Genomic DNA, 113,497 nt, shown 5'->3' with positions numbered 1-113,497 from the left:
AGAACGCCGCCGGGGCTCCGGGCTTCTTCGAACTGCTGCAGGCGCTGCGGCGCCTGCAACTGGCCGGCGAGCTCAACGTGGAGTCCCGCAACGAGAAGGGCAAGAGCAGTGTGTATTTTGCAATCGGGGCGACCGAAGGGACCAAGCCGCCCGAGGTTGCGGCCGATCTCGCCCGCGTGCGTACGCTTTTGCATCTCGGGGCGAATACGCGGACCTATGAAGTAGTGTATGGCCCTTCCGCGCAGCGCGGCGATCGCATTCCCATCGTGACCCGTTCGGTGCTCGGCATTCTTACCGACCTGGGCGCGCAGGTGCAGGTGCCCGACGCCGACGTCAGCAGCGGTTCGACCAAGCCGACCGTAGGCTTGATCGGCGGCGAAACGCGTCCCACCATCATCGTCCATGCTGGCCCGAAGGCGGGTAAAAATGCCTATGTCGAGGTGGACTACGACGGCACGCAGTATTGGGTCGAACGCGACGACTTCGATTCGAAATACGCGTTCACGGTGCTGCAGAATCTGATGGCTCTCGCCGAATCCGATACGAGTGCGAAGGCGCCGGTCGTCACGATACCGGCCAATTGAAGCGTCGTGCGTGGTGATGCGGGATCACTCGTCGCCGCGCTCGATGCTGAATACGAGTTCCGTGCGCCGCTCGCCGTTATAGCCCGGCACGCTCACGTAACCCCGCATCTGCACGTGAAAACCGCGCCGCGTGCCGATGGCGGGCAGCGCGCCGACCACGCGGCTATCGAACCCGCCTAAACCCACGGACGGCACCGGCACATGATTCTCCGGCGTGGCGTTGGACTTGACGACGTTGTCCTGCAGCGGGGAGGCATCGCGCCCCGCCTCGCGGGTCTTGCCGTCGGCGTCGACGCTCGTGCCGCTCGCTACGGTGCCGGCCATTTCGACGGTCATGATGCGGCGGCTCGCGCGGGCCAGCGGGTCCGGGCCGGCGCTCGGGCCCATCACCATCGCGGGCTTGCGGGTGGCCATTTCGGCTCGCTGGGCTTGTGCTGAATTGCGGGGTGGACGGGGCACGTTGGTCTCCTGGTCGAGTCTCCTGTTCGCTTACCCTCTCTGTGCGCATCGCGCGTGCCGGCCACGCAGAAGTCCGTTCAGGCGGCCGGTCGCACCATGCGCGTGGGGTCGAAGTCGGCCCAGTGGCCGTCCTGCCAGAGCCCCGAGGCTTCTTCGATATCCTGACCGTTTGCGTTACGCAGAACCTCAATCGCGCGCGGCTGGAGTCCCGGATTCACATGCACGGCGAGCAGCACGCCGGACTCGCGTTCATGTGGCCCCGCCGACAGCCCCGGTGCTTCGTGCCGGCCACCTCCGCGCGTGAGCAGCATGGCGCCGATGAGCGAGCCCACGTAGGCTCCCACGGCGGTCGCCACGATGAGCACCAGCAGCGAGTGAAAGAGCAGCAGCGTGAGCAAGCCGGCCACGAGCATCCCGACCACGGCGCCGATCGCACCGCCTCCCGTGGCCCCGAGGCCGGCAGGCCGGGCGTGCCGGTCGGCGTACTCGTCGCCGCCTATCGGGAAGCGCGCGTGCTGACCGCCGGGATTCACGTAGAACTCGGCGACGTCTTCATCGACGAAGCCGCTCGTCAGAAGCCGGACTCTGGCGGAATCGGCTGCGGCGAACGTGGTGAACCGTGCTGCGATGATCTGGGACATGGTTTTCTCCCTCGGGCAATCGCCCGTTTACGAGGGGAGCGCAAGCGCTGTTCCATGGTCGCGCAGCCATCCGGTCGGGAACGGATGATGCGGGTCGGCAGAGCAGGGCAGGCCTGGTTCAACCATCGGCCACAAAGAAAAACGGCAGCAACGCGTGGTTCGCGTGCTGCCGTTCGGGACCGTCGTTCGGGACCGTGTTACCCGCGTTATTCGCTGGGCTTCGGCGCCGGGGTGGGGCCGGCGGCCGGTTCGTCGTCCTCGTCGTCGTCGCCCGCGTGGTGGATCTTGCGCGAGACTTCGTCGAGCTTGTCGCCCAGCGCGCGGCGCACCGTGACGTAGAACACGGGAATCAGCAGGAGGCCGAAGAACGTGGCGAACACCATGCCGCCGATCACGCCCGTGCCGATCTCGTGCCGCGACGAGGCGCCGGCGCCGGTCGAGAGCACCAGCGGCAGCACACCCAGGATGAACGCCATCGAGGTCATCAGGATCGGGCGCAGCCGCAGTTTCGCCGCCTGCACCGTAGCCTCGAACAGCGTCAGGCCGTTCGCCTGGCCGTCCACCGCGAATTCCACAATCAGAATCGCGTTCTTCGCCGCCAGCCCGATCACCGTGACCATGCCGATCTTGAAGTAGATGTCGTTAGGCACACCGCTCAGGCGGCAGAACGTCACCATGCCGAGGAGGCCCAGCGGCACCACCAGCAGCACCGCCACCGGGATCGACCAGCTCTCGTAGAGCGCGGCGAGACAGAGGAACACCACCACCACCGAGAGAATCATCAGCAGGGTTGCCGCATTCCCCGCGAGGATTTCCTGGTAGGACTGACCCGTCCAGTCCGCGGCGAAGCCCGGAGGCAGCGACTTGTTGATGATGTTCGTGATCACCTGCATTGCCTGGCCGGTGGAGTAGCCCGGCGCCGAGTTGCCGACGATCTCGATGGCCGAATAGCCGTTATAGCGCGGCAGCGCCTGCGGGCCGACATTCCAGTTCGCCTTCACCACACTCGAGAGCGGCACCATGTTGTACGGGCTGATCGCGGTGTTGCTGACCGAAGGATTGGTCGGTGTCTCGTAGCCGCTGGAGTTGACCGTCGAGGTCGTGGTCGTCGTCGTGCTGCTCGAGGTGGTCGTGCCCGAGGTGCTGCTGCTGACGTTGGACGGCGTGTAGATGTGCTGGAGCGCGTCGAGTCCCATGCGGTAGGGCGCGTCGGCTTGCAGATACACGCGCTTCACACGGCCGCCGTAGGTGAACTGGTCGATATAGTACGGCGCGAGCTGCATCTGCAGCGAGTTATAGACGTCGGTGAGCGAGAGCCCCATCGACGCCGCCTGCACGCGATCGACCGTCACCTGCAATTGCGGCGCCGCAGGCAGCGAGTTCGGGCGGATGCCGTAAAGCTCGGGGCTCTTGCCCGCTTCGGCCAGCAGCTTCATCTCGGCTTGCCCCAGCTCGGCGCGCGACTGTCCGGCGCGGGCCTGCAGGAACATGTCCACGCCGCCGAACTGGCTCAGCCCGCGGATGGTCGGCAGGTTCACCACGAAGATCTGCGCGTCGTTGATGCTGTGCAGGATCTGGTTGGCCTGCGGGATCAACTGCATGGCCGACTTCGAGCGCTTGCCCCAGTCGGCCAGCTTGATGAAGACCATGCCGACGTTTTCGCTGTTCCCCACGAAGCTGAAGCCCTTGACGTCGAAGACCCCCACGATGTCCTTGCCGATCGGGCTGTGCGAGAGCTTGTCGCCGATCTCCGCCATCACCTTGCCGTTGCTTTCCAGCGTCGAGCCGGACGGCAGGTTGACGAGCGCGAGCATGAAGCCCTGGTCTTCGTCGGGGACGAACGAGGTCGGCATGCGCGCGTAGAGGAAGCCGGCCAGCGCCGCAACGAGCACGAACAGCATCATCCAGCGCGGCGCATGGTGCACCGCGCGGCCCACCTGACCGAAGTACGTGTTGCTCAGGCGGTTGAAGCCCTTGTTGAACCAGCGGAATATGAAGTGCGAATCGCCGTGGTGGTCGGGCTTGAGGATGGTCGCGCACAGCGAGGGCGTAAACGACATCGCGAGGAACGCCGAGAAGCCCATCGAAATCGCGATGGTCATGGCGAACTGCGCGTAGATGATGCCGGTGGCGCCAGGCTGGAACGCGGAGGGGACGAACACCGCGGCCAGTACCACCGTAATGGCGATGATGGCGCCCGTGATCTGGCTCATCGCCTTGCGCGTGGCTTTCTTCGGACTGAGCTTCTCCTCGCTCATGATGCGCTCGACGTTCTCGATCACCACGATCGCGTCGTCCACCACGATGCCGATGGCGAGCACCATGCCGAACAGCGTCAACTGGTTGAGCGAGAAGTTCAGGGCCTTCAGGCCGATGAACGTGCCGAGCAGCGCCACCGGAATGACGAGCGTCGGGATGATCGTCGCGCGGATGTTCTGCAGGAAGATCAGCATCACGAAGAACACGAGGACGATGGCCTCGACGAGCGTGCGCACCACGTCCGTGATCGACGCCGTGATGAACGGTGTCGTGTCGTAAGGCACGTTCCACGTGACGCCCGAGGGCAGGTCTTTCGCGAGTACCGCCATTTCGGCTTTCACCGCATTGGCCACGGCGAGCGCGTTGGAGCCCGGCAGCAGGTACACGCCCATGCCGCCCGCGGCCTTGCCGTTATAGGCCGCCGAAGAGCCGTAGCTCTGCGCCCCGAAAGTGATGCGGGCAACATCGCTCAGATGCACGACGGTACCGTCGTTGGTCGTCACGAGGATGATGTTCTTGAACTGCTCGATCGACGAGAACAACGTGTCGCCCGACACCGTGGCCGTGAACACCTGCCCCTTCACCGCCGGGTCCGCGCCCAGGGCGCCGGTGGCGAACTGCGCATTCTGCGCGTTCACGGCGTTGAGCACCTGAGTGGTGGAAAGGCCGTAGCCCTGCAGCTTGTCCGGATCGAGCCAGATGCGGATGGCGTATTCCGAGCCGAGCATGAAGGTGTTGCCCACCCCGTTGACCCGCGCGATCACCGGCTGGATTTGCGAGGCGACCAGGTCGGAGAGGCGGTCCGCGTCGATGGCAGGGTTATCCGACTGCAGGCCGATGAACATCAGGATGTCCGGGCTCGCCTTGGCCACCACCACGCCCTGCTGCGTCACTTCGGCGGGCAGGAGCGGCTGCGCGAGCTGGACCTTGTTCTGCACCTGCACTTCGGCAATGTCGGGGTCCGTGCCCGTGGCGAAGCTCAGCGTGATGGTGGCCGTGCCGTTGCTGTTCGAGGTCGAGCTGAAGTACAGCAGGTTGTCGATGCCGGTGAGCTGCTGCTCGATCACCTGCGTGACCGTCGATTCCATCGTGGCGGCGTTGGCGCCCGGATAGGTCGCGGTCACCGTCACCTGCGGCGGGGCGATATCCGGGTACGAGTCGATCCCCATGCGCGATAGCGAAATCACGCCGATCAGGCAGATCAGAATAGGGATCACCCAGGCAAAAACCGGGCGGTCGATAAAGAAACGTGGCATGAGGCGGACTCCTTACGACTTGTCGGCAACGGTCTGGGCGCCCGATGCCGGGGCGGTGGCCGCCTGGGCTCCGCTCGCGCCTTGCTGCCACGGACTTGCCTTCACCGACACGCCCTCGTGCACGCTCTGCAGTCCGGTCACGATCACCTGGTCGCCCTCGGCCAGCCCGCCCGTGACGATCCAGTTGTTTTGATAGCTCTCGCTCGTGGTGACGTCCTTGCGCGCGACCTTGCCGCTCGCGTCCACCACCATCGCGAAGGCGCCCACGGTATCGCGCTGGATGGCCTGCTGCGGAATCAGGAAGGCGTTGTTGCGCTGGCCTAGATTGACCATCAGCGACACATACATGCCGGGCAGCAGCTGATGCTGCGCATTGGGAATCAGCGCGCGCAGATTGACCGCGCCGGTGGCGGCGTTCACGGTGACATCGGAGAAGTCGAGCGTGCCCGTTTGATCGTATGCGGTGCCGTTGGGCAGCATGACCTGCACGCTGGTGGCGTTTTGCGGCGCGAGCGCGACGTTGCCCTGGCTTTGCGCCTGCCTCAGCGTAACGAGGTCGGCCGCGCTGATCGTGAAGTTCACGTAGAGCGGATCGATCTGCTGCACGGTCGTGAGGAGCGTGCCGCCCGAGCCGGTATCGGCCGTGCTGGAGCCCACCACGGCACCCACCGTCACCTGTTGCTGGCCGGCGATGCCGGCAATGGGCGACGTCACCTTGGTATAGCCCAGGTTCAGGCGCGCACCGTCCACCGCGGCCTGGTCCGCCTTGACCTTGGCAGCGGCGCTGCGTTCGGCTGCGTCGGCGTTGTCCACGGTCTGTTGCGAGACCGAGCCCACCGGCAGCAGCTTGCGATTGCGCTCGGCGGTGATGTGGTCGTTGACGTAGGTGGCCTGGTCTTCGGCCAGCGTCGCGAGATCGTTATCGAGCACCGACTGATAGAAGGCCGGATCGATCTCGAAGAGCAGTTGCCCCGCCTTCACGGTGCCGCCTTCCGTGTAGACGCGCTTCACCAGCACGCCGGAAACGCGCGCCGTCACGTTGGCGCTGTAGTAGGCCGAGAGCCGGCCCACCAGATCGCGCCGAAGCGGCACGTTCTGGGGCTCGGCCTTGACGACGCTCACTTGAGGCGGCGGAGGCGCCGGGGGCTCGCTCTTGCTACAGGCCGCGAGGGTAACGAAACCAATGGACAGCAGCGACGCGCGCACAGGCAGTAACGTCATAGGACACCATGCTTGCATGATCGAGGAAAGGGAAAAGGCCCGCACAGGACGGGCGTAGGTAGTCTGTTGTTCGCGCACGCTTCACCGCACCGGAGAGGCCGACGCGGCCGAAGCGGCTGCCGGCGGCTGCCCGGCCGACGCTAGCGCATCGACTGCGTGCTCTTTGTTGTCGTCCCACTGCCAGCCGCCGCCGAGATTCTTGATCAGCGTGACGCTGCTTTCGGTCAGGAGCGCATGCGTATCGGAGAGGTTCTGCTGGGCCGTGAGCAGCGTGAGCTGCTGGTTCAGCAGATCCTGCTCGCTGGCGGTGCCGATGGTGTACTGCGCGTGCTCGCTGTCGAATAGCTGCCGGTTGCGCTGGTAGATATTCGCGTAGGCGTCCGCTTGCTGCTGGAGGTGATTCCACGACGAGAGACTGTCCTCCACGCTCTGGAACGCGCTCAGCACGGTCTGCCGGTAGCTCGCGACGTTTTCGTCGTAGGTGGCCCGCGCTTCGTGCACCGCGGCCGTGCGCGCGCCGCCGTCGAAGATCGTGGCCGCGAGATCCGGGCCGAGCGTCCAGAAGCGGTTGGGCACCGAGAACAGGTTGGCGAGCATGTTGTGCTGGAAGCCGCCCTCGGCCGAGAGCGTCAGCGTGGGGAAGAACGCCGCTTCGGCCACGCCGATCTTCGCGTTGGCCGAGGCCGCCGTGCGCTCGGCGCTCACCACGTCGTAGCGGCGCTCGAGCAGTTGCGAGGGCAGCGCGAGCGGCACGGCCGGCGTGGCGAACGCGTAGTGGGGATCGGCTTCGATCGAGAACCCGCCGGGCGGCACGCCGATCAGCACCGCTATCGCATGTTCGTCCTGCTCGCGCGTGATCTGCGTGGTCTGCAGTTCCGCGATCACGAGTTCGAGATTGTCCTGCGCGTTCAGCACGTCGTCGGCCGACGAGTTGCCTTGCTTATAGCTTTCGCGCGTCATGTCGAGGATGCGCCCGAAGAGCTGCTGCTGCTGCTTGAGGAGGTCGATGTCCACGTCGGCCTGGCGCAGCTCGAAGTAATCGACGGCGACGCTCGCGGCAATGGAGAGGCGCTCGCCGGCGAGCTGGGCGTCGCTGGCCTGCGCGCTCGCCTTGCTCGATTCGATCTCGCGCCGTATTTGCCCCCACAGGTCGATTTCCCAGCTGGCCGCCGCGTTCACGCCCACCGAATTGTTGACGCCCGGCACGGCGGTGCTGGTTGAGCTCGTTGCCGCGGCCGCCGCGCCGTTGCCATAACCCGAGCGCGCGCCCGAGGCGCCTGCGGTGATGGTCGGGAAGAGGCTGGCCGTGTTGGCTTCGACGGTGGCCGTCGCGAGCCGGTAGGCCGCTTCGGCCTGGGCAATCGACTGGTTGGCCTTGAGCGACTGGTCGATCAGGTCAGTCAGCTTGTCGTCGTGATAGTCGAGCCACCAGGTGCTGGACAGCGAAGCCTGCGGATTGGCTTCGGCCCGTTGCCAGTCCACACCTTCCTTGAAGGTGGCCGGAATCTGCACGACGGGCTTCTGGTAGTCCGGCCCGACTGCGCAGCCTGCCGCGATGAGCGCCGCCGCGACCATGCCGCCGTATCGCAGGGCGCGCAGACTTGTGCGCTCCGGGGATGACCTTACGCTACCGGATGTCTTCATTCACTAACCTGTTATAGAGGTGCGGGCTTCGAACGGGGCAGCCTGGGCGACGCCGGGTGGTGTGTCGCCAGGGGCTGCCACGATCCTGTCGCGGCAGGCCCCGATCGAAGGGGCCGTATCCTGCTTTCCCGCCTGCGTGTCATGTCAGGAAAGCAGGACAACGAACTGTTCAGGGTTTTTTGCACAAACGGCATCGGAACCGGGATTTTGTACGTGCATTCCGACAATTGCGCGGACCAGTCTGCCGGGATTTCCCACTTGGCAGGATAGATGCGCGCGCATCGACGATGCAGGACGCTTACCTTACTTGTCCTTACGATCCGGCCTCGCGCACCGTGCGAAGTTTGCAGTCAGTTCCGGTCCGATGGGAGCACATCCTAGCGCTTTTCATATTTGTGCGCAGAATGCGGGACGGTTTTCCGGTTCGCCCCTGGCTTCGCGGACGAAAAAGGCCCGAGGCCTCGACATTCGTGCTGGCAAAGCGAGAGACGCGAACCCCATCGCGAAGCCCGGTTGCCGGCCCGCGAGCGTGTCCGCTGCCGACGCAAGCCAACAGTTTCCTTTCAAAAAATGGGCCGGTCATGACGATGAATTGCTCGCATCTAAGGGTTGCTACGGAGTCGAAGTATCGCGGCGCCATGCGTGCGGGTAAAGTAGTGAGGTTATGGTAGTAAGAGCACTAACAGGATGAGCGACCATCTGGCTTCTGGAAACCTGCTTGGCACCTATCTGCGCGAGCGCCGCGCGCAGCTCGATCCGGCCACCCTGGGCTTTTCTTCCGAGCGCCGCCGCACGAGCGGCCTGCGTCGCGAGGAAGTGGCGCAGCTGGCCAACATCAGTCCGACCTGGTACACCTGCCTCGAGCAGGGGCGCGGCGGAGCGCCTTCGGCCGATGCGCTCGACCGGCTTGCGCGCGCGCTGATGCTGAGCGACGTGGAGCGTGAGCATCTCTTCCTGCTGGGGCTCGGCCGGCCGCCCGAGGTGCGCTACCGCCAGCACGACGATGTCGAGCCGCGGCATCAGCGCGTGCTCGATGCGCTGGATCCCAGTCCGGCCATCATCAGGACGGCGACCTGGGACGTGGTGGGCTGGAACCGGGCTTCGAAGGCGTTGCTGCTGGACTTCGGGGCGGTGCCGCGCGCGCCGCACAATGTGCTGCGCTTTCTCTTTCTCGACCCGCGCGCCCGCGTCATGCACTACGACTGGGAAAAGGCGGCCCGCTTCGTGCTGGGCGCATTCAGGATGGACGCCGCCCGCGCCGGAGCGGCCGAAGTCGTGGAGCCGCTCGTCGAAGAGCTGTGCCGCGAGAGCCCGGAGTTCGAGGCGATGTGGCGGGACAACGTCGTGCAGGGCCCGCGCGGCGAGCCCATCAAGCATCTGCGTCATCCGGTGCTGGGGCCTCTCACGCTCGAAAATTCGGTCTTCTCGGTCGATGGCCGAACCGATCTTCACCTCGTGATCTTCAATCCGGTGACGCCCGACGATGCCAGCAAGATTCAGTCGTTCATGGAGCGTCAGTAAGGTTGCTTTAGCGTTGCTTTAGCACTGCCGGGCGAAATGAAAGCGTAAGATTTTGCGCGGTCTATGCAGTCTATGCAGTCCTGCGCCGCCAGTCGTAATCCTGCAAGGCGTCGTGCAGTGTGGCGTCTGCCCAGTCTTCATCGATCGCCTGACGCAGGATAGTCTGCTGGCTTCGCGGCGCGAGGCCGCCCAACGGCGGGTCGCGGTCGAGATTGGTGGGGAAGGGATAGCCTTCGGCGCATGAGGCGACGACCGCATCGATTTCGCCGATCGTCATCCGGCCCGCGGCGTGGCTTGCCTTCAACACGGGAAACACCGCCTCGCACATCCGCCGCCGGTCTAACGTTTCCATCGCGCGTCCGAACGCGGACGACACCTGCAAAAGATTGGCCATGCGCTGGATGCCCGTAGCCGCGTCCGTGCGATTGGCGCCGGCGGCATGAAACAGCGCAGGATTGAAAAACAGCGCGTCGCCCTTCGCGAGCGGCAATTGCACGAAATTCGCTTCGAAGTACTCACGAAACTCCGGCCGGCGCCATGCGAGATAGCCTTCGGCGTAGCGCTGCGAGTACGGCAGGAGCTTCGTCGGGCCGCTTTCCACCGGCATGTCGCCATGTGCGACCGCGCCTTGAAGCGTGAGAAACGCCGACATGCGATGCACGTGGGCCGGATAGCGTTCGGCTTCCTCCACGGTCTGGAAGCCCAGGTGATAGTCGCGGTGCGCGAGTTGCGCGGCGCCACCCGGTCGCACGACGTTGACCTGCGAAGTCATCTGGTAGCCGGGGCCGAGCCATGCCTGCGCTGCTGCGGCAAGCATGGGATTGGCGAAATAACGCGCGAAGACTTCGGGTGCCTGCACGCAGAGCTTTTCCTGTGCGTTCCAGATGCGGTCGTTGGCGCCGGCTTTCGCGAAGTGGTCGCCTGCGCCGGCCCCATCGGCACGTTCGCTCTGAATGATGGATTCGAATACGGCGGTCGCTTCGTCGATGGGCGTCACGTCCGTGAACGCCTGTTTGAGCACCAGCACGCCCGCGCCGCCGCGCAGCACGTTGACCCATTCGCCCTGGAGGGCCATGCGCTGACGCCCATCGGTCAGCGTGTGCGCCAGTTTTCGGCAGTCGTATACGGGGATGCTTTCGCATAGGTCGTTCGCAAAGACCAATGGCGCATCGTCGCGGCGCTCGACCTGTTCCGAAAACGCCGCAAGCGAACAGTCGCGTTCGGTGTACCAGACGTTGCGTTCTTGTCCCCACTGTCCGTCGTTGCAATCCATCGCGTCTCCTTGCGTTGCTGGATCTAGCATAGCGGCCGCAATCGGGAACGGGCTATCATAAAACCATCAAAAACACATCAAGGTCGAGGTGACGAACGTGGCTCGCCGGTTTCTCGTGAAGGAGATCGCACTCCAGGCCGGCGTGGGGCTCGCCACGGTCGATCGCGTGCTCAACGGGCGCGCGCATGTGCGCGAGCACACGCGCAAGCGGGTCGAACAAGCCATCCGGGAACTCGAAAAACAGGAACTGCAACTGGCGACGGCGGGGCGCAAGCTCATCGTCGACGTGGTGGTGGAAGCGCCGTCGAGGTTCGCAGACGAAGTGCGCGACGCGCTCGAAGCGGAATTGCCGGGCCTGCATCCCGCCGTGTTCCGGCCGCGCTTTCTGATGCGCGAGACGATGACGACCGAAGAGGTCGTCGAGACGCTGCATGCGATAGGCCGGCGCGGCAGCCACGGCGTTTTCCTGAAGGCGCGCGACGTGCCCGGGATCGCCGATACGATCGGCGAGCTGCAACGACGCGGTATTCCGGTGGTGACGATCTTTACGGATATCCCGTTGTCCGGCCGCATCGCCTATGCAGGTCTGGACAATCGCGTGGCCGGCGCCACGGCGGCGTGGCTCGTGGGGCAATGGCTGGGCAAGCAGCGCGGCAGTGTGCTCATCACGATGAGCGACGAGCGTTTTCGCGGCGAGGAGGAGCGCGAGATCAGCTTTCGCCGTGCGCTACGCCTGCGCTTTCCCCGGCTGGCTTTGATCGATGCGAGTGGCGGGCACGGACTCGACGCGGCCACCGAGGCGCGGGTTCGCAGTGCCCTGTCGAAGCATGACGATATCGCCGCCGTCTATTCGATGGGCGGCGGCAATCCCGCGATCTTGCGGGCGCTTGGCGCGAAGCGCCGCCCGGTGTGTTTCATCGGCCACGATCTGGACCGGGACAACGTGCGCCTGCTGCGCGAAGGCCGGATTCAGGCGGTGCTGCATCACGACTTGCGGCAGGATATGCGCTCGGCCTGCCAGCGCGTGATGGGCTTTCACAAGCTGCTGCCGGCGGCGGCCGTGTCGCCGTCTTCGTCGGTGGTCGTTGTGACGCCGGAGAACATTCCGGAGCATATTGCCAGCCGCTTTCGTTGACGGGTGACTGAGGCCCTATCGTGACGGCATCCGCTGTGCGGGTCTTAACATTCCCGATTTATGGTTCGGAATGCTTATTTAAAAAATCATGATCTGGGCGTCTTGCGGACCGGGTATAGTGCGGGCTGGAGAATCACGTCAAACCCGTATTCCATGCTTACTCTGACTTACAGCGGCGCTCTGCCGTGCAGCACCGCAACCGTTCCCGTCTCCACTCGCCGCCACTCACTGCCCGCCACGCCGGCTTCCGGGAGGCGTGCATGAGCGAGCGTTTCGATATCGCGGTAGTCGGGGGCGGCATCGTAGGCCTTGCCGTCGCGCTGGCGGCGGCACGCAAGGGCAAGCGCGTCGTCGTGCTGGATCGCAGCGCGCGGGCGACCGGTGCCTCGATCCGCAATTTCGGCTTCGTCACGGTGACGGGCCAGGAGGCCGGCGACCACTGGGCTCGCGCGATGCGCAGCCGCGAAGTCTGGAAAGAAGTCGCGGAGGAAGCCGGCATTGCGGTCCAGCATCGCGGCGTGGTGATTCCCGCGCGCCGTCGCGAGGCCGCCGACGTGCTGCACGCCTTTCTCTCGACCGACATGGCCGAGGGCTGCAAGCTGATCTCGCGCGACGAGGCCGCTGCCATCGTCCCCGCGTTGCGGCTCGACAAGGTCACGGAGATCCTCTATAGCCCGCATGAATTGCGCGTGGAATCGGCCGAAGCGCTGCCGAAGATCGCCGCATGGCTGGCGCAACGGCACGGCGTGGTGTTTCACTGGAACACGGCAGTGCTCGCGGTGGACGGCCATCGCGTAGAAACGAGCCGCGGCCCGATTCACGCGGATGCCGTGGTCGTCTGCCCCGGCGACGATCTTTCCACGCTTTTCCCGGAGCGCATTGCGCCCTACGGCTTGCGCATCTGCACGCTGCAGATGCTGCGGCTGGCCGTGCGAAACGCCCGGCCGGCATTCGGCGCCGCCGTGATGTCCGACCAGAGCATCGCGCGCTACGAGGGCTTTGCGGCGCTGCCGCAAGCTCGGGCGCTGATCGACAAGCTCGATGCGGAGGAAAGCGAATATCGCGCTGCGGGCATACACCTGATCGCGGTGCAGTCCGCAGACGGATCGCTCGTGGTGGGCGACAGCCACGTGTATGGCGATGCCCAGGCGCCGTTCGCGCAGGCGCGTTTCGACGAGCTGATTCTCGACGAGTTCGACCGCGTGTTCGATCTGCCCGCTCGCGAGGTGGTCAATCGCTGGATCGGTTGTTATGTGTCGTCGAGCGAGCGTCGGGTGCTCGTCGACCGGCCGGCGAATCACGTTCGCATCGTCATGGTGACGGGCGGCACGGGGGCATCGACGGGCTTTGCGCTCGGCGAGCAGGTGATTGCGGACCTGGGACTCTAGGGCCTCGGGCCCACGCGCGCCGGTTCCGCTGCTGCAATCGGCACCACGGAGCGATCGCGAGACACCTTGCATGCACTCGCTGCCGTGAAGCAAGCGGACAAAGCGAAGTCGTCTTGAGTCGCTGTCGTCTCCGAACGACACCACCCTCGTTGACAAACGATGTGAATACAACGAAACTCGCAACCATGTTGACCCAAAACTTCGGCTCTATTGTCAAGCAACGTCCTATGGGCGCCCGCGCGGGTGTGCCATCGGAGGCCTGTTTGCGTTAGATCTTGCGGAAGTTGGGATCAACGGGCCTCGCCGGACATGCGGACGAGGCTTTTTTGTTTTGGGGGCCTCTCCGTTACCGGCATCACTAACGGAGATAAAAATGGAAAAGAATCAGCCCTTGTTAGAGCGCAGCCATGCACGGCATGCGTCGATCTACCCAAGCCGTCGTACCGCTGCGGCGCGCCACGAAGCCCACGCTTCGCACGCTGCTGCGCCTTTGCCGCTCACGCGGATCTTTCATCCTTACGAGTACTGGGCACACGCACCGCACGACGAAAGCGGAGCGGACGTCCCTGTTCCCACGCGTACGGAGCCCGATCCGCCGAGGAGCGGCTGGCCGGCCGCGCCGCCACTCGCTTTCGCGGGATGGTTGCACCGCTGGGCGGTGCGCGGGGCGCTGTCGTTTCGGCGTGCCCTGGCGTGACGATCTGAGCGCTCCATGCGCTCTATAAAGCAAGTGCGCCGGCACACCCCGCGAAGGGTGTGCCGGCGCATGCGTGCTGCTTTCGCGTTCCGCAAGGGAACGCGAGCGGAACGCCCGAACGCGTTTAGAAGCGTTGCGTCATGCCGACGATCGCGGCCACGGCGTGGTTGGTGGACGAGAAGGTCGAGCCGCTGAAGTTGGCCACGGCTGCCTTGCCCGTCGAGTCCGTACCGGAAGCGGCTTCATAGAAGCCGTCCGCGTAGAGGTACGTGCGCTTGGACAGGGCATACGTCACGCCCAGGTTGACCTGGTTGTAGTGCGCGCTGTCGAAGCTGCCGGCGCCGCTGTTGTGCGTGTAGATGTACGCGGCCGCGACCATGAACGCGGGCGTCACCTGGTACTTCACGTTCAGTTCGCCGGAGTTGAACGTGGCCGTGCCGCCGTTGTACTTCGTGCCGAAGCTGCCGCCTGCGTTGACTTCACCGAGGTTCTGGAACTGCGTGTTCGAGTACAGGGCGGCGAGCGTCACCGGGCCCAGCGCGTACGAGCCGCCGGCCGTCACGATCTGCTGCGAACCTGCCGAAGCGTAGCCGCCGAAGATGCGGCTCGGCATGTTGTTGTTCGTGCCGGTGGCCGACGTGGACGAGTTGCCCTGGTCGCCGAAGGTCGCATAGTACGGATCCTTCGTGAACATGTAGCTCGCACCCAGCTTGACGGGGCCGGCCGAGTAGTTCAGGCCCACGTCCTTGACCGAGTTCTGGGCGAAGTTGCCCGCCACGCCGCCGAGGCTGTACAGCACGCCGAGCGTCGCGCCGCTGATGTTCGGGCTCGTGTACTTGATCGAGTTCTGGATGCGGTTCGACGTATCGACGTTGTCCACGTCGGCGGCACGCGTGCCGAAGCCGAGGCCCGAGGCGGCCCAGTCGGCGCCCGATGCGAACGTGCTCGTGGCGTCGTTGCTGGCCGAGTACTGGCGGCCGGCCGTGACCGTGCCCCAGCTCGAGTTGCCGATACCGACGAACGCCTTGCGGCCGAACAGCAGGCCGCCTTGCGACAGGCCGCCGGTGCCGACCGTGAAGCCGTTTTCGAGGTCGAAGATAGCCTTCGTGCCGCCGCCCAGATCTTCCGAGCCGAGCAGACCCCAACGCGAGGAGGTCGCGGTGGAGAGGCTCCACGACGCGCTGCCCTTCACGTTGTTGTTGTACAGGATACCGGCATCGACGAGGCCGTAGAGCGTAACGCTGCTCTGTGCGTGTGCTGCGCCGGCGATCGTGCCGAGCACGAGGGCCGCTGCGGTTGTCTTGTTGATCTTCATCTGTTTGATTTATTGCTCTGGTTATGGAGGGGTGAGTGACGCTGCATTTCCGAAAAGCCCGGCAAAGCGCGCGGCGACCATTCTTGCCCGCTTCCGCAACACCGTACGTCCCCGCTGCGGTCCTGGGCGCGAACGCCATCCGGCCCGGCGTCATCACCGCCCGAACGCGGCGGTGGAAGATGCCGAAAACGATTTCAGGCCGCGCGAATTCTATGCGTGACGAATGTCACTTGTGTGACTCCAGAATTCTCTAGTTGGGTTTCCGAAACATCGTCGATCGAGCCGCTGGAGCGGCTGGAACGTCTGCTCAAATCCAGTGCGCGGGCAATAAGCGACGCGGCGAAGTGCATCGAATTGGTGCGAAGTGTCTTCTGAATTTCTTCTTTGAAATATTATTGAAAGCAATCCAGGCGAGGAGGATGGGCGGTGCTCGAATCGTCCGGTTTCGGGAATTTGTATTGGATTCCTGATTAATTGATGAGGGTTTTATCCGTTCAGCGGTGGAGCGGATGTATTTCATAAAATGCAACTAACGGCCTGTCCCGGTACGTACCACCGGGCAGAGAGGCATCGCATCGCCACAGCGACCAGTGCAGCGCTTGCGGTGCAGTATCTTCGGGTCTCCACGACCAGGGCAAGTCCCCGGATTTACAGCGTCATGTGGCTCGTCGCACTCTGTTTTTGCGGTGCACGACGGGCTAATTAAACGTCCATTGAACATGACCACTCGATGGACTATGCTCGAATCGAGGCCCGCGTCGTATGCAGCGGTATTGGGTGCTCAGGGGGAGACAGGTCATGAAAACCATCAAGCCCGCCGGCCAGGAACATCATGGTCGCCATGTCGGTTACGAAGGCAGTCACGTCATGCTGCCGCTCGTCGTGCTGTCGGTCATGGCGCTGGCCCTTTACCTGTTCGTCAGACACGTCGACATTTCCGATCTCGGGCGCAGCGCACTGTTCTACGTCGTGATGGTGTTCGTCACGCTGGGCATTGCGGGACTCTTCGGCGTCGTAGGCGGCTGGCTGCGTTCGCGCACCACCGAGGCCGCGCCCGAAGGCTTTTGCTTTGTCGGTGCGCTCATTGGCGCCGTTGTCTTCTACATCGCGCTGTTCGCCTGAACGCAGTAGGGGGCAGGTGACCCGCGCGTGCTGCGAGAGACGCGCCGTGCGAAACTGCCCGTTCCTGTGTTATTTCGCATGCGCCGATTTTTCCCATGTTCGATCTCTTCGACGACACGCCACAACCCGACGTCGAATGGCATCCCGCCTGGCTCGCGCCGGAGCGGGCCGCGGCGCTGTTCGAGCGCATCGTTGCCGAAACGCCCTGGCGCCAGGAGCGTATCCGCACTCCGGGCGGCTGGGTGGACCAACCCCGCCTGACGGCGTGGCTCGGCGAGCCGGATGCCGTGTATATCTATTCGGGGATCCGCAATGTGCCGCAGCCGTGGACGCCCGCGGTGGAGGAGCTGCGCGACGCCGTTTCGGCGCTCTGCGGCGTGCGCTTCAATAGCGTGCTGCTCAACCGCTACCGCGGCGGCGCCGACAGCATGGGCTGGCATTCGGACCACGAGCCGGAACTGGGCAGCGAGCCCGTCATTGCATCGGTGAGTCTGGGCGCGACACGCCGCTTCGATCTGCGGCACAACGCAACGGGTGTGACGCGCTCGTTCCAGCTGGCGGGCGGCAGCCTCCTGGTGATGCGCGGGCAGACGCAGGCGCAGTGGCGTCACCGCGTGCCGAAAGAGCCGGCGATCGGCGGCGAACGTCTGAACCTCACGTTTCGGGTGGTGATGCCGGACTTGCGGAGAAGGTAGAAATTAGCTGAAGATGTCCGGTTTTTGCGCGATATTGGGTTGCGTTGCCTTGTGCTAAGCCGCTGCCCGATGAGAATTCGAAAAGAATTTTATGCGCATAAACGTCATATACGCGTAACTCATCTATCTTCGCCTAGTCGCCGGCGCATGATAGGGAGCAGCCGGTCGAATGGCAGGGTCGATGCGCCCAGCGCCGTCACGTCGGGGAACTGCTCGCGGGCAATGTCGGTGAGCACCTGCCCAGGCGGCGCCTCCACCAGCACCGTTGCACCCGACTCCACCATCACCGTGAGCGCGTCGAACCAGCGCACCGTGTAACGCATGTTGGTAGCGAGATCCGCGCGAATCGCCTCGCCGGTGGGGAGTGGCCGGCCGCCCCGGTTGTCGATATAGACGCCTTGTGGTGCGCGGAAAGCGATGTCGCGCGACCATGTGGTGAGCTGCTCCGCGGCGTCGGCCAATAGTTCGCAATGCGAAGGAACGGAAACGGCGAGTCGCTGTGCCTTCCGTGCGCCCGCTGCGAGCGCGCGGATAGCGAAAGCCTCGAGCGCCGTATCGGCGCCTGCCACGACGATCTGGCGCGGAGCGTTCACGTTGCCCACATACACGGGTTCGCCGCCTTCTCTTGACTGGGCTTGCGCAAGCGTTTCGATCTGCGTTTCGCTCAGACCGGAGAGGGCGGTCAGGCCGTATCCGCTGGGCCACGCGGCTTCCATCAGTTCGGCGCGTTTGCGGACCATGTGCAGGGCGGCGCCGAACGTCACGGCGCCGCAACTCACCGCAGCGGGATACGCGCCCACAGAAAGGCCCGCGCTGAACTGCGGCACGAGCCCCTCGTGTGCAAGTGCGCGGGAGAAGGCCACGCCGGCCACCGTGAGGCCGATCTGCACCGCTACCGTGGAGCGCAGCGCCTCGGCGTTGTCGAGCGACAGCACGTCGAGGCCGAGCGCCGCGGAGGCTTCGTCCAGCGTGCGCTGCACTGCCTCGTGCTGCGGTAGCCGGTGCAGAAAGCCCGGGCTTTGCGCGCCCTGGCCGGGAAACATCAGGGCGAGCGTCATGAGGGCTGCCACGGATCGGCAAGGAACCGTGGGCCGTCGTTCGCGCGCACGAGTACACGCGGCTTTTCCGCGGCGAGTTCCGCGAGCGCCACGCCGCCCGCGGGCGTTTCCACCTGCGCGTCCACGCGCGTGTTGGCCCGTGTTGCGGCATGCGCGAGCGTATTGGCGAGGGCGTGGATCAGCGCCGGCTCGCACCGCTCGGGCAGCCGGATCAGCAGATCGAGATCGCTCGTGGCCGAGAGCGTGGGCAAACCCGTGGCGAGTTCGAAGCCCGTGCTGCCGGTCGGGCCCCAGGTGACGTCGCGCAGCGCGGAGGGCATGTCGCGCAGCAGCGCGAGCGCGACGAATGGGGGCAATGTACTGCGTCCGGCTTGCGGTTGCCGGTGTATCAACTCTTCAGGTGAACAGAATGATTCGATATCCTGATGATGGAGCCACGTCCCGAATCGCTGATCGCGTTCCGCGCCTCGCACGCCCACGGCGACGAAGCCGTCTGCCCCACGGGCGCGCCTCACGACGGCCCACGGCGCACGCGCGAACGCGGCACGCACCCATTCCGGTTCCTCGTGCGTGCGCGGCAGGCGCAGCACGCGCAGCAGATCGTGCGCGCGCCAGCGCGCGCTTTCGGCGCGCGAGGTGTCGGCAGGATCGATAGCCTCGGCGGAAAAGGGCGGCGTGGCGCAGACGCGCATCAGCGGGCGTCCCACTGTTGCGCGAGGCGCTTGCGTACCTCGATCGAGGCCGCACGCGTGCGCTTCGCGGCGTCGCCTGCCAGGCGATGCGAGAGATTGCGCGAGTGATCGGCGCGTGCCTCGCGCACCATGCGCGCAAGCACGTCGCGCACGCGGGCAGTCTGCTCCGCGCCCGGCGCATCGGCGTCCACGCCTTCGATCAGTTCGTCGAGCAGCCCGAGCTTGCCGAAAGAGGCCAGCGAATACGACATCGGCACGATCGTTTCGCCTAGCGCGTCGAGTTCTTCCACGCTGCGGCGGGTGACGCGCGCGGCGGCCTCCTTGCCCATGGCGTGGACCATCGTACCCGTGGCGTCCAGCGCGACGATGCGGTTGGCCTGATAGCCGTGCGCGAGAAACGCCCCCGACATCGCCGGACCCACGATCAGCGCGACCACGGGATGGCCTGCAAGCCGCGCGGCCGCGTAGGCATCGACGGCGGCGGCGCACGCCAGATGGATGCCGAGCATTTCCTCGCGATAGCCATAGGCCTGGCTCTTCACATCGACGACAGCGACGATGGGCCGGCGCGTGGTGCCATTGGCATCGGCGGCAATCGTTTCGCGCACCGTTTGCGCGAGGCGCCAGCCCTGTTCGAGGCCCACCACGTTATCGCGGGCACGCACGAAGCGGTTCTCGGGGTCGGGCACGACAGCGATGAAGCGTGCCGTTTCGCCGTCGAGCGGCGCGTCGGCATAGCGGATCGGGCCGCCATTGGCCTGTTCGGTGCCGTTGCCGGCAAGGGCGCGAAGCCAGGTTGCCCCGCGGCTGGAAGTCATCTCGTTCATGCCGTTTCTCCGCGGAAAGCGAGGGGCTTCGCGCGAAATATCTCGCGCATCGTTTCGGGCGTGACCGTGGCGGGGTCGATCTCCGCGAGCTTTGCGAGGTACCCGCTTACGTCTTCGCTGCGGTGGACCGCCGGCACGCCGCTCGCAAACGCCGCTCGCACGGCAGTGCGCACATCGTCCACGGCGTCTTCCACGAGCGCATCGGCGAAGCCGGTCTTCGTGCGCTGCTCGCCGCCGATCAACTGCCACACGCGGCGGCGATCGCTGGCGTCGAGTTCGTCGATACCCGCTTCCTGCTCGATCACTTCGGGACCGTTCATGCCGAGCCGGCCCTGCTTCGTCATCACGAGATACGAGCACAGCGCTGCGGCGAGCGACATGCCGCCGAAGCATCCCACCATGCCTGCGATCACGCCGACCACCGGCACATGCCGACGCAGCGCGACGATCGCGGCCTGGATCTCGGAGATGACGGCGAGACCGAGATTTGCTTCCTGCAGCCGCACGCCGCCGGTTTCGAACAGCACGACGGGGCGAACGATCTTGCCGCGCTCGCAGTCGGCCAAGGCAAGTTCGAGCGCCGCGGCGATCTTGCTGCCGGACACCTCGCCGATACTGCCGCCCTGGAACGCCGATTCGATCGCGGCAACCACGGCGGGCTCGCCGTCGATGGTGCCGCGCGCGATTACCGCGCCGTCGTCGGCCTGGCAAACGATGCCCTGCAACGGCAGCCACGGCGATTCGATGCGGTCGAACGGGCCGAGCAGTTCGCGGAACGATCCGGCGTCGAGAAGAGAGCGCGCGCGTTCGCGTGCGGTGAGTTCGATGAAGCTGTCGCGCAGCAGCGCACCGGGAATGGCTTGCGGTACGGCGTTCATGATTGGGCTCCGTGTGCTGCGTCGTCGGCTGCCTCGACGGCTTCCGCGAGGCGCAGCGCCACCACGCCGGGCGTCGCGCCGAAGTCGTTGATCTCGATCTCGGCGGCGCCGTCGTAGCGCGTGAAGAAACGATCGAGCACGCTCTTCCAGATATGGCCGTAGCCATCCACGCTCGTATGCACGGTCACGCGCGCCTGCATGGCGGCGGCGGGCTGCAGCAGCACTTCGAGGTCGCCCGAGCCCACCACGCCCACGTGCGCGCGCGTCGTCACGGCGCGCTGCGCCGGGTAGTCGAATGTCAGTTGTTCCATGAGGTTCCTCCGCCAATGCGGTGCTGAACGAGTCGGTCGATGAAGAGCGTGGCGGCAAGCAGATCGGCCGTGCCGCCAGGCGAGGCATTGAGGGCGAGCAGCGAGCGTTCGAGCGCATCGAACGCGGCGCGGCCTGCGGGCGTGGCGATGCCGCCCGCCTCGCGCACGCGCTGCGCGCCCGCCTGGGCCGCTTCGCGGCCGGCGAGACCCGCGCGATGCAGCACGCAGGTGTCGTCGAGCGAGGCCATGATGGCGAGCAGCGCATCCACGCGTGCGGCGCCTTCCTCGTGTCCGCTCGCGCGTGCAGCGTGCAGCGCGGGCAGGCCCGCGCGCAGCACATGCGGGAAGCCTTCCTGTGCCTCGCGGCGCGCGCCGCCCACGTTGTACTGCTGGCGCACGCGCTCGCCGTTGCTGAGCGTGGGGCGCGCGAGCAGATCGTCGAAGCGCGCGATCTGCGCGCCGGTTTCGCAGATGTGTTCGGCGTGAGCCCAGCCGCGGGCTTCGTCCGCGAACGGCGTATGCGCGATCGCCGCGCCGGCCACGAGCAGGCCGACGATCCAGATCGCGCCGCGATGCGCATTGCTGCCGCTCGTCGCGCGCATCATCGCGGCTTCGCCCGCACGGCCGATGCGCGCCAGGTCGGTGCGCAGCGCGACGCCCGGCATGGCGCCGCGCGAGGCGCAGGCGAGCGCGTGGAAGGTGGGTTCGAGCGCATGCGCCGAACGCAGCATGGTCTCGAGATCGAGGTCGCTGTGCGCGCCGCTGCCGCGGGTGTCGACGAGTCCGGGTTTCGGCGTGAGCCGGGCCTCGTCGATCAGCGCGTCGCGCGCGAAGCGGGCGAGCTGCCCGTCCGGACAGGTCGGGCGGCCATCGGTTGCGGTCGCATCGAATTGCGCCTGAGCGCGCGCAAACGGCGTGGCCGCACCGGTGGCCAGCGTGTCGAAGATGAGCGCGGGCATCGTGCTTACCAGCTGCGAAAGCGCGCAGGCGGGGTGTAGAGACCGCCCGACCACGTCACGAGATCGTCGATGCTGCGTGCCGCAAGCAGCGAGCGTTTGGCATCGCCGCGGCGAATGCCGAGATCCTCGGGAAACTGCACGATGCCGCGGCGGCGCAGTTCTTCGGTTTTCTGCTGCTGCGCGCGCAGGCCGATCGGCGTCACGCCGGCCACGGCGGCGAGCGCCGCGCGCCGCTCGTCGACGCCTTCCGCGCGATGCAGATGCGCGATGCCTTCTTCGGTCACGACGTGGCTCACGTCGTCGCCATAGATCATCACGGGCGCGACCGGCATGCCGCTCTTCTCGCCCACGGCGATGGCGTCGAGTTCGTCGACGAAGGTCGGCTCACCGCCTTTCTTCCAGGTCTCGGCTAGTTGCACGACGAGTTTGTGGCCGCGCGAGACTGGCCCTGTGTCCTTGAGCAGTTTGAGCCAGGCTTCGCTCGCGTGCCGGCGGCCGCGCGGGTCGTGACCCATGTTCGGCGCGCCGCCGAAGCCGGCGAGGCGCCCGCGCGTGACCGTGGAGGAATTCGCGTCGGCGTCGATCTGCAGCGTCGAGCCGATGAAGAGATCGACTGCGTATTGCCCCGCGAGCTGGCACAGCACGCGGTTCGAGCGCAGGCTGCCGTCGCTGCCGGTGAAGAACACGTCGGGGCGCGCGGCGATGTAGTTTTCCATGCCCACTTCGCTGCCGAAGCAATGCACGCTCTCTACCCAGCCCGACTCGATGGCGGGGATCAGCGTGGGATGCGGATTGAGCGTCCAGTTGCGGCAGATTTTTCCCTTGAATCCGAGCGATTCGCCGTAAGTGGGCAGCAGCAGTTCGATCGCCGCCGTGTCGAAGCCGATGCCGTGATTGAGCGCCGCGATGCCGTACGGCGCGTAGATGCCCTTGATGACCATCATCGCGGTGAGCACCTGCAGGTCGCCGATATGGCGCGGATCGCGCGTGAAGAGCGGCTCGACCGCGAAGGGCCGGTCGGCTTCCACCACGACGTCGACCCACGAGCCGGGGATATCGACGCGCGGCAGCTCGTCGACGATTTCGTTCACCTGCACGATCACGATGCCCTGACTGAACGCGGCGGCTTCGGCGATGGTGGGAGTGTCTTCGGTGTTCGGACCCGTGTAGAGGTTACCGTGGCGGTCGGCCTTCTCGGCGCACAGCAGCGCGACCTGGGGAATCAGGTCGACGAACATGCGTGCATAAAGTTCGACGTACGTATGAATTGCACCCACTTCGAGCTGACCATCTTCGAGCAGTTGCGCGACGCGCAGGCTTTGCGGACCCGCGAATGCGAAATCGACGCGGTGCGCGATGCCGCGCTCGAAGAGCGCGAGGTGATCGGGCCGGCTGATGCTCGAAATCAGCAGATGGATGTTGTTGAGCTTGCCGGGGTCGGCCTTGGCGAGCGAGCGCGAGAGAAAGTCGGCCTGCTTCTGGTTGTCGCCTTCGAGGGCCACGCGGTCGCCGGGACGGATCAGCAGTTCGAGGGCTTCGGTCATGCGCTCTTTGGGCAGCACGCCGTCTTCGAGCCAGCCGGCAACGGCGGCGAGGCGGCGCGCTTTCTCGTCGCGGCGCGTGGTCCACGAGCGCGGGGCGCCGGCGGGGGATTCGGTGGTGGGGGCGACAGGCTTCATCGGCGGATCAGCTCCGTGAGCGGGAAGACGAAGAGCGCGGCTTCTTCGCGGGGGGCGTTTGGCCGCCGCGCTCGGTGAGGAAACGATAGATCAATTCGCCGGTGCCCAGCAGATGCGTGGCCACGAGCGCCTGCGCGGCGGCCACGTCGCCGCGCTTCACGGCTTCGAGGATCTGTGTGTGGTCGGCGTCGGACTCGCCCTTGTACTCGGGAAAGCCGAACTTCAGGCGCAGATAGCGCTCGCCGCGCCGGTGCAGCGAGGCGAGCATCTCCAGCAGATGAGGACGGCCTGCAGGCGCGTAGAGGCTCATATGGAAGGCCTCGTTGCGCGCCACGTAGAGCGACGGATCGCGCTCGCGCTTCGCTTCGTCGGCCAGTGCGCGGACCTCGCGCAGCGACTGCGCGGTGTGCTTCGGCATGGCGAGGCCGAGCGCGAGGCTCTCCAGCGCGGAGCGGATCTCGTAGATCTCGCGCGCCTCGTCGGCGCACAAGGGCGCGACGCTCGCGCCCTTGTTGACCTCGATTTTCGCCCAGCCTTCGCTCGCAAGCTGGCGCAAAGCTTCGCGCACGGGAATCGCGCTGACCGAGAAGTGGCGCGCGATGGCGTCCTGGCGCAGCGGGGCGCCGGGCGCGAGCGTGCCGGCCACGATGGCGTCGCGCAGGGCGTTCGCGATCATGTGCGTGGCGCTGGTGCGCGGCGCGGCAGCGGCCGGCAAGCCAGCCACTGCGGCGGTCACCGCGGCACCGCCATCCAGGGGAAAACCATTCGTTGCGTCGCTCATGAGATTGCATATTATATATAAAAAGACGAAAACGAAAGTCCCGTCGAAGTTCCATCAAGCCGGAGACGAAGCCGCCGTAAACGGGGTTAGCAAGGTTTTACTTCAGACGAATAGCCGTCTACAGGAGAGACGAAGTCATGGATTCGATTACCGGTGCAGAGCGGCGGTCGCAGCGCAAGACGCCGCTCAACCGTTCGCAGATTGCAGGTTTCTGGGGCGCCTGGGCCGGCTGGACGCTCGACGGCATGGACTCGTTCATCTACGCGCTCGTGCTCACGCCCGCGCTGACCGAACTGCTGCCGCGCTCGGGTTATGCCGCGACCGCTTCGAACATCGGGCTTGCGGGCTCGATCCTGTTTGCGCTGTTTCTGGTTGGCTGGGGGCTATCGTTCATCTGGGGGCCGCTGGCGGACCGCTTCGGCCGTACCCGCGTGCTGGCCGGCACCATCTTCATGTTCGCGATTTTCACGGGTCTTTCGGCCACGGCGCAGAGCGTGTGGGCGCTTGCCATCTACCGCTTCCTCGCTGGTGTGGGTATTGGCGGCGAGTGGGCGCTGGCGGGCACCTATGTGGCTGAATCGTGGCCCGAGGATCGCCGCAAGATGGGCGCGGGCTATCTGCAGACGGGCTACTACGCAGGCTTTTTCATTGCCGCCGCGCTGAACTACACGATCGGCGTGCACTTCGGCTGGCGCGCGATGTTCCTCACCGGCGCGATTCCGGTGGTGGTGGCGATCCTCGTGCTCACGCGCGTGGAAGAGCCGGACAAGTGGCGCAAGGCCGAGGTGGGCGTCGTGCGCGCGCCGTCGCGGCCGCTGCGCGAGATCTTCGGCAGTGCTTATCGCAAGCGTACCGTCGTGGCGTGTGCACTCCTTACCATCGCGATCATCGGCTTGTGGGCCGGTGCGGTGTACGAACCTTCCGCCGTGATCCAGCTTGCGACGAAGGCGGGCGCGAACAAGGCCGAAGCGATTCGCACGGCTTCGATTGCGACCGGGATCCTGTCGATCGGCACGATCCTCGGCTGTCTCGCGCTGCCGCCGCTTGCCGAGCGCATCGGCCGCAAATGGACGCTCGCGGTGTACTTCGCGGGCATGGCGGTGACGATTGCAGCGAGCTTCGGATGGGCGTATTACCTCGAAAACGGACTCGTGCCGTTTATCGCACTGCTCTTCGTGCTCGGTTTCTTCGGCGGTAACTTCGCGCTCTTCAGCCTCTGGCTGCCGGAGCAGTTCGAAACGCGCGTGCGTGCGACGGCGTTTGCGTTCTGCACGTCGTTCGGGCGGTTCGTGGGAGCGGGGGTGAACTTCCTGCTGGGCGCTGCGGTGTTGCACATGCATACGCTGGGTGTGCCGGTGGCGCTCACGGCGCTCGCGTTCGTCGTCGGTCTGCTCATCATTCCGTTCGCGCCGGAGACGAAGGGGGAGGCATTGCCAGGGTAAGCGGGTGTCGATCCGCCGGACAGGGCGGATCGATGCAAACCGCAAGCCGGAAGGCGCGCGGGTCAGCGTTCCTGGCATGCCCGATTCGCTCAACCCCGATGTTCGCCGGTTTTTCGGGCGATTTTCTACAGGCCGATCTGCATCAGCTCTTGTGCACCACCTCGAACGAATATCCATCAGGATCGAAGACATCGGCGGCATAGTAACCCGGGTAGTACTCCAGCCTGAAGCGAGGCGAAATGTTGTTTCTCGCACCAGCAGCCATGGCAGCGTCGTAGAACGCATCGACCGTCTTTTGATCGGGCGCCATGAAGCCCCAATGGATCGCAGCGGGATTCGGTGTCCCTCGCTTCAACCAGAAAAACGCGCGCTGACCGTCGCCGAATCCCCATAGATCGGGATGACCGTTTTCGCCCTTGTAGGGGATGAAACAGTGGATGCCAAGCGGCTCCAGAGCGGCTTCATAAAACGCGATCGCCCGGTCGATATCGCTTACGGTCAGGATGATGTGGTCGAGCATAAATGGGCTGTTCCGTTAGTCTTCAACGATAGCGAGTGGGCGACGTTGCTCACAAGGTGGTTCATCGACATCCGGGATCAATCTTGGGAGCCCGCGCTGTCAATTCCTGTCAGGAGGTTTTTTCCCCTATTCCTGCCAGTTCACCGTTGTTATCCACGGCTACAATCCTGGAGCGTTGCCGGACCCGCTGCCAGCAGCCGGGTCGATCACCAACTGGGAGCCTTGCATGTCACGTTCGGGACGGCTGCTGAGCCTGATGGAAATCCTGCGCACGAGGCGGCGCCCGGTAACGGCTGCGTGGCTGGCGGGGGAACTCTCCGTTTCGGAGCGGACCATTTATCGTGACGTGGCGGAATTGATGGCACAGGGTGTGCCTGTCGAAGGCGGGGCAGGTGTGGGCTATTTGCTGAGACCCGGGTATTTCCTGCCGCCGCTGATGTTCGCTCGCGAGGAGCTCGAGGCGATCATGCTGGGTCTGCGCTATGTCGATCAGCGCGGCGACGCTGTGCTGAAAGCAGCCGCTTCGGCAGCGAAGGCGAAGATCGGCGCTGTGTTGCCGCCGGATGCGGGTGTGACGCTCGACTTGCCGTTGGCGATGCCAGGGCCATCGCCCGCGCCCTTTCCCGACAACGTGGTTGAACTCGACCGTCTGCGTGCCGCAATCCGGGCGCAGCGCCGCCTGGAGATCGTCTATGCCGACGCGGCCGGGCACCATTCGCAGCGCATGGTCTGGCCGGTACAGATCGGTTTCATGGACAGTGCCCGCGTGCTTGCTGCCTGGTGTGAGTTGCGGCAGGACTTTCGCACGTTCCGGACTGACCGGATTCTCTCGATAGTCGAGGGCTCGCAGTATCCGGCCCGGCGCGCTGAATTGGTACGTCGATTGCACGAGCATCTGGCGCTCTCGAGTCAAGCGCAGTCTGCTGACAAAAACTGACGGTCGTTTAGGCCAAACTGCGCTTCCTTGTTTATCGGAGCCAGGCACGCAGCCAGCAACCGCGCCATGACCACTATTCAGACACCCGTTTCCCTGAAACAGTCGATGGGGGAGCGGCAGTTCCACATGCTTGCGACCGTATTGCAATCAATCGAGCCCGATTTCGACGGACGAACTTTCCTCGCGACCGCGCTCGACGGTCTCGATTCCCTGACGCTGATGGAGCGTATCCGACGTGCCAGTACCGCCATCGACGCGGGGGCGCGGGTGTTGTCGGGCGGCTACGATGCCGTGCTGATGTTGCTAAAAGAGGCCGCCCCCAGGACCGGCAGGGGTTTCGTCTCGCTAGTCGCGCCCGATTATGTTGGGCAGTACGGACGACACGCATTCGATCGCTCGATGGAGGCGCTGAAGTACTTCACACCGTTCGGTACATCGGAATTCGCCGTGCGCGAGTTCCTGCGCGACGATGTGCAGCGTGCGCTGTCGATCATGCACGCCTGGTCGCAGGATGCCGACGACGCGGTGCGTCGACTGGCGAGCGAAGGCAGCCGTCCGCGCTTGCCGTGGTCGTTCCGGCTTAAGGAAATCGAAGCCGATCCTTCTCTGGCGGCGAGGATTCTCGACAATTTGTGCACGGACCCAAGCCTGTACGTACGCCGTTCGGTAGCGAATCATCTGAACGACGTAACGAAGGTGCATCCTGCATGGGTGCTCGATCGCGCGGCACGATGGGGCACCGGCCACCCGCACGCCCAGTGGATCATCCGGCACGCGCTGCGGACGCTGGTCAAACAGGGCGACGCTCGGGCGCTTGCTGCATTGGGGGCGGAAAGCAATCCGGACATTGACGTTGGCGCATTCACCGTGACTCCGGCGAAGATCAGGCTAGGCGAGACGATTACGCTTGCCTGTGAACTGAATTCCGTGGCCGACAAGGTGCAGCATCTGGTTATCGACTATCGGATCGCCTATGTCAAACAGCGCGGCACCACGGCGTGGAAGGTTTTCAAGCTGAAGTCGTTGATGCTGGAGCCGGGTCAGCAAGTCGTGCTCACCCTCGATCAGGTCATTCGCGATTTCACGACACGCACGCATTACGCCGGTCGGCATGCGGTCGAATTGATTGTCAACGGTAGCGTCGTTGCGCAGGCAGATTTCGATCTTGTCTGTTGAGCGGTTTGGGTTTGCGCCAATGGGGTCATTGGCGAGGATCATACGGCCTCGCCAGAAACAAGGATGTCGCGTTGAGAATTTCGCCGGGCAATGTGGGGCATGTTGTGAACCGACCTCTTGTACGGTGCTCCCTAGCGCAGTGCAGCCGCCACCGCTTCGTCGATCTGTCGCGCGAAGCGCGCTTCAACATCGGGCACCGTGTAGCCAATCGACAGTTCCAGATACGCGTCGCCTAGCACCAACTGAACGAATGTCGCTGCCCGCAATGCCGCAGTCGATTCGTCGAACCGCTTTCGCAGAATTTTTGCGGCGAAGGCACGCACGACCTTCGCACCATTTTCGTAAAACACCTGGCCGAGTTCCGGAAGACGCTCGGCCTCAGCAACGATAGCCCGGTAGAGCCGCAGATTGTCCGTCGTGATAAGGCTTTGCGCCAACACCCATCCCAACTCGCGCAACTCGTCTTCGGGTGATTCATCGGATTGCCCGTCCTGAGTGCTGGCAAGAAATCCTCCCACCTGAGCGCACATCGAGCTCACGAGGCCAACGAAGAGCGCCTCCTTCGACTTGAAGTGGCGGTAGACCGTCTGTTTGCCGACGCCTGCGGCCGCGGCAACATCGTCCATCGTTGCCAGGCCGAACCCCTGACTTAAAAAGACGGCTTTTGCACCGTCGAGGATGGCGGACCGCTTGCGGCGTTGCAGCGGGCTCAGGTCGGAGAGCGCGGAGATGTTCATGCCCGATAAATAGCAGATCGCTGAGTAGTTGACAAGACTGTCCAGTCTCGTTTAGATTCCGGAAAACGAGACTGATTGGTCTCGTTTGTGTGGCTTGTCGGCTTCGCAGGCAATCATTGAGGAGAGCACGATGGAACTTTTCATGACAGGTGGTACGGGCTATATCGGGCAAGCCGTTGCGCGCAAGGCGATCAGCCTCGGCCATCGGGTGACGGCGCTGGTGCGCGACGGTAAGTCGGAAGCTGCGGGCGCGCTGGCGCGTCTCGGCGTGAAACTGCATGGCGGCGACTTGCGCGAGCCACAGTCTTTCGCTGCGACTGCCGGTGCTGCCGATGGTGTGGTGCACATGGCGTCGACCAACGATGCTTCCGCCGCTGCTGCCGATGAGGCCGCGGTCGTAGCGATGCTTTCGCATCTGCATCCGGGCGCGGCGTTTGTCTATACGTCGGGCACCTGGGTCTACGGCAATACGCAAGGGGAACCCGCGACCGAAGCATCGGCGCTGAACCCGACACCACTCGTCGCGTGGCGGCCCGCCGTGGAGCAACAGGTGCTGGCGCTGGCAGCGAGCCGCTCGATTGCCGCAGTGATTCTCAGGCCAGCAATGGTGCACGGCTACGGCGGCGGCATCTTCGGCATGCTTGCCGGCATGGTGCGTCAGACCGGCAATGTGCGGGTCGTCGGCGACGGTCGCAATGACTGGCCAGCCGTTCACGTCGATGATCTCGCGACGGCTTACTTGAGCGCAGTGGAACACGCGGTCCGCGGAGACGGTCGCGTCACGGGACAGACCTTCAACGTGGTCGCGGAAGAGGCCGTTGCCGTCGCCGAAATAGGCGAAGCGATTCGGGCTTCGGTTGGCGCCGACCGCGTCGAATTTTGGCCGCTCGACGATGCCCGAAAATCGTTAGGCCTGTTTGCCGATGCCCTGGCGCTCGACCAGACGGTAAGCGGCCAGCATGTCCGGCAGGTTCTTGCGTGGGAACCTCGTGGCCCTGGCCTGATCGCCGACCTTTCTGCAGAAAAGCACTTTCAGCAAAGCAACGGAGCATGACGATGGCGTGGAGCAGCGTGTCTTTCGAATCGATCCTCGCGATGATCGTAGCGTTTCTGTTCGCGGTTGCCGGGGTGGTCAATCTTGCAAGATCCGGCGCGGTGAAGCGCGACTTCGAACGCTGGGGTTACCCGGCATGGTTTCAGTTGCTCTGCGGCGCTCTCGAGCTGTCCAGCGCCGCACTTGTGCTGGGAGAACCAACCCGGGTCTTCGGCCTGGCGCTGGCCGGCGCGATCATGATCGGCGCGCTCTTCACGTTGCTACGCAATCGGGAGCCGCTTCGGCATCTCGCCCCGGCGTTGATCTTCTCGGCTCTCATCGTGGCTACTGTGGCGATCCGCAGTTGAAGCCTCGTCGCCATCAGGCGAGCGAGCCCGGGACGCTAGGCTTGACACCCATATTGTCAAAAAGGCGCAAACGACGAATTTCCCTCGTTTCAGGCCAAATGACACTATTCGCGGGTTTTCCGTAAAATGCGCCTTTCCGGGGTTTCAGCTGACTACTTCGTCATGCATCGAATTGGATTCTTCGTTTGCCGCGGCCACGATGTTCTCGATCTGGGTGGGCCACTATCGGCTTTTAGACAGGTGGCCACAGCCGCCGGCCAGACTTCCTATGATCTTCAGGTGATCTCGCAGTCCGGTGGTCCGGTTTGCGGCAATACGGGCCTTTCGATCGAGACAAAGCCGGTTGGAAGGCGCACGTTTGACACCGTCGTTTTCGTGGGCGGCGATATCGATCCGATGCAGACGCCGGAGAACATCGCCGCCGCCAGGAAATTGGGCGCCAGGGCCGCGCGGGTGGCAAGCGTGTGCACCGGGGCGTTTCTGCTTGCGGAAACCGGCTTGCTGGACGGCTTGAGAGCCACGACGCACTGGCGATACGCTGCTCAATTGCAGTCGCGTTTTCCTCGCACCCGGGTCGAGGGCGATAGTATCTATATCGTGGATGGCCGCATCTGGACGTCGGCGGGCATCGCCTCAGGAATAGATCTCGCGCTCGGCATGATCGAAAAAGATAGGGGCGCGGACATTGCGCGCGCTGTCTCCAGGCTTCTGGTTGTTCCGTATCGTCGACCCGGCGGTCAGTCCCAGTTCTCTGCCATGTCGCACATGGAGCCGGAATCGGATCGTATCCGCATCGCCTTGAATTTTGCCAGGGAACATCTGGCCGAGGCGCTCCCCGTCGAACGGCTCGCCGATGCCGCAAGATTGAGTCTGCGACAGTTCGGACGAGCATTTCGCCGGGAAACGGGTGAAACACCGGCTAAGGCGGTCGAGCGCTTGCGCGTTGAAGCGGCGAGGCTGCGTCTGCAGGCGGGGAGCGAACCGATCGAACAGATCGCTCTGGCGGTGGGATTCACCGATCCGGAGCGGATGCGGAGGGCCTTCATCAAACTGCATGGACACCCGCCGCAAGCGATCCGGCGCGAGAGCAGATTGAACGGCGCGCGTTGATCGACCCGCCGGTGCGATCGGCGCGCGACCTGGTCAACGTCTTTTCAGCAACCCGGTGGCGCTTTCGGCACGCGACTCTCTCTTTCCTCGAGCGCTCAATGCTCGTCGGGTTTCAGAGAGCGTAAGCATTCCAGATGTCGCGATGCAGCTTCCAGGCGCCGCCTTGCTTCAGAAAGACGAGGATCTGCTTGCCGCGGAATGTGAGCTTTCCACTCTGGTCGTGGATCTCCGCATCCGAAACCTCCGTCACGACCTGATCGTTACCGTAGAACTCGTAGTTGCTGAACGACACGGTGGCGGGCTTCGATCCGGCGTACCCCTTGGTGAAGTACCCGGCGATCGCGCTGCCTCCCGTAACCTTGTCGCCCCCGGGCGGCAAGAGTGTGCCGTCGCTGGTATAGAGGCGGCCAATCGCTTCATAGTCCCCTCGTCCGAAGGCATCTGCCCATCGCGCGTTCTCGGCTTTGATGGCTGCTTCGGGCGGACGTTGCGAACCACCGGCAGTTGCCGGCGCCGCAAAGGCGAAAAAGGAAACGCATGCTGCAAGAGCAGCAGCGCAAAAACGGATCTGTTGCATCGAGTGATTTCCGGTCATGGATCAGGTTGAAGAGGGCTGCACCAGCAGCGGTTTCATTGAACGCCTGGGATTCGCGCGAGCCCTCGGGATGCACCGGGCAGTTCTTTATCGACCATCGCGATGACTTCTGGCCGCGCGTCTCTGGGATGACCGGAGTGGAACGGCGGAGCCGGATCGTACTCGATCACGAGTTGTGTGAATTCGGCGGCTTGTTGACCGCGCAACTTTGCCGCAACGCGAAGTGCGAAGTCGATGCCGGCCGTCACGCCGCCGCCGCTCATGAACCGGCCGTTGTCGTCTTCCACGAAGCGATCGGGAACGGGGATGGCGCCATACTCCGCCAGCTTGTTGACGAAGGCCCAATGGCAGGCGCTTCGCTTACCCTTGAGAATGCCCGTTGCGGCGAGCACAAGCGATCCGTTGCAGACCGACGTAACATGCGCGGCACTTTCAGCCAGACGCCGGATCTGTGCTTGATACTCCGGTTGCATTGGCGCCGTTAAATTCGAACCGCCGGGGACCAGGAGTACGTCTGTCTTCTCGATATCGGCCAGTCGTTCGGTCTTCCCATACACCACCCCGAATTCGAGGGTCACGTTGCCGCCATTGAGGCTCGCATAGCGAACGTTCGTATTCGGTAGCCGGTGAAAGATCTCGCTGGGGCCGGCGAAGTCGAGAAGCGTGCCGCCATCGTAATTGACAATCAAAATGTTGAGGGGATCGTTCGGAGCAAGCGCTCCTTCGCTGCCTGCCTGTGCAAAAACGGGTGTGGCGTGACCAGGCAAGGCTCCGCCACCGAGGATGGCGCCGAGTGCGGCGGCGCTGCCAAACTTGAGAACCTCGCGGCGCGAGCGGCCTCCTCGGGTAAGTTGCATCCCGGAGGCATGATTTTCGCTATTGTCGTTCAAGATAACTTCTCCTTGCACTTCGGCCCGCTCTGCAAGCGCAATGAGGTTGGGCCGGACTGGAAAGCCGCCACGGCGAAAAGCGTGGCGGACGTATGGTCAAGATGGGGATGAGCCGGGATGACGTGCGGGGCTCAGGAATCGGGAACGCAGGCTTAAAGCTGCGAAGCACCGCCATCGACGATCAGTTCGGTGCCGACGACGTAGGAGGATGCGTCGCTGGCGAGATAGAGTGCGGCGTAGGCAATGTCCTCGGCCTTGCCCATGTAGCCCACGGGAATAGCGGCGGCGAACTCGGCCTTGCGGTCGCGCACCCATTCGTCGGACATGCCCCACCTCGCGATCAGCGGCGTGTTGATCGCGCCGGGAGCGATCGCGTTGAAGCGGATTTTCCGGTCGAGAAACTCGTAGGACCAACTACGGGCAAGCGATCGCACGGCGGCCTTCGCCGCTGCAGTCAACGAGATGCCATGCTTGCCGGTCTGTGCGACGAACGATGTATTGAGGATGACTGATGAACCATTTCGCAAGTACGGCAATGCCGCTTGAAGCGTGAACACCACGCCCTTGACGTTGATGTCCATGATTTCGCTATAGAGCTCGTCGTCGATGTCGTTGATAGGGGATGGGAAAGCCCAACCCGCGTTTGCGAACACGACGTCGAGGCCGCCGAATTGCTCATTCACCTCGGCGGCAATCGCCCGCATGTCTTCGATCGAACGCACGTCGCCTTGGAGAACGAGCGCGTCTTGCCCAAGCTCGGCCTTCACACGCTCAAAGGCGGCAACGTCGCGGCCCGTAACCGCCACCCGGGCGCCTTCTGCAATGAAAAGTTTCGCGGTCGCGAGACCGATGCCGCTAGTCCCGCCCGTAATCAAAGCTGACTTGTTCTTGAGCCTCATCTTCTGTTCCTTTCTCCGCTTGAGATTGATCAAGCCGCGAGCTCAACGCGCCACCGCGTTTGAGCAGGTATTCCGGCTCGATCCCTGGGAAAATTATGGAACCTGAGGTGAATGGCTCAAAGGTCTTATAACCCTCAAAAAACGTCATTTGGTCCAGGCCGGTGACCGGGGCGTATCGGGGAGGGCGGCAGAACCCGAAGGGTGTTGCTTCAATCCCCTATTCTTATCCGACATTCTGGCCCGAAAGCATTGTTTTCTGGCACACCGGGATTGGCGCGGACGCAAGCAACGAGGCATTATGGGAAGGCGGCCGGCGGGTCATGCGTTCCCGTGAACAAAAGCACTTCGCAAACGGTGCGCAATGCTACGAGTTCGACATCGGCGAGCACTCCATCCGACGACCTGCCCGAACCTTCGTCGAAGAGGTTCGGGATCTCCATGAAGGCACGATTTCAGGCCAACGCAATGCGGCAACCCACATCCGTTTTAATACGAGAAATTGATGCGCTGAACCGGGATGCGGTTGCACTGTCCGTCGTTACGGGTACGGACGACATGCTGAACCGGGCCGTGCATGTGCATCCGCATGGCGAGATCTTTCTTTTACGTTCGGGTTATGTGAAAGCCGTGTCGGATGCGGGGCAGTGGCTGATTCCGGCCGGGCATCTCTGCTGGATACCGCCAGGCGCATCGCACGGCGCAGAGATCGAACGGGCTCACGGCGTACGCATTCACCTTTCCGTGGAGTTATGCACCGGTTTGCCGGCGGTTCCGCGAGTGCTTGCGGCTACGCCGCTTATCACTGCACTGGTGGATCGGCTGTCGGCGCAGACGGGGCCGCGCACGTCGCCGTCGCCGCAAGAAAGGCGGCTGGTGGCCGTGCTAGGCGACGAGATCTGCGACGCGCGTAATGTACCCATTGTCCTGCCGATGCCGCGAAACGGGTCGCTGCGGCGCATGGCCGAACGATGGCTGCGGCGGCCGGACGACCCTGCTGGGCTCGACGAACTGGCGGCAGCGGCCAACATGTCGCGTCGCAGCCTGACGCGCAACTTCAGGGCAGAAACGGGCTTGTCGGTAGGTCGCTGGCGACAGGTCGCACGCTTGATCCATGGCATTGAACTGCTGGCCGCCGGGAAATCCGTGACGGAAACGGCCTTCATGCTTGGCTACGACAGCATGAGTGGTTTCGCCGTGCTATGCCTGCGGCACACAGGTTTGAGTCCTGCCGCGCTCGCCCGTGCGGTCGTTGGCCCGCGCGGCGTTTCGTCGTGACACATGGCCGGTTACGTGCCGTGCGAGGCACGTTGCACGATCCCGTTACCGGTTCAGAACGTCGTGATTCAGCCAGGATCCCACGCCGGATTCATCGGGTTTGGGATAGGGCCAGTTGCGTGCCAGAAAATATTTGGCTAACTGCTGATCGATGCTTTCCGTCGCCTGATCGACTTCTTTGGGTAAGCCATCTTTTTTCAGCGCGTTCAAACCGTCACCCACTAACGCTCGTGTGGTAAAGCCAGGGCCGGGCATCTTGCCCGTCGTGCCATTGGTCTCGAAGCTCAAAAGTGGCGTATCGCTCTCTGCCTTCGGATCGTATAGAGATACGCCAACCCGCAGGACCGCTTTGCCGGCACCATAACCGATCAGGACGCGGAGCGCCTTGTTTCCGCCGCTAACGTCGAGAATCCGGCAACGAAGTATCAGATCGGCGGGCATGCCAGCCGGTACGGCGGAAATCTGCCTGGCAGCGAGAAGCTTCGTCATGCTCTCTGAAAGCATGGTCAGCGTTGTTTGCGCGTCGGCAAGCTGTCCCTCGCGCTTCGATGCTTTCTTCGGTGCAGGACTATTGTTTTCCACGATCACGGCAATCGTCCGCGGAGGCTCCAGCGCGTTATTCGGCGCCCGGCTTGCGACCGGCCCCACCTTGGTCCCGGCGCAACCGGTGACGCATAAGGCGATTCCTATCATCAGAAAACGTGCGCAACGAATCAGACGGGAATGGGCCACGGGGAACCTGGATTTTGGCAAAACGTATTGTCCGGATAGTGCCACGGCCATTCACTGTCTGCTGCGCGAATTCGGCCAGGTCGCGACGGTTTTGGGCCATATATCTGCGACACCCGCCGCCCCCTTTTTTGAAGCCCGTTAGAGCTCGGATTCGATCGGCAGCAACCCCAGGAACCAGACGCTCGTCCGGCGCATGAAAGAGACATCCGGCTCCGAGTCGTATTCCGTCACGGTGCCGTTCTCGCCGGTGTCTATCCAGACGATCCGGGTCTTGCCGTCGGCGTCGGTGCGTTGCTCGACGCGCCAGGCGATCAGATCCAGTTTAGGCTCGAGGTCGTCGATGACCTGGCCGGCTATCTCCGGGCTGTCGCAAAGTACGCCAATTTCCGTATTGAGCTTGCTCGAACGCGGATCCAGATTCATCGAGCCGATGAAAATGCTTTGCCGGTCGAACACATAAGTCTTCGCGTGCAAGGAGGCTCTTGAAGAGCCGAAGAACTTTCGCCCGGCTTTGGGCACCTTGTCGCCGGATGCGCTAACCGGCTTCAGCTCATAGAGTTTTACGCCGGCATCGAGGAGATCCTTGCGGTAGTGCTGATAGCCGGCATTCACGGCGGCGACGTCGGTTGCCGCAAGCGAATTGGTCAGCACGGTGACGTGCACTCCATGGTCGGTGAGATCGCGTATCCATGCGACGCCTTCTTTTCCCGGCACGAAGTAAGGCGAGATGATGAGCATCTCATGTGCAGGTTTGAGATTCAGGGCTGCGAACCGCGTCATGAGGTGGCCTTGCGGGTCGCTCGGGTCGCGTGTGATCTTGGACGGATCGTCATACAGGAGCGTGGCCTTTCCCCACGAGAAGTCGGTTTCACCCGCGGCCAGGGCGTTATTCAACCGCTGTCTCGCTTGCACGACGTAGGGCGCGTTATGCTCCGATGCGACGTATTCGTCCAGCTTCGCACGATAGGCCGGCAATGCGCCCGGATCCGCGGGATGTCCCATCAGATCTTCGATCGAATAACTGGTCGTGGAATTCCAGAACTGGTCGAAGACGCTCGAGACCTGCCTGACAATGGGGCCGTGCGTCAAGACATCGAGGTCCCCAAAGGCAACGACGCTCGATACCCCGAAGTACTCGTCGCCGATATTGCGACCGCCCAGAATGGCAGCTTCGTTATCCGCAATGAGCGCCTTGTTGTGCATGCGCCGGTCGACCCGGGAAAATTCCAGGGCAGTAGCGAGGGACTTGAAATGCCGGCTCGCAACCGGGTTGAACAGACGTATCTGTACATTCGGATGCGAGGCGAGTGCGAGCAGAACCTGGTCGTCTGCATTGGTGCCAAGATCGTCGAGCAGGACGCGAACGCGGACTCCGCGGTCTGCGGCCTTGAGCACCGCTGCCGCCAGTTCGCGACCGGTCAGGTCATCGTGCCAGATGTAGTATTGGAGATCGAGCGAGCGCTCGGCCGTTTCGGTCAGCATGATCCGGGCGACGATCGCATCGGTGGGGTCCGGCAGCAGGTGAAACGCGCTTTCGCCTGGATGGCTCTGCTCCTCGGGCTCGAAGAGCGTGCCGAGTCGTGTGGACTCCGTATGTTGAAGGGCAACCGTCTGCTGACGGCCGCTCTGCGGCGGCAAGCTGGCGCACGCGGTCAACACACAGGCCAGAACGCCAACGACGAGACGCTGAAGTTTTGTCATGTCCACACCTCGCTGAAATGGCCGACGGACTCTGGCTATGCGCCGTGGCGCAGCTTGCTGGTTGCGTTATAAAGGTAGCCGAACCATCATAGACGGTGATCTTCTTTCCGAAGCACTTTCTCAGGCTGGCAGGTTGCAGCAGTATATGCTGGCCCAGATCCGATGCAACCCTTGGGCATCCATGCCAATGGAGGTATGGCGACGAAGCGACAAAGATTCTCCTGGCTCGCCTGAGCGGTCGGCAGATTACGTCCGGATTCGAAATGCCGCCGCGCGGCATAATGCCGACATCGAAACCGTCTGCGACGAGATCGACGTCTTTGTCGGTCACGTTAACTTCCAGAGCAACGCGATACTTTGATATCCTTATTAGTTATTCATATATTCAGGAATCAAGAACATCTGCCGCCCGCACCCCCTAACGCCTGACTCTTGCCACCACCGGCGGCACCAGCCGCCATCCCAGATTGACCCCCAGACTTGCCGTCACGATCAGCACCATGCCGGCGAGTTGCGGCACGCTGAGCGCGCGCCCGTACACCACCGCATCCACCACAATCGCCGTAAGCGGATAAACGAACAGCAGCACGGCGATCACAGGCGTGGTGAGCTTCGGCAGCGCGCCGTAGATCAGCACATAAGAAAGCCCTGTGTGCAGCACCCCCATGCCGACGAGCCAGCCCCACTGCGCGGCCGAGATATGCGTGAGTTCGAGCGGCGAGAAGAACGGTGCGATGAGCGGCAGGCATAGCGTGCCCACGGCGCATTGAGTGATCGTGAGCAGGTGCGGCCGAAAACCCGCCAGGCTCTTCGCGATCAGCGTGACGCTCGCATAGAGCACCGAGCCGCCCAGCGCCTCGGCAATCCCGATCAGATAGCGTTGGTGGCCCTGCAAGCCGCCTTCGGCCAGAACGCCGGAAGCCAGCACGAGCCCCACGAATGCGATGCCGATCCAGCCGAGCCGGTCCGCCCCCAGGCGTTCGTGAAAGAGCGCCGCCCCCATCAGCACGACCCAGAACGGCTGCACATGGAAAACGACGGTGGAGACCGCAATGCTCGTGCGATGGATCGAATCGAAGAAGGCCACCCACTGCGTGACCATCAGCACGCCCGTCGCCACCGCGAGCCCGAGTGTACGGCGCGTGAACTGGCTCTTCAGCTGGCGCGGCGAGAGCCAGCCCTTGTACGCGCAGAAGACCCCGAGCGAGAGCATGCCGAAGAGGCAGCGGAAGAACACGAGCGTCATGGCAGAGAGCCGTGCTTCCTCCACGAAAACGCCGATCGTGCCCATGAGCAGGCCCCCGCTGGCGAGCATGATCGCGCCTTGTCGCTGGCTGGTTTGGGTCGCGGGTTGCATGATTCGGGGCTGCAATAGCGAAAGAAGGTTGAAAACCGGCTCAGTATTCGTCAGTTGCAGCCCACAGACAAACGAATTAAATTGAACAATTCCATCAATGTGGTTGATAAATCATGAGCCCGGAATTCGACCTCGATCTCATGCGGACCTTCGTCGCCGTGGCCGATGCGGGCAGCTTCACGCGCGCGGCGGTCGCCGTGCACCGCTCGCAGGCGGCCGTGAGCATGCAGGTCAAGCGGCTCGAGCAGATGCTGGGCACCACGCTGTTCACGCGCGACACGCGCAATCTCGCGCTCACGCGGCCCGGCAATACGTTGCTCGAATATGCGCGGCGTGCGCTTGAGCTACAGGAGGAGGCATGGTCGGCGCTGGTGCGGCCGGAGGTGACGGGGCGCGTGGTACTGGGCGCGCCCGACGACTACATGGCCGCGCTGCTTTCACCCGTGTTGCGGCGTTTCTCCACGCTGTATCCGCATGTGGAGATCGAGATCGTCTGCGCGCAGAGCGTGGCGCTCGGGCCGATGCTGGCGGACAACAAGATCGATCTCGCGTTCGTCACGCGCGATCGCAAGCTGCGCGGCGAGTTCGTGCGCAGCGAAGACATGGTGTGGGTGGGTTCGGCGGACGACCCCGCGCCGCTCGCGATCTCGCCGCTGCCGGTGGGGCTCTACGAGCACGGCAGCGTGGCGCGCGTGCATACGGTGGCGGCGCTCGACGCAGCGCGCATCCGCTATCGCGCCGCCTATAGCAGCGCGAGCCTGATGGGGTTGCTGGCGACGGTCGAGGCGGGCATTGCCGTCGTCGCGCTCACGCGCTGCAGCGTGCCGCCACATTTCGCGATTCTCGGCGCGGACGAGGGGCTGCCGAAGATCGAGCCGCTCGATATCGTCGTGGCGCGCAGCGTCAAATCGAACCGGCCTACCTGCGATTACCTGGCACAGCAGATGGTCCAGGATCTTGCGGTGCGGCGTCAGCGCGGATAGACGCTCACTTCGCCTCCCACCGCGAGCCGCACGCGCTCGCCCGGGCGCGGCGTGCGGTAGCCGGGCACGCGCGCGCGCACGGTAGTGGGGGAGTCGATCAGTTGCAGCGTGAGCGCCGCGTCCTGCCCCTGGAAGCTGATCTCGCGCACGAGCGCATCGAGTGCGCCGTCGCGCTGCGCCGTTGCGGGCAGCACTTCGATCTGCTCGGGACGCAGCATCACATCCACTTCGCCATCGGTGTGCGAGGAGCCGTCCACTACGGGCAGCGTGCCGAGCACGCAGTGGGCGCGCGAGCCGCTCACGCTGCCCGGCAGCAGCACGGCTTCGCCGATGAACGTCGCCAGCTCGCGCGTGACGGGACGCCGGTAGAGCGCCTGCGGCGAGGCAGTCTGCAGCAGCCGTCCGCGCCACAGCACCGCCACTTCGTGACCGAGCGAGAGCGCTTCGGCCTGATCGTGCGTCACGAGCACTGCGGTTGCGCCGGCTGCGGCGAGTGCGCGCGCAACGGCTTCGCGCGTTTCGATGCGCAGCGTGGCATCGAGCGACGAGAACGGTTCGTCGAGCATCACGAGGCCGGGCGACGGCGCGAGCGCGCGCGCGAGCGCCACGCGCTGCTGCTGGCCGCCCGAGAGCTGCTGCGGCGCGCGCGTTGCGTAGGACTCCGGAAGTCCGACGAGTTCGAGCAATTCGGCCGCGCGATGTTGCGCGCGACGCTGCGAACGCGGCAGGCCGAACACGATGTTTTCGGCTACTGTGAGATGCGGAAAGAGCGCGCCTTCCTGCGGCACGTAGCCAATGTGGCGCTGCTCGGTCGGTAGGTGCAGGCCTTCGCCCGCCACGCGCTTGCCGTCGATTTCGATGGTGCCCGCATCGGCGCGCTCGAAGCCGCACAGCACGCGCAGCAGCGTAGTCTTGCCGCTGCCCGAAGGCCCGAGCAAGGCGACGAGCGAGCCCGACTTCACGGAAAGGTCGATGCCGTGCAGCACGGGATGGCCGTCGAACGCCTTTTGCAGGCCGGAGATGCGAAGAGTGCTCATGGGCGGTACGGGTAAGGCGGTCAGGACGTCACTTCGGGCGGCGCGGACGAATGCGCGGCGAGCGCGGAGCGCCCCGCGAACGCGAACAGCAGGCCGGAAGCCGTGAGCGAGAGCGCCGTGAGCAGCGCGGCATAGGGTGCGGCGGCGGCGAATGCGAGCGTCGAAGTGTCGATCCACACCTGGGTGGCGAGCGTGCGCGTGCCGATGGGCGAGAGCAGCAGCGTCGCGTTCAGTTCGGTGACGACGGAGATGAACACCATCGAAGCCGCGGCGCCGAGCCCCGGTCCCGCGAGCGGCAGCACCACGCGGCGCAGCGTTTCGAACCAGCCGAGGCCGAGCGAGCGGGCCGTGTCTTCGAGCCGCTGCTGGGCCTGCAGAAGCGCGGCGCGCACGCTCACCAGCGCGAACGGCAGGAAGAGGATGCCGTACACGACGATCAGCAGCGTCGTGCTCTGATAGAGCGGCGTGAGCACGTGCACGGCGAGCGAAACGATCGCGAGCGCGATGACGATGCTGGGCACCCCTTGCGCCACGAACGTCGTGCGTTCGAGGAAGGTGGCGAGGCGGCCCGGATAGCGCGCGAGCAGATACGCGAGCGGCAACGCGAGCACCGTGGTGAAGACCGCGGCCATGAGGCCGAGATGCAGCGAGGCGAAGGTGGTCGAGAGCAGCAGTTCGGGCGAGACGTCGGCGGGCGTGATCGCTTCGGCGCCCGGCTGTGTGAGCCAGTAGCCGATCATGCCGAGCGGCACGCCCAGCGTGGCGATGTTGAGCGCGGTGAAGGCGGCGGCGACCGGCCAGCGCCAGCGGCCGAGCGCATGGCGCGTCACGGCGCGGCGCGTGCCGCGATCGACGCGTTCGTAGCGGGCGCGCCCGCGCACGCGGAATTCGAGTGCGAGCACGGCGAGACACAGCACGATCAGCACGCAGGCGAGGAGCGAGGTGCCGCCGCCGTCGAAGCTCGTGCGGTACTCGGCGTAGATCTCGGTCGTGAAGGTGCGAAAGCGCAGCAGCTGGAAGGCGCCGAACTCGGCCAGCACGCCGAGTGCGACCAGCAGCATCGAGCCGAGCAGGGCGGGACGCAGCTGCGGCAGCACGACGCGGAAGAATGTGGTCCAGCGGTTGCAGCCGAGCGCGCGCGCACTTTCTTCGAGCGCCGGATCGAGCCCGCGCAGCGCGGCGGCCACGGGCAGATAGACGAGCGGGAAATACGCGGTGGTGATGACGATGAACGCGCCGAGGAAATCCTGGAGATCGAGGCTCAGCGACACCCACGCATAGCTCGTGATGAACGCGGGCATGGCGAGCGGCGCGGCGGCGAGCAGCGCGAAGGCGCGGCGGCCGGGCAGGTCGGTGCGTTCGACGAACCACGCGACGGCGGTGCCGAGCACGGCCGAAGCGAGTGTGGCGCTCACCGTGATGGAGAGCGTGTTGACAAGCAGTTCGCCGACGAGCGGCCTGAAGATCAGGTCGGCGGCGTCGGCGAATCCAAACGAAAGCGCGCGCCAGAACGTCAGCGCGAGCGGCAGCAGCACCAGCAGGGGGCCGAGCAGCGCGGCCGCGACGAGCGCGCGCGGCACACGCCGCCGCGCGGTGAAGCGCGGCGCTTGATCGGTCGATTCCTGCATGGCTGGCGCCGTGGTGACAGCTTCACTCACGATAAGGCTGGCTTTGCAGTGGCGTTGATTAGAGCAGGCCCGCCTGGCGCAGCAGCTTGCCGGCCTGGCTGTCGTCGCCCAGTTGCTGGATCGTCAGCGACGGCGGGTTCAACTGGTCGAAGGGCTTGTTGATCGGGTCCGCCGCCACGCCGGGACGCAGCGGGTACTCGAAGCTGATGTGGCCTTGGGCCATCAGCTTCTGTGCACGCTCGCTCACGAGGTAGGCGAGGAACTTCTGCGCGCCGTCCGGGTTGTGGGCCGACTTCAGCACGGCCGCGCCCGACACGTTCACGAGGGCGCCGATGTCGCCGTTCGCGAAGTGCGCCACGGCGCTGCGCGTCTTGCCGTCGCCGATCTCGGCGTGCAGGCGGTCCCAGTAGTAGTTGTTGATGATGCCCGTGGCAACGGCGCCGCGGTTCACGGCGGCGACCACGCCTTCGTCGTCGTCGAAGATCTGCGAGTTGGCCTTCAGGCCCTTGAGCCATTCGAGCGTCGCGGCTTCGCCCCTGGCGGCGATCACGGCGTCGACGAGCGGCAGGAAGTCGGCGTCGGACGGCGCGATGCCGACCTTGCCCTTCCACTCGGGCTTCGCGAGATCGAACAGGGTCTGCGGCAGCTGCGAGGGCTGAACCTTGGCCGTGTTGTAGGCGAGCACGTTTTCACGCGCGGTCACGCCGACCCACTGGCCGGCCGGCGAGTTGTAGCGCGCGGGCACTTCGGAGAGCGTTGCGCCCTGCACGGGGGCGAGCAGGCCCTTCTCTTCGAGCAGCATCAGCTCGGGCGAGTTTTCCGTGAAGTAGACGTCGGCGGGCGTCTTGTCGCCTTCGGCGATGATCTGCGCCGCGAGCGCCGGACCTTCGTCGCTGCGGATGTTCACGCTGATGCCGGTTTGTTGCTGGAAGTCCTTCGCGAGCTGGTTCACGACCTGCTCGTGCTGCGCGTTGTAGAGCGTGATCGACGCGGCGTGGGCAGCGAGCGGCAGCGTGCCGGCAACGGCGAGGGCAATGCTCAGGGCGGCGGCACGCAGCGGCGCGCCGGGGAGCGAGATCTTCATGGTGTGTCGTTATCCGTTGATGAAGAGGAGCGTCTTTATCAGGTCAAACTCGGGCCTTCAGGCCGGGCCCCGTTCAGGCCGTGAACAGCTCGGCGCCGATATACGAACCGGGTTTCGCGCCCGGCGGGCAGGCAAACACCGCGCTGCCGATATGGGTCGTGAACTGGTTCATCATGTCGAACTTCGAGAGCTTTTCGTTGATCGGAATGAAGCCGGTGCGCGGGTCGCTCTGGTGAGCGATGAAAATCAGGCCCGCGTCATACTCGGTTTCCTGGCGCCACGGCGGCCAGCGCTCGATGTAGAAGTTCGTGCTGTCATTGTAGGAGTACGAACGGCGCAAAATCTGCGCGCCGTCGTTCGACGCGCGATTCGAGAGGCGCACGTGCGAGTTGTCCGGAATCTGCGGATTGCCGTCCTTGTCCTGCGCGTCCAGATCGACCGCGTCGAATTCCTTGTCGCGGCCCATGGGCGCGCCGCTGTACTTGCGGCGGCCGAACACCTGCTCCTGGAAGCCGAGTTCCATCTGATCCCAGTGCTCGAGCGTGATGCGGATGCGGCGCACGACCGTATAGGTGCCGCCCTGCATCCACGGCGCGTCGGCAGCCGTGGCCCAGACGAACTGGTTCATGAGCTTCGGGTCGCTCGTGGGCGGATTGTTGGTGCCGTCCTTGAAACCCATCAGGTTGCGCGGCGTCTGGCCCTTCGCGCCCGTGAGGAAGCCGGCCTGGCCCCAGCGCATGCGCAGGATGCCGTAGCCCTGGCGCGCGAGCTGGCGCACCGCGTGGAAGGCCACCTGGGCGTCGTTCGCGCAGGCCTGCACGTAGAGGTCGCCGCCGGTTTTCTCGGCCACGAGCTGGTCGCCGTTGAAGCGCGGCAGATCGACGAGCGCGGCGGGGCGCTTGCTGGCGAGGCCGTAGCGGTCCTTGCCTTCGGACGTGAAGAGGCCGGGGCCGAAGCCGAACGTCACCGTGAGGCCGGCCGGACCCACGTCGAGCACGTCGCCCGAATCGGCGGCGGGGTGATCGTCGCCGGTGCCCTGGAGCGAGGCGGCCGGGTTGCCCTGCGTCATGCGCGCGGCCGACTCGGTCCACTGGCGCAGCAGGTTGATCACGTCGTCGCGCGAGGTCGTGGCGAGGTCGAAGGCGGCGACGTAGGTGTGCGCCTGCTGCGGCGTGACGATGCCGCCCTGGTGCTCGGCGTAGAACGGCTCGACGACGAGCATCGGGTCGGTGTGCGCCGCATGCCGGTTCGCTTCCGTGGCCGCGTGCGCTGCGCCCGGCGCGGCAAGGCCTGCGCCGAGCGTCGCGCCGGCGGCAACCGCGGCGCTACCGGCCTTCAGGAAGCCCCGGCGCGCGGGGCGCTCGGGTGTATTGCGGGAGTCTTCGGAGGACATGATTATTTGGCCAGCACGAGTGTATTGACGTCGTCTTCCACATAGTAGAAGCCGTCGCCCGCCGGCGTCAGCGCGATGCCGAACAGGTCGCCGTTGCCCGGGGGCGTCTGCGCCTTGTCGGTATCGATCCAGCGAGCGTAAAGCTGCTTTGCCGCGACCGGGTCGATCTCCACGACCTGGCCGTTGAGCGCGTTGGTGACGAGCAGGTGACCCTGCGGCGTCACGAGCATCGCGAGCGGGCGGTGGAGCATACCATCTGCGGTGAGCTGGCGGCCAACCCCTGCGCTCGTGTCGCGCGTGAGCGGATCTTCGATCACGTTGATGCGGTTGCCGATCGCGTCTGAGATATAGAGCAGCTTGTTGTCGCCCGAAAGCGCGAGGCCCGTGGGGCCGACGAGGAACACACCCTTGTCGGCCTGCGCGCCGAAGCCGCCCGCCACCACGGTCTCGTTCTTCACCACCGGCGCCTGGCCGTTCGGAATGTCGAGGTCGAGGCGCAGCACGGTGGACTGCTTGAACACCGGCGGGTTGCCGTCCGCGCTGCCCACGCCGAAGCCGGCGTTGCTCAGGAAGAGCGTGGCATGGTCGCCGTTGTCGACCACGGCCATGTTGCCCCACGGGTCGTTGATGTTCGGGCTGCTGATGGTTTTGGCGATCTTGCCGTTGCTGTCGAGCACGATCAGGCAGCCGGCGCCCTTGGTGCCGGTGGTGCCGTCGTTGGAGGGCGTGCTGCCCACGATCACCCAGCCCGACTTGAGCATGGTCATCGCCGTGGAAAGGCCCACGCCGCCCGGGCATTCCTTGAGGTCGCGCGGGATCGTCGCGAAGAGCGACATCTGCTTCGTATCCGGGTGGTAATCGACGATCGTGCTGCCGGTGCCTTGCAGGTTGGCCGCGTTGTTGAAGTTGTCCACCAGCACGTCGCCCTGCTTCACGGCACCCGCGCTGACCGGCGCCACGAAGATCGCGTACGGGTTCTGGTCGCCGTTGTCGGGGACCGTGTTGATGAGGGTGGTGTCCTTGTGGATCTGCGGCAAGAGGCCTTCCGCGTCGGCGTGAGCGGCGAGCGGAGCGGCACCCAGCGTGGCCGCCGCCGTGAGGGCGAGGGCGGCGCGTCGGGTCAGGGTCGTGCGTTGCAGGAACGTGCGCATAGCGTGTTTCATCGTGAATCTCCGTGCCCCGCGAGCGTAGCGGATGCCGCATTCGCCGCGTGCGCCACGTTCGGCGCTCAGGTCGGCAAGGGCTCGCGAGGACTTGGTGTTGGCCATGGGATCAGGTTTCGATCGGTTGTGTCGTCGGTCGGACGCTCAGAACGTGATGTTGGTGCGCACACCCACCACGAAGGTGTTGCGCAGCGCCTGCGTCTGGTTGTCCGGGTTCTGGCCCGCACCGGCGTTGAACGTGTACTGCGCGTCGGCCTGCAGCTGCCACCAGGGGGTGACCTGATACTGGTAGGTCGCTTCGAGCGCCGTTTCGCTGCCGCGCTGCACGAACCCGTTGGCGAGGTCGGCTGCGGCCGCGGCGCTGCTGATCTTGATGTAGGCAAGGCCAAGGCCGACGCTGTCGTTGTCGCGGCCGGCGAACGGCGCCTTCATCACCACGCCCAGGTTCGCGCTATAGCTGACTTCGTTGCGGTCGTTCGGCGCGCCCATCACGCGCGCGAACACGCCGATGCTGCGCGGCTCGTCGGGGTCGGGGCGCCAGACCATCTGGTCGGCGACCGCGTAGATGCTGTAGTTGCCTTTGACCGATGCCCCCGACTGCTGGTCGGTGAACGAGTCGCTGTTGTACCAGAAGCCCAGCTTGTAGGTGCCCGGCAGTTTCTTGCTGCTGTCGGCGCTCACGAGTTCGCCTTCGGCGGGCTGGTTGATCGAGTACTGCAACTCGCCGATCACCATCGCACCGTTGTGCAGGTTGAAGTTCGTGCCGCTCAGGTTGGTCGGGTCGTTGCCGAGCGGATCGGCATCGAACAGGCCGACGAGGCCCGTGAGCGAACCCGTGATCTGGGCGCGCGCGCGCACGCCGAGCCCGGAGAGCGGGTAGGCCGGGCCGCCGTTCGGCAGGTCGTACGAAGGCAGGCCGGGCCAGCCGAACATCGTGTTCACGAAGAGCGCCGCGTACTGGCTCACCATGAATTCCTGGTCGAGACTCTGCTGACCGATCTTCACGTCCACGCGCTTGTCGAGGAACGACTGCTGGTACCACATTTCCCACAGGCGGGTGGTGTCCTGCGCTTCGATGCCGCTCGCCGTGTTCAGCGTGCCGAGATTCAGCGCGCTCAGGTTCGAGCCGTGAATGTTGAGCGCGCTGATATTGAAGAGGCCGCCCGGGATGCCCAGCGCCTTGCTCGTATCGAGCTGTACGGTCGCGGTGGTCAGGCCGTCATAGGTGCCGCCGCGGTTCAGGCCGCCGCGCAGGTTCGCGAGGTACTCGCTCGTCTCGGTCAACTGGAACGTGACGCCGTACTTGCCGAGCCACGGACGCAGGCCGCCAATGTCGCCGAGCAGGTTCTGGCGGCTCCAGATGCCGGTCCAGAAGTTCGACGGCTGCGCCTTGATGTTGAGGTCGGCCTCCGGGGCTTCCGGATTGGCGTCGGGGTTGGTTTCCGGGGTGGACTGCGCGTAGGCCGCACCGCTCGCAAGCGTCGCGAATGCGACACAGAGCGCGAGCTGGCGCAGCGCCGGCAGATGGCGCCGGACCCCGTGGCCACGAAACGCGGCGGGACGAACTGACCGAGAGAACTTCATCGAGATCCTTATTGATTATGTCGATGCCGCCCGCGCGTTCTTGCCCCGTCGGTTGGACCGCTGGGCGCGCGATTCGCGCCGGCACCGCTGCACATGAATTCCCTGCATCGCTGCAACAGAAGAAAAGGGCAGCGAACGGCGCCATCGTACTCATTGGGAATATAGGAGTCAACACAAATGAGAATGATTCTCATAAAGATTACTTGTTGGGTTCAGTGTGTTTACGAATAGCTGTCGGAGGTGGAGATTTGCCATTACATATTGTCAGGAATGGCCGGGTCGGAGGAGTTGGGGAAGTCGAATATCATCGAACCATCAATGACCTCACGTGCCGCGCGCGTGCGTTTTATCGGATGACTTGCCCATGACCGCTTTGTTGCCCGACGCCCTGCTCGACAACCGCTTCGATCTCGACCGCTATTTCGCGCGTATCGGCTACGACGGCCCCCGCGCGGCGACGCTCGACGTGCTGCGGACCTTGCATCGCCTCCATCCGCTTGCGATCCCCTTCGAGGGACTGGATGCGCTCGCGGGCCGGCCCGTTTCCCTGCGGCTTGAAGACATCGTGGCGAAGCTGGTGGAAGCGCGGCGCGGCGGCTACTGCTTCGAGCACAACATGCTCTTTGCCCGCGTGCTGGTGGAGCTGGGTTTCGCCATCGCGCCGCTGGCCGCGCGCGTGGTCTACGGGCGTGCCGCCGATGCTGTCACGCCGCGCTCGCACATGCTGCTGCGCGTGGAGGCGGAGGGTGCCGCGTGGCTGGCCGATGTCGGCTTTGGCGGCGCGACGCTGTGTGCGCCGCTGGCGTTCGATGTGCGCGAGCCGCAGCCCACGCCGCTCGAACCCGCGCGACTTGTCATGGAGTCCGAAGGAATGGGGACGCTTGCGGTGCAAGAAGGCGACGCCTGGTCCAACGTCTATCGGTTCGAATCGCGGCCGGCCGAATGGGTCGATTATGAAGTGGCGAACTGGTACACGTCCACTTCGCCGGACTCGTTCTTTACCGGCAACCTGGTGGCGTGCAGCGTACGCGAAAACGGCCGCGCTGCGCTCTTTAACGACCGCTATTCCGAACGCGACGCCCGAGGCAACCGCACGCTTACGCACACGATCGCCAGCGCCGCCGGGTTGACGGAATGCCTGCGCGAGCAGTTCGGCATCGATGCTTCGGACTTCGACGCAGGCGCGCTCTTTGCGCGCATCGCGGGACGCGACCCGGTGGCTTGAGTGGCGCTGGGTCTGATCGGGAAAGGCTTCGTGCGAAGGAGCACATCATGATCGGACGCATGATCGGCATGACGGCGCTGTGGCTCGTGCTGATGGGCGCGCTGCTGTTCGGCGCGGCAGGCACGCTTGCGTGGCTGGCCGCCTGGCTGTGGCTCGCGGAGCTCGCCGCCACGAGTCTCTGGATCGGCCTGTGGCTCGCGCGCGTGGATCCCGGACTGTTGGCCGAGCGCCTCTCGCCGTATGCGCCGCGCGGTCAGAGCCCGTGGGATCGGGTGTTCATGATCGTCGTTTCGATCGGCTGGTGCGCATGGCTCGTGCTGATCGGCGCCGACGCCGTGCGCTTCGGCGGCTCGCACGTGCCGCTGTGGCTGCGCGTGGCGGGCGCCGTTGGGATTTTTTTCTGCATCTACCTCACGCGCAGCGTGTTTGCGGCGAACCGCTATGCGTCGCCCGTCGTGGCGATCCAGCGCGAGCGCGGCCACGCGCTCACCGACACCGGACCGTATGCGCACATCCGGCATCCGATGTACGCGTACGCGCTCCTGCTGATTGCCGGCACGCCGCTCATGCTGGGTTCGTGGTGGGGCCTCGCCTGCGTGCCCTTCATGATGGCGGCCATCGGCTGGCGCGCGGTGAAGGAGGAGCGCACGCTGGCTGACGGGCTGCCCGGCTATCGGGACTACATGCAGCGCGTGCGTTACCGGTTCCTGCCGGGTATCTGGTAACGCGGCGCGCCGTGGCAGTGGCAGTGGCCTTGACTCAGGCCGAGGGCGGCGCGGGCAGGCGCTCGGCATGGCGCCGATAGAGCCAGGCCTGGGCCGAGGAGGCGACCAGCGAGAAAATGAGGCTCGCCAGGCTCTGGCCCGCGGCGAGCAGCAGGAGCCGCCCAGGCGAGTGGACGGCGACGGGCGTGATGCCGGCGAGGCCGATGAAGAGCAGCACGAGAAACCCGATCACGACGAGCGGCAGCACCGCGACGAAGATCACGCCGAACAGGGCCCAGAAATGACCGTGGCTGTCGTGCCACGCGGCGCGCAGATCGATGCGGTTGCCGAGCGCGAGTGAGGGAAAGAGCAGGCTGATCCGCACGGCGACATAGATCCACGCGACCCCCACGATGACTCCGAGGAACGCCTTGCCGCCCGAGTAATGCGGCTGTAGTACGGCATAGAGCACGAGTCCGGTGACGATCAGCGCGAGCGTGAGCGTGACGCTCACGCCGAACATGCGCAGGAGCGGCTTGCCGCCAAGCGGGAAGAGCGGTGCCGTGCCTTCGCGCAGCAGCACGAAGCGATACACCTTCACGGTGAACACGAGATACAGGACCGCGTTCAGCAGCGAGGCGATATCGGCCGCGAACACGAGGCCGCCCGAGGGCACCTCGCCCGCGCCCGGCACGGGCCGCCCGGCAAAGGCCACCCACACGAGCACGGTGTAGGCGACAAAGACGCCGAGCAGGAACAGGGGCATCTGCGTGAGCGCCTCGCGTGTGCTCGCCCAGGCGCGCTTGACGCATTCCATGAAGGTCATCTGTTGCATGGTTGTTGTCGTGTGAGTGACAGATGGCCGGTAGTCTAGCGCGGAGTCGGGCAGGCGCGTGCGCGGGCTGTGTCCGCAGCGCTCTTTGCGGCGCCTATTTCACGGCAAAGAGCGTGAGGTTCATCAGCACCTTGAACGCAAAGCCGAGCGATACCGCCGCCCCCACGCCCGCGCACCAGAGCAGCACGAACCAGAGCCAGCCCGGCAGCGCGCGGCGCGGCGTGGCCGGCTTAGTGGTAGTGATGGGTGTCGCCATGACGCACCTTGCCCCGGAAAACCCAGTAACCCATCGTCGTGTACGCGAGGATGATGGGCAGGATCACCGCCGTGCCCACGAGCGTGAACATCTGGCTCGAACGCGGCGCGGCCGCTTCCCAGAGCGTGAGGCTCTGCGGAATCGCATACGGCCACAGGCTCACGAGCAGCCCCAGATAGCCGAGCGCCACGAGGCCGATCGCCGCGATGAACGGCGTGTTGTGGTGGCGCGCCCGCACGGCGCGATGCATCCCGTACGCGCAGGCCAGCACCAGCAGCGGCACCGGCGCGAGCCGCCAGAAGAGTTTCGCGTCGAACCAGCGCGAGGCGATGTTGGCATCCTGCAGCGGCGTCCACACGCTCACGAGCGCGATGAAGCCGAGCAGCACGATGGTGAGCGGCCACACCAGCCGGTGCAGACGGCGCTGGAGGTCGCCTTCGGTCTTGGCGACGAGCCAGCAACTGCCGAGCAGCGCATAGGTGACCACGAGCCCGAGCCCCGCGAGCAGGCTGAACGGCGTGAGCCAGCCGAAGGGGTCGCCCGTGAAGCGGCCGTCGGTGACGGGAATGCCTTGCAGGAAAGCGCCGAGCGCGATGCCCTGGAAAAATGCGGCGCCCGTCGATCCGCCGATGAAGGCGAGATCCCACAGATGCTTCGTGCGGTTCGCCTTCGCGCGGATCTCGAACGACACGCCGCGAAAGATCAGGCACGCGAGCATGAACACGAGCGGCAGATAGAGCGCCGAGAGCACGGTGGCGTACACCACCGGAAACACGGCGAAGAGTGCCGCGCCGCCGAGCACGAGCCAGGTCTCGTTGCCGTCCCAGACGGGCGCGACCGTGTCCATCATGAGGTCGCGCTCGTGCGCTTCGGGGAAGAACGGGAACACGATGCCGATGCCCAGATCGAAGCCGTCCAGCACGACATACATGAAGACGCCGAGCGCGATGATCGCAGCCCAGATGACGGTGACATCCATTTTGCTTGCCTCTTTACACTTTAGCTGGCTGGAGGAGGGGGCGACGTTGCGGGATCAGGCGTCGATCAGCTGATCGGCGGCGGACATCGGACGGCGTGCGCTCTGGTGCGCGGGGGCGGTCTGCGTGCCGTTGTCGCCGCTGCCGGTCTCGCCCGGCAGTGCGGGGCCTTTGCGCATCAGCTTGAGCATGTAGTAGATGCCGGTGCCGAACACGAGGAAGTACACGCACACGAACGCCATCAGCGAAATGCTCACCTGTTGCGTCGTGAGCGGCGACACGGCTTGCGCGGTGCGCATCACGCCATAGACGACCCACGGCTGGCGGCCGGCCTCGGTGGTGATCCAGCCCGCGAGCAGCGTGACGAAGCCTGTCGGCCCCATGGCCAGCGTGAAGCGCTGGAACGCGCGCGATTCGTAGAGCGTGCCGCGCCGGCGCAGGAACCAGCCCAGCGCGCCCAGCACGATCATCAGGAGTCCCAGGCTCACCATCACGCGGAAGGTCCAGAACACGAGTGTCGAGTTCGGGCGCTCGTCGGGCGGGAACGACTTGAGGCCCCGGATCTCGCCGTCCCAGCTATGCGTGAGGATCAGGCTGCCCAGGTGCGGAATCGACACGGCGTAGCGCGTGGTTTCGGCCTGCATGTCCGGGATGCCGAAGAGATTGAGCGCGGTGCCGCCTTGTTCCGTGTCCCAGAGGCCCTCGATCGCGGCGATCTTGGCGGGCTGATACTCGCGCGTGTTCAGGCCGTGCGCGTCGCCCACGAAAGCCTGTACGGGTGCGAGCACGAGGAGGAGGCCCAGCGCCATCGAGAACATCGTCTTGACGGACGGATCGCGCCGTCCCTTGAGCAGATGCCATGCGCCGGTCGCGGCCACCACGAGCGCCGCGACGATGAACGCGGCAATGGCCATGTGCGCGAGGCGATAAGGGAACGACGGGTTGAAAACGATCTTGAACCAGTCGGTGGGCACGACGTGGCCGTTCACGACCTCGAAGCCCTGGGGCGTCTGCATCCAGCTATTGGAGGCCAGGATCCAGAACGTGGAGATGAGCGTGCCGACGGCGACCATCAGCGTCGCGCCGAAGTGCGCGCGCGGGCTCACGCGATTCCAGCCAAACAGCATGATGCCGAGGAAGCCCGCTTCGAGAAAAAACGCGGTCATCACTTCGTACATGAGGAGCGGACCTGTCACGGGGCCGGCGAACGCGGAGAAGCCGGACCAGTTGGTGCCGAACTCGTAGCTCATGACGACGCCGGAGACGACGCCCATGCCGAACGCGACGGCGAAGATCTTCGACCAGAAGACGCAGAGATCCTTGTAGTACGTCTTGCCGGTCCGGAGCCAGCATGCTTCGAGCACGGCGATGAAACTGGCCAGCCCGATGCTGAGCGCGGGAAAGACGATATGGAAGGAGACGGTAAAGGCGAATTGCAGCCTGGCCAGATCGAAGGCCGAGAGTGACGTGTCCATGTACGTGCCTGATTACGTGCCTGATGCTTGCGTGCCGTAGGGTTCCGCGCGACGGGCGATGCCGGAGGGCAGGCTGCGTGTCGTGCAGATGGGCGTAAGCGTAGGGGAATAGCGGAGGTTTTGCTGTGCTGCGACGTGCGCTCGCTTGTCGCATGCAGGCCTCGCGACGGCGCACAGTCATGCGCTAACGCATTGACTCAAATCAACTAATGCGCGAGGCGCCGAAGGAGGCGTGGGGCGAACGCCGCGTCGATATGCGTCAATACACCGCGCAGTCCACCGCACAGTCGCGCAGGTGCGTCAATCTGACCAGGTGCGGGTTCGGCGGCGATGAGGCGGGGATCGTCCCGGGCCTTTTATGGTGGGGACGATCGCATGAGGAAATACTAAGGAATATTAAGGATATGTTTAGACGCGGCCGGGATTGAGCCGCTCAGCGCGGATCGCTCCACAGCTTGCCGGCCGTGGCCCAGTTCTCGGGCTTGACGTCCACGAAAAGAATATCGACGCTCTGCGGCTCGCAGCCGAGCACCTTGCAGGTGGTTTCCGTGAGAGCGGCGGCAAGTTCGCGCTTCTTCTCGACGGTGCGGCCCTCGAACAGTTCGATGTGGAAAGTCGGCATGGTTGTCTTCCGTGATGGGTAGGGTGAAGGAGTCAATCCCGATACGACGGGTCGAGGCGGTCGAGTTTGCGTAGAAGCGCGGGCCATTCGAGCTCGCCTTCGATCGCGCCGCCGTCGCGCAACTGTTCGGCGGTGCGGGCCGCCACCTCGGGCGGCGGTACGACGAGCGGCACGCCGCCCGCCTGCGCCTGCAACTGGATCTCGCAGGCCTTGATTAGCGTGGCCATCAGCACATAAGCCTCGGCGATGGTGCGGCCGGTGGTGAGCGTGCCGTGATTGCGCAGCAGCATGGCCGGGCGGTCGCCGAGGCTCGCGGTCAGCCGGCCGCCCTCGGCGGGCGTGAAGGCGAGCCCTTCGTAGTCGTGCCAGGCGAGCTGGCCATAAAAGCGCAGCGCATGTTGCGAAGCGGGCAGCAGACCGTCGCGCTGGATCGACACGGCAATGCCCGCCGTGTTGTGCAGATGCATGACGCAGACGGCATCGGGCCGTGCGAGGTGCACTGCCGCGTGCAGCGCGAAGCCCGTGGCGTTCACGGGATAGTCGCTCAGACCGACGATGCGGCCTTCCGTGTCTATTTTCACGAGGTTCGAGGCGCATACCTCGTCGAAGGCGAGGCCGAACGGGTTGATCAGGAAGCGCCCGGGTTCGCCCGGAATCGCGGCGGAGACATGGGTGTAGATGATGTCGTCCCAGTCATTGAGCGCGATGAGGCGGTAGGCGGCGGCCAGATCGACGCGCAGTTGCTGCTCGGCGGCCGAGCGCGGGCCGGTTTCGGCGGCGGTGCTCGTGGGACGGTGGGCGAATGACATGGCGGTTCCTTCGCGGGGGTTCAGCGGATGGCGGTGGGGGTAGCGCCGGCGCGCGGGGGCGTCTGCGTCTCTTGCGGTTCGTATTTTGCGGCGCGCGCCTCGGCTGTGTTGCGGGGCCTGCCGCCGAGCATGCGCGCCGTACCGTGGGCACACCAGCTTGCGAGCACGAAGGGCGCGGTCATCGCGGGCAGGCCGTAGTGGGCCGCCGCCAGATGCAGCGCCGCGGCCAGCATCGTCGCACAGATTGCGGTGCGCGTGCCGAGCGCGAGTGTGGCGAGGGCGGCCAGCGCGCCGTTGAAGCCGGTCAGGCCCGCGTCGAAATAAGAAAGCGGCGTGCCGCAGGCCAGTTCGAGGCCGCTCGCGAGCGCCGCGCCGAGCAGTGCGAAGGCGGCGGCCCGCCGCGACGACAGCGCGAGCCCCGTCACCACGAGCAGCCCGGCGGGCGCGCCGGAGGCGAATTCGGTCTGCGCCACGCCGCTCAGGATGCCGGCGAGGGCGCGCAAGCCGAACCATGCAGTCTGGGGCGCCGCAGCCCAGTCCGGATCGATCAGCGTGGTCAATGCGGTCAGCGCATGGGTCGGCGCGGGCATCGGGCCATGCGCCGAGGCGCCTGCGCGCAACGCGAGCCATACCCAGCTGGCGATCAGGCAGGGGGTGGAGTAGACGGACAGGCCCGCACGCGCGAGGCGCGGGGCGAGTGCCGCGCCGATCCACGCACTGGCCGTGGCGGCCAGCAGCGCGACGGCCGTGGCGGTGGGCGTATCGCCGATCAAGGTGAAGGCTGCGAGCGCCGCGAGCGCACCGTTGAAGCCGGCCAGGCCGTCGCGGATCGCGTTGTCCGCGTGACCGGCCAGCACGGCGCAGACGTTGGCAACCGTGGCGCCCAGCAGCGCGGCGCAGGCGAGCCGCAGGTCGCAGAGCGCAAGCGCGGCGACGAGGCAGGCGCCGGTGCCGGCGTGACGTTGCAGGACGATCTGGCCGACGCTGCGCAGCACGGTGCGCAACGCGGCCCCATCGCCGCGGGCTTGCGCGTGGATGGACATGCGAATGAGAACAGGACGGACGAATGGAGGGTGTGGCGCAGGCCGTCGCGGGACGAACGCGCCGTCGGCGAAACGCGCGCACGCAGGGCACTTTGATCGCGCTTTCGTTGCGTTTTTACTGCGCTTTTACTGATTCGAGAGCATAGGCGATGCGGGCGGCCTTGCGCGTGCGCGGGCGTGATAGTCGCTATTTGCGCTCCGGGTCCGGCGGCCCGCTTTTGTGCGAGGATAGTCCTCTGCACGTGACCTGAACGGGAGACGGACCATGCGCGAAGTGCGATGGGCATCGGAGGAAGGCGCCGGCATCGAGCATCTGGCATTCGATGCGAGCGGCGGGACGATCCGCGTGGAGAGCGTGGTAGTGGGGCAGCGCTACGGCAAGGCCTATGGCCTCTGCTACACCGTTCATTGCGACGCGCACTGGCGCGTGACCTATGCGGCGTTTCGCGTGATGGGCGGCGGTGCGCTGGCTCTCCACGGCGACGGCGAGGGACATTGGCGCGACGGCGAGGGCCGCGCGCTCGACGCGATCGAGGGGTGCATCGATATCGACCTCTCCGCCACGCCGTTCACGAACACGCTGCCGATCCGCCGTCTTCGGCTTGCGCGCGGCGAGCGGCGGCCGATCCGCGTGGTCTACATCGCGGCGCCCGATTTGACGCCGGTGGCCGTGCGGCAGGCTTACACCTGCATCGAGCCCGACCGGGAATACCGCTACGAAGGGCTCTTTCGAAAGTTCGCGGCGAACCTGCCCGTGGACGAGGATGGCCTCGTGATCGACTATCCCACGCTGTTCCGGCGCTTGCCGCCGCCCGGGCCTTCGCACTGAGGCCGCACGCTTCGGTGCAAGGCTCAAGGCTCAGGCCGAAGGCGCGGTCGGTGCGGAAGGCCTGGCCGGATCCTGGCCTTCGGAGTGGCCGAATAGCAGGTGCGAAATCAGGTCGTTGTCGATGGTCTCGTTGTTGAGCGTGCGCGCGAGCAGCTCGCCCGCCAGCAGTTGCGGCGAAAACACCATGTCCGGCTGCAGGAGCCGCAGCCGCTGCAGATTGCGGCTGTCGTTCACCAGCGCGACGGTGCGCACCTTCGGCGCGAGCTCCTTGATGGCGAGGATCACGAACGCGTTTTCGGCGTCGTCCATGCGCAGCGCCAGCACGGCGAGCGCCGTTTCCGCGCTCGCGTTGTGCAGCGTCGCGGTGTCGCTGGCGTCGCCCACGACGATATCGGCATTCGCGGGATAGCTGTGCGGCGCGTTTGGCGTGACGATCACCGTGACGGCGTAGCCGCGCTTCTTGAGGCCAGCGTATACGCTGTGCGCGAGCGGCGAGACGCCGACGATCAGGTAATGGTTCTTGCGGGTCACGTTGGAAATCCCTCCCTTCACGATATGTTTCAGCTTGCCGCCGATCACGGGGCCGGCCACGGCGCTGATCGAGGTTGCGAACACGCTGATGCCGAGCACGATCACGGAGACCGTGAAAAGCCGCGCGGTGTCCGAGTGCGGAACGATGTCGCCGTAGCCCACCGTGGACATCGACACGATCGAGAAGTAGAACGCCGTGACGAAGTTCTGGATGGGCGGGTCGAAGTCGTTGCCCAGATAGAGCGAACCGAACACCGCGTAAATCATCAACGAGCCGATGCTCAGGATAGCGAACAATGAGCTTGCGGCAAGACTCGTGCGGTCGAAGCGGCGCCAGTAGACGAGCAGCGCGGCCGCCAGCAGCAGCGTGAAGGCGAACAGCGGGAGGCTGCGATAGTCGCCCCAGATACTGAGGAACGCCGCGGCGGCGAGCAGCAGCAGCGAGAGCACCCAGGCCACGCGGGCGCGCAGCGCAATGCCGATCGACATGATCGCGAGGCCCGCCGCAATCACCACCTGCGGCAGCGCGAGCAGGCCGAACGCGTCGAGCAGCGTGATCCAGTCCTGGAACCAGCCGCCGCGCACGTGCTGCAAGGCCTTTTCGACGACCGGGCGCACCAGCATGAGCCCGTCGATCACGAGCAGCAAGGCCAGATAACCGTGCGGCACGATATGCGTGGCGAAGCCGCGCAGGCGGCGGGCGAGCGTCTTCATCGTCGTGCGGCGGCGCGGGCGAAGGACGGCGCGCAGGAAAGCGGCGCGGGCGGCAGCGGTGTCGGCTTCATGGACGGGCGCGGGGTCGGGCGGCGCGCACGGGCGCCGGGTTCAGGCGATATTAGCAGCCCGGTCGGCGCCGCGTAGCGACGGGCGGCGGGTGTCCGTTCTCAATGCGCTTGCTGCTGGGCCTGCTGCCCCTGCTGGGCCTGGACGATATGCAGTTCGCGCGTGCGCAGCGGCAGCGAGCACTGCGCGTCGTTGAGCGTCTGGCGCACCTTGCGCGACAGATCCCAGCGCATGTCCCAGAACACGTCGGTTTTGGCCCAGACGCGAATGTTGAGCACCGCCGTGCTGTCGTCGAAGCGGCTCACCATCACCTGCGGCGCGGGTTCGCGCAGCACGCGCGGATCGGCATCGGCGAGCGCGTGCAGCGCGTCGAGGGCGAGGTTCACGTCGTCGCGCACCGAGACCTCCACTTCGAGGTCCAGACGCCGCGTGGGATTGCGGCTGTAGTTGCGGATCGAGTTGCTCCAGAGCGCGCTGTTCGGCACGAACTCGCAGATGCCGTCGGGCTTGGTGAGGCGCGTGGTGAAGAGATTGACTTCCTCGACGGTGCCCGCCACGTTGCCGTTGCCGCCGTCGATGTAGTCGCCCACCTTGAAGGGGCGCAGCAGCAACAGCATGATGCCGGCCGCGATGTTCTGCAGCGTGCCTTGCAGCGCGAGGCCGATGGCGAGGCCCGCCGCGCCGAGCACGGCGACGATGCTCGCGGTCTGGATGCCGAGCTGCGAAAGCGCGCCGATCAGCGCGACGATACGCACGCTCCACTTGGCGGAGTCGCGCACGATGGGGCGCAGCGTCGCGTCGATGCTGCCTTGCCCGGCGAGCCAGCGGCCGATGCGGCGCGCCATCCACCAGCCGATCCACAGGATCGCGGCGGCGGCCACGAGGCGCATCGCGAAGGTGCTGAGCGCGTCCCACAGGAAGCTCCAGTTGGACGGGTGAATGTGGTCTAGGAGAGCTTGCATGAAATAGTCCTTGTCGTCGGCACGGGACGAAAGGACGTATTTTACGGGGGCGCGGTGAGGCGCCGCTGTTGAGGGCGCGTGTCGTGCGCGATCAGGCGTCGGGCACCGAGCCCGAGCCTGCGCCGAGGGCGCGCTGCATGAGCGTCGTATCGCGCCATTCGTTGTGCTTGAAACCCACCGCGTGCAGCGTGCCGATCATCTCGAAGCCGAGGCTCCGATGCAGCGCGAGCGAGCCGCCGCGCGGGTCGGCCACCACGGCGATCATCTGCCGCCACGGCCCGTTCTCGCAGCGTGCGATCAGCGCTTCGAGCAGCAGGCGGCCGAGCCCGAGGCCGCGGCACGATTCGTCGATGTAGATCGAGTCTTCGATGGTGTAGCGATACGCGGCGCGCGGGCGATAGGGCGTCGCATAGCTGTAGCCGGCCACCTTGCCGTTCAGTTCGGCGACGATCCACGGCAGGCCCTGGCCGCGTACCGCGGCGTGGCGGCGCAGGAGTTCGTCGAGGTCGGGCGGCGCTTCTTCGAACGAAGCCGCTCCGTGCAGGACGTGATGCGCGTAGATCGCGGCGATCGCGGGGAAGTCGCCTGGCGTGGCGTCGCGCAGGAGCGGCTGCGTGACGTGAAGGGCATTCATGCGTCTTGAGTCCGGGTTGCGAAGGCGTCGTTCACTATGCCTTGGGTGGCGGCGGATTCAAAGCGTGTCAAAAATGCGCGTCTCTCACGCACGCGGGGCGGCCGCCCGCGCCCGGGCAGCGGCGGGAGCCGTGCGGCCGAAGCGGCGCGCGCCGGCCACGCAGGCGATCACCACGGCGGTCACGCCGATCATGGCGGGCGGCACGGCTTCGTGCAGCACGAGCGCCGCGAGCAGAAAGCCGAAGAACGGCTGCAGCAACTGCAGTTGCCCGACGCCCGCAATGCCGCCGAGCGCGAGCCCCCGATACCAGAACACGAAGCCGATCAGCATGCTGAAGAGCGACACGTAGGCGAGCCCCCACCATGCGGCCGCCCCCACCGCGGCGAACGAGGCGGGCCGCAGCGCGACGGCGAGCGGCAGCATCACGGGCAGCGAGATCACGAGCGCCCAGCAGATCACCTGCCAACCGCCGAGCCGCCGCGAGAGCCGGGCGCCTTCGGCATAGCCCAGCCCGCAGACGACGATCGCGCCGAGCATGAGGGCATCGCCCGCCGGCGACGCATCGACGCCGTGACGCAGCGCGAAGGCCACGACGGCCGCGCTGCCGAGCGCCGAAAAAAACCAGAACGCGGGTTGCGGATGCTCGCCGCCGCGCAGCACGCCGAAGATCGCCGTGGAAAGCGGCAGCAGGCCGACGAACACGACGGCGTGCGCGGAGCTCACGTGGCGCAGCGCGAGCGCGGTGAGGAGCGGAAAGCCGACGACCACGCCGAGCGCCACGACGACGAGCGGCACGAACTCGCGGCGCTCGGGCCGCGCCGCGCGCAGGAGCACGAGGAGGAGGACGCCGAGCACGCCGGCGATGGTGGCGCGTGCGCCGGTGAGGAAGAGCGGATCGAGGCCCAGCACGGCCACGCGCGTGGCGGGCAGCGAGCCGCTGAAGATCAGGACGCCGGCGAGGCCGCAGAGCCAGCCGTCGGTGGTGGAATCGAGGGATTTGCGCATGGATCGGGGCGGCGAATGGCTGAAGGGGCGGCAGGGGCGGCGATAAGGACGGCTGGATAGCCGGACGATGATGCGCGCGGTGCAGTTAGCGGGTAAGCTACAGATCAGTACAATTTCGAAGAACTGTACTGATCACTGTGCAGTACAGATGCCAGGTACAGATCGGAAACGCCGGGGGAACGGCGGGAGAGAAAGCAAGATGGCAGACACAGGCCTTGCGCCGTCCCACACGCCGGAAGGCGGCGCGCTCACGCGTGTCGCACAGGTCATGGAAACGCTGCGCGAGCGCATTGCGGCACGCTCGCTCGCCGCGGGCGCCCGCGTGCCGTCCATCCGCACCATGAGCGAGCAGCTGGGCGTATCGAAATCGACGGTGGTCGAAGCCTACGAACGGCTCGTTGCGCAAGGCGTGCTGGTGGCGCGGCGCGGCGCGGGGTTCTTCGTCGCGGGCCATGCGCCGCCGCTCGCGCTCGCGGCGCTCGGCCCGCGTCTGGATCGCGAGATCGATCCGCTCTGGCTCACGCGCCAGTCGCTCGAAGCCGATCCGAACGCGCTGCGCCCCGGCTGCGGCTGGCTGCCGCCGTCCTGGCTGCCGCACGATGCCGTGCGGCGCGCGCTGCGCTCGCTTGCCCGCGACCCGCACGCGCCTTTGGCCGAATACGCCGCGCCCTTCGGTTCGTCCGCGCTGCGCCAGCAGCTTTCGTGGCGCCTCGCCCAGCATGGCGTGGAGGCCGCCCCCGAGCAGATCGTGCTCACCGACGGCGGCACCCAGGCGCTCGACTTCGTGTGCCGCTTCCTGCTGGAGCCGGGCGACACCGTGCTCGTGGACGATCCCTGCTACTTCAATTTCCAGGCTTTGTTGCGCGCGCATCGAACCCGCGTGGCGAGCGTGCCGTACACGCCCACCGGTCCCGATATCGCCGCCTTCGAGCGCGCCCTGATCGAGCACCGCCCGCGCCTGTACGTCACCAACTCGGCGATCCACAACCCGACGGGGGCGTCGCTCGCGCCCGCGGTCGCGCACCGCCTGCTCAAACTTGCCGAGGAGCATGACCTGCTGATCGTGGAGGACGACATCTTTGCGGACTTCGAAACCGAACCGTCACCGCGCCTCGCGGCCTTCGACGGCCTGTCGCGCGTCGTGACCATCGGCAGCTTTTCGAAGACGATGTCGGCGGCGGTGCGCTGCGGCTTCATCGCCGCGCGCGCCGACTGGTGCGAAGCGCTCGTCGATCTGAAGCTCGCCGTGTCGTTCGGCCACGGCGAGGTGGCGGCCGATCTCGTGCACCGGCTGCTGGTGGACGGCACCTACCGGCGCCATCTCGACGCGCTGCGCGCGCGGCTGGCCGATGCGATGGGCGAAACGCTCAGGCGTCTCGCTACGCTGGGAATCGCGGCGTGGACGCGGCCGCAGGCAGGCCTGTTCGTGTGGGCGCGCCTGCCGGACGGCCTCGACGCCGCGCAGGTAGCGCGCGAGGCGCTCGCGCAAGGCGTGGTGCTCGCGCCCGGCAACGTGTTCAGCGTCGCGCGCAGCGCGGGCGATTTTCTGCGATTCAACGTGTCGCAGTGCAACCGGCCGAAGGTGTACGACACGTTGCAGCGTGCGATGGAGCGCAGCGCGCAGACGGCGTGAAGCCCCGCCTCGCGCGTTAGCGCCTCAATGCTGCTTGCGCAGCGGAATATCCTGCAGCAGCCAGGCGAGCGCGAACGAGAGCACCACCACGCACGCCGCCGCGAGATACACCATGTGCAAGGCACCGGCGAACGCGTCGAGATACTGGGCGTGCAGCACGGGCGGCAGATGATGGATCACGTCGGGCGTGAGCGGCTGCGGCAGTTCGACATCCGGCGTGAGCACCTTTTCGAGCCGCGTGCTCAGCCCATGCGAAAACACGGCGCCGAACGCAGCCACACCCACCGAGCCGCCGATCGAGCGGAACAGCGTGGCGCCCGAGGTGGCCACGCCCATGTGGCGGAACTCCACGGCGTTCTGCACCGCGAGGATCAGCACCTGCATGACCATGCCGAGCCCGCAGCCCAGCAGCCCCATGTAGAGGTACATCTGGCGCAGCGGCGTGCCGATCTCCAGACGCGCGAGCAGCACCATCGCCACAGCGACGAGCGCGGTGCCCACGATCGGAAACATGCGGTACTTGCCGATCTTGCTGATGACGCGGCCCGTGATCACCGACATCACGAGCACGCCGCCCATCATCGGCAGCATCTGCATGCCGGCCTCGGAAGGCGTGGAGCCTTTCACCACCTGCAGATACAGCGGCAGGAACGTGACCGAGCCGAACAGTGACACGCCCACGATAAAGCCGATCAGACTCGACAGCACGAAGGTGCGATGGCGGAACAGCTCGAGCGGCATGATGGGCTCGACCGCGTGCTTTTCCTCGTGAATGAAACCGGCCACCGAAACGCAGCCGAGCAGGAGCGTGAGCCAGAGCTGCGGCGAAGTCCACGGCAGGATCGTGCCGCCCTGGCTCGTGAAGAGGATGAGGCAGGTGAGCGCGCCCGCGAGCCACGCGGCGCCCATGTAATCGATCACGTGTTTCACGTGCGCGGTGCGCGGCCGGAACACGGCGCCGATCACCGCGAGCGCCACCGCGCCGAGCGGCAGGTTGATGTAGAAGATCCAGCGCCACGACAGATGCTCGACGAGAAAGCCGCCAAGCAGCGGCCCGACGACCGTGGCGAGCCCGAACACGCCGCCGAAGAGGCCCTGATACTTGCCGCGCTGCGCGGGCGGGATGACGTCGCCGATGGCCGCCATGGTCACGACCATCAGGCCGCCGCCGCCGATGCCCTGCACGGCGCGCAGCACGATCAGCTGCATCATGTCCTGCGCGACGCCGCACAGCGCCGACCCGACCAGGAAGATCACGATGGCGGCCTGCAGCACGATCTTGCGCCCGAACAGGTCGCCCAGCTTGCCGTAGAGCGGCACGACGATCGTCGAGGTCAGCAGGTAGGCGGTGACGACCCACGAGAGGCGGTCGAGGCCGCCCAGTTCGCCGACGATCGTGGGCAGCGCCGTCGAAACGATGGTCTGGTCGAGCGCCGCGAGCAGCATCACGAGGATCAGCGCGGGAAACAGGAGCCGGATCGGCGGATGGTTGGCGCTATCGGGCGCATCGGGCGCATCGGCCGCGGAGGCGGCGTCGCCCGGGACCGGCAGGGAGCGTTCCGTGGTGGGTTCCATCGACGTGGGGTTATCTTGAAATTAATTAACTTGACGATTAATATAGGAGAATTCCGACGCACAGTCAAAGCCCGAAACGTAACGAGAGATGAACGAGTCCGATATTCCCGCCGTGACCCCATTCCCGGAATCCGCCGAAACCGAGGCCCAAACCCGGGCCGAAGCCCAGGCCAAAACGCGCCCGGGCCGCCGTCCAGGCCGGCCGAGCGGCGGCCCGGGCGGGGCGGAACAGCGCACGCGGCTGATCGAGGCGGCGCTGGCCCTGTTTGCGCGGCAGGGCATCCTCGATACGTCGCTCGCCGCCATTGCGCGCGAGGCGGACATGACGCCCGCGATGGTCCACTACTACTTCAAGACGCGCGACCAGTTGATCGACGTGCTGATCGACGAGCGTTTCGTGCCGCTGCGCGCGGCCACGGAAGGCATCTTCGAGGCGCATCCCGACGATCCCGTTGCCGCGCTCACGCTGCTCACGCAGCGCTTTGTCGAAGTGGGCGCGCGCTATCCCTGGTTCGCGCCCCTGTGGGTGCGCGAGGTGATCAGCGAAGGCGGACTGCTGCGCCAGCGCATGCACGAACGCTTCGGCCAGTCGCACCAGCGGGCGGCGCACGAGGCGATCGCGCGCTGGCAGCGCGAAGGGCGCCTGAATCCGGCGCTCGAACCGTCACTGCTGTTTCAGTCGCTGCTCGGCCTCGCGCTCCTGCCGCTCGCGACCACGCGCATCTGGCGCAGCGATCCGGCGAGGCGCCAGCTCGGCCCGGACGAGATCGCGCGCCACGCCATCGCGCTCGTCACGCAGGGGATCGGGCCGGTGCCGCACGCACAGTCCGCTACTTCGCAGACTCCAGAAACATCGTGATCGAATCGCGGCTGGGTGGGCCGCCTCGCGGTTGCAGCAGGGCATCCGCGTTGCCGCGCGTGAAGGCGATATCGAGCGGCTCGTCGAATTGGCTTTGCGTAATGTCATTGGCGTAAGACACGTGTCAGTCGTCGATTTATTTCGCACTGCTTGTGAGTTTGGCGAGCCCCGGTCCCGGTGCGGAGCACGATGCAGTAAACGTATGGGGTAAGTCCCCGCAGGTGTTCATGACAGCCTTTCTTGCTCGGTGGGGAAGGCGTTTGCGTTGCCATTCGCGTTGTCGAATGCATAATACGAGTAGTCGCTCGTATTGACCTGGTCGCATCCGGAGTGCGGAGAAATGGCGCGAAAAACGCTGACGAAGCCCAGAAAACACGCCTCTCAAAAGCGATCGCGCGCGATGGTCGATGCGCTGATCGAAGCCACCGCTCGCATTCTGGTGACGGACGGTTTCGACAAGGCCAGCACGAATCGCATCGCCGAAATGGCGGGCGCGAGCGTCGGCTCGCTCTACCAGTACTTTCCGGGCAAGGAGGCGCTCGTCGTGGCCGTGATCGAGCGCCACAACCGCGAACTCCTGCAGGTGGTGCGGCGTGCGCTGGCCGAAGTGGCGGCGTTGCCGATGGAGCAGGCGGTGCCGAAGCTCGTCGCCGCGGCCATCGAGGCGCACCGCGTCGATCCGCGGCTGCATCGCGTGCTGGCGGAGCAACTGCCGCGCTCGGGCAAGCTCGAGAACGTCGAGGTGTTCAATCGCGAGACCTACGCGCTCTTCAGGGGCTACCTCGAAGCGCACCGCGACGAGTTCCGCGCCGTCGATCTCGGGCTCGCGGCCTTCGTGTGCGTGACCTCCATCGAGGCGCTCACGCATACCGCGGTCGTGCATCATGCCGACCGTCTTTCGGACGCGGCATTCGCCGTGCTGGTTGAAGAGGCGTCGCGGCTCATCGTTCGCTATCTTCAGTAACGGACGAACCGTTGCTTCGCGAGCCACCCCGCTCGCCGCCGATTCCGCGCCCGCCGTGCGGCTATCGGACTGCGCGTCACCGGGCCGTGCTACGCTGCGTCCCCGATGGCGCGATCCATCCCGGGTTGCGCCGCGTTTTCGTTCCATGTCGAGGTTGGGTCTGTCTCCTTCATCGTCGAATTCCGCGCCCGCGATCGTCTGGTTTCGCGACGATCTGCGTCTCGCCGACCATCCCGCGCTTGCGCACGCGGCCGCCACCGGGCAGCCGCTGATCTGCGCCTATATCCACGATCCTCATGCTGCGGGCGAGCGGGCGCCGGGCGGTGCCGCGCGCTGGTGGCGGCACGTGTCGCTGCAGGCGCTCGAAGCCGCTCTCGCGGCGCGCGGCGGCCGGCTCGTGCTGCTCGAAGGCGACGCCGCCTCGGTGCTTCCCGCGCTCGTGGAGTCCACCGGCGCGCGGGCGGTGTACTGGAATCGCCGCTACGGCGCGGCCGAGCGCGAGACCGACGCCTCGATCAAGGCCGACCTGCGCGGGCGCGGTATCGAGGTCGAAAGCTACAACGGGCTGCTCATCAACGAGCCCTGGACGGTGCTCAACCAGTCGGGGCAGCCGTTCCAGGTCTTTACGGCGTACTGGCGCGCGTGCCGCTTGCGGGGCGATCCGCCCGCGCCGCTCGGCGAGCCGGAGCGGATGATTTTTCAACGGCTACCGGCAACGCTCGGCAAGCGCACGGTCAAGCTCGACGATCTGGGGCTGGCGCCACGCGCGCCCGACTGGTCGGCGGGATTGCGCGCAGCGTGGCCGGCGGGCGAGGAGGCCGCGCTCGCGCGCCTCGCCGACTTTCTCGCCGACCACCTCGACCCTTACGCCGACGAGCGCGACCTGCCGGCCGAACCCGCCACCAGCCGCCTTTCGCCCTGGTTGAGCGTGGGGGCCATTTCGCCGCGCCAGGTCTGGACCGCGCTGCGGGCGGCGGAGCATGGAAAGCCGTCGGCGCGGCGCTCGGCGGCGGCGGAGAAGTTTGCGAGCGAACTGGGCTGGCGCGAATTCAGCCACTACCAGCGTTTCCATTTCGCGGATCTGGCTACGCGCAATCTGCGCCCCGCATTCGACGCCATGCCCTGGCGAACCGACCCCGCGGGCCTTAAGGCGTGGCAACGCGGCCTGACCGGCTATCCCTTCGTCGATGCCGGCATGCGCGAGCTATGGCATACGGGCTGGATGCACAACCGGGTGCGCATGGTGGTGGCGTCGTTCGTCGCGAAGCATCTGCTGCTCGACTGGCGCGAGGGCGAGCGCTGGTTCTGGGACACCCTCGTCGATGCCGATCCGGCCAGCAATCCCGCCAACTGGCAGTGGGTGGCGGGGTCGGGCGTGGATGCGGCACCGTATTTCCGCGTCTTCAATCCGGTGCTGCAGGGCCAGAAGTTCGATCCGCGCGGCGCCTACGTGCGGCAATGGGTGCCGGAGCTGGCGGTCTTGCCCGACAAGCTGATCCACGAGCCCTGGAAGGCTTCCCCGCGACAACTTGAAGCCGCAGGCGTGAAGCTCGGGAACGACTATCCGCATCCGGTCGTCGAACACGAGCTTGGCCGCCAGCGTGCGCTCGAAGCCTTTGCAAAGACCGGTAAACGAAAGCTCCAGGAAGGTTGAGGCAAGGGTGGGAGGGAACGCGTCGCGTGTCACGCAACGGCATTAAACTTGCGCAGTGAGTGCGGCCCGCGACGGCCTTTCGCGCCTGGCGCGGCCTGCTTCACGAACAAAGACGGACAGAAAGATTCAAACCTGAACAATGAACGCAGTACACAAACTCGACCGGGCGACCATCGTCCTCGTCGAAGACGATCCGCAAAGCCGGGCGTCGCTCACCTCGCTGCTGGAGTCGGAGGGCGCGCACGTCGTTGCGGTGGAAGACGCCGAAGCCGGCGTCGAAGCGGCGCTCGAACTGCTGCCCGATGCGGTGGTCTGCGATCTGGACCTGCCGTGCATGGACGGCTTCTACCTCATTCAGCGTCTGCGCGACCACGAGATCCGCGGGGATCATGCCCCCGCCGTCGCGGTGGCGCTGACCGGGCACACCGACGAAAGCTGGCGTCTGCGCAGTATCGGCGAGGGGTTCCAGCATTTCATGACGAAGCCGGCCCAGCCCGAAGCGCTCGTGACCTTGTTGCGGGACGCGATCGACGCGAGGCAGTCGTCGTAAGGCGCAGGGCCGGCAGCGAGTGCCGGGTGCGGCGCACAGGGTCTTGCAGGGCCGGATCCGGTGTGCCCGCTCCGGGCGCCCGCTTCAGGATGCCGTAGCCGTTTTCGCGGAGGCGTCGGCGTGCGCCGTCTCGGCCTTCTGGCCGGCCTGCTCGGCCTGGCATTGCGCGCAAATTCCCTTCAATTCGATGCCGTCGCCTTCGAGCCGGTATCCCGCCGCTTCGATCTGCGCGACGAGCGCCTGGCGCAGCTTGGGCTCGTGCAGCTCCGTCACGTTGCCGCACTGCTGGCAGACCACGAGTATGCCGTGCTGGCATTGCGTGAGGTCGTGGCAGACCGCGAACGCGTTGATCGACTCGATACGGTGAATGAGTCCGGCGGACAGCAGGAAGTCGAGCGCCCGATAGACCGTGGGCGGCGCCGATCCGGGGTGGATCTGGCGCATTTCGTCGAGCAGCGAATAGGCCTTGGTGGCGCGGCCCGAGGTCAGCAGCAACTCCAGCACCTTGCGGCGGATCGGCGTGAGCTTTTCGCCGCGTTCGCGGCAATAGACTTCCGCCATCGCGAGCGCGGCCTCGATGGAGGCGGGCTGTACGCCGCTCGCGCCGCCGTGGGCGTGCGCGTGATCGTCGCCACGATGCTCGTGATGGTGATCGTGATCGTGCGGGGCCGGTTTTGCTGTCTTCATGACGCAATTATACGGGGCGCGTCGAACCCGCGCCCGCGCCGGGTCTGGGCCGCCACTGGGGCCTGTTCGGGCCGTGGATGGCCGCGGTTCGGCCATCCACGCGGCGCGATCAGGTGAGCGGCACCCCGACGTACTTGCGGAAGCCCTCGCGCTGCGCGATGCGCTGATACCAGCGCTCGAGATTCGGCAGCGCCGGACGCTCGATGCCTTCGAGGCCGAACCAGCGCCGCGCGAACGCGCCGATCACGATATCGGCCAGCGAGAAGCGCTCGTTTTCGAGGAAGAAGCGCCCCTGCAGATGGCGGTCGAGCAGCTTCCACAGCGTGGCGACCTGGTCGAGGTCGTCGGCGACCTTCGCCATGTCGCGCTTGTCCGCCGGCGTGCGCACGAGCGCCTGGAAGAGCGGGCGCTCGGCGGGCGCGAGCGTGCCGATCGACCAGTCGAGCCAGCGCTCGACCAGCGCGCGCACCCTGGGCTCGGCGGGATAGAGCAGGCTCGACGAGCCGTATTCCAGCGCGAGGTAGCGCAGGATCGAATTCGATTCCCACAGCACGAAGTTGCCGTCGACGAGGGTCGGCACCTTGCCGTTGGGGTTCAGGGCGAGGAATTCCGGTTCGTTGACGCGGCCGAACTGCAGGCCCGCGTCGATGCGCTGGAACGGCACCACGAGCTCGTCGCAGCACCACAGGACTTTCTGGACGTTCACCGAATTGGGGCGTCCCCAGATCGTGATCATCTGGTGCACTCTCCTTGATTCTTGAAGGGATGAAAAACGCAGCGGCTGCGCAGGCCGAAACGATACACGATCCGGCGCGTTCCCTGCCGGAAGGTATCGCGCGGGGCTCCTGCGCGGACGCGACACGCCCTAGAATAGCCGCAGAAAACTGCAGCGAGGATCGCTCATGGCCCGCATCGTCCCCGATAACTGGCAGCATCTCGAAGCCGTTGGCGCCGCCGCGCGCGAGCGCGAAACACTGGCGCTTCTCGAGCGCGGCCTGCCGGCCGGCTACACGGTGTATCACGGCGTGCACTGGACGCGCCTTTCCGAAGGCTTTTCCGTGTTCGGCGAAGTCGATTTCGTGATCGTGAGCCCGGCGGGGCGCGTGATGATCGTCGAGCAGAAGACCGGCTTTCTGCGCGAGACGCCGGCGGGGCTCGTGAAGGCGCATCTGCAGACCGAACGCAACGTGGCCGTGGCGCTCGCGCGCACGGTCGAAGGGCTGCACCGGCGCTTTACCGCGGCGTTCGGCGCGGGCACGTACTGGCTCGAAGAACTGCTGTACTGCCCCGACCATATCGTGCGCAATCCGGCGATTGCGGGTGTGGATCCGGCGCGCATCGTCGATGCCGCGCGCAAGTCGCAGCTCGTTGCGATCGTGCTCGATGCACTGCCCGCCGACGAGCCGCGCCTGCCGTGCGCCGCGAAAATCCACCACTTTCTCGCCGACGAGCTTTCGCTCGCGCCCGACGCCAGCGCGCTCGTAGGCGCTGCGGGCACGCTCGTCACGCGGCTCGCGGGCGGTCTTGCCAGCTGGGCGCGGCGCCTCGAATTCGCGCCGTTCCGGCTGCGCGTGATCGGCACGGCGGGCTCGGGCAAGACCCAGCTGGCGGTGCAGGTCATGAAGGACGCCGTGGCGCGCGGCCAGCGCACGCTCTACGTGTGCTTCAACCGGCCGCTGGCGGACCATATCGCGAAGGTCGCGCCCGAAGGGGCGAAGGTGGCGAACTATCACCAGCTTTGCGACTGGGTCTCGCGCGACGGCGGGCATCTGCCCGATTTCGAAGGCCGGAGCGTGTTCGAGGAACTGGAGCGGCGCTTCGCGCAGGCGCCCGTCGACGCGCGCTGGCAGTTCGACGTGGTGATCGTGGACGAAGGGCAGGACTTTCAGCAGGCGTGGGTGACGGCGCTCGACCGGCTTCTGGCGCCGGGAGCGGCGTGGTGGTGGCTCGAAGACCCGCTGCAGAACCTTTACGTGCGCGAGCCGGTGGCGCTGCCCGGCTGGACCGTGCTGCGCGAGAGCACCAACTACCGCAGCCCGCGCGACATCCTGGCGTTTCTGCGCGAAGCCGCCGGGCCGGCCGCGCCCGCGCTTGCCCAGCTCGCGGCGGGCAGCCCGTTCGATGGCTCGGAGGTGGCGCTATCGACCTGGGACGAACCGTCGGGCGCGAGGGGGGCCGAGTCGTCCGGCGAATCGGCCGCAGAATCGGCCGCAGAATCGCCCGTGGCCGCCGCCACCAAGCGCGCGATCACGCAGGCGCTGGCGCTGGGCTTTCGCAAGCAGGACATCGTCGTATTGTCGTTTCGCGGGCGCGAGCACTCGCAGCTCACGGCGCTCGACCACCTGGGTCCGCATCGTCTGCGCAGCTTCACGGGGCAATACGATTTGTTCGGCAATCCGCAGTATCGCGAGGGCGATGTGCTGCTCGACTCGGTGTATCGCTTCAAGGGGCAGTCCGCGCCGTGCGTGATTCTCACCGAAGTGGATTTCGAAACCTTCGACGAGCGGGCGGCGCGCAAGCTGTTCGTCGGCGCGACGCGCGCGACGATGAAGCTGATCGTGGTGGCGTCGCAGCGGGCGGCGGGGGTGTTGGGGGAGACCGTACCGGCCTGAATACGGGCCTGGATACGGCCCCGACCGCGGGCCTAACTCCAGGCCGAAGCCCCGATCAACGTTCCGGTGCGCGTGTGCGCGTTCCACCAGATCACGCGCAAGAGCGGCGCGGACTGCGCGATGAAAATGGCCTGCACCGGGTCGCTCTCGATGAAATGCGTCACGCCGCAGCGAATCGCCGCGGTCGCTTTATGCGCGGCGGCGCCCGAAGGCGTGTCGTCGTGTTCGTCGGCGGCGCGCATCACGAGCTCCAGGTGCCCGAAGCCATAGCGTTCGAGCCAGTCCTGCGTGCGCACCCGGTCCATCTCGGGACGCCCCGTGATGATCGCGCGCGTGCGCTTCATGTCGATGCCGGGAATGCGCTCGAACGGCAGCAGTGCGTCGCGTTCGGCGAGCGCTTCTTCGAGATTCTCGTCGTAGCGCGCGAGCGGCAGATCGGGCAGCAGCACGCCGTCCAGGTCGATGGCGTACACCGCGTATTCATGGTCGTCGGCCATCAGCGTGCCTTCCTTCGCGCCGTCGCGGGCCCAGTCGGCGCGATAGCGGTCGGTATAGGCCTGGCGTTCCCACGGAAACAGCGCGAAATAGCCGCTCGCGTCGATCGAATAATCGGGGCGCAGGCGCGAGAGGTCGTCGTAGGCGCCCGTGAGCGTGCGCACCGCGAGGCCGTGCTCGCTTAGGAAGGCAATGCAATCCACGAGCGTGTTGCCGCGTCCCGCGATGTCCTCGCACAGCAAGACTTTCGAGCCGGGTTCCGGCAGCGGCAGCGTGGAGTCCCAGCGGACTTCGCGCGTCGCGCGGTCGTAGCGCAGGAAGGCGACGCTCGCGCCGGTCGCGTGCGAAACCATCAGCGCGAGCGGCGCGCCGCCGCGCAGAATGCCGATCACGGCGGCGAACTCCTCCGCCACCAGCAGCGGCTGCAGCGATTCGACCCAGTGATCGAGTTGTTCGTAGGTGAGCGGCACGACAGGTTTGTTCATCTCTTCTTTGAAAGCGGAAATAGCGGCGCAGGAACGGGTGGGCCGCACCCGTGGCGCGGCCGCGACGGCTATTGTCGGTTCAATGTTTGACGATATTATGCCTATGCTCGCGCGGGCCTGCTGCCGCGCCGGGCGGCGCGGGCGCACGACGCTCGCGCGGCGAACGAAAAACCAGTCAGATAGCCGATGAACGAGCGCAATACGATGTGCGCAAGGGGAATGAAAGTCATGTGGGGACCTCCAGGCTGGCGGCGTTGTGCCGCCGCAGTGGCGCTGGCCGCAAGCGCTGCTGCCTTACATGCCGCACATGCCGCGCCGGCCGTGCCGCTCGCGCTCGATATCGACGGCGAAGTGCGCGTGACGAACAATACGGCGCATACGTCGTATCACTTCAGCGAGGCGCAATTGCTCAAGCTGCCCTTGCACGCGATTTCCACCTCCACCACCTGGACGCCGCGCTCGACCTTCACGGGCCCGTTTCTCGCCGACGTGCTCAAGGCCGTGGGCGCCTACGGCAGCGAGATCGAGATCCACACGCTCGACGACTACACCGTCACCGTGCCGGTGGCCGACGCCGCGCACTATGGCGTGGTGCTGGCCTATGCGATGAACGGCAAGCGGCTCGAAGTGAGCAACTTCGGCCCGCTGTTCCTGATCTATCCGCGCGATGCGTATCCGCTGGAGCTGGACGGCTCCGCGGGCGACGCCAAGTTCGCCTGGCAGATCAAGTCGATGACCATCAAGCAATGAGCGGGGCGTGATGCGTCGTCCGCTGCGACGGTTCGTGCAGGTGGTGATCTGGATCGTCGCGCTCGCGCCGCCGGTGGCGGCCGTCGGCTATCTGCTGTACGCGAACCTGCTCGATCCGCGCGTGGTCCAGCGCCTCACGGGCAGCTACGACGGCCTGTACTGGGATGCCGCGCAGCTGCAGATCGCCTACGCGCGCTTCGAGACCCAGCTGATGCTCTATGCCGACGGTGTGGACACCGATCTGGAAACCGTGCGGCTGCGCTACGCGGTGCTGCAATCCAAGCTGAACGTCATGAAGGGTTCGACGCTCACCTTGAGCGGCATGCCCGCGCTCATGGAGCGCCAGCAGCGCGACCTGGCCGCGCTGGAGGCGGCGATCGCGCCGTTCGACGACCAGCTCGCCGGCCTCGAAACGGCGCCCTCGCGCGCCGTGCCGATGGCGGACGTGCTGCGCGCGCACTGGACCGAGGTCACGGACCTCTCGCTGAACCGCCGCTACGCCGATATCAGCGAGCGCGAGGACATTCGCCGCGACTTCATCGCGAAGCGCCGCGAGCTGTTCGCGGCGGGTATCGTGCTGATCGCGCTTTCGGCCGCGGCGGCCGTGCTGCTCGTGATGAACGGCTACCGGCGCACGCGTCTTTTGCGGCAGCAGCGCGCGGCGCTCGAGGCCGAGGCCCAGGCGAGCCGCGCGGCGCGCGAGGCGAGTACGGCGAAGGACGCGTTCCTCGGCATGATCAGCCACGAACTGCGCACGCCGCTCCACGCGATCGTTTCGTCGATCGAGCTACTTGGCCTGAACAGGCATACCGAGGCGGACCGCAAGGTGATCGTGCGGCTGGAGACGGCGGCGCGCCAGCTCGAAACGCAGATGAAGGACCTGACCGACTACGCGCGTCTCGGCGCCGGCAAGCTCGATCTGCGCGAGGAGCAGTTCGATCCGCGCGAACTGCTCCAGTCGATTGCCGACCAGAACGAAGCCGCGGCGCACGCCCGCTCGCTGGCGTTCGAGCACGCGTGGCGCGGGCCCGCCCAGCCGGTCGTGTCGGATCCGCACCGCATTCGCCAGATCGCCAACAATCTCGTCACGAATGCGATTCGCTATACCGGGCGCGGCAAGGTGCGCATCGAATTCGCGCTCGCCGGGCGCGCGCTTTCGATTGCGGTGAGCGATACGGGGCCGGGCGTGCCGCCCGAGCAGATTCCGCTCATCTTCAAGGAGTTCACGCAACTCGACGCTTCGCGCTCGCGCCGTTACGAGGGCGCGGGGATGGGGCTCGCCATCGTGCGGGGGCTGGTGGATCTGTTCGGCGGCACGATCAAAACGGACAGCCGCGTGGGCGAGGGCACGACGTTCATCGTGACGGTGCCGGTCGTGCCGGTGGCGGTGCCGGCGGCCAGCGGCCGCGCGCCCGCCGCCGATGGCGCGCCCAGCCGGCCGCGCGTGCTGGTGGTGGACGACAATCCGCTCGTGCGCGAGTCGCTCTGCGAAATGGCGGCGCACATGGGTTATGCGGCGCTCGAAGCGGAGGATGCCGACAGCGCCCTTGCGCGGGTTGCCACGCAGCCGTGCGACGTGGTGCTGCTCGATCTGCATATGCCGGGCCGCGACGGCTATGCGTTCCTCGCCGGGCTCGACGCGGGCGCGGTCACCGGTTTGCGGCCTCATGTCATTGCGGTGAGCGCCGATGTGGCCGCACTCACCGCGGGGGGCAACGTAAGCCCGTTCTTCGAGTATCTGACCAAGCCCGTGCACTACGAAGAGCTGCGCGGCGCGCTCCAGCGCGCGCTGGTTGCGCCGCGCGCAAAGGGGCCACGTTAGGCGCGCCGCATCGGGCGCCACGGATCAGCGGGAAATCAGGCGGAAATCAGCTTCGATTGAGCCGCTTGGAGAGATCGGCAACGAGGATCGCCATGCGCGCCGGCTTCTCATAGCACGCCACGTTGTAGTGGCGCACCACCTGGCTGATCTCCGACTCGCTCGCCTTGCCGGTAAGCAGTTCGCCCGTCAGCACGAAGATCGGCGCATCGGGATTTTCGGAGGCGCGCACGCGGCGGATCGCGTCGGCAGCGGTCTGGCTGCCGAACAGCCAGTCGATCACCACGCCGTCGAACACCTGGCTGTCCAGCGCTTCCTCGAAGGCCGCGATGCCGTAGAGCGCCTGGGCGGCGTAGCCGCTGTGCTCCAGGTAGTCGCGCAGGTTGTCGGCGGAGGCGCGGTCGTCGTCGACCACGGCGATCAGCGGCTTGTCGGCTTCCGCGCGGCGCGGGTAGATCTCGATCTTGTGGACTTCGCGCGCATTCTGGTAGAGCAACGCGTCCGGGCGCACCACGCGCCACTGGCCCTGTTTTTCGTACGCGACGAATTCGGGGCGGCTGCCTGCCTCGAGCGGCGCGCCGATCCAGGCGGTGCAGGGCAGCTCGACCGCGCTCACGCACAGGAGCGCTTCCTGAGCGTGAGCGCCCACCATGCCGGGGTCGAGCAGTTGCGCGCCGAACAACTGGCCGGCGGGCTCGTCGAATGCCTCCGCCACTTTCTTGATTTGCGCGAGTGTCCAGGGACTGTTGCCGCGCAGTTTGCGGTGTCCCTGGGAGAAGCTCAGATCGAGGATCCGGCACAGTTCGGTGGTTTGCTGGCGCTTGCCGATGCCATGGCGGCTCATCAGCTCGCGCACGCGCTCTGCAACCGTGGCCGAGTCGGGTGAGTGTCCTGCGTTCGACATGCCTTGGGAGAAGCCTGGATTCAGTTTGGGATAGTTATGGTGGGCTGCCGGGCAGCGGGCGGTCCGTGCTGCCTGGCGTTGCCGTAGGCTCCCCGTGACGGTATTACCGGCCCCGTGCAACTGAATAATATTCTAAACGCATAAATTACCGATGTTGGAGCTTTTTGTAAGACAATTTTGGGGACGGAAACGTTTGGCTTTCAAGAATAGCCTGGTAAGGGTGTTGCGGCGACCCCGGCGCGCTGCGATGATCAGGGTTTTCCCTTTCACCCCTCATACCGGCGACGGCTGTCCTGCGACTTCGCGCAAGCGGCGCGCCCACCACCCTTGAATCCTGTCAAAACTGCATCGACCGTGCGGCACCATGGCGTGCCGTATTACAGCCAGTGGGGCAGCCCCGACTGGGTGGCGCGCATCGCCGAGGAAGGCGCCGACCCGTGCGGCGATCCGCAATGGCGGCGCAGCGGCTTCGCCGCCCCGGAGGACTACCGCTTCTGGGCGAAGCGCCTGTGCGGCCTCGCCTGCCTCGAATCGGCGCTCGACTATTGGGGGATTGCGCGCGGCACGCGCGCCGAACTGCTCGAAGCCGCCTTGCGGCACGGCGCGTACCGCGTCAGGGAGGATGGCGGCGTGGACGGGCTCATCTATCGTCCGTTCGCCGGCTGGGTGGAGGCCGACTTCGGCGTGCGCGTGGAGGTGATGACCGACGAGCCGATCGAAGCGACCGCCGCGCGGCTGGCGGCCGATACGCTCGCGATCGTCTCCGTGAGTCCCGAGATCCGCCGGCCGGAGCAACCCAACACGCGCCAGGGCGGTCATCTGATTCTGTTGCACGGGCGCGGCGAGGGCGGCGTCTGGTTTCACAACCCCTCGGGCGTCGCGCCGTATCAGGCCAATGCGTGGCTCTCCTGCGAAGCCTTCGCGCGTTTTCATGCGCGGCGGGGCATGGCGCTCACACGCCCCGCCTGATCGGCCTCACGTAAGCATCAGGTGCGCGTCACGCGTACTGCAGTCCGCCCAGCAACTGACGCACCCGCGAGAGGTCGCGGTTCATCGGCCCCGCGCCTTCGAACAGCTCGGCGAGCCAGTCCACGAACACGCGCACGCGCGGCGACACCTGGCGCGTCTTCACGTAGGCCACCGAAACCGGCGTGGGCAGCGGTTTCCACTGCGGCAGCACTTCCACGAGCGCGCCGCCGTCCAGATACGGCTGCGCGGCGAGCCGCGGCGGCTGCACGAGCCCGAGACCCTGCAGCCCGCAGGTGAGATAGGCGAGGTCGTCGCTCACGTGGACGAAACCATCGACCTTCACCTTCGTCGCCGAGCCGTCCACTTCGAAGTCGAATTCGAGCGGGCGCCCCGTGAGCGGCGAAAGAAAGTTCACCACCTGATGTTCGGCGAGTTCGCCGAGCGAGCCGGGCGCGCCGCGTCGCGCGAGGTACGCGGGGCTCGCGCACGTCACGTGTTCGAGCACGCCGAGCCGCCGCGCGGCGAGCCCCGAGTCGGGCAGCTCGCCCAGCTGGATGCTGCAATCCACGCCTTCGCCGACGAGATCGACGTTGCGCAGGCTCACGCCGATCACGAGGTCGATCTGCGGATAGCGCGCGTGGAAGTCCTCGAGCGCAGGCAGCACGATCGCGTTGGCGATGAGGCCCGGCATCTCCACGCGCAGGCGGCCCGTCACGCCGCCGGGCGTTTGCCGCACGCTGGCCTCGGCTTCGTCGATGTCGGCGAGGATCTGGGCGGCGCGTTCGTAATAGGCGGCGCCTTCGGGCGTGAGCGAAAGACGCCGCGTGGTGCGCACGAGCAACTGGGTGCCGAGCAGCGCTTCGAGGTTCTGCAGGATCGTGGTCGCGCTCGCGCGCGGCATGTCGAGCGACTGTGCGGCTTTCGTGAAACTGTTGGTGTCAACGATGCGAACGAAGGTGCGCATCGCCTGGATACGGTCGATCACGGGCAAGCTCCTGTCTGGTGTTACTGACTGAGAGATCCGCAGTACTGCGAGAAAGCGGTGAGCCGCAAAGCCCGCAAAGCGGGTCGCGGTGCCGGCGTCTGCGGCGGGCGCGCGGCGGTTGAAAAGGGGGCGGGCGCAGGTGCAACGCGTGATGCGTCGCGCGGGCGGAATGCGGAAGGCAGGCGGGCCGTCAGGAACCGACGGCCCGGCGGGTCGGGCGGTGTCGGTGACTTAACGGGCTGCTTCGCGCAGCGAATCGAGATCGATCACGAAGCGGTACTTCACGTCGCTCTTGAGCATGCGCTCATAAGCGTCGTTGATCTCCTGCATCTTGATCATTTCGATGTCCGACGTAATGCCGTGTTGCCCGCAGAAGTCCAGCATCTCCTGCGTTTCCGCGATCCCGCCGATCAGCGAGCCCGCAATGCGCCGCCGCTTGAAAATCAGGTTGAACACCTGCGGCGACGGGTGATCGTGTTCGGGCGCGCCCACCAGCACCATCGTGCCGTCGCGGCGCAAGAGCTCGATGAACGGGTTCAGGTCGTGCTGCGCGGCCACGGTGTTGACGATCAGGTCGAAGCTGTTGGCGTGCGCCTTCATCTGCTCCGGGTCTTTCGAGATCACCACCTCGTCGGCGCCCAGCCGTTTGCCGTCTTCGATCTTCGAAGGCGACGTGGTGAAGAGCACGACGTGCGCACCCATGGCGTGGGCAAGCTTCACGCCCATATGGCCGAGGCCGCCCAGCCCCACCACGCCCACTTTCTTGCCGGGCCCCGCGCCCCACGTGCGCAGCGGCGAGTACGTGGTGATGCCCGCGCAGAGCAGCGGCGCGGCGCCGGCCGGGTCGAGGTTGTCGGGCACGCGCAGCACGAAGGCTTCGTCGACGACGAGTTGCGTCGAGTAGCCGCCATAAGTCACGTCGCCGCTCACGCGGTCCACGCCGTTATAGGTGCCGACGAAACCGTTCTCGCAATACTGTTCGAGGCCTTCGGCGCAGCTCGGGCAGGTGCGGCACGAATCGACGAGGCAGCCCACGCCGACCAGCTGGCCCGGCTTGAAACGCGTGACGCCTGCCCCCACCTCGGCCACGCGACCGACGATTTCATGACCGGGCACGACGGGGTACATCGAGTTGCGCCATTCGTTGCGGGCCTGATGCAGATCGGAGTGGCAGACGCCGCAGTACTCCACGTCGATGCGCACGTCGTGTTCGCGCAGGTCGCGGCGCTGGAACTCGATCGGCGCGAGCGGCGTGCGGGCGTCGCGGGCGGCATAACCGTAAGTCGGGTACATGGTCACTCCTGTTGGTGCTTGTGGTGGTACTTGAGGTGGTGCATGCGGTGCCGGGGGTGGCGGCAGGGTTCCCATCGTAAGGATCGCGACCCACCCAGGGAATACCTGAATCTATCGAAGACTTGCCTGATTCTCCTGGCGGCCAGCGCGCCAGCGGGAACGGTGATAGATTTCAAGCCTGTTCCTCTGCTACGCCTTTGCATTAGGGGCGCATACGACAATGGCACACGTCCTTGATACCGCCGCGCCGGCCCACGGCAACGCCCGCGAGCGGGTCGAAAGCCCGCCCGAGAACCGGACCGAAGATCGCGTCGACGAACGCGTCGAAGACCGGATCGACGATTTCACGCATCGCCGCACGGTGGAGCTTCTCACCCAGCTCACGCACCGCGACGGCGCCAATCCCTCCGCCATCGACTGCGTGTCGTTCATGCGCGCGAGCGTGGCGCGCCCGCGCACGCCGGTCATGTACGAGCCGAGCATTTTCATCGTGTGCCAGGGGCGCAAGCGCGGCTTTCTGGGCGACCAGGTGTTCGTGTACGACGCGCAGCAGTACCTCGTGCTCTCCGTGCCGCTGCCGTTCGAGTGCGAAACCGAGGCGAGCCCGGACAAGCCGCTGCTCGGCATTTCGATCCGCGTCGATCTCGCCATGGTGGCGGAGCTGCTGATGGCGCTGAACGAGTCGCGCGGCAATGCGATTTCGGAGCCGCGCGGCATTTACGCCACGCAGCTCGACGCCGCGCTCTCCAATGCGGTGCTGCGCCTCGTCGAGGCGCTGGCCTCGCCGTGCGACGGGCGCATCCTCGGCCCGTCGATCGTGCGCGAGATTCTCTATCGCGTGCTGACCGGCGTGCAAGGCGACGCGATACGCGCGGCGCTTGCGCACCAGCATCACTTCGGGCGCATCGCGAAGGCCCTGCGCCGCATTCACGCCGACTACTGCGGCACACTCGACGTCGATACGCTCGCGAGCGAGGCGGGCATGAGCCTCGCGGTTTTTCACGCGCACTTCAAGGCCGTGACCTCGACTTCGCCGATGCAGTACGTGAAGACCACGCGGCTGCATCACGCGCGCCTGCTGATCGCACACGACGGGCTCAACGTGAGCGCCGCGGCCACGCGCGTGGGCTACGAGAGCGCTTCGCAGTTCAGCCGGGAGTTCAAGCGCCTCTTCGGCCTGAGCCCCGCCGACGAAATGCGCCGGGCGCGCGGCGAAACTGCGGTGAGCGTGCCGCGCGCGAGCCCGCCTCCGCCGCGTTATGTGACCGCGGTGTGAGTGAGCGCGGCGTGACGCCATCACGCCACCGTCACGCCGCAGCGGATGTCGACAGATCGTTTCCGAACCCCATGGACGACGCAACGATGAAGCCGTGCCTGCTGATCCTGATTCCGCTCGTGGAAAGCGACCTCGCGGCGCTCGAGTCGCAATTCGAGGCGATCTACGCACCCGATGCCGCCTCGCGCGCGCAGGCGGTGGCCGGGCACGGCGCCGCGGTGCGCGCCGTGCTGACGAACGGCACGACCGGCCTCACAGCGGAGGAAATCGACCGCATGCCGGCACTCGAATTCGCGGGCGCGCTAGGGGCGGGGCACGAGAACATCGCGGCGGATCATGCGCGTTCGCGCGGCATCGCGCTGTGCAATGGCGCAGGCGTGAATGCCGCCTGTGTCGCCGATCACGCGCTCGCGCTGCTGCTCGCGGCCGTGCGCAACGTGCCGCAGTTCGACGCGGCCTGCCGGGCCGGCGTGTGGCGCGACGCGCTGCCGATGCGGCCGACGGTGTCGGGCCGCAAGCTCGGGATCGTGGGCTACGGGCACATCGGGGCGCAGATTGCGCGCCGCGCCGCAGGGTTCGACATGGAAGTGGGTTATCACAATCGTCGCCCGCGCGAGGGCGTCGCGGCTCGCTACTTCGATACGCCCGTCGCGCTCGCGCAGTGGAGCGACTTTCTCGTCGTTGCGACGCCGGGCGGCGACGGGACGCGCCATCTGGTCGATCGCGCAGTGCTCGAGGCGCTTGGCCCGGAAGGATTCCTCGTGAACATTTCGCGCGGCAGCGTGGTGGACACCGCCGCGCTGGCCGAGGCGCTCGCCGCACAGCGGCTGGGCGGCGCGGGGCTCGACGTGTACGAAGGCGAGCCGCATCCGCCGCAGGCGCTGCTGCCGCTCGACAACGTGGTGCTGACGCCGCACACCGCCGGCACGTCGCCCGACGTGCGCGTGGCGACGGTGCGCAACTTTCTCGCCAACGCGGCGCGCCACTTCGCGGGCGAGCCGCTTCTCACGCCGATCTGAACGCGGCCTGGCGAGCGGCGCCGGCGGCAAGCCGTCGCGGCTTCACGCTCAAGGCGCCGGCGCGGGCATGAACCGGAACGAGGGCGTGGCCACGAAGTCGCCTGCCACTTCACCCGCATAGACCTGGCCGCCATCCATCGCCAGCTTCATGACCGGCGCACCGGGTTTCAGATTCAGCTTGTGCAGCGATACCCAGAACGTGTTAGGGCGCGTGGCGGAATCGAAGTAATAGACGAGATCGGTCTGGTCCGCTACGGTACGCCAGAGCGTGGAGGAGAGGTTCGGCTGCGTGGGCGAACTGATGCCGAGCGGCACGCTCACCGCGCGCATCACCCCCATCACGCTTGCCACCGCCTGCCACGCATACGATTGCTGGGGTACGGCCGTGATGTAGTTCGGATCGACCTGCTTCGGAATGGCGTCCATCAGGAACGAGGCACGCACGAAGCGGTCGGCCGCGCGGTTCGTGCCCGGCAGGAAATTCAGGCCGCCGACACCGCGCCAATAGGTGTCGAGCGCGAGCTGCTCGCTGTAGATGGGCGAGTTCGTCATGATCCGGTAGGCCTTGCTGTGGTGGATCACGAGCTTGCCGTCGAGATATTCGAGGATCGCCGAATCGCCGCCCGGATCGGACAGCGAAAGATGGATCGTGATCGGCTTGCCGTCGGGCAGCGGCGGCGCAATGATCTGGAAGGGTTCTTTGCCGAGCGCGTCCACGGCTTCCGAGACGGTGGCGAAATTGTCGAGCGCATACTGGGCCCACAGGCTGATCGAGAGCGGCGGGCGTCCCGAGCCCGGCTGGCCGTAGTCGGTCTCCGCGAGATAGAGCGCGTTGGCGACCAGCCCGCGCTCGTTCATGCCGTCCACGCTGCCGATGTCGTAGCCCGACACCACCACGCTCCCGTATTTCGAGCGCCAGCGCGGCGAGCGGGGGCCTGCGTTGCCGTCGCGGTCGATGCCTGCGGGGAACACCCACAGGTTCGAGTGCATGTCTTCCGACCAGTCCATCGAGCGGCCGGTGACGACGAGGCCGTTTTCGCCGACGTAGAGCGCGCGCGTGCAGGCGAGAGCGAACGACGTGGCGGCAAGGGCGAGCAACGCGGCGATCAGGGCAGCGGCGCAGCGGATCAGCGTGCGGGACGGATGGTGACGCGGGCGGCGATTTAGGCGTTGCATGGAATGCTCCTCGTGCGGGACCAATCGATCATGACATACAAGAAACCACCCTGACGCGACGGTGGCCGCCCTTTGCCCGGCAGCCGGCCAAAGGCACCGTCGGCAATGGGCCGGGGCAGAGTGGGGCCCCTACGTCCGGCAACCCACGCTTCGTGCAGGAAAACGCATGGCCGGGCGTGGGCCATGCCGTATCATTCGTCTGCGTTGTATTGCTGCGGCGAGGAACACGCGCCAACGGGGCGCTTGCCCGCCAGCCAGGGCCTATCGGGTCCGAAGACCGGGTTTCGGAATGCAAACATTGATCGAGGCTTTGCATCGCTATGCAGCCCTCGTGGTGAACCAGTTCTACGAGGAACTGGCGCGCCTGCCCAAGTCCCGGCGCATCCTCGAAATGCTGTCGGCAGACGAACTCGCCCATCTCAAGTCCAAGCAGGTCCAGAATCTCCTCGCGCTCGCGAATCCCGGGCTCACCACGCACAGCCATGCGGACATGGCGCAGCGCATCGGCCGCATCCACGCGATCGTGGGGCTCGACAAGGAAGAGCTGGCGCGCAGCCGCGGCATCCTGCAGGAACTGCTCTACAAGCTGATCGGCAATCAGGTGAGCGGCCACGCGCTCTCGCTCTATGCGCGCCGCCTCACCTCGGACCTCGCCTGGCAGCTCAAGGCGTATCAGGACGTACAGGACTCCATGCAGGAAGTATTGCAGCGCGTGACGCGCCTCGTGTGGGAGGCGGACGGCTATATCGACTTCATCGGCCAGTTGATCCAGACCCTCGCGAGCCACGACGAAATCGCGGGCTGCGCCATCGGGCGCCCCGACGAGTCCGGCATCTTTCATTTCGAAGCGGGCACGGGCGGCAAGACGCCCGCGCGTCTCGTCGAGGTGCTGGCGCAGGAGCAGCACGCCATCAGCGTGCGTGCCGATCATCCGCACGGGCAGGGCGACATCGGGCGCGCCTGGCGCAGCGGCAAGCCCGAGCGCGTGGTCAACTATCAGACCGATCCGCTCGTCGAGCCGTGGCGCGATCTGGCGAACAGCGAGGGCCTGCGCTCGTGCGTGGCGATCCCGCTTGCGGCGCCCGGCCAGGCGCCGATCGCCATTCTCGTGCTCTATAGCGCGTTTCCGGGCGGATTCATCGGGCCGCACCAGGTGGCGTTCATCGAACTGCTGCAGACGCTGCTGGGCTGCGCCGCCCTGCGCCTGAAGACGCACGACGGCATCGGCGCGGCGGTGCCCGTGAGCGTGCGCCAACACTGGGCGGCACTCGTGCGCACGGACGGGCTGGAAATGCACTATCAGCCGCTCCTGAATCTGCGCACCTGGGCCGTGACGAAGGTCGAGGCGCTCGCGCGGCTGCGCGACGGCGATCGCCTGCTCCAACCCGACGAATTTCTCGGCGCGCTCGCCTCCGACGACCTGCTCGCGCTCTACGCGCGCGGCGTCGACGAGGCCCTCGCCGACCGCCTGCGCTGGCTACCCGAAGGGCTCGACCTCGACATCTCGATCAACCTGCCGCCCGCGGCGCTGAACGACATCCGCTATTTCGAGGCGACGCGCGAAGCGCTTGCCGCGCACGCGTGCCCGCCCGCGCGGCTCACGCTGGAAGTTCTGGAGAACGAATCGTTGTCGCTCAACCAGGGGCAACTGGCGATTCTCACGCGTTTTCGCGAACTGGGCGTATTGCTGGCGGAGGACGACCTGGGGTCCGGCCACAGCGGCCTCGCGCGGCTGCGCGAACTGCCGTTCGACTGGATCAAGATCGACCAGGCGATCGCGCACATCGGCAGCGACGGCGGCGACGCCGCGCTCGACGTGCTGCGCTTCATCTATCAGCTGACGCGCCTCGGCCATGCGCTCGGCAAGCTGGTGCTCGCGGAGGGGATCGACACGCTCGACCTGCTGCGCGCGCTGGCCATTCTGGGTGTGGACGGCGCCCAGGGCTACGCGATCGCGAAGCCCATGGAGGCTGCCCGCCTGCGCGAATGGATGGCGCAGCGGCCGTCGTGCCCCTACGTGCCGCCGGGCGAGAGCCTGCTCGCGCGTCTCGCGCGCTTCGTGATCTGGGAGGAGCGCATGACGCTCGTGGCGGCGGTGCCGGGCGCGGGCGCGCGACTCGCGGGCGGCCCGGCTGCGGATCGCGAGGATGCGCTGGCAAACTCGCTGGCCGCATTCGACGGAATTCTGCCGCCCGGCGAGCCGTACCGCGCGTTGCAGCGCAAGCTGCTCGATGCGCTGCTTGGCGAAGGCCGCAGCAGCGAAGCGTACCGCGAGGCGGTAGAGGCGATGCTGGCCGCCATGACGCGCGACCTGTAGACCCGGCGCGGCAGGGAGGGATCTGCCGGAGAAGATGGCGCGTGGAGGGGTGCACCATCTTCTCCCGGTGCGGGACGGTGTTAGCGGTTGACGACCTGTTTCGGATACGACAGCGCGAGGGCGCAGCCCACGATCATGCATACGGCGAAGCCGTACAGCCCCGCGCTTTGCGAATGGAAGGTATCGCGCAGCCAGCCGATGAAGTATGTGCTGCCGAAGCCGCCGAGATTCGCGAGCGAGCAGGCGAAGGCGATGCCGCCCGCCGCCGCCGAGCCCTTCAGGAAAGTCGACGGCAGCGACCATACGACGGGCATGGCGGCCGCCGCGCCCGCGTTGACGAGCGAGAACAGCAGCACGGTGGAAAGCGTGCCGTGCGTGCCGGAGGCCGCCACGGCGAGCGCGATGGCGGCAACGACGAAGGGAACGACGATATGCCAGCGCCGCTCGCGCAGGCGGTCTGAACTCGCGCCGCAGCCCAGCGTGGCGATCACCGCGGCGGCGTTGGGCACGGCCATGAGCCAACCGATCGTGTAGGCATCCTTCACGCCGGTGTCGCGCAGAATGGTCGGCAGCCAGAAGCTCACCGCATAAAGGCCGAGCAGCACGCACAGGTCGATCAGGCCGAGTGCCCACACCTTGGGGTCGGCGAAAGCGCGGCTGAGAGAATGGCTCTTGTTGCCGGCCGGATCCGCATCGAGATTGGCGCGCAGCGTCCTTTTCTCCTGTGCGTCGAGCCACTTCGCCGATTCGATGTTGTTGGGCAGCCAGCGCAGGATGACGAAGCCGAGCAGTATCGAAGGCAGCGCTTCGAGGAGAAAGAGCCACTGCCAGCCGCCCAGGCCATGCGCGCCGTCGAAGAAGCGCATGATCCAGCCGGAGATCGGACTGCCGATCATACTGGAGAGCGGCAGTCCGACCATGAAGAGCGCGACGATGCGCGCGCGGCGCGCGTCCGGATACCACTGCGTGAGGTAGAGCAGGACGCCGGGCAGGAAGCCCGCTTCGGCCACCCCCAGGAGAAAGCGCACGATGTAGAACTGCATCGGCGTCGTCACGAACAGGGTCGCGCCGGAGAGAATGCCCCAGGTGATCATGATGCGCGCTATCCACAGCTTCGCGCCCACGCGTTGCAGGATCAGATTGCTTGGCACTTCGAACAGAATATAGCCGGCGAAGAACAGGCCGGCGCCGAGTCCGTAAATGGTGTCGCTGAACTTGAGCGCGTCGAGCATCTGCAGCTTCGCGAGGCCGATATTGATGCGGTCCAGATAGGCTGCGAAATAGCAGAGGCAGAAGATCGTGATCAGGCGGAACGTGACCTTGCGGTATAGCTCGCCGTGTTGAGCGCCGGCAGGGGAAAGCGCGGCGCTGCTGGATTGCACGGTTGACATGGAAGGCTCCCGGTTGGGATGAGGCGGATTGAGATTCGCCGTTCGATGCGTGCACACATCGAGCGACCGCAGGCTCTGTATAGCATGTCAAAAACAAAGCGTATACGCTATAAATTACCAGGTCGAAAAGCAGGGTTTACGGCTTTGGTAGGTGAGTGTTTAAAAGGAGATGAGGCCCGTATTTATCGGGTCGATCTTTCGCGATCGCGAGTGATCCGTATGCGGATAAATGGTGCTTTTCCGGCACGAAATTTGTGCGTGTGCACTCTAAAATGCAGCGTTGTCGCTGAACTTCTCCGGCGTGCCGGTTGCAGGTTCAACCGCGGTGCACGGGAAGACTCCATAGATTGCGTACCTGATATGGGACAAACCGCGTCCCGGATCGTGTTTCGCCGGACTATCTCGACGGTGTACACTGCATTTTTCCGCTATCGGGCCGTTCAGGCCGCACGTTCATGCCGTCGCACAAGGATTCTTACGACTTTCACGATCAGGTGGGCCACCTGCTGCGCCGGGCCTATCAGCGCCACGTCGCGATCTTTCAGGAAGCGATTCCCGATTCCGACCTTACCGCCGCCCAGTTCGTCACGCTGTGCGCCGTGAAGGAAACGCAGGGCTGCTCGCTCAACGACATCGTCAAGACCACGGCCATCGATCAGGCCACGATACGGGGCGTGGTGGAACGGCTCAAGGCGCGTGAACTGATCGAAGTGCTTCCCGACCCCAAGGATGGCCGCAAGCTGCTGGTGCGCACCACGCCGGCAGGTGTCGTATTGATCGAGCGCACGGTACCGTTTGCGAAGCAGGTGACCGAGCGTACCTACGGCACGCTCAACGCGGGCGAGCGCGTGGCGCTGCTGTTCCTGCTGCGCAAGATGATGGAGTCGGACGACGCGTGAGCCGGCTCACGCGGGCGCGGCGTGCTGCGTGTGCTGCATGTGTTGCGCTTCGAGCAGCACGCCGGCCTCGCGCAGTCCCGCGCGTATTGTCTCGGGCGTGAAGGGCGGCGCGCAAAAGCGCACGCCCGTCGCGTCGAAAATCGCGTTGGCCAGCGCCGCCGGTCCCGGCACCGAAGCCGATTCGCCGGCACCGAGCGGCGGCTCGCCCTGGCGTGGCATCAGCACCACGTCCACGGCCGGCAGTTCGGGGAAGGTGAGGAGCGGGTAGCTGCCCCACTCGCGGCTCGCCACCTTACCGTCCGCAAAGCGCACGCGCTCTTTCAGCGTGCGGCTCAGCACCTGAATCACGTTGCCGTGAATCTGATGGCGCACGCCATCGGGGTTGATCATCGTGCCGGTGTCCTGGCCCACGGTGACGCGCTCCACGCGAATCTCGCCCGTTACGCGATCCACCACGACGTCGGCCACCCAGGCCGCCCAGGCGGCACCGAAGCCGGGGAAGCGGCTGTGCACGTAACGCGCGTAGGCGATGCCGCGGCCGCGCGCGTAGCGTTCGCCGCCGCGCAGCGGGGCATTGCGCGGTGTGCGCGTCTGCCAGCCGGCACGTTGTGCAACGGCCTGGAGCAGATCCGCCGCACGGGGGTCGTCGAGATGGCGCAGGCGGAATGCGAGCGGATCGACGCCGCTCGCCGCCGCGAGTTCGTCGGCGAAGGCGTCGTGCGCGAACGAGTTCGGCAGCGCCGAAACGCCGCGCAGCCAGGAGGCGCGCACGAGCGGCGCGAGATCCTCGCAGGCAAAGCGGCGATTGGCGCTGCGGTAGGGCGAAACGGCGGTGCGGTCGCCCATTTCGAAGATGCGCGGTTCGGCCGGCACCGCGCCCGTGAGCAAGGACGCCAGCAGCGGCGCGTCGTTGGACGGATAGCGCGTGACGAAGTCGTAGCCTGTCATGCAGCCGTCGCGCGTGACGGTGCCGATGACGTCCATCACCTGACCCGTTCCTTTGGGTTCCCAGGCATGTTCGTCGGCACGCGAGAGCTGCACGCGCACCGGCGCACCCACCGCGCGCGAGAGCAGGAGCGCGTCGCCGCACACGTCGTCGGCGCAATTGCGGCCGTAACAGCCGGCCGCCTCCATGCGCACGATGTCGATGTCGGCTTCGTCGCGGCCCACGAGTGTCGCGAGGTCGAAGCGCAGCGAGACGGGGTTTTGCGTGCCCGACCAGACCGTGATGCGCCCCGCGCCGGGTTCTCCGCTTTGCGCCCCGCCGGGTTCGCGATAATCGGCAAGCGCGCACGACGGGCCGATCGAGCCGTGCATCTGATATGGCCAGACGTAAGTCCGCGAAATCGTCAGCGTGTCCGGCGCGTTGCGCGCGGCCTCCACGTCACCCTCTTCCAGCAACGGCCTGCGCCGGGCGGGCGCGGCCTTGATGGCGGCGGCGGGGTCGTCGAGCGAGGGCAGCGCGGGCAACGGTTTCCACTTCACGCGCAACTCGCGCGCGGCCCGTATGGCCTGTTCTTCGCGCTCGCAGACGACGCCCACGAAATCGCCCAGCACGACGACCGCGCGCAGGCCGGGCACGTGCGCAACGGAGTCGTGCTCGACCGCGTCGAGCAGGCGGCCGACGAACGGCCCGCTGTCGATGCCGGCATAGGGCGGGCGCACCACGCGCCCGTGCAGCATGCCCGGCACGCGCATGTCGTGGACGAAGGTCAGCGCGCCGGTGGCCTTGGCGGGAATGTCGACGCGCGGCGACGACTTGCCGATCACGCGATAGCGCGAGGGATCCTTGACCACGGCTTTCAGGTCGAGTTCGAGTGCGATGCGCCGGTTCGCAACGAGCTCGGCGAAGCTCGCGCGGGGCGTGCCCGGGGGATCGGCGGAATCGGTGGAATTCGTGGAATCGGCGAGGAAGACTTCGCCGTTGTCGGTCGCAAGCGCCTCGACAGGCGTGCCGAAGCGTTCGGCGGCGAGTTCCAGCAGGGCCTGGCGCGCCTGGGCCGCCGCGCAGCGCAGCGGCGTCGCGGAGATCTGGATCGACGCGCTCGCGATGGTCGGCCCCTGATTGGGCGTGGACGCCGTGTGCCCCAACTGCATTGCCACGCGCGCGGGTGGCACGTCGAGCTCCTCGGCGACGATTTGCGCGAGCGAAGTGCGGATCCCGGTGCCGAGGTCGACGTGGCCGTTGAACGCGAGAATGCGGCCGTCGTCGAGCACGGCGACGAACACCTCGGCCACGCCGGGGACGAAGGAAGAGAGGCTGCCGGGCTGGCCGGGCGCAGGCTTGACGGGGGGCGCGGGCTGGCGCACGACGGTGAGGCAGCCTGGGCGCGCGAGCAGTTCGGAGCGGTTCACGGCAGAAAATTCCTCTCGGGGGCGGAACGTGCGCCATCCCTTTCGGCCGTGCACAAGAGAATGAGCGCGGCCACGTACAACGTTAAGCGGACAAAAACCCCGCGTCAAACGGAGCGGCCACGGACCGGGCCGCCCGGCTTCAGCGCTGCGCCGCTTCGATGGCCGCCGCCGCCTCGGCGAGCGGCATCACGGCCGCGTACTTCTGCTGCATGTCGAAGAGATTCGCGTTGTGCGGCTCGATCGCCCGGTCGCCGACACAGTCCGAGAGAACGAGCGGCCGGAAGCCGTACGACATCGCGTCCACCACGCTTGCGCGCACGCAGCCGCTCGTGACCGCGCCCGCGACCAGCAGCGTCTGCACGGCGCGCTGGGTGAGCCAGGGCGCGAGCTGCGTGCCGAAGAACGCCGAGGGCACGGTCTTGCGCACCACGAGTTCGCCGGCCGCCGGCGCGAGTTCGGGCACGATTGCGCTGTTCGGGTGGTCTTCCGTGAGCGTGGCCATGCCGGGCACTTTCAGCGAAAACACGTTGTCGTCGCTGCCGTCCGCGGCATAGACGATGCGGCTGTGCGCGACCGGCCAGCCGTGCCGGCGTGCGAGCGCCAGCACTTCGCGCGTGCGCTCGATGGCAGGCCGGATATTGCCGCCGCCGAAGGTGCCGGGGTCCGCGAAGCCGACCACGAAGTCGACGATGAGGAATCCGATGTTGCCGTGCACGGGCAGCGGCGTGCCGAAGCCCTGCTGCCGGTAGACGGCGGCTTCGGCGTGTTGCGAAAGATCGTTCATGGCGCAGGTCCTGGGTGGGGAGTGGCGTTCAGGCGTTCGGATATTCAGGCGACCACGCGGCCGTCGCGCACGACGATTTCGTCGTCGAGCCGGACCGTGCAGCCGCGCAGCGGAATGTCGATGTGGCACGTCGTGGTGCGGGTGCCGCCGCCTTCGTTGTTCGGTCCGAGCGAAAACAGGAAGTTGCCTTCGAACGCACGCGCGTCCATGCCGATGGTGGCCTCGCGATCGTAGAGTCCGAGCGTCGACCAGCGCGCGCGCGGCTGCAGTCCCCATCCGATATGGGAGATCGCATAGCCTTCGGGATCGGCGAAGGTTTCCATGTAATCGCGCAGCAGCGCGGCATCCACGCCGCCTTCGATTTTCGTCGCGTAGCCGGCTTCCACGGTGAGCACGATCGGCTCGTTCACGTAACGCTTTTGGGGCAGCAGAATGTCGCCGCGGTCGATCACGATGGTTCCGTGCGCCGTGCGGTCGTTCGGGTAGGTGAGCGCAAAGCCGCTCGGCCAGTGATCCCAGCGGCCCGGCTCGTCGACGAAACCGTACTCGGCGGTCGGACCGAATTCGCCCAGCGGACACACGAGCGCCGTGCCCCCCGGCGAAGAGACGCGCATCTCGCGCGCCGCGCCGATCTTGCGGGCGGCGGCGAGCACGCGCGTGCGGTCCTCGCGGGTGGGCACGAGGCGCGCGAGCACCTCGGGCGGTTCGACGGCGAGCAGGATCTTCGTGCCCGACTTGAGGATGTCGTGCTGCTCCGGAGAAAAGAGCAGCGTCATCAGGTCGAGCACGAGGTCGCTTGCCTTGAGCGCGGCGATCGCCGCGCGGTTGCCCGAGAGCGGCGTGGTGCCGAGCCAGGCGAGCGAGTCGCGGCTGAAGGCTTTTTCGCCGTTGACGGGCGGCAGGTCGAGACGATTGACGATGGCGCCCATCGCCTGCGTGGCGATCAGGGCGCACGCCAGGGTTTGCGGGTGCGTCGCGGGACTCGTCAGGATCGTGACGGTCTGGCCGGCTTCGAGACGAGAGAGCGTGAGCACTTCCTTCCACGCTTCGATCAGTTGATGGTCGCTGATGGGCATCGGATGTTCTCCAGAAAAGCGGGCGGCGCGCGTTGCGGCGTCAGGCCGGGACGGCGCCGTGGAGGGCCTGCGCCGCTTCGTCGAGCGGTGCGCCGAGGAACGTGCCGAACGCGGCGTAGAAGCCGGGCGCGTTGTCCCACGGAATCATGTGGCCGGCATCCGGCACGCGCACATGCTGCATTGCGGGTGTGGCGCGCTGCAGTTCGGCCACGTCCTCGTCGCGCACCACGTCGCCGCGTTCGGCGGTCATGAGCAGCGAGGGCACGGCCAGTTGTGCGGCATCCGCGTGAAAGTCGTCGGTATGGAATCCTGCGTATGAGGCGAGCACGGCACGCTCGTCGCAGGTAGGGAGCCATTCGGCGCGCAGGCGCAGTTGCTCGTCGGTCCAGGTCGGGCAGAACGCGCGCATACCTTCGGCGTCGGTGCCTGCGCGCGCGAGCGCCATGGAGTCCACATACCAGGGCAGCTTGCCGGGATAGGCGCGGCGTCCCGGCCCGGAAACGGGCGGATCGACCAGCACCACGGAGGCGAGGCCGCGCGGGGCGTGCCGTGCGGCGCGCGCGGCAATGCGGGCGCCCATCGAATGGCCCACCAGCGCAAAGTGTTCCAGGCCCAGTTCCGCGGCCAGCGCCACGACATCGGCGGCCTGGGCGTCGAGGCTGTAGTCGAGCGTCGCCGATGCTTCGGAAAGGCCGCGTCCGCGCACGTCGATCACGTAGGTATCGAATGCCGCGCCGAACACCTCGCCGACGAAACCCCAGGTGACGGCCGGACTCGTGATGCCGGGTATCACGATCGCGGCGGCGCGCCCGGCACGCTCCCCGTCCGCGCCGCCGTAGCGCAGATAGTGCTGGCGAATGCCGTTGGCGGCGACGTTCGCGCCGTAGAGAAAGGTGCTGGACATCGGGGGACTCCGGTAAGGATGCTGCGCCGCAGCGCGAAGGGTGCGCAAGGCGCCGTATCAGTACGCGCCCGAGAGCAGGGCGCCCGCGCCGGGCACGACGGCTTCGAGATCGAGCTCGCGCAGCATGGCCCAGGTCGTGGCGATGGCCGCCGTGATGACGGGCTTGCCGGTCATGGCTTCCACCTTCGCGACGGCCGGCAGCGAGGGCATCTGCACGCAGGCGGAGAGCACGATGGCGTCGGCGTTGGCGTAATCGAGCGTCTTGACGATCGCGGGCAGGCGCGCGGGGTCGTGGCGGCCGACCTCCAGGTTGTCGGGAATTTCGAGCGCGCGGTAGTCGAGCACTTCATAGCCTTCGTGGCGGAGGTAATCGACCACGAGTTCGGTGAGGGGCAGCATGTACGGTGCCACGACCACGATGCGCTTCGCGCCGATCGCCGCGAGCGCGTCGACGAGCGCGCCTGCGCTCGTGAGCACCGGCGCCTGTGCGCCGTTTTCGGCGGTGTGCTTCGTGAGGCGCGCCTGCGAGACGCGGTGGTAGCCGCGCCCCATCGCCATGATCGCGACGAGGCACGCATAGCCCAGCACGTCCACGCACGCATCGGACAGCTCGACTGCGCAGCGGTCCGATTCGGCGTCCATCGCGGCCAGTTCTTCTTTCACGACCTTCTTCATGCGCATGCGGCTCGAATGGAAGGTGAACCGCTCCGGACGGATCGTTTCGCGCAGGCGCAGCATGGCCGGGATCTCGGTTTCCATCGTGGTGTTCGAGCTCGGCACGATCTGGCCGATGCGGTAGGTCTTGCTCATGACGCGCACTCCATTGCAGTTGGGCGGCGACGAGACCCGCCCGGGCGGGCGTCGTCGAAGGTTGAGCAAAGTCTAGTGTGTACGTTTTAAATGTGCAACGGGAAAAATATTCGGGTGGCGTTTGTCGCTTCATATATAGCGATGAATGAGCAGGAAGTGGGGTGGGCAAACACGGAAAACGAAAAGCTTGCCGATTTATTTTCTAATGTGTACGCTACATTTAACTTCGATTCGACTCGAACTCAACCCGGCCCGGCTGCGCACTGGCGGCGCGGGCGCACGACCAGGAGAACTTATGAGCAAGCCCCGTATCGCCATCATCGGCGCCGGTCTGGGCGGCGTGGCGGCGGCCGCGCTGCTGCAGCGCCGTGGTCACGACGTCCGCCTCTACGAGCAGGCGGGCGCGTTCTCGCGCCTCGGCGCGGGCATCCATCTCGGGCCGAATGTCATGAAGATCATGCGGCGCATCGGCTGTGAAGACGCGCTCAATACGATGGGCTCGCATCCCGACTACTGGTACAGCCGCGACTGGAAGACCGCCGAGGCGATCGCGCAGATTCCGCTGGGCGACTACGCGCTGAAAAACTATGGCGCGAGCTACCTGACCGTGCATCGCGGCGACTTCCACAAGCTGATGACCGATGCCGTCGCACCGGGCACGATTGCGTTCGGCAAGTGCCTGCAGGCAGTCGAGGACACCGGCAGCGAGGTGCATCTCACGTTCGCCGACGGCAGTGTGGAAACGGCCGACATCGTGATCGGCGCGGATGGGGTGAATTCGAAGATCCGCGAGCATCTGCTCGGTGCCGAGCCGCCGCGCTACACGGGTTACGTCGCGCATCGGGCCGTGTTTCCGGCTGCGCTGCTCGGCAACCGCCCGTACGACATGTGCGTGAAGTGGTGGTCGCAGGATCGCCACATGATGGTCTACTACGTGACCGAACAGCGTGACGAGTACTACTACGTCACCGGCGTGCCGCAGGCGCAGTGGCCCGCGGGCGTCTCGATGATGGAGAGCAGCCGCGAGGAAATGCGCGAGGCGTTCGAGGGCTACCATCCGGACGTGCTCAACCTCATCGACGTGTCGCCCTCCATCACCAAATGGCCGCTGCTCGAGCGCGACCCGCTGCCGCTGTGGAGTCGCGGCAGGCTGGTGCTGCTCGGCGACGCCTGCCATCCGATGAAGCCGCACATGGCGCAGGGCGCGGCCATGGCGATCGAAGACGCCGCCATGCTCACGCGCTGCTTCGACGAAGTGGGCACGACCGACTACGCCGGCGCCTTCGCGCTGTACGAGGCAAACCGCGCCGCGCGCGCTTCGAAGGTGCAGCTCGTCTCGCACAACAATACGTGGCTGCGGACCAACGAAGATCCCGCATGGGTTTTCGCCTACGACGTGTTCGACGTGCCGCTCGTCTCACCCTCGCCGGCAGGCGGAGCGAACGCGACGGCCGAGGCCGCCACGGCGGAAAGCTGAAGCGCGCCGAATTTCGGCGGGTTATAAGCTTGTGCCATGCGGCGCGCAGTGCGTGGGCGGTTCACGCGCCGCGCCGCCCGGGCATCGAATCGGCAAGCCCGTGCGTACCCTATTTTCGAGATAGTCCATGCTGCATCCCGGTTCCCCCGCGGGGCCGCTCACGCTGAGCGTGAACGGCACGACGCGCACGATCGAGGGCGCCACGCCCGACACGCCGCTGCTCTACATCCTGCGCAACGACTGCGAGCTCAATGGCCCCAAGTACGGTTGCGGGCTCGGGCAATGCGGCGCGTGCACCGTGCTGGTGGACGGGCAGCCCACGCGGTCGTGCGTGGTGCCGGCGGCGGCGGTGCGGGAGCGCGAGGTGACGACGCTCGAGGGGCTGGGCACGCTGGAGGCGCTGCATCCCGTGCAGCGCGCGTTCATCGACGAGCAGGCGGCGCAATGCGGCTATTGCCTCAACGGCATGATCATGAGCGCGACCGCGCTGCTGGCGCGCAATCCCGCGCCCGACGAAGAGGCGATACGCGACGCGCTGCGCTTCAATCTGTGCCGCTGCGGCACGCATCTGGAGATCGTGCGCGCGGTCAGGCGCGCGGCGGTCTATCTGCAGCAGGAACGAGGGGGCTGAGGCGCGATGAGCGAGGACGATCCGCAGGGCCGGCGCACGCCTGAAGCCGGCACTCTCGTGCCGCTCGCGCGCGACATCGGTGGCAGCGCGCCGGACGGCGGCGAGGCGGATGCGCCACGGCGTGCCCATTACACGTGGCCCGCGCAAGGGGTGGAGGCCGACGCGGGCCTTGCTGTCGCAGCGAGCCTCGCGGCGGACGGCACGATGAAGACCTGGCACTATCGCGCGTATCTCGAAGTCAAGTCAGACGATACGGCCGCCGAGGGATCGAGTGGCGCCGGCGCTGCGCCGCCGCTAATCGTGTATCGCCACACGCAGGCGAGCGTGGCGGTGGAAGACCCCGCGCGCGCGATTCCAGCCGAAGCCCACGTGTTCGCGCGGGAATCCTTTATCGACGAAATCGCGCTGGATGTGCACCGCGATCCTGTCGCACTGCGTCTCGATCATCTCGATGCGACCCGCGACGCGGGCGCGCGCGAGGTGATCCGCATGGTGAGCGAGCGCGCCGCGTGGGGCGCGGCGGTTCCGTCCGTGGGCGAGCCCATGGGGCCGTGGCTGCATGGGCGCGGGTTTGCCTTCGACGCATTGGCCGGCGAAGACGCAGCTGCTTCGGTAGCGCGGCCCGCGAGCTGGTCTGCGTGGGTCGTCGATCTCGACGTCAATCGCAAGACGGGCGATATTGCCGTGCGGCGGGTCGTGGCGGGACAAGGCGAGGGGGCGCCAGAGGGCCCGTCGCTCACAGGCATGCCGGCGTGGCAGATCGAAGAGGCCGTTGCACGTGCGACGGGCATGCGGCGCATCGCCCGGGCGACCCATGACGAGCCGGGTAACGATGCCGCTGCGCAGGCGTCGATTGCACACGATCTCATCGAATCGGCAAACAAAAAGGACACCGAAATAGTGGGAGCAGGTGGTGGAGAAGGACGCATCGACCGGGCTGCCGCTCCGGCCGCTGCGGCGATTGCCAATGCGCTCTACGACGCCACGGGCGTGCGCTTTCGCGCGCCGCCGTTCGATGCCGAGACCATCCGGCGCGCGCTCGCCGAAGCCGGGCCGGCCGCCGTACTCGCGGCGCCTGCCGCCCTGCGCCGGCCGTCGCGGTGGAAGCGCTGGCTGGCGGGCGGTGGGATCGGCGGCGTGGCGGGCGGCCTGATCGGCCTTGCCTGTTCGATACTGCCGGGACCTTCGCCCATCGCGCCCCTGCCGGCCGGCGCGGGGCCCGATGCCTCGATGTGGAGCGCGGCGATGCTCGAGCGCGGCCGTCTGGTGGCCATCGCCGGCGACTGCGCCGTTTGCCATACGGCGCCCGGGGGGCAGACGAATGCGGGCGGCCTTGCCCTCGAGACGCCGTTCGGCACGGTCTGGTCGACCAACATCACGCCCGATCGCGAAACCGGCATCGGCGCCTGGACCTATGAGGCGTTCGCGCGCGCGATGCGCGAAGGCATTGCGCGCGATGGGCATCATCTCTATCCCGCGTTTCCGTACACGGCTTTTGCCCGCATGAGCGAACCGGACATGATGGCGCTGTATGCATGGCTCATGTCGCAGCCGGCCGTGAGGAACGTTGCGCCCGAAACGAAGCTGCCGTTTCCGATGAACCAGCGCCGCCTCGTCGCGGGCTGGAACTGGCTCTTTCACGACGACGCACCCTATCGGCCCGATTTGCAGCAGTCGGTCCTGTGGAATCGCGGCAAATATCTCGTGGACGGCGCCGGACATTGCGGCGCGTGTCACACGCCGCGCAACGCGCTGGGCGCCGAGAAGGGCGGCTTCGCCTATCTGGCGGGCGGCAGCGCCGAAGGCTGGGAGGCGCCCGCGCTGGTGGTGTCGCGAGGCGGGGCGGGCGCGCCCGTGCCGTGGACCGAAGACGCGTTGTTCACCTATCTGCGCACGGGCTTTTCGCCCGAGCATGGCGTGGCTGCCGGCCCCATGGCGCCCGTGGTTGCCGGGCTTGCGAGTCTGCCGGAAACGGACGTGCGCGCCATCGCGCATTACCTCGCCTCGCTGTCGCCGCCCATCGACGCACAGACCGCCGCCCACGCGGCCGCGCAGCGCGCGGCGGGCGCCGATGCCGACGCGCTCGCCGCGAGCGGCTTGCAGAACGGCCGCCGCATGTTCGAGACGGCGTGCGCGGTGTGTCATGGCGAAACGGGGGGCGTCGGACACTTTGGGGTGAGGCCGCTCATGGGGCTGAACACGAGCGTGAGCCAGGCGAGCCCGGACAACCTGCTGCGCGTGCTCATGCACGGCATCGATCAGCCGGCGACCGAGGGGCTCGGCTACATGCCCGGATTCAAGGAGAGTTTCGACGATCGCCAGATGGCCGAACTGGCCGGCTATATTCGGGCACGCTATGCGCCGGACCAGCCGGCCTGGCGCGATCTGGCGACGGCCGCGGCGCGCGTGCGCGCGCAGCCGACGCAGGCGCATTGAGCGCCGCCCGCTCCGCGGCGAACGGGATGCCCGAACCGGGGCGGGCTAGCGGTAACGCAGGACCTTGCCCTCTTCCCGCGCACCGCTCCAAAGCGGAGAAAAACTCATAACCTTCATGCGAAAACGTCGTACTGGAAGTGGGGGCTGGAGGGCGCAAGCCGTGCCTATAATCACCGCTCCCTGAATCGCATGGAGTGGCTGTCATGTTCGATCTCACCGGCAAGGTCGCCATCGTCACCGGCGGGACCAGCGGTATCGGTTTCGGCATCGCAAAGGGCTTCGTGCAGGCCGGCGCGCGGGTGGCACTGATCGGCCGCGACGAAGCGCGCGGCGCCTGGGCATTGCGCGAGCTCGACGCCGCCGCTGCCGCTGCCGCTATCTACGTGAAGGCCGACATCTCGGACGGCGAACAGTGCAATCGCATGGCGCAAGAGGTCGAGCGCCACTTCGGGCGCGTCGATATCCTCGTGAACAACGCAGGCATGAATATCCGCCGCCATGCTCAGGACTATTCACATGCGGAGTGGCACCAGATCGTCGATACGAATCTGAGCAGCGCGTTCTACTGTGCCCAGGCCGTTTATCCGGCCTTCGGCCGTGCGCAGGGCGGCAAGATCCTCAACATCGGCTCGATGCTCTCGCTGTTCGGCACGACCTACGGCGCAGGCTATGCCGCGAGCAAGGGCGGCATCGTGCAGCTTGGCCGCGCACTGGCAGTGGAGTGGGCGCCGCAGAATATCCAGGTCAATACGCTGTTGCCGGGCTGGATCGAAACCGAGCTTACCGCTGAAGCGAAGAAACTGTTCCCCGACATGGAAGCGGGCGTTCTTGCGCGTACGCCGCAGGCCCGCTGGGGGCGCCCGGACGATCTGGCCGGCATCGCCGTCGCGTTGTGCTCCAGCGCCTGCGATTTCATCACCGGCACGGCCATCCCCGTGGATGGTGGCTATTCAATCCAGGGTTGAGGCCGGCCTGAGCTACACTTGGGCGGCAGTGTTGGCGCGGGCAGGGGCAGCCGCCTCGCTACCCGCACGAGAAGCATGTCAGTCGTACCAGGGTGTGCGGCGCCGCCGCACCAGAAGAACGAGAACCTGAAGGACCATGCACATGATTGCTTCAGACAAGGCGAACGATCCCCCCTCCACGCGGGTTGGCCGCCGCCGGTTCGTCTTTGCGGCCGTTTCGCTGGCGGCGCTCGGTGTCGTCGATCTGTGGTCCGACGTGCATGCGTCCACGGCCACCGACTACACGGGGCTGGACACCTTCATGCAGGTGTCGAAGCACGTTGCGCCGAAGACCCTGAGTCCCGTCACCGGCGCGGCGCTCTATCAGGCGCTGCGCGACGGCGACCGGAATTTCGATGCGAATCTCGCTGCGCTCGCGAAGCAAATCGCGGCGAGCCCCGACCTCGCGATCGAAGCGCTCGCCGACGAACTCGACCGCAACAAGCAGACCACACTGCGCGATACGCTCAACAGGATCACATCGGCCTGGTATCTGGGCGTGGTCGGTTTCAGGACCTATGCGTACGAAACCGCGCTGATGTTCGGCGTGGTGAGCGACGTGCTGAGCCCGCCCAGCTACGTTCGCCGCGGCCCGTTGTACTGGGTGAAATCGGTCAGTCTTCCCGCTACCTGAGCGCCGCCGCCATCGTGGCGCGCTCCGTCACGCATCCGCTAGCCGCTTGCGTGCTGTCGAATCCTCAGAAAAGCAGGTCCCCTGGAGAGACTCTCCCATGAATAGTTCATCGCTTTCGGCGGACGTCGTCATCGTCGGCGCGGGCGCGGCTGGCAGCATCGCCGCACTCGAACTCGCCAGCAGCGGGCTTTCGGTGATCGTGCTCGATGCCGGCCCGCGTGTCACGCGCGGCGAAATCGTCGAGAACTTCCGCAATGCGCCCGTCACCACGCGCGCGTTGACCACACCCTATCCGCCGAAGCCCTGGGCCCTCGCCCCGACCTTCTACAACACCGACGGGACGATCCAGGACTATCTGCAGGTCACGGGACCGGACGGCGGCGCCTACCAGACCGACTATCTGCGTCTCGTGGGCGGCACCACGTGGCACTGGGCGGCCTGCGCGTGGCGGCATCTGCCCAACGACTTCCGGCTGCATTCGACCTACGGCGTGGGCCGCGACTGGCCCATCGGCTACGACGATCTGGAGCCGTACTACTACCGTGCCGAAGTGGCCTGGGGCGTATGCGGCCCGGATCCGCTGAACGACCCGCAGCAGGAGTTTCTCGGCTCGCCGCGCAAGCAGAAGTATCCGATGGACATGATGCCGTGGACGTACACGAGCCGCGTGTTCGACGAGGCCGTGCGCAAGCACACGCAGTGCCGCGTGGTGCACGAGCCCGAGGGGCGCAACACGCGCCCGTACGAAGGCCGGCCCACTTGCGCGGGCAACAACAACTGCATGCCGATCTGCCCGATTGGGGCGATGTACAACGCGATCGAAACCGTGGTCAAGGCGGAAAAGGCCGGCGCGCGCGTGATGGAAAATTCGGTGGTGTACCGCATCGAAACCAATCCCGCGAACGACGAAGTGGTGGCGGTCCACTTCTACAACCCGAACAAGGAAAGCTTTCGCGTGACGGGCAAGCAGTTCATTCTCGCCGCGCACAACATCGAGACGGTCAAGCTGATGCTGTTCTCGAAGGACGAGAAGAATCCCAACGGCATCTCCAACAAGACGGACCAGGTGGGCCGCTACATGATGGAGCATGCGGGCACCGAAGTGCAGTTCACCTGCAAGGATCCGGTGTGGATGGGGCAGGGGCCGCAGCACAATGCGGCGATCGACACCTGGCGCGACGGCCCGTGGCGCAACGAGATGGCCGCCTCGATCCACCGCATCGACGAGATGAACATGACCGCGCAGGTCACTGAGGCGGCCTTGAAGAAGGGCCTCGTGGGCAAGCCGCTGGATGAGGCGATCCGCTACGGCACGGCGCGGCGCATCGAGATTTCCTCGCACCATGCGGTGCTGCCGGATGCACAGAACCGGCTGACGCTTTCCGGCAAGAAGGACATGCTGGGCATCAACTTCCCCAGCGTCCACTACGCGATCGACGACTACACGCGCCGCAGCGCCGTGCGCACGGTCAAGGAGCTCTACGAGCCGCTGATCGCCGGCATGGGCGGCACGGACGTGCTCTACATTCCCGATCCGGACAATCCGTACACCTTCTCCGCGGAAGACCACCCGGCGGGCGGCGCGCTGATGGGCAACGATCCGAATACTTCCGTCGTGGATGCGCAGTGCCGCTCGCACGAACTGAAGAACCTGTACGTTGCGTCGAGCGCCGTGTTCGTGAACACGGGCACGGCCAACCCGACCTTGACGATCGCCTCGATCAGCCTGCGCGTGGCGGACACGATCAAGGCCGAACTGGCGCGCGGTTGAGGAGGATCCGATGAAGAACGCACATCTTCTCAAGGCGGGGTTCGCGTCGGCCGTTCTCGCGGTCGCGTGTCATGCAGGCGCGGTATCGGCGGCCGACGTCGCTACGGATCCCGCCCAGGCCGCGCTGATCGCGCGTGGCGCGTATCTCGCGAAAGCAGGCGATTGCGCGGCCTGCCACACCGCGCCGGGCGGCAAGCCGATGGCGGGCGGCTTGCCGATCGATTCGCCGTTCGGAAAGATCTATTCGAGCAACATCACGCCGTCGAAGTCCAACGGCATCGGCGGCTATAGCGAAGCGCAGTTCGCGCGCGCGTTGCGCGACGGCGTGCGCGCCGACGGCACGCATCTGTACCCGGCCATGCCTTACCCGTCCTACGCGGGCATCACCGACGACGACGTCAAGGCGCTCTACGCGTACTTCATGCAGGACGTCCAGCCGGTCGACGCGGCTGCGCCGCCCACGCAGCTGAAATTCCCGTTCGACCAGCGCTGGCTGATGGCAGGCTGGAACCTGCTGTTCGCAGGCGGGCAGCCCGGCGCGCCGGTCGAGGGCAAGAGCGCGCAATGGAACCGTGGACGCTATCTGGTTCAGACGCTGGGGCACTGCGATTCGTGCCACGCGCCGCGCAACTTCGCGATGGGCGAAAAGCTGAGCCTCGGGCTCTCGGGCGGGCAGGTCGGTCCGTGGCAGGCGCCGAACATCACGTCCGACCCGGTCAGCGGCATCGGCGGCTGGTCGCACGGGGAGCTCGTGCAGTACCTGCGCACGGGCGCGGTGGCGGGCAAGGGCCAGGCGGCCGGCGGCATGGCGGAGGCGATCGGCAAGAGCCTGCAATATTTGAGCGACGACGATCTTTCGGCGATCGCCACCTATCTCAAGGAATCGGATCCCGTTCGCAATCCTGACGATGTGCGTGCGGCCTACGACTACGGCGGAAGCGGCGAGAACTACGAGCCGGCATTGCGGGCCGGCAATCCGGGCATCGGCTTTAACCAGCCCGGGCCCGGTTATGTGGCGCTGACCACCGGCGCGCAACTGTACAGCGCGAACTGCGCCAGTTGCCACCAGTCCAGCGGCGGCGGGACCCCGGACGATGCGTTCCCCTCGCTCACGCACAACACGGTATTGGGCCGCAACAACGCCGACAATCTGGTCATGGTGATTCTAGAAGGCCTGCACATCGACACGCAGGACAACGACCGGCAGATGCCGGGTTTTGCCGACGACCTGAACGATCAGCAGATTGCGACGCTCGCGACGTTCGTGATGAAGCAGTACGGCAACCCGGACGTGACGGTGACCCCCGATCGCGTGGCGCTGCTGCGCAACGGCGGACCCAATCCTTCGGCCGCCTTGCTGCCGGCCGGGGCGATCGGGTTGCTGGTGCTGGTGCTCGTGGTGTTCGGCGGTTTCAGGCTGGCTCGTCGCCGCCGTCGCGCGCGTTGATGCGGATGCGCGGGTAGCGCCATCCGCTACCCGCACGCCCCAATCTCTCCGCACGCCGTGCAGAAGTCGCACCCGTCCTTGCGGATCACGGCGTTCGCGCCGCACGAACCGCATTTGCGGCCGAGCATGGCGTGCGGTGCGGCGAACGCGGCGTCGGGCGGCAACGCATTGGGGCCGTCCCGCACCTGATCGCCCGCGGGCGTCGTGCCGGACGCGAGCGCCTGCGCCGCCGCAGCCGTCTTGCGCTGTTGCGCCAGGAGCCGCGAGGGCACCTGCCGCCCTTCGGCGTCGAGAAACCCGCGCCGGTGGAGGATCTGCTGGATCGCATAGGCGATCGCCGCCACCTCCGAATCGTGCCAGAGCGGGATGCGCTTGCCGTCGAGCCGCTGCGTTTCGCCATAGCGCACCTGGCCGCGATCCCACGACACCTTGCGCAGATCCTGCAGATTGCGCGCGACGAAACCGCCGCGTGCCGCGAGCGAGAGCGAGCGCATGGTCGCCGTGATCCACTGCTGCGACTCGTCGCGCTGGCCAATGGGAATGAAGAACTCGATGGGCCGCTCGATCGTCGCCGCCTCGCCGCCCACCTGGCCCGTCACTTCGAGGAACGACACGGCCACGTAGAGCGACACCTTGCCCGCCTGCGTCAGATATTCGATCTTCTCGATCACGGCGGGCAGCTCGCCCTTGGGGCGATGGTCGATCGCCACGCGCAAGGGGTCGAGAAAGGCATCGGCGAGCGTTTCGTCGGCGGCGGGCAGCGTTTGCAACACCGCGCCGAGCGTCTCGTTCGGGCGATAGGTGGCGAGCCCCTTGAGGCCGCGCCGCCACGCATCGAGATACAGCCCTTCGAAAGCTTCGAACGGATAGTCGGCGGGTACGTTGACGGTCTTCGAAATCGACGTATCCACGAAGGGCTGCACCGCCTCCATCATCGCGATGTGTTCCTGCGCGCTCATTTCCAGCGCGCTCACGAAGTAGTCCGGCAACGCGCTCACGTCGCCGCCCAGGGCGCGATAAAGGCGCCACGCATGATCTTCGACGGCGAAGGTTTCGCTGCTGCCGTCGCTCATGCGGCGCGTGCGCTGATAGGTCCACGAGAACGCGGGCTCGATGCCGTTCGAGACGTTGTCGGCGAACGCGAGGCTCACCGTGCCGGTGGGCGCGATCGAGAGCAGATGGCTGTTGCGGATGCCGTGCGCGCGGATCGCGTCCTTGAGGTCGGCGGGCAGGCGCGAGGCGAAGGTGCCGTCTTCCAGATACGTCGCGGCGTCAAAGAGCGGGAACGCGCCGCGCTCGCGCGCGAGTTCCACCGACGCGCGATAAGCGGCGTCGCGCATGGTGTGCCCCACGCGGGTGCCGAACGCGCAGCCTTCCGCCGAGTCGTAGCGGATGCCGAGCATCACGAGCGTGTCGCCGAGCCCCGTGAAGCCGACGCCGATACGCCGCTTGGCCGCCGCTTCGGCCTGCTGTTCGGGCAGCGGCCAGAGCGTGACGTCGAGCACGTCGTCGAGAAAGCGGATCTGGGTGGCGGTGCGCTCGGCGAGCGCGTGCCAGTCGAACGACGGCTTGCCGCCCTTCAGTTGTGCGAACGGATCGACGACGAAGCGCTTGAGGTCGAGCGGCCCGAGGTTGCAGCAGCCATAGGGCGGCAAGGGCTGTTCGCCGCACGGGTTCGTCGCGCGGATCGTCTCCTGCGCGCGCAGGTTGTTGTCCTCGTTCATGCGCGAGATGAACACCACGCCCGGCTCGGCGATGTCGTAGGTCGAGCGCATGATCCTGTCCCAGATCGCGCGGGCGCGCGGTTCGGCGTAGATCCACGCGCCGTCTTCGCGCTGGCGCAGATCGCCGGCGGCGCGCAGCGCGGGCGAGGGTTCGGCGCGGTGCACGAGCGGCCAGAGTTCGTCGTTTTCGACCGCGTGCATGAACGCGTCGGTCACGGCCACGGAGACGTTGAAGTTGTTCCAGCGTCCCCGCGTATGTTTGGCTTCGATGAATTCGGGCAGGTCGGGGTGATCGCAGTCGAGCACGGCCATCTGCGCGCCGCGCCGCGCGCCTGCGCTTTCGACGGTGCGGCACGAGGCGTCGAAGACGTCGATATAGCTGCACGGGCCGGAGGCGTTGGATCCCGTGGAGCGCACGAGCGCGCCGCGCGGCCGGATGGCCGAGAAGTTGTAGCCGACGCCGCCGCCGCGGCGCATGGTCTCGGCGGCCTGCAGCAGCGCGACGTAGATGCCGGGGCGGCCTTCGTCGTCGACGCCCTGGATGCTGTCGCCCACGGGCTGCACGAAGCAGTTGATGAGCGTGGCTTCGATGCCGGTGCCCGCCGCGCTCATGATGCGCCCCGCGCCGAGCGCGCCGTGGCGCAGGTTGTCGGCGAAACGCGCTTCGACGGCGGCGCGTTGTTCGGGCGGCTCGGCCATGGCGACGCCGCGGGCGACACGGCGATAGACGTCGTCGGCGCTGCGCTCGTCGCCTTTGGCGTACTTCTCGAGCAGGACGTCGAGCGAGAGCGGCTGCGGGGCGACCGGCAGCGGGAGGGGATCGTTTTCGGCCATGGGCTCACTCCTCGCAGGGCGCCGCGCTGGCCGGGGGAGTCGGCAAACCGCGGGGAAACCTCGGGGAAGCCCCGGGAGAGCCTCTGGAGAAGCGAAGGGCCGAACCGGACGCCGCATGCATGGGCTCCACCATACCGCAGCGGCGCCTGCCGTGCTCGACGCCGTACGGGGTGCCGCTATCCCGCTGTCCGGCTGTCCCGCTGTGTCACCCCGGCGCGGCCAAAGCGCGCGGCGCGGTTACACTGCGTCTCGAAGCGAAGCGTGGGGCAGCAGGGAGGTGGTGGCGCGCCGTTCGATGCCGGCGCATCGACCCAGGGGCGGCCTTATTCGGGGGCGAGGTCGCCGAACACTTCGGCGGCGATCATGACGGAGGCGTTCAGCGGTGCGGGGCGTTCGGCCGGCTTGAACACGGCGTCGCCGCGGCGGATCTTGCGGCGCGACACGGCGCAGGTTCCCGACGTATGCGCCGAGCGGCGGCGCCAGCGCTGTTCCCCGTAGTGACAGCGTCCCGGCTCGACCCAGCGGATCACGAGTGCGCCATCCGTCTGTTCGAGCACTTCGATGCGCTCGCCATTGGCACCGTCTAGCGCGAGGCACGCTTTGGATTTCATTGTCGGCTCCGTAGGTGGGGTTGCCGCGAATGTAGTCCTGCTGGGCGCCGCGTGCCATTGTGTCGGCGTTGAAACACCATTCCATAATCGGCAACAATGCCCCTGCGACATGTTGCGATTCACGAAGGAATGGGGCTTTGCGGGGGATCCGCGTCAACCTGACGGATTTGTGCAACGCAGTGTTGTACCAGGCGCGACATCGAAACGCCGCCTGCGAGGGGATCCGCGGAGGGGCGGAACGCTTTTGAAATGCGCGGATCGGAACAGGGTGCGCGGACCGAACGCGCCTGGGGTGCGGTTCTCCGGCGACGCCATTGCGCTGGCCGGGAGCCGATTTGTCGATTTTTGTTGAGGTTACATGATTCATCGTCCACCTGCTCCGAACTCCGCAAACGGGCAGAAAATCCAGCGCGTCGCCTCGGCGGCGCTGTTCGTCGCTCTCGTGCTCGTCGCGCTGTGGGTCGTGCGCGAATTCATTCCCGCCGTGGCGTGGGCGTGCGTGCTCGCCATCGTGCTGTGGCCCGCCTATCGGGCCATCGAGCGGCACCGCTGGTTCCAGCGCCGCACCACCGCAATCGCCACGGTGCTCACGCTCGCCATTGCGCTTCTCGTGGTGCTGCCGATCACGATCACGGCGATCCAGGCGGGCGGCGAGGCACACGATCTCTTCATCTGGTTCCACTCGGCGCAGGAGAACGGCGTGCCGGTGCCCGATTTCGTCGCGCACCTGCCGGTGGGCAGCCACCAGGTGGCCGACTGGTGGCAGGCCAATCTCGCGCAGCCGCTCAAGACGTCCTCGGCGATGAAGAGCCTGCATGGCGATGCCATCGTCGAATTCGGGCGGCACTTCGGCGCGCGCGCGGCGCGGGCTTCGATGACTTTCGCCTTCATGCTGGTCACGCTGTTCGTGATCTTCCAGGCGGGGCCGCGCCTCTCAGGCACGCTGATACACGGAGCGCAACGCGCATTCGGCGCCGACGGCGCCGATCTGCTGGCGTGCATGGCCGCCGCGGTGCGGGCGACGGTCACGGGGCTCGTGGTCGTGGGGCTCGGCGAGGGCGTGCTGCTGGGCGCGGCCTATCTGGTGACCGGCGTGCCGCACGCGGCGCTGCTCGGCACCGTGACCGCCATCGCGGCCATGCTGCCGTTCTGCGCGCCCGTGGTGTTCGGGCTCGCGGCGCTCTGGCTGCTCGTGCAGGGATCGGTGGTCGCGGCCATCGGCCTCGCGGTGTGGGGCTGTGTCGTGGTGTTCGTGGCCGAGCACTTCGTGCGGCCCGTGCTGATCGGTAACTCCACGCGCCTGCCGTTCCTGCTGGTGCTTTTCGGCATCCTCGGCGGGGCGACGACGTTCGGGCTGATCGGCATCTTCATCGGCCCGGCGCTCATGACCGTGCTGATGGTGCTGTGGGGCAACTGGGCCGAGTGAGGTTCCCACGCGGGCGGTCGAGGCACGTCGTGCCTGCGCACGCAGTCAATGCACGCACGCGAGCGTGTATTTGAGCGCTGCCGGCAGCAGTTCGCGCCACACGGGCCAGACGTGGCCGCCATCGACGATGCGCAGCGCGGCCGGATTGCCCGCCTCGCGCAGCCGCGTATAGAGCAGCGACGATTCGGCCTGGATCACGAGGTCGTCGTCGCCGGATGCGACGAAGACGGGCAGGCGCCAGGGCCGCGCGAAATACCCGTTCCACAGCGCAGGGTAGTTGAGGGCGCGCCAGACATGCAGGTCGAACTGGTGGTCGCCGAACACGCCCACGCGGCGCGCGGACGAATCGGGCGGCGGATCGTTCGCGTAGATCGCGGGCGAGAGCAGGAGCGCGCCGCAAAACGCGTCCGGATGCTCCATCGCATAGCGCAGCGCGCCGAAGCCGCCCATCGAAACGCCGCCTATCGCCCGTCCGCCGCGGTCGCCGGCCACCGCGTAGCGGCGCTCGATCTCGGGCATCAGGTCTTCGAAAAAGGCCGTCTCCATCTTTTCCTTGCGATCGACGTACCAGTCGGTGCCGCCTTGCGGCATCACGATCACGACCGGTGCGATCTCGCGGCGGGCGATCAGCGTGTCGGCGGTCGTCTGCAGGTCGCCTTGCGTCACCCAGTCCATCGGCTCGCCGTTGTTGCCGTGCAGGAGATACAGCACGGGATAGCTTGCCGTGTCGGCGCGGTAGCCCGTGGGCAGATAGATCACGTATTGCCAGTCGCGTCCGAGCGCCGCCGAATGGAATGTGCGCACGGAGATTGTGCTGGCCGCCGCGGGCAGCGTGCTCAATGCAAGTGCGGGCAGGGCGGCGGCGAGTGCGAGCAGCGCCGTTCGAAGAAGTCTGCGCATGGCAGTCAAGCGGATGAGGATGAGGCGCGCGTGGCGCGGGAAGGCCATGCTAGCAGTCGCGCGAGGCGGCCGGCCAGCGCATTTCAGGCGGACGAGGCCTTGACCCGTGCGGGCAGGAGGCGCCTGAGCGGATCGGATGCGCGCGCAACGACGAAGAGCGCGCCGAGCGCGATGGCGTCGGCGGCGAGGCCGAACGGCACGTTCAGGTAGCCGTCGGTGTACCAGTAGAGCACCGAGTCGACGACGAGCGAGATCACCGCGCCCGCGACGAACGAGACGAGCCCCTTGCGGCCGACGAGGCCGATCCACGGCAGCGCCCGCGCGATCCGCTTCGCCCAGCCGAGCCGGATCACGTGTGCCGTGAGCCACGCGATGCCGAGGAAGTTGAGCACGCGGAACCAGGCGAGATTGCGCTTGAAGTCGGCATCGAGTGCGACGTTGCCGAGGTGCAGGCGATACGCGGCGGCCGCCGCGACGATGCCGAGCGCCGCGAGCGTGACGATCCAGCCCAGCCGGTGCGCGCGCGTGCGCTGGAAGACGGGCTGTGCCTGGGCGATCACGCCGAGGACGAACAGCAACTGCCAGGCGAGCGGGTTGAAGTCCCATTGCATGTCGGGCGCGTGAGGCAGATGCGGGGTGACGAGGGGCGCGAGCGCCCACAGCGCGACGCTGCCCGCGAGCAGCCGCCACGGCTTCGAGCGCGCGAGCGGCAGCGCCAGCGGCGCGGCGAGCGCGAAGCACGCGTACATGGGCAGCACGCCGGCCAGGTAGGGCTGGCGGCGCAGCAGCACGATGTCGCGCAGAGCGGCGGCGGGGGCGAGCGTGAGGTCGTCGAGGTCGGTGACGGCGAGATTCGGCGCGTCGACGTCGCAGGCGAGCAGGATGGCCGAGACCAGCAGCATCAGGAGCGCCGTGACCACAAAGGCGCGATAGATCTCGAACGCCCGACGGATGAAACGCTGGCGCGCGGCGGCTTCAGTGCGGCGCGCGCATAGCGCTGCCCAGGCGGTGGCCGTGGCGTAGCCGCCGAGAAAGACGAAGACCTCGGCCGCGTCGCACAGCGCGTAGGCGTGCAGGGTGATGCGCGACACGATGCTGCCGCCAATGTGATCGACGACGATGATGAGCAGGACGAGACCGCGAAAAAAATCGAGTTCGACGAGACGGTTGGATGACTGTGGCATGGATCGGGCGATGAGGCCGGCCTGGGCTGGTACCGGCATGAACCGCGGCGCGGCGCTGTACGACACGGTGACAACGGTGACAACGGGGGCAGCCGGCGGGCGCGAACGGCGGAAACGGTCCGTCGTGGGCGGAACAGGAGTGACCTGCGGTGTGGCGCCGGGTTCCCGGCGAGATAGCGGGTTAACCCGCCCCGGTTTGATCTCGCGCAATACTACATTAATTTCAAATTGCTTTCATTGCGGATGCGCGACCGTTCAAGTTTTCCCGTCCCGCTGCCGATAAGGGATTGTGGCTGGCATGGGGCGGCATCGCCTTTCGGGGCCGGACTCGCTTCTGAATTCCACGATTTAACAGTTGTATCAGAGTGTGAGTCGCGCCCGGATGTGTGTGAAATGCGTTTTACAATGCCACGTCAATTTTGAGATTGTGGTCGTCCGCCAGAGGCGGGCGATGTCGTGAAATAGAAGCCATTTCTTCGAAGAAGAGGGCTGATCGGATGTAAATCGAAGCGGACCGGGCGGCCATGAGCGCCGGGTCAACGCGACGCAGGGAGCGCGCCAGACGCCGCATACCGCGCCGCGCGCACCTGTGCATCGGGTGCCGTCCGCCGCGATTGAAAGGAGGTGAAGATGTTCAGCGATCGAAGCGGCCGGCGTGCCGGCGCCCTGAAGACGCTTTGGGCCGGCATGGGTATCGTCGGTATCGTCTGTAGCGCGGCCCTGGTGGCCGGTTGTGCCAATCCCAATCAGCAGCAACAGCCGCCGCAACCGCAGCCGGAACCGTCGGCGTCGGCCAATCCGGCTTCGGGTGGCGATGCGGCTTCCGCCGCGGCCCAGGCGGCCGCGCAGCCAGCCAGTCAGGCACCCACCACCCAGGTGGTGACGAAAACGACCTGGGTGCGCGTGCGGCGCGGCGATTCGCTGCAGCGCATCGCGCAGGCGCACAGCGTCAGCGTGAAGGACCTGGAAGCCTGGAACCACATCAAGCATGGCCGGGTGCGTACCGGTCAGTCGCTCAAGATCGTCTCGAAGCAGACCATTACCGTGCAGGCGGCAGCGCCGGGATCCGCGCAGGCCGGCGAAGCGGGTGCCGCGAATTCGTCCGGGAACCGTGCCGTGTCCGCCGAAGTGGCGCGGCATGCTCAAAGCGTCACGCTCGCGTGGCCCGCGCAGGGTCAGGTGGTCGAAGGATTCCAGGCGGGCGAGACGCGCGGCATCGAGATCGCCGGCAAGGCGGGCGACCCGGTACGTGCCGCCGCCGACGGCAAGGTCATGTACGCCGGCACCGGTCTGAACGAATACGGCAGCCTCATCATCGTCCAGCACAACAAGGACTTTCTGACCGCATACTCGCACAACCGGCGCTTGCTGGTGAAGACCGGCGATACGGTTCACCAGGGCCAGCAGATCGCGGAGATGGGCAGCGAGAACAACGACCGGGTGGCCGTGCTGTTCGAAGTGCGCCGCGACGGCAAGCCGGTCGATCCGATGCCGTATTTGCCGCCGCAGAGTTGAGGATCTCCGTAGCCGGGCGGTGACGGGGGCAGGCCGGCGGTGGTTCGCCCGCCTGCTTGCGTTCCCGCCCGGATACGAACGACGAGGGCGTCAGAACGCGTCGCCCGGCACCCGCACCCAGCCTTCCATCAACACGCGCGCGCTGCGGCTCATGATCGCTTTCTTGACGATCCATTCGCCGTTTTCCTCGCTGGCTTCGGCGCCCACGCGCAGCGTGCCCGAGGGGTGGCCGAAGCGCACCGCGTTGCGCTCGCCGCCGCCTGCCGCGAGATTCACGAGCGTGCCGGGGATGGCCGCTGCCGTGCCGATCGCCACGGCCGCCGTGCCCATCATCGCGTGGTGCAGCTTGCCCATCGACATCGCCCGCACGAGCAGATCCACGTCTTCCGCGCCCACGGGTTTGCCGCTCGAAGCCGTATAGGCCCGCGGCTTCGCGACGAAGGCGATCTTGGGCGTGTGCTGACGCGTGGCGATCTCGTCGAGGCTCTTGATGAGGCCCATGCGCAGCGCGCCGTAAGCGCGGATCGTCTCGAACTTCTTGAGCGCGTCGGCGTCGCCGTTGATGGCGTCCTGCAGCTCGGTGCCGGTGTAGCCGATGGCTTCGGCGTTCACGAAGATCGTCGGGATGCCCGCGTTGATCATCGTGGCCTCGAGCGTGCCCACGCCCGGCACTTCGAGGTCGTCCACGAGCTTGCCCGTGGGGAACATCGCGCCGCCCGCACCCTCTTCTTCGGCGGCGGGGTCGAGAAATTCCAGTTGCACTTCGGCGGCGGGGAAGGTCACGCCGTCCAGCTCGAAGTCGCCGGTTTCCTGCACTGCGCCGTTCGTGATGGGCACGTGCGCCACGATGGTCTTGCCGATGTTGGCCTGCCAGATGCGCACGGTCGCCACGCCGTTTTCGGGAATGCGGCTGCGCTCGATCAGCCCGCCGCCGATCGCGAACGGCCCCACGGCGGCGGAGAGATTGCCGCAGTTGCCGCTCCAGTCCACGAAGGCTTTGTCGATGGCGACCTGGCCGAACAGGTAATCGACGTCGTGGTCGGGCCGGCTGCTCTTCGCCACGATCACGGTCTTGCTCGTGCTGGAGGTCGCGCCGCCCATGCCGTCGATCTGCTTGCCGTAGGGGTCGGGGCTGCCGATCACGCGCAGGAGCAGCTTGTCGCGCGCCTCGCCCGGTTGCTGCGCCGCTTCGGGCAGGTCTTGCAGGCGAAAGAACACGCCTTTGCTGGTGCCCCCGCGCATGTAGGTGGCGGGAATCTTGATCTGGGGTACGTGTGCCATGGATGTTGGGTCCTCGAACGACAGGGCGGTACGCATGTGACGCGCAGCGTACCGCCCGTTCATTGACTTCGCGCTAACGCGCCTTCAAGCGCTCAATTGGCGGCGACTAGGCCGCTGCCTTCGACGATTCGAGGAAGTCCTGCGCGAAGCGTTGCAGCACGCCGCCCGCTTCGTAGATCGAGACTTCCTCCGCGGTGTCGAGCCGGCAGGTCACCGGCACTTCCACGCGTTCGCCGTTGCGGCGCTCGATCACGAGCGTGAGGTCGGCGCGCGGCGTGCGCTCGCCGATCACGTCGTAGGTCTCGGTGCCGTCGATGCCGAGCGTCTTGCGGTTCGTGCCGGGCTTGAACTCCAGCGGCAGCACGCCCATGCCGATCAGGTTCGTGCGGTGAATGCGCTCGAAGCCTTCGGCCACGATCGCTTCCACGCCCGCGAGCCGCACGCCCTTGGCCGCCCAGTCGCGCGACGACCCCTGGCCGTAGTCCGCACCCGCGACGATGATGAGCGGCTGCTTGCGTTCCATGTAGGTTTCGATGGCTTCCCACATGCGCGTGACCTTGCCTTCCGGCTCGATGCGCGCGAGCGATCCCTTCTTCACGGCGCCGTCCACCACGGCCATCTCGTTGACGAGCGTGGGGTTCGCGAACGTGGCGCGCTGCGCCGTGAGGTGGTCGCCGCGGTGCGTGGCGTACGAATTGAAGTCCTCTTCGGGCAGGCCCATTTTCGCGAGGTATTCGCCGGCCGCGCTGTCAGGCAGGATTGCGTTCGAAGGCGAGAGGTGGTCGGTCGTGATGTTGTCGCCGAGCACCGCGAGCGGGCGCAGGCCGCGCAGCGTGCGCTCGCCGGCGAGCGCACCTTCCCAGTAAGGCGGCCGGCGAATATAGGTGCTCGGGGCGCGCCAGTCGTAGAGCGGGTCCGTGGTCTCGCCGGTGACGGCGGTGGCCGCGAACATCGGCTCGTAGACCTTGCGGAACTGCGCGGGCTTCACGCTTTGCGCGACGATGGCATCGATCTCTTCGTCGCTCGGCCACAGGTCCTTGAGGTATACCGGCTTGCCGTCCTGGTCGGTGCCGAGCGCGTCTTTTTCGATGTCGAAGCGGATCGTGCCGGCAATCGCATAGGCCACCACGAGCGGCGGCGAGGCGAGGAAAGCCTGCTGCGCATACGGGTGGATGCGGCCGTCGAAGTTGCGGTTGCCCGAGAGCACGGCGGTGGCGTACAGGTCGCGGTCGATGATCTCCTGCTGGATCTTCGGGTCGAGCGCACCCGACATGCCGTTGCACGTGGTGCACGCAAACGCGACGATGCCAAAGCCGAGCTTTTCCAGATCCGGCAGCAGCTTCGCTTCTTCCAGATAGAGTTCCACCGCCTTCGATCCCGGCGCGAGCGAGCTCTTCACCCAGGGCTTGCGCGCGAGGCCGCGCGCGTTCGCGTTGCGCGCGAGCAGCGCGGCTGCGATCACGTTGCGCGGGTTGCTGGTGTTCGTGCAACTCGTGATTGCCGCGATGATCACCGCGCCGTCGGGCATCTGGCCCGGCACGTCTTCCCACTTGCCTGCGATGCCGCGTTCCGCGAGGTCGGAGGTAGGCAGGCGCTTGTGCGGGTTCGACGGGCCGGCCATGTTGCGCACCACCGTCGAAAGATCGAAAGTG

Annotated in this window: 101 protein-coding genes (2 of these 101 only partly in view); 41 read left to right on the top strand and 60 right to left on the bottom strand. The window is 66.4% G+C overall.

The genetic code is table 11. From position 1 onward, the window contains the following. A protein-coding gene (locus tag U5760_RS19130; protein ID WP_322013852.1) for a hypothetical protein crosses the window boundary here: on the top strand, positions 1–584 show its 3' portion. The gene continues 487 nt to the left of window position 1, outside the view; only the last 584 of its 1,071 coding nucleotides appear in the window; the start codon falls outside the window, past its left edge; it ends in the stop codon at positions 582–584. Positions 585–608: 24 nt separating this feature from the next. Here U5760_RS19130 and U5760_RS19125 read toward each other — a convergent pair whose 3' ends face one another. The 5 genes from U5760_RS19125 to U5760_RS19105 form a co-directional block, all read right to left on the bottom strand. Continuing rightward, positions 609–998, bottom strand: a complete 390-nt coding sequence (locus U5760_RS19125) for a DUF3005 domain-containing protein (RefSeq protein ID WP_322013851.1) — start codon at positions 996–998, stop codon at positions 609–611. 122 nt (positions 999–1,120) lie between these two features. Then, positions 1,121–1,684 (bottom strand): hypothetical protein, encoded by a 564-nt coding sequence (locus tag U5760_RS19120; RefSeq protein WP_322013850.1) that lies wholly within the window; start codon positions 1,682–1,684, stop codon positions 1,121–1,123. Positions 1,685–1,890: 206 nt separating this feature from the next. Beyond that, entirely contained in the window at positions 1,891–5,199 is a 3,309-nt protein-coding gene (locus tag U5760_RS19115; RefSeq protein ID WP_322013849.1) for an efflux RND transporter permease subunit, read from the bottom strand. A gap of 12 nt (positions 5,200–5,211) precedes the next feature. Beyond that, positions 5,212–6,420, bottom strand: coding sequence for an efflux RND transporter periplasmic adaptor subunit (locus tag U5760_RS19110; protein WP_322013848.1), 1,209 nt, complete (start codon positions 6,418–6,420; stop codon positions 5,212–5,214). A gap of 81 nt (positions 6,421–6,501) precedes the next feature. After that, a complete protein-coding gene (locus tag U5760_RS19105; protein ID WP_322013847.1) occupies positions 6,502–8,064 on the bottom strand; it encodes an efflux transporter outer membrane subunit in 1,563 nt (520 codons plus the stop codon). Positions 8,065–8,751: 687 nt separating this feature from the next. On the opposite strand from U5760_RS19105, the gene U5760_RS19100 reads away from it, so the two are divergent. After that, a complete protein-coding gene (locus U5760_RS19100) occupies positions 8,752–9,585 on the top strand; it encodes a helix-turn-helix transcriptional regulator (RefSeq protein WP_322013846.1) in 834 nt (277 codons plus the stop codon). Between the two features lie 70 nt (positions 9,586–9,655). Here the strand turns inward: U5760_RS19100 and U5760_RS19095 are convergent, their stop codons facing one another. Then, positions 9,656–10,858, bottom strand: coding sequence for a phytanoyl-CoA dioxygenase family protein (locus U5760_RS19095; RefSeq protein ID WP_322013845.1), 1,203 nt, complete (start codon positions 10,856–10,858; stop codon positions 9,656–9,658). A 97-nt stretch (positions 10,859–10,955) separates the two neighbouring features. On the opposite strand from U5760_RS19095, the gene U5760_RS19090 reads away from it, so the two are divergent. Together U5760_RS19090 and U5760_RS19085 are read left to right on the top strand one after the other, a co-directional pair. Beyond that, entirely contained in the window at positions 10,956–11,993 is a 1,038-nt protein-coding gene (locus tag U5760_RS19090) for a LacI family DNA-binding transcriptional regulator (protein WP_322013844.1), read from the top strand. A gap of 260 nt (positions 11,994–12,253) precedes the next feature. Beyond that, a complete protein-coding gene (locus tag U5760_RS19085) occupies positions 12,254–13,381 on the top strand; it encodes a TIGR03364 family FAD-dependent oxidoreductase (protein WP_322013843.1) in 1,128 nt (375 codons plus the stop codon). An 821-nt stretch (positions 13,382–14,202) separates the two neighbouring features. On the opposite strand, the gene U5760_RS19080 is transcribed toward U5760_RS19085, so the two are convergent. After that, a complete protein-coding gene (locus tag U5760_RS19080; protein WP_322013842.1) occupies positions 14,203–15,393 on the bottom strand; it encodes a porin in 1,191 nt (396 codons plus the stop codon). Here U5760_RS19080 and U5760_RS19075 point away from each other — a divergent pair. The 3 genes from U5760_RS19075 (at position 15,380) to U5760_RS19065 (ending at position 17,210) form a co-directional block, all read left to right on the top strand. Next, positions 15,380–15,613 carry a hypothetical protein gene (locus U5760_RS19075; protein ID WP_322013841.1) on the top strand — a complete coding sequence of 78 codons (234 nt, stop codon included), beginning with the start codon at positions 15,380–15,382 and terminating at the stop codon, positions 15,611–15,613. The two genes, U5760_RS19080 and U5760_RS19075, sit on opposite strands and share 14 nt — an antisense overlap. Before the next feature lie 578 nt (positions 15,614–16,191). Next, entirely contained in the window at positions 16,192–16,515 is a 324-nt protein-coding gene (locus U5760_RS19070; RefSeq protein WP_322013840.1) for a hypothetical protein, read from the top strand. A gap of 95 nt (positions 16,516–16,610) precedes the next feature. Continuing rightward, positions 16,611–17,210: an alpha-ketoglutarate-dependent dioxygenase AlkB family protein gene (locus U5760_RS19065; RefSeq protein ID WP_322013839.1), complete on the top strand. Its 600-nt coding sequence runs from the start codon at positions 16,611–16,613 to the stop codon at positions 17,208–17,210. Between the two features lie 119 nt (positions 17,211–17,329). On the opposite strand, the gene mdcH is transcribed toward U5760_RS19065, so the two are convergent. The 8 genes from mdcH to U5760_RS19025 are packed head-to-tail and all read right to left on the bottom strand — an operon-like array spanning position 17,330 to position 24,395. Then, a complete protein-coding gene (mdcH, locus tag U5760_RS19060) occupies positions 17,330–18,268 on the bottom strand; it encodes a malonate decarboxylase subunit epsilon (protein WP_322013838.1) in 939 nt (312 codons plus the stop codon). Beyond that, positions 18,265–18,960 (bottom strand): malonate decarboxylase holo-ACP synthase, encoded by a 696-nt coding sequence (locus tag U5760_RS19055; protein WP_322013837.1) that lies wholly within the window; start codon positions 18,958–18,960, stop codon positions 18,265–18,267. Before U5760_RS19055 ends, mdcH begins: the two co-directional genes overlap by 4 nt. Further along, positions 18,960–19,787, bottom strand: a complete 828-nt coding sequence (gene mdcE / locus U5760_RS19050; protein ID WP_322013836.1) for a biotin-independent malonate decarboxylase subunit gamma — start codon at positions 19,785–19,787, stop codon at positions 18,960–18,962. Before mdcE ends, U5760_RS19055 begins: the two co-directional genes overlap by 1 nt. After that, positions 19,784–20,665 (bottom strand): biotin-independent malonate decarboxylase subunit beta, encoded by an 882-nt coding sequence (locus U5760_RS19045; RefSeq protein WP_322013835.1) that lies wholly within the window; start codon positions 20,663–20,665, stop codon positions 19,784–19,786. Before U5760_RS19045 ends, mdcE begins: the two co-directional genes overlap by 4 nt. Next, the gene (locus tag U5760_RS19040) at positions 20,662–20,976 is read right to left on the bottom strand and encodes a malonate decarboxylase subunit delta (RefSeq protein ID WP_322013834.1); all 315 of its coding nucleotides are present in this window, start codon (positions 20,974–20,976) and stop codon (positions 20,662–20,664) included. The genes U5760_RS19045 and U5760_RS19040 overlap by 4 nt, the downstream gene beginning before the upstream one ends. Next, the gene (locus U5760_RS19035; protein ID WP_322013833.1) at positions 20,964–21,935 is read right to left on the bottom strand and encodes a triphosphoribosyl-dephospho-CoA synthase; all 972 of its coding nucleotides are present in this window, start codon (positions 21,933–21,935) and stop codon (positions 20,964–20,966) included. Before U5760_RS19035 ends, U5760_RS19040 begins: the two co-directional genes overlap by 13 nt. A gap of 5 nt (positions 21,936–21,940) precedes the next feature. Further along, complete coding sequence (gene mdcA, locus U5760_RS19030) at positions 21,941–23,614, bottom strand: malonate decarboxylase subunit alpha (protein WP_322013832.1); 1,674 nt, start codon at positions 23,612–23,614, stop codon at positions 21,941–21,943. A gap of 7 nt (positions 23,615–23,621) precedes the next feature. Next, positions 23,622–24,395 carry a GntR family transcriptional regulator gene (locus tag U5760_RS19025; protein WP_322013831.1) on the bottom strand — a complete coding sequence of 258 codons (774 nt, stop codon included), beginning with the start codon at positions 24,393–24,395 and terminating at the stop codon, positions 23,622–23,624. Positions 24,396–24,532: 137 nt separating this feature from the next. On the opposite strand from U5760_RS19025, the gene U5760_RS19020 reads away from it, so the two are divergent. Further along, positions 24,533–25,837, top strand: coding sequence for an MFS transporter (locus U5760_RS19020; RefSeq protein ID WP_322013830.1), 1,305 nt, complete (start codon positions 24,533–24,535; stop codon positions 25,835–25,837). Between the two features lie 142 nt (positions 25,838–25,979). Here U5760_RS19020 and U5760_RS19015 read toward each other — a convergent pair whose 3' ends face one another. Further along, entirely contained in the window at positions 25,980–26,357 is a 378-nt protein-coding gene (locus U5760_RS19015; RefSeq protein WP_322013829.1) for a VOC family protein, read from the bottom strand. 226 nt (positions 26,358–26,583) lie between these two features. On the opposite strand from U5760_RS19015, the gene U5760_RS19010 reads away from it, so the two are divergent. Together U5760_RS19010 and U5760_RS19005 are read left to right on the top strand one after the other, a co-directional pair. Beyond that, entirely contained in the window at positions 26,584–27,294 is a 711-nt protein-coding gene (locus tag U5760_RS19010) for a YafY family protein (RefSeq protein ID WP_322013828.1), read from the top strand. 66 nt (positions 27,295–27,360) lie between these two features. After that, positions 27,361–28,470, top strand: coding sequence for a DNA alkylation repair protein (locus U5760_RS19005; protein WP_322013827.1), 1,110 nt, complete (start codon positions 27,361–27,363; stop codon positions 28,468–28,470). Between the two features lie 131 nt (positions 28,471–28,601). Here the strand turns inward: U5760_RS19005 and U5760_RS19000 are convergent, their stop codons facing one another. Then, positions 28,602–29,207: a TetR/AcrR family transcriptional regulator gene (locus U5760_RS19000; RefSeq protein WP_322013826.1), complete on the bottom strand. Its 606-nt coding sequence runs from the start codon at positions 29,205–29,207 to the stop codon at positions 28,602–28,604. Positions 29,208–29,337: 130 nt separating this feature from the next. Here U5760_RS19000 and U5760_RS18995 point away from each other — a divergent pair, with 130 nt between their 5' ends. From U5760_RS18995 to U5760_RS18985, 3 genes are all read left to right on the top strand, one after another. After that, the gene (locus U5760_RS18995; RefSeq protein WP_322013825.1) at positions 29,338–30,261 is read left to right on the top strand and encodes an NAD-dependent epimerase/dehydratase family protein; all 924 of its coding nucleotides are present in this window, start codon (positions 29,338–29,340) and stop codon (positions 30,259–30,261) included. Between the two features lie 2 nt (positions 30,262–30,263). Then, positions 30,264–30,608, top strand: a complete 345-nt coding sequence (locus U5760_RS18990) for a DoxX family protein (protein WP_322013824.1) — start codon at positions 30,264–30,266, stop codon at positions 30,606–30,608. A 162-nt stretch (positions 30,609–30,770) separates the two neighbouring features. Further along, positions 30,771–31,718, top strand: a complete 948-nt coding sequence (locus U5760_RS18985; RefSeq protein ID WP_322013891.1) for a GlxA family transcriptional regulator — start codon at positions 30,771–30,773, stop codon at positions 31,716–31,718. A 112-nt stretch (positions 31,719–31,830) separates the two neighbouring features. On the opposite strand, the gene U5760_RS18980 is transcribed toward U5760_RS18985, so the two are convergent. The 3 genes from U5760_RS18980 to U5760_RS18970 form a co-directional block, all read right to left on the bottom strand. After that, the gene (locus U5760_RS18980) at positions 31,831–32,295 is read right to left on the bottom strand and encodes a nuclear transport factor 2 family protein (RefSeq protein WP_322013823.1); all 465 of its coding nucleotides are present in this window, start codon (positions 32,293–32,295) and stop codon (positions 31,831–31,833) included. Between the two features lie 53 nt (positions 32,296–32,348). Then, entirely contained in the window at positions 32,349–33,203 is an 855-nt protein-coding gene (locus U5760_RS18975) for a DJ-1/PfpI family protein (protein WP_322013822.1), read from the bottom strand. 152 nt (positions 33,204–33,355) lie between these two features. Next, complete coding sequence (locus tag U5760_RS18970; protein WP_322013821.1) at positions 33,356–34,102, bottom strand: SDR family oxidoreductase; 747 nt, start codon at positions 34,100–34,102, stop codon at positions 33,356–33,358. 438 nt (positions 34,103–34,540) lie between these two features. On the opposite strand from U5760_RS18970, the gene U5760_RS18965 reads away from it, so the two are divergent. After that, the gene (locus U5760_RS18965; protein WP_322013820.1) at positions 34,541–35,377 is read left to right on the top strand and encodes a helix-turn-helix transcriptional regulator; all 837 of its coding nucleotides are present in this window, start codon (positions 34,541–34,543) and stop codon (positions 35,375–35,377) included. Positions 35,378–35,422: 45 nt separating this feature from the next. Here the strand turns inward: U5760_RS18965 and U5760_RS18960 are convergent, their stop codons facing one another. Both U5760_RS18960 and U5760_RS18955 read right to left on the bottom strand, forming a co-directional pair. Next, positions 35,423–36,160: a DUF4410 domain-containing protein gene (locus tag U5760_RS18960; RefSeq protein ID WP_322013819.1), complete on the bottom strand. Its 738-nt coding sequence runs from the start codon at positions 36,158–36,160 to the stop codon at positions 35,423–35,425. A gap of 87 nt (positions 36,161–36,247) precedes the next feature. Further along, positions 36,248–37,810 carry a phospholipase D family protein gene (locus tag U5760_RS18955; RefSeq protein ID WP_322013818.1) on the bottom strand — a complete coding sequence of 521 codons (1,563 nt, stop codon included), beginning with the start codon at positions 37,808–37,810 and terminating at the stop codon, positions 36,248–36,250. Positions 37,811–37,847: 37 nt separating this feature from the next. Between U5760_RS18955 and U5760_RS18950 the strand changes: the two genes are divergently transcribed. Next, entirely contained in the window at positions 37,848–38,171 is a 324-nt protein-coding gene (locus tag U5760_RS18950) for a hypothetical protein (RefSeq protein ID WP_322013817.1), read from the top strand. Between the two features lie 57 nt (positions 38,172–38,228). Here U5760_RS18950 and U5760_RS18945 read toward each other — a convergent pair whose 3' ends face one another. Then, positions 38,229–39,167: a DMT family transporter gene (locus U5760_RS18945; RefSeq protein ID WP_322013816.1), complete on the bottom strand. Its 939-nt coding sequence runs from the start codon at positions 39,165–39,167 to the stop codon at positions 38,229–38,231. Positions 39,168–39,280: 113 nt separating this feature from the next. On the opposite strand from U5760_RS18945, the gene U5760_RS18940 reads away from it, so the two are divergent. After that, on the top strand, positions 39,281–40,150 hold the full coding sequence (locus U5760_RS18940; RefSeq protein ID WP_322013815.1) for a LysR family transcriptional regulator: 870 nt from the start codon (positions 39,281–39,283) through the stop codon (positions 40,148–40,150). On the opposite strand, the gene U5760_RS18935 is transcribed toward U5760_RS18940, so the two are convergent. The 6 genes from U5760_RS18935 to U5760_RS18910 all read right to left on the bottom strand — a co-directional run bounded on the left by U5760_RS18935 (position 40,138) and on the right by U5760_RS18910 (position 48,039). Continuing rightward, the gene (locus U5760_RS18935; protein ID WP_322013814.1) at positions 40,138–41,187 is read right to left on the bottom strand and encodes an ABC transporter ATP-binding protein; all 1,050 of its coding nucleotides are present in this window, start codon (positions 41,185–41,187) and stop codon (positions 40,138–40,140) included. The two genes, U5760_RS18940 and U5760_RS18935, sit on opposite strands and share 13 nt — an antisense overlap. Before the next feature lie 20 nt (positions 41,188–41,207). Next, a complete protein-coding gene (locus U5760_RS18930; protein ID WP_322013890.1) occupies positions 41,208–42,815 on the bottom strand; it encodes an iron ABC transporter permease in 1,608 nt (535 codons plus the stop codon). Positions 42,816–42,873: 58 nt separating this feature from the next. Beyond that, positions 42,874–43,899 carry an iron ABC transporter substrate-binding protein gene (locus U5760_RS18925; protein WP_322013813.1) on the bottom strand — a complete coding sequence of 342 codons (1,026 nt, stop codon included), beginning with the start codon at positions 43,897–43,899 and terminating at the stop codon, positions 42,874–42,876. A gap of 73 nt (positions 43,900–43,972) precedes the next feature. Continuing rightward, the gene (gene efeB / locus U5760_RS18920) at positions 43,973–45,292 is read right to left on the bottom strand and encodes an iron uptake transporter deferrochelatase/peroxidase subunit (RefSeq protein ID WP_322013812.1); all 1,320 of its coding nucleotides are present in this window, start codon (positions 45,290–45,292) and stop codon (positions 43,973–43,975) included. 2 nt (positions 45,293–45,294) lie between these two features. Then, on the bottom strand, positions 45,295–46,455 hold the full coding sequence (locus U5760_RS18915; RefSeq protein WP_415914132.1) for a hypothetical protein: 1,161 nt from the start codon (positions 46,453–46,455) through the stop codon (positions 45,295–45,297). 144 nt (positions 46,456–46,599) lie between these two features. Next, entirely contained in the window at positions 46,600–48,039 is a 1,440-nt protein-coding gene (locus U5760_RS18910) for a carbohydrate porin (protein WP_322013811.1), read from the bottom strand. Positions 48,040–48,403: 364 nt separating this feature from the next. Here U5760_RS18910 and U5760_RS18905 point away from each other — a divergent pair, with 364 nt between their 5' ends. Both U5760_RS18905 and U5760_RS18900 read left to right on the top strand, forming a co-directional pair. Further along, a complete protein-coding gene (locus tag U5760_RS18905; RefSeq protein ID WP_322013810.1) occupies positions 48,404–49,264 on the top strand; it encodes an arylamine N-acetyltransferase in 861 nt (286 codons plus the stop codon). A gap of 47 nt (positions 49,265–49,311) precedes the next feature. Continuing rightward, the gene (locus tag U5760_RS18900; RefSeq protein ID WP_322013809.1) at positions 49,312–49,989 is read left to right on the top strand and encodes an isoprenylcysteine carboxylmethyltransferase family protein; all 678 of its coding nucleotides are present in this window, start codon (positions 49,312–49,314) and stop codon (positions 49,987–49,989) included. A 34-nt stretch (positions 49,990–50,023) separates the two neighbouring features. On the opposite strand, the gene U5760_RS18895 is transcribed toward U5760_RS18900, so the two are convergent. The 7 genes from U5760_RS18895 to U5760_RS18865 form a co-directional block, all read right to left on the bottom strand. Next, positions 50,024–50,803 carry a hypothetical protein gene (locus tag U5760_RS18895; protein ID WP_322013808.1) on the bottom strand — a complete coding sequence of 260 codons (780 nt, stop codon included), beginning with the start codon at positions 50,801–50,803 and terminating at the stop codon, positions 50,024–50,026. A 94-nt stretch (positions 50,804–50,897) separates the two neighbouring features. Further along, positions 50,898–51,059 (bottom strand): hypothetical protein, encoded by a 162-nt coding sequence (locus U5760_RS18890; RefSeq protein WP_322013807.1) that lies wholly within the window; start codon positions 51,057–51,059, stop codon positions 50,898–50,900. After that, positions 51,034–52,038: a cytochrome d ubiquinol oxidase subunit II gene (gene cydB, locus U5760_RS18885; protein ID WP_322013806.1), complete on the bottom strand. Its 1,005-nt coding sequence runs from the start codon at positions 52,036–52,038 to the stop codon at positions 51,034–51,036. The genes U5760_RS18890 and cydB overlap by 26 nt, the downstream gene beginning before the upstream one ends. 54 nt (positions 52,039–52,092) lie before the next feature. Then, complete coding sequence (locus tag U5760_RS18880; protein WP_322013805.1) at positions 52,093–53,511, bottom strand: cytochrome ubiquinol oxidase subunit I; 1,419 nt, start codon at positions 53,509–53,511, stop codon at positions 52,093–52,095. Between the two features lie 433 nt (positions 53,512–53,944). Then, on the bottom strand, positions 53,945–54,133 hold the full coding sequence (locus tag U5760_RS18875; protein WP_028224021.1) for a 4-oxalocrotonate tautomerase: 189 nt from the start codon (positions 54,131–54,133) through the stop codon (positions 53,945–53,947). Positions 54,134–54,165: 32 nt separating this feature from the next. Then, entirely contained in the window at positions 54,166–54,942 is a 777-nt protein-coding gene (locus U5760_RS18870; RefSeq protein WP_322013804.1) for a class II aldolase/adducin family protein, read from the bottom strand. Between the two features lie 20 nt (positions 54,943–54,962). Continuing rightward, a complete protein-coding gene (locus U5760_RS18865) occupies positions 54,963–55,985 on the bottom strand; it encodes an urea transporter (RefSeq protein WP_322013803.1) in 1,023 nt (340 codons plus the stop codon). A 265-nt stretch (positions 55,986–56,250) separates the two neighbouring features. On the opposite strand from U5760_RS18865, the gene U5760_RS18860 reads away from it, so the two are divergent. Then, positions 56,251–56,814 carry a putative glycolipid-binding domain-containing protein gene (locus tag U5760_RS18860; protein WP_322013802.1) on the top strand — a complete coding sequence of 188 codons (564 nt, stop codon included), beginning with the start codon at positions 56,251–56,253 and terminating at the stop codon, positions 56,812–56,814. Positions 56,815–56,844: 30 nt separating this feature from the next. Here U5760_RS18860 and kch read toward each other — a convergent pair whose 3' ends face one another. The 4 genes from kch to U5760_RS18840 form a co-directional block, all read right to left on the bottom strand. Continuing rightward, positions 56,845–58,059, bottom strand: coding sequence for a voltage-gated potassium channel protein (gene kch, locus U5760_RS18855; RefSeq protein ID WP_322013801.1), 1,215 nt, complete (start codon positions 58,057–58,059; stop codon positions 56,845–56,847). A gap of 170 nt (positions 58,060–58,229) precedes the next feature. After that, entirely contained in the window at positions 58,230–59,090 is an 861-nt protein-coding gene (locus U5760_RS18850) for a mechanosensitive ion channel family protein (RefSeq protein WP_322013800.1), read from the bottom strand. 91 nt (positions 59,091–59,181) lie between these two features. Next, positions 59,182–59,724: an N-acetyltransferase family protein gene (locus tag U5760_RS18845; protein WP_322013799.1), complete on the bottom strand. Its 543-nt coding sequence runs from the start codon at positions 59,722–59,724 to the stop codon at positions 59,182–59,184. A gap of 84 nt (positions 59,725–59,808) precedes the next feature. Continuing rightward, positions 59,809–60,729 carry a DMT family transporter gene (locus U5760_RS18840; protein ID WP_322013798.1) on the bottom strand — a complete coding sequence of 307 codons (921 nt, stop codon included), beginning with the start codon at positions 60,727–60,729 and terminating at the stop codon, positions 59,809–59,811. A 199-nt stretch (positions 60,730–60,928) separates the two neighbouring features. Here U5760_RS18840 and U5760_RS18835 point away from each other — a divergent pair, with 199 nt between their 5' ends. Further along, positions 60,929–62,362: a PLP-dependent aminotransferase family protein gene (locus U5760_RS18835; protein ID WP_322013797.1), complete on the top strand. Its 1,434-nt coding sequence runs from the start codon at positions 60,929–60,931 to the stop codon at positions 62,360–62,362. Positions 62,363–62,386: 24 nt separating this feature from the next. Here the strand turns inward: U5760_RS18835 and U5760_RS18830 are convergent, their stop codons facing one another. Next, positions 62,387–63,937 carry an MDR family MFS transporter gene (locus U5760_RS18830; RefSeq protein ID WP_322013796.1) on the bottom strand — a complete coding sequence of 517 codons (1,551 nt, stop codon included), beginning with the start codon at positions 63,935–63,937 and terminating at the stop codon, positions 62,387–62,389. A gap of 88 nt (positions 63,938–64,025) precedes the next feature. On the opposite strand from U5760_RS18830, the gene U5760_RS18825 reads away from it, so the two are divergent. The 4 genes from U5760_RS18825 to U5760_RS18810 all read left to right on the top strand — a co-directional run bounded on the left by U5760_RS18825 (position 64,026) and on the right by U5760_RS18810 (position 67,964). Further along, a complete protein-coding gene (locus U5760_RS18825; RefSeq protein WP_322013795.1) occupies positions 64,026–64,796 on the top strand; it encodes a TetR/AcrR family transcriptional regulator in 771 nt (256 codons plus the stop codon). Between the two features lie 340 nt (positions 64,797–65,136). Next, a complete protein-coding gene (locus U5760_RS18820) occupies positions 65,137–65,760 on the top strand; it encodes a TetR/AcrR family transcriptional regulator (protein ID WP_322013794.1) in 624 nt (207 codons plus the stop codon). Between the two features lie 145 nt (positions 65,761–65,905). Next, positions 65,906–67,414, top strand: coding sequence for a deoxyribodipyrimidine photo-lyase (locus U5760_RS18815; RefSeq protein WP_322013793.1), 1,509 nt, complete (start codon positions 65,906–65,908; stop codon positions 67,412–67,414). 139 nt (positions 67,415–67,553) lie between these two features. Next, a complete protein-coding gene (locus U5760_RS18810; RefSeq protein WP_322013792.1) occupies positions 67,554–67,964 on the top strand; it encodes a response regulator in 411 nt (136 codons plus the stop codon). Between the two features lie 84 nt (positions 67,965–68,048). On the opposite strand, the gene U5760_RS18805 is transcribed toward U5760_RS18810, so the two are convergent. Continuing rightward, on the bottom strand, positions 68,049–68,651 hold the full coding sequence (locus U5760_RS18805) for a Fur family transcriptional regulator (RefSeq protein ID WP_322013791.1): 603 nt from the start codon (positions 68,649–68,651) through the stop codon (positions 68,049–68,051). Between the two features lie 109 nt (positions 68,652–68,760). Further along, entirely contained in the window at positions 68,761–69,387 is a 627-nt protein-coding gene (locus U5760_RS18800) for a glutathione S-transferase (RefSeq protein WP_322013790.1), read from the bottom strand. Positions 69,388–69,553: 166 nt separating this feature from the next. Between U5760_RS18800 and U5760_RS18795 the strand changes: the two genes are divergently transcribed. Next, complete coding sequence (locus U5760_RS18795; protein ID WP_322013789.1) at positions 69,554–71,263, top strand: ATP-binding domain-containing protein; 1,710 nt, start codon at positions 69,554–69,556, stop codon at positions 71,261–71,263. A 32-nt stretch (positions 71,264–71,295) separates the two neighbouring features. On the opposite strand, the gene U5760_RS18790 is transcribed toward U5760_RS18795, so the two are convergent. Next, a complete protein-coding gene (locus U5760_RS18790; protein ID WP_322013788.1) occupies positions 71,296–72,243 on the bottom strand; it encodes a phosphoribosyltransferase in 948 nt (315 codons plus the stop codon). Positions 72,244–72,471: 228 nt separating this feature from the next. Between U5760_RS18790 and U5760_RS18785 the strand changes: the two genes are divergently transcribed. Together U5760_RS18785 and U5760_RS18780 are read left to right on the top strand one after the other, a co-directional pair. Beyond that, on the top strand, positions 72,472–72,993 hold the full coding sequence (locus tag U5760_RS18785) for a molybdopterin-dependent oxidoreductase (protein WP_322013787.1): 522 nt from the start codon (positions 72,472–72,474) through the stop codon (positions 72,991–72,993). A gap of 10 nt (positions 72,994–73,003) precedes the next feature. Further along, positions 73,004–74,815, top strand: a complete 1,812-nt coding sequence (locus tag U5760_RS18780) for a hybrid sensor histidine kinase/response regulator (protein ID WP_322013786.1) — start codon at positions 73,004–73,006, stop codon at positions 74,813–74,815. Positions 74,816–74,861: 46 nt separating this feature from the next. Here U5760_RS18780 and U5760_RS18775 read toward each other — a convergent pair whose 3' ends face one another. Then, a complete protein-coding gene (locus U5760_RS18775; protein ID WP_322013785.1) occupies positions 74,862–75,716 on the bottom strand; it encodes a helix-turn-helix domain-containing protein in 855 nt (284 codons plus the stop codon). A gap of 327 nt (positions 75,717–76,043) precedes the next feature. On the opposite strand from U5760_RS18775, the gene U5760_RS18770 reads away from it, so the two are divergent. Beyond that, the gene (locus U5760_RS18770) at positions 76,044–76,685 is read left to right on the top strand and encodes a C39 family peptidase (protein WP_322013784.1); all 642 of its coding nucleotides are present in this window, start codon (positions 76,044–76,046) and stop codon (positions 76,683–76,685) included. A gap of 28 nt (positions 76,686–76,713) precedes the next feature. Here U5760_RS18770 and U5760_RS18765 read toward each other — a convergent pair whose 3' ends face one another. Both U5760_RS18765 and U5760_RS18760 read right to left on the bottom strand, forming a co-directional pair. Further along, positions 76,714–77,670 (bottom strand): LysR family transcriptional regulator, encoded by a 957-nt coding sequence (locus U5760_RS18765; RefSeq protein WP_322013783.1) that lies wholly within the window; start codon positions 77,668–77,670, stop codon positions 76,714–76,716. Positions 77,671–77,901: 231 nt separating this feature from the next. Beyond that, positions 77,902–78,963, bottom strand: a complete 1,062-nt coding sequence (locus U5760_RS18760; protein ID WP_322013782.1) for an NAD(P)-dependent alcohol dehydrogenase — start codon at positions 78,961–78,963, stop codon at positions 77,902–77,904. A gap of 220 nt (positions 78,964–79,183) precedes the next feature. Between U5760_RS18760 and U5760_RS18755 the strand changes: the two genes are divergently transcribed. Continuing rightward, positions 79,184–80,239 (top strand): AraC family transcriptional regulator, encoded by a 1,056-nt coding sequence (locus tag U5760_RS18755; protein WP_322013781.1) that lies wholly within the window; start codon positions 79,184–79,186, stop codon positions 80,237–80,239. 86 nt (positions 80,240–80,325) lie between these two features. Beyond that, a complete protein-coding gene (locus U5760_RS18750; RefSeq protein ID WP_322013888.1) occupies positions 80,326–81,258 on the top strand; it encodes a 2-hydroxyacid dehydrogenase in 933 nt (310 codons plus the stop codon). A 48-nt stretch (positions 81,259–81,306) separates the two neighbouring features. Here the strand turns inward: U5760_RS18750 and U5760_RS18745 are convergent, their stop codons facing one another. Further along, positions 81,307–82,434: a linear amide C-N hydrolase gene (locus tag U5760_RS18745; protein WP_322013780.1), complete on the bottom strand. Its 1,128-nt coding sequence runs from the start codon at positions 82,432–82,434 to the stop codon at positions 81,307–81,309. Positions 82,435–82,723: 289 nt separating this feature from the next. Between U5760_RS18745 and U5760_RS18740 the strand changes: the two genes are divergently transcribed. Beyond that, a complete protein-coding gene (locus tag U5760_RS18740; RefSeq protein WP_322013779.1) occupies positions 82,724–84,751 on the top strand; it encodes an EAL domain-containing protein in 2,028 nt (675 codons plus the stop codon). Between the two features lie 80 nt (positions 84,752–84,831). Here U5760_RS18740 and U5760_RS18735 read toward each other — a convergent pair whose 3' ends face one another. Next, positions 84,832–86,142: an MFS transporter gene (locus U5760_RS18735; RefSeq protein ID WP_322013778.1), complete on the bottom strand. Its 1,311-nt coding sequence runs from the start codon at positions 86,140–86,142 to the stop codon at positions 84,832–84,834. Positions 86,143–86,597: 455 nt separating this feature from the next. Between U5760_RS18735 and U5760_RS18730 the strand changes: the two genes are divergently transcribed. Beyond that, positions 86,598–87,041 (top strand): MarR family winged helix-turn-helix transcriptional regulator, encoded by a 444-nt coding sequence (locus U5760_RS18730; protein WP_322013777.1) that lies wholly within the window; start codon positions 86,598–86,600, stop codon positions 87,039–87,041. A gap of 6 nt (positions 87,042–87,047) precedes the next feature. Here U5760_RS18730 and U5760_RS18725 read toward each other — a convergent pair whose 3' ends face one another. The 5 genes from U5760_RS18725 to U5760_RS18705 all read right to left on the bottom strand — a co-directional run bounded on the left by U5760_RS18725 (position 87,048) and on the right by U5760_RS18705 (position 92,970). Further along, positions 87,048–89,396: a xanthine dehydrogenase family protein molybdopterin-binding subunit gene (locus tag U5760_RS18725; RefSeq protein ID WP_322013776.1), complete on the bottom strand. Its 2,349-nt coding sequence runs from the start codon at positions 89,394–89,396 to the stop codon at positions 87,048–87,050. Between the two features lie 139 nt (positions 89,397–89,535). After that, positions 89,536–90,180, bottom strand: coding sequence for an isochorismatase family protein (locus tag U5760_RS18720; RefSeq protein ID WP_322013775.1), 645 nt, complete (start codon positions 90,178–90,180; stop codon positions 89,536–89,538). A 44-nt stretch (positions 90,181–90,224) separates the two neighbouring features. Beyond that, on the bottom strand, positions 90,225–91,256 hold the full coding sequence (locus U5760_RS18715; protein ID WP_322013774.1) for a 2,5-dihydroxypyridine 5,6-dioxygenase: 1,032 nt from the start codon (positions 91,254–91,256) through the stop codon (positions 90,225–90,227). 40 nt (positions 91,257–91,296) lie between these two features. Next, entirely contained in the window at positions 91,297–92,160 is an 864-nt protein-coding gene (locus U5760_RS18710) for an alpha/beta fold hydrolase (protein WP_322013773.1), read from the bottom strand. A 57-nt stretch (positions 92,161–92,217) separates the two neighbouring features. Beyond that, positions 92,218–92,970 (bottom strand): Asp/Glu racemase, encoded by a 753-nt coding sequence (locus U5760_RS18705; RefSeq protein ID WP_322013772.1) that lies wholly within the window; start codon positions 92,968–92,970, stop codon positions 92,218–92,220. A 295-nt stretch (positions 92,971–93,265) separates the two neighbouring features. On the opposite strand from U5760_RS18705, the gene U5760_RS18700 reads away from it, so the two are divergent. From U5760_RS18700 to U5760_RS18670, 7 genes are all read left to right on the top strand, one after another. Next, the gene (locus tag U5760_RS18700) at positions 93,266–94,447 is read left to right on the top strand and encodes an FAD-dependent monooxygenase (RefSeq protein ID WP_322013771.1); all 1,182 of its coding nucleotides are present in this window, start codon (positions 93,266–93,268) and stop codon (positions 94,445–94,447) included. A gap of 127 nt (positions 94,448–94,574) precedes the next feature. After that, the gene (locus U5760_RS18695; RefSeq protein WP_322013770.1) at positions 94,575–95,078 is read left to right on the top strand and encodes a (2Fe-2S)-binding protein; all 504 of its coding nucleotides are present in this window, start codon (positions 94,575–94,577) and stop codon (positions 95,076–95,078) included. A 6-nt stretch (positions 95,079–95,084) separates the two neighbouring features. Then, positions 95,085–97,514: a c-type cytochrome gene (locus tag U5760_RS18690; protein ID WP_322013769.1), complete on the top strand. Its 2,430-nt coding sequence runs from the start codon at positions 95,085–95,087 to the stop codon at positions 97,512–97,514. 203 nt (positions 97,515–97,717) lie between these two features. After that, positions 97,718–98,479 (top strand): glucose 1-dehydrogenase, encoded by a 762-nt coding sequence (locus U5760_RS18685; RefSeq protein ID WP_322013768.1) that lies wholly within the window; start codon positions 97,718–97,720, stop codon positions 98,477–98,479. A 142-nt stretch (positions 98,480–98,621) separates the two neighbouring features. Next, positions 98,622–99,152: a sugar dehydrogenase complex small subunit gene (locus U5760_RS18680; RefSeq protein ID WP_322013767.1), complete on the top strand. Its 531-nt coding sequence runs from the start codon at positions 98,622–98,624 to the stop codon at positions 99,150–99,152. 97 nt (positions 99,153–99,249) lie between these two features. After that, positions 99,250–100,923, top strand: a complete 1,674-nt coding sequence (locus U5760_RS18675) for a GMC family oxidoreductase (RefSeq protein ID WP_322013766.1) — start codon at positions 99,250–99,252, stop codon at positions 100,921–100,923. Positions 100,924–100,933: 10 nt separating this feature from the next. Beyond that, positions 100,934–102,370: a cytochrome c gene (locus U5760_RS18670; RefSeq protein WP_322013765.1), complete on the top strand. Its 1,437-nt coding sequence runs from the start codon at positions 100,934–100,936 to the stop codon at positions 102,368–102,370. 26 nt (positions 102,371–102,396) lie between these two features. Here U5760_RS18670 and U5760_RS18665 read toward each other — a convergent pair whose 3' ends face one another. Both U5760_RS18665 and U5760_RS18660 read right to left on the bottom strand, forming a co-directional pair. Continuing rightward, complete coding sequence (locus tag U5760_RS18665) at positions 102,397–104,928, bottom strand: adenosylcobalamin-dependent ribonucleoside-diphosphate reductase (protein WP_322013764.1); 2,532 nt, start codon at positions 104,926–104,928, stop codon at positions 102,397–102,399. 323 nt (positions 104,929–105,251) lie between these two features. Further along, complete coding sequence (locus tag U5760_RS18660; protein WP_028224045.1) at positions 105,252–105,539, bottom strand: DUF3331 domain-containing protein; 288 nt, start codon at positions 105,537–105,539, stop codon at positions 105,252–105,254. A gap of 358 nt (positions 105,540–105,897) precedes the next feature. Between U5760_RS18660 and U5760_RS18655 the strand changes: the two genes are divergently transcribed. Next, positions 105,898–106,965 carry an AI-2E family transporter gene (locus U5760_RS18655; RefSeq protein ID WP_322013763.1) on the top strand — a complete coding sequence of 356 codons (1,068 nt, stop codon included), beginning with the start codon at positions 105,898–105,900 and terminating at the stop codon, positions 106,963–106,965. A gap of 45 nt (positions 106,966–107,010) precedes the next feature. Here U5760_RS18655 and U5760_RS18650 read toward each other — a convergent pair whose 3' ends face one another. Beyond that, positions 107,011–107,865 carry an alpha/beta hydrolase gene (locus U5760_RS18650; protein ID WP_322013762.1) on the bottom strand — a complete coding sequence of 285 codons (855 nt, stop codon included), beginning with the start codon at positions 107,863–107,865 and terminating at the stop codon, positions 107,011–107,013. An 83-nt stretch (positions 107,866–107,948) separates the two neighbouring features. Beyond that, on the bottom strand, positions 107,949–109,049 hold the full coding sequence (locus tag U5760_RS18645) for an OpgC domain-containing protein (RefSeq protein ID WP_322013761.1): 1,101 nt from the start codon (positions 109,047–109,049) through the stop codon (positions 107,949–107,951). Positions 109,050–109,679: 630 nt separating this feature from the next. Between U5760_RS18645 and U5760_RS18640 the strand changes: the two genes are divergently transcribed. Continuing rightward, a complete protein-coding gene (locus tag U5760_RS18640) occupies positions 109,680–110,564 on the top strand; it encodes a peptidoglycan DD-metalloendopeptidase family protein (RefSeq protein WP_322013760.1) in 885 nt (294 codons plus the stop codon). Positions 110,565–110,654: 90 nt separating this feature from the next. On the opposite strand, the gene prpF is transcribed toward U5760_RS18640, so the two are convergent. Both prpF and acnD read right to left on the bottom strand, forming a co-directional pair. Continuing rightward, on the bottom strand, positions 110,655–111,845 hold the full coding sequence (prpF, locus tag U5760_RS18635) for a 2-methylaconitate cis-trans isomerase PrpF (protein WP_322013759.1): 1,191 nt from the start codon (positions 111,843–111,845) through the stop codon (positions 110,655–110,657). Positions 111,846–111,951: 106 nt separating this feature from the next. Next, a protein-coding gene (gene acnD, locus U5760_RS18630; protein WP_322013758.1) for a Fe/S-dependent 2-methylisocitrate dehydratase AcnD crosses the window boundary here: on the bottom strand, positions 111,952–113,497 show its 3' portion. 1,052 nt of this gene lie beyond the right edge of the window; the window shows 1,546 of its 2,598 coding nt (coding positions 1,053–2,598); its start codon lies off the right edge, out of view; it ends in the stop codon at positions 111,952–111,954.

It is taken from the genome of Paraburkholderia sp. J12 (assembly GCF_905220215.1).
Classification (GTDB): domain Bacteria; phylum Pseudomonadota; class Gammaproteobacteria; order Burkholderiales; family Burkholderiaceae; genus Paraburkholderia.
Note: the sequence above shows the minus strand (reverse complement) of the source record. Positions and strands in the feature narration are given on the sequence as shown.

Bases quoted from the DNA above. Each gene is read 5' to 3' on its own strand.
- U5760_RS19125 (WP_322013851.1), bottom strand. From the start codon at position 998: ATGGCCACCCGCAAGCCCGCGATGGTGATGGGCCCGAGCGCCGGCCCG.
- U5760_RS19120 (WP_322013850.1), bottom strand. From the start codon at position 1,684: ATGTCCCAGATCATCGCAGCACGGTTCACCACGTTCGCCGCAGCCGAT.
- U5760_RS19115 (WP_322013849.1), bottom strand. From the start codon at position 5,199: ATGCCACGTTTCTTTATCGACCGCCCGGTTTTTGCCTGGGTGATCCCT.
- U5760_RS19110 (WP_322013848.1), bottom strand. From the start codon at position 6,420: ATGACGTTACTGCCTGTGCGCGCGTCGCTGCTGTCCATTGGTTTCGTT.
- U5760_RS19105 (WP_322013847.1), bottom strand. From the start codon at position 8,064: ATGAAGACATCCGGTAGCGTAAGGTCATCCCCGGAGCGCACAAGTCTG.
- U5760_RS19100 (WP_322013846.1), top strand. From the start codon at position 8,752: ATGAGCGACCATCTGGCTTCTGGAAACCTGCTTGGCACCTATCTGCGC.
- U5760_RS19095 (WP_322013845.1), bottom strand. From the start codon at position 10,858: ATGGATTGCAACGACGGACAGTGGGGACAAGAACGCAACGTCTGGTAC.
- U5760_RS19085 (WP_322013843.1), top strand. From the start codon at position 12,254: ATGAGCGAGCGTTTCGATATCGCGGTAGTCGGGGGCGGCATCGTAGGC.
- U5760_RS19080 (WP_322013842.1), bottom strand. From the start codon at position 15,393: ATGAAGATCAACAAGACAACCGCAGCGGCCCTCGTGCTCGGCACGATC.
- U5760_RS19070 (WP_322013840.1), top strand. From the start codon at position 16,192: ATGAAAACCATCAAGCCCGCCGGCCAGGAACATCATGGTCGCCATGTC.
- U5760_RS19065 (WP_322013839.1), top strand. From the start codon at position 16,611: ATGTTCGATCTCTTCGACGACACGCCACAACCCGACGTCGAATGGCAT.
- mdcH (WP_322013838.1), bottom strand. From the start codon at position 18,268: ATGACGCTCGCCCTGATGTTTCCCGGCCAGGGCGCGCAAAGCCCGGGC.
- U5760_RS19055 (WP_322013837.1), bottom strand. From the start codon at position 18,960: ATGCGCGTCTGCGCCACGCCGCCCTTTTCCGCCGAGGCTATCGATCCT.
- mdcE (WP_322013836.1), bottom strand. From the start codon at position 19,787: ATGAACGAGATGACTTCCAGCCGCGGGGCAACCTGGCTTCGCGCCCTT.
- U5760_RS19045 (WP_322013835.1), bottom strand. From the start codon at position 20,665: ATGAACGCCGTACCGCAAGCCATTCCCGGTGCGCTGCTGCGCGACAGC.
- U5760_RS19040 (WP_322013834.1), bottom strand. From the start codon at position 20,976: ATGGAACAACTGACATTCGACTACCCGGCGCAGCGCGCCGTGACGACG.
- U5760_RS19035 (WP_322013833.1), bottom strand. From the start codon at position 21,935: ATGCCCGCGCTCATCTTCGACACGCTGGCCACCGGTGCGGCCACGCCG.
- mdcA (WP_322013832.1), bottom strand. From the start codon at position 23,614: ATGAAGCCTGTCGCCCCCACCACCGAATCCCCCGCCGGCGCCCCGCGC.
- U5760_RS19025 (WP_322013831.1), bottom strand. From the start codon at position 24,395: ATGAGCGACGCAACGAATGGTTTTCCCCTGGATGGCGGTGCCGCGGTG.
- U5760_RS19020 (WP_322013830.1), top strand. From the start codon at position 24,533: ATGGATTCGATTACCGGTGCAGAGCGGCGGTCGCAGCGCAAGACGCCG.
- U5760_RS19015 (WP_322013829.1), bottom strand. From the start codon at position 26,357: ATGCTCGACCACATCATCCTGACCGTAAGCGATATCGACCGGGCGATC.
- U5760_RS19010 (WP_322013828.1), top strand. From the start codon at position 26,584: ATGTCACGTTCGGGACGGCTGCTGAGCCTGATGGAAATCCTGCGCACG.
- U5760_RS19005 (WP_322013827.1), top strand. From the start codon at position 27,361: ATGACCACTATTCAGACACCCGTTTCCCTGAAACAGTCGATGGGGGAG.
- U5760_RS19000 (WP_322013826.1), bottom strand. From the start codon at position 29,207: ATGAACATCTCCGCGCTCTCCGACCTGAGCCCGCTGCAACGCCGCAAG.
- U5760_RS18995 (WP_322013825.1), top strand. From the start codon at position 29,338: ATGGAACTTTTCATGACAGGTGGTACGGGCTATATCGGGCAAGCCGTT.
- U5760_RS18990 (WP_322013824.1), top strand. From the start codon at position 30,264: ATGGCGTGGAGCAGCGTGTCTTTCGAATCGATCCTCGCGATGATCGTA.
- U5760_RS18985 (WP_322013891.1), top strand. From the start codon at position 30,771: ATGCATCGAATTGGATTCTTCGTTTGCCGCGGCCACGATGTTCTCGAT.
- U5760_RS18980 (WP_322013823.1), bottom strand. From the start codon at position 32,295: ATGCAACAGATCCGTTTTTGCGCTGCTGCTCTTGCAGCATGCGTTTCC.
- U5760_RS18970 (WP_322013821.1), bottom strand. From the start codon at position 34,102: ATGAGGCTCAAGAACAAGTCAGCTTTGATTACGGGCGGGACTAGCGGC.
- U5760_RS18965 (WP_322013820.1), top strand. From the start codon at position 34,541: ATGAAGGCACGATTTCAGGCCAACGCAATGCGGCAACCCACATCCGTT.
- U5760_RS18960 (WP_322013819.1), bottom strand. From the start codon at position 36,160: ATGGCCGTGGCACTATCCGGACAATACGTTTTGCCAAAATCCAGGTTC.
- U5760_RS18955 (WP_322013818.1), bottom strand. From the start codon at position 37,810: ATGACAAAACTTCAGCGTCTCGTCGTTGGCGTTCTGGCCTGTGTGTTG.
- U5760_RS18950 (WP_322013817.1), top strand. From the start codon at position 37,848: ATGCGCCGTGGCGCAGCTTGCTGGTTGCGTTATAAAGGTAGCCGAACC.
- U5760_RS18945 (WP_322013816.1), bottom strand. From the start codon at position 39,167: ATGCAACCCGCGACCCAAACCAGCCAGCGACAAGGCGCGATCATGCTC.
- U5760_RS18940 (WP_322013815.1), top strand. From the start codon at position 39,281: ATGAGCCCGGAATTCGACCTCGATCTCATGCGGACCTTCGTCGCCGTG.
- U5760_RS18935 (WP_322013814.1), bottom strand. From the start codon at position 41,187: ATGAGCACTCTTCGCATCTCCGGCCTGCAAAAGGCGTTCGACGGCCAT.
- U5760_RS18930 (WP_322013890.1), bottom strand. From the start codon at position 42,815: ATGCAGGAATCGACCGATCAAGCGCCGCGCTTCACCGCGCGGCGGCGT.
- U5760_RS18925 (WP_322013813.1), bottom strand. From the start codon at position 43,899: ATGAAGATCTCGCTCCCCGGCGCGCCGCTGCGTGCCGCCGCCCTGAGC.
- efeB (WP_322013812.1), bottom strand. From the start codon at position 45,292: ATGTCCTCCGAAGACTCCCGCAATACACCCGAGCGCCCCGCGCGCCGG.
- U5760_RS18915 (WP_415914132.1), bottom strand. From the start codon at position 46,455: ATGAAACACGCTATGCGCACGTTCCTGCAACGCACGACCCTGACCCGA.
- U5760_RS18910 (WP_322013811.1), bottom strand. From the start codon at position 48,039: ATGAAGTTCTCTCGGTCAGTTCGTCCCGCCGCGTTTCGTGGCCACGGG.
- U5760_RS18905 (WP_322013810.1), top strand. From the start codon at position 48,404: ATGACCGCTTTGTTGCCCGACGCCCTGCTCGACAACCGCTTCGATCTC.
- U5760_RS18900 (WP_322013809.1), top strand. From the start codon at position 49,312: ATGATCGGACGCATGATCGGCATGACGGCGCTGTGGCTCGTGCTGATG.
- U5760_RS18895 (WP_322013808.1), bottom strand. From the start codon at position 50,803: ATGCAACAGATGACCTTCATGGAATGCGTCAAGCGCGCCTGGGCGAGC.
- U5760_RS18890 (WP_322013807.1), bottom strand. From the start codon at position 51,059: ATGGCGACACCCATCACTACCACTAAGCCGGCCACGCCGCGCCGCGCG.
- cydB (WP_322013806.1), bottom strand. From the start codon at position 52,038: ATGGATGTCACCGTCATCTGGGCTGCGATCATCGCGCTCGGCGTCTTC.
- U5760_RS18880 (WP_322013805.1), bottom strand. From the start codon at position 53,511: ATGGACACGTCACTCTCGGCCTTCGATCTGGCCAGGCTGCAATTCGCC.
- U5760_RS18875 (WP_028224021.1), bottom strand. From the start codon at position 54,133: ATGCCGACTTTCCACATCGAACTGTTCGAGGGCCGCACCGTCGAGAAG.
- U5760_RS18870 (WP_322013804.1), bottom strand. From the start codon at position 54,942: ATGTCATTCGCCCACCGTCCCACGAGCACCGCCGCCGAAACCGGCCCG.
- U5760_RS18865 (WP_322013803.1), bottom strand. From the start codon at position 55,985: ATGTCCATCCACGCGCAAGCCCGCGGCGATGGGGCCGCGTTGCGCACC.
- U5760_RS18860 (WP_322013802.1), top strand. From the start codon at position 56,251: ATGCGCGAAGTGCGATGGGCATCGGAGGAAGGCGCCGGCATCGAGCAT.
- kch (WP_322013801.1), bottom strand. From the start codon at position 58,059: ATGAAGACGCTCGCCCGCCGCCTGCGCGGCTTCGCCACGCATATCGTG.
- U5760_RS18850 (WP_322013800.1), bottom strand. From the start codon at position 59,090: ATGCAAGCTCTCCTAGACCACATTCACCCGTCCAACTGGAGCTTCCTG.
- U5760_RS18845 (WP_322013799.1), bottom strand. From the start codon at position 59,724: ATGAATGCCCTTCACGTCACGCAGCCGCTCCTGCGCGACGCCACGCCA.
- U5760_RS18840 (WP_322013798.1), bottom strand. From the start codon at position 60,729: ATGCGCAAATCCCTCGATTCCACCACCGACGGCTGGCTCTGCGGCCTC.
- U5760_RS18835 (WP_322013797.1), top strand. From the start codon at position 60,929: ATGGCAGACACAGGCCTTGCGCCGTCCCACACGCCGGAAGGCGGCGCG.
- U5760_RS18830 (WP_322013796.1), bottom strand. From the start codon at position 63,937: ATGGAACCCACCACGGAACGCTCCCTGCCGGTCCCGGGCGACGCCGCC.
- U5760_RS18825 (WP_322013795.1), top strand. From the start codon at position 64,026: ATGAACGAGTCCGATATTCCCGCCGTGACCCCATTCCCGGAATCCGCC.
- U5760_RS18820 (WP_322013794.1), top strand. From the start codon at position 65,137: ATGGCGCGAAAAACGCTGACGAAGCCCAGAAAACACGCCTCTCAAAAG.
- U5760_RS18815 (WP_322013793.1), top strand. From the start codon at position 65,906: ATGTCGAGGTTGGGTCTGTCTCCTTCATCGTCGAATTCCGCGCCCGCG.
- U5760_RS18810 (WP_322013792.1), top strand. From the start codon at position 67,554: ATGAACGCAGTACACAAACTCGACCGGGCGACCATCGTCCTCGTCGAA.
- U5760_RS18805 (WP_322013791.1), bottom strand. From the start codon at position 68,651: ATGAAGACAGCAAAACCGGCCCCGCACGATCACGATCACCATCACGAG.
- U5760_RS18800 (WP_322013790.1), bottom strand. From the start codon at position 69,387: ATGATCACGATCTGGGGACGCCCCAATTCGGTGAACGTCCAGAAAGTC.
- U5760_RS18795 (WP_322013789.1), top strand. From the start codon at position 69,554: ATGGCCCGCATCGTCCCCGATAACTGGCAGCATCTCGAAGCCGTTGGC.
- U5760_RS18790 (WP_322013788.1), bottom strand. From the start codon at position 72,243: ATGAACAAACCTGTCGTGCCGCTCACCTACGAACAACTCGATCACTGG.
- U5760_RS18785 (WP_322013787.1), top strand. From the start codon at position 72,472: ATGTGGGGACCTCCAGGCTGGCGGCGTTGTGCCGCCGCAGTGGCGCTG.
- U5760_RS18780 (WP_322013786.1), top strand. From the start codon at position 73,004: ATGCGTCGTCCGCTGCGACGGTTCGTGCAGGTGGTGATCTGGATCGTC.
- U5760_RS18775 (WP_322013785.1), bottom strand. From the start codon at position 75,716: ATGTCGAACGCAGGACACTCACCCGACTCGGCCACGGTTGCAGAGCGC.
- U5760_RS18760 (WP_322013782.1), bottom strand. From the start codon at position 78,963: ATGTACCCGACTTACGGTTATGCCGCCCGCGACGCCCGCACGCCGCTC.
- U5760_RS18755 (WP_322013781.1), top strand. From the start codon at position 79,184: ATGGCACACGTCCTTGATACCGCCGCGCCGGCCCACGGCAACGCCCGC.
- U5760_RS18750 (WP_322013888.1), top strand. From the start codon at position 80,326: ATGAAGCCGTGCCTGCTGATCCTGATTCCGCTCGTGGAAAGCGACCTC.
- U5760_RS18745 (WP_322013780.1), bottom strand. From the start codon at position 82,434: ATGCAACGCCTAAATCGCCGCCCGCGTCACCATCCGTCCCGCACGCTG.
- U5760_RS18740 (WP_322013779.1), top strand. From the start codon at position 82,724: ATGCAAACATTGATCGAGGCTTTGCATCGCTATGCAGCCCTCGTGGTG.
- U5760_RS18735 (WP_322013778.1), bottom strand. From the start codon at position 86,142: ATGTCAACCGTGCAATCCAGCAGCGCCGCGCTTTCCCCTGCCGGCGCT.
- U5760_RS18730 (WP_322013777.1), top strand. From the start codon at position 86,598: ATGCCGTCGCACAAGGATTCTTACGACTTTCACGATCAGGTGGGCCAC.
- U5760_RS18720 (WP_322013775.1), bottom strand. From the start codon at position 90,180: ATGAACGATCTTTCGCAACACGCCGAAGCCGCCGTCTACCGGCAGCAG.
- U5760_RS18715 (WP_322013774.1), bottom strand. From the start codon at position 91,256: ATGCCCATCAGCGACCATCAACTGATCGAAGCGTGGAAGGAAGTGCTC.
- U5760_RS18710 (WP_322013773.1), bottom strand. From the start codon at position 92,160: ATGTCCAGCACCTTTCTCTACGGCGCGAACGTCGCCGCCAACGGCATT.
- U5760_RS18705 (WP_322013772.1), bottom strand. From the start codon at position 92,970: ATGAGCAAGACCTACCGCATCGGCCAGATCGTGCCGAGCTCGAACACC.
- U5760_RS18700 (WP_322013771.1), top strand. From the start codon at position 93,266: ATGAGCAAGCCCCGTATCGCCATCATCGGCGCCGGTCTGGGCGGCGTG.
- U5760_RS18695 (WP_322013770.1), top strand. From the start codon at position 94,575: ATGCTGCATCCCGGTTCCCCCGCGGGGCCGCTCACGCTGAGCGTGAAC.
- U5760_RS18690 (WP_322013769.1), top strand. From the start codon at position 95,085: ATGAGCGAGGACGATCCGCAGGGCCGGCGCACGCCTGAAGCCGGCACT.
- U5760_RS18685 (WP_322013768.1), top strand. From the start codon at position 97,718: ATGTTCGATCTCACCGGCAAGGTCGCCATCGTCACCGGCGGGACCAGC.
- U5760_RS18680 (WP_322013767.1), top strand. From the start codon at position 98,622: ATGATTGCTTCAGACAAGGCGAACGATCCCCCCTCCACGCGGGTTGGC.
- U5760_RS18675 (WP_322013766.1), top strand. From the start codon at position 99,250: ATGAATAGTTCATCGCTTTCGGCGGACGTCGTCATCGTCGGCGCGGGC.
- U5760_RS18670 (WP_322013765.1), top strand. From the start codon at position 100,934: ATGAAGAACGCACATCTTCTCAAGGCGGGGTTCGCGTCGGCCGTTCTC.
- U5760_RS18665 (WP_322013764.1), bottom strand. From the start codon at position 104,928: ATGGCCGAAAACGATCCCCTCCCGCTGCCGGTCGCCCCGCAGCCGCTC.
- U5760_RS18660 (WP_028224045.1), bottom strand. From the start codon at position 105,539: ATGAAATCCAAAGCGTGCCTCGCGCTAGACGGTGCCAATGGCGAGCGC.
- U5760_RS18655 (WP_322013763.1), top strand. From the start codon at position 105,898: ATGATTCATCGTCCACCTGCTCCGAACTCCGCAAACGGGCAGAAAATC.
- U5760_RS18650 (WP_322013762.1), bottom strand. From the start codon at position 107,865: ATGCGCAGACTTCTTCGAACGGCGCTGCTCGCACTCGCCGCCGCCCTG.
- U5760_RS18645 (WP_322013761.1), bottom strand. From the start codon at position 109,049: ATGCCACAGTCATCCAACCGTCTCGTCGAACTCGATTTTTTTCGCGGT.
- U5760_RS18640 (WP_322013760.1), top strand. From the start codon at position 109,680: ATGTTCAGCGATCGAAGCGGCCGGCGTGCCGGCGCCCTGAAGACGCTT.
- prpF (WP_322013759.1), bottom strand. From the start codon at position 111,845: ATGGCACACGTACCCCAGATCAAGATTCCCGCCACCTACATGCGCGGG.